We start from the raw sequence: 115,343 nt of genomic DNA, 5'->3' as shown, positions 1-115,343 counted from the left end.
TCATACCGTTCTTATCGGTTATATAAATAGGTTTATTCATGAAGTTCATGATTTTGAATAAATATTCCGGTTCGATGGTTAACATATTCTGATTCATCACTTGCCTCTCCTTTAATGACGGATGGATCCACCGTTTATTTTGAATCGAAAATAATTCAAAGTTCAGCATTATAGTGAGTAGCGTTGATTCGATTTCGATTCATTTGAATCAATTCATAAAAATTATACCTTGAATATTTAGAAATTTCACATAATTTTACCTATTTGCGTTATTTTTTCATTGTAAACAGATCTTTTTCTTGGCATAAAACATGCATAAACAATTTGGTGGAAAGGAGGAAATTAGATCCATCAGAAAACAAAAAATAAAGCACTTGAGTTAGTTTGAAGAACTGTCCGAAGAGGAAGTTGTATTTTTACAGAAACTTGGTGTGAGCCGAAATGATTTTTTTGCTGATTATCTTTTATCTTTAGGGGAGGTATGATTTGTGAAACGTATGGGTGTTCAGGGGAACAACAGGAAGTTCATCTTGGCTCTCCTATTTGTGGGTTATATGGTTTCTTATATGGACCGGTTAGTTATGAATCTTGCTTTGGTGCCGATAGGGCAAGAATTCCATCTTAGTCCGACTGCCACGGGAACAGTAATCAGCGTCTTCTTCTTGGCTTACGCCATCATGCAAATTCCGGCCGGCTGGCTGACAGATCAGTTGGGTTACCGAAGGGTGATTCTTTTTTCTATTTTTCTCTGGTCGTTTTTTACAGTTTTCACCGGTTTTACTTGGTCGTTTACCGCTTTGATCGTGATTCGTTTTTTGTTCGGAATTATGGAGGGGGGATATCCTGCTGCCAGCGCAAAAGCAATTTCTGAGTTTTTCCCTAAGAAAGAACGAGGTAAAGCACAGTCTATCTTAATGTCATCGAATAGCGTTGGCGGTCTAATTACGAGTCTTCTTGTGCCAACGCTCCTGATTTGGTTGGGCTGGAGAAACGTGTTCTTTGCTCTTGGAGCAGCAGGTGTCATTCTTGGAGTGCTGTTTTGGAAATACATTCGGAGTCCGATTCAATCGGAAGAAGCCAAAGAACAACAACCAGTAAACAAGGAATCCATGCTCTCTTTGTTGAAAACTCGTCAGACGTGGGCATTAGTCCTCACATGGTTTTCAATCAGCATTGCTTCGTGGGGAACGGTTTCATGGCTGCCCATGTATATGGTAACAGTACGTCACTTAGATTTGGTTTCCGCCGGAATGTTGACAGTTATTCCGACAATGGGCGCAACTCTGGGAACGGCAGCGGGTGGTTGGTTGCTGGTCAGATTTTCCGGTAGGGAGAAAATGTACTTTGTAATGAATGGGCTTTTTTACACAGCGTTATTATTTTTAGCACTCTTCGCACCTAATGTTGGAATGTTCTTTACCTATTTGACACTGGCATCAATCTTTTATGGTTTTGTGTTTAGTGCAGTATACGCACTTCCTCACAAATTGTTTGACAAGAGTGTGATTGGTTCCGCTATTGGAATTATGAGTCTGGGATCGATGATTGGTGGATTCATTGCACCGATCATGATGGGTGTACTCATCTCAGCATTAAAAGGTTCTTACGACGGTGCTTTCTGGTTCTTAATTGCGGCTGGTTTGTCCTCTGCGCTGTTCGGACTAACCATTCGAAACAGCAATCAAGTTTATCACGGGGACGTGGCTGATCAAATACAGACGAATGCCAAAGTAAAATAGTGGTCTATGGCTAATGGGAATACTAATTTAGTAATGTGGAACGGAAATTTTAATCACGAATATCAGCAATCCGATGGATTAATGCTAGAACAAATAACGGGGTGGTAACGATGTTCAAAAAATTATTTAGTAGACTTCAAGAGGTATATCCGGAGTTGGTTAGATTTCGCAGAGATCTTCATATGTATCCCGAACTATCCTTCCATGAGGTAAATACCCCAAAAAAGATCGCTGATGTATTAACCAACTTGGGATTGGAAGTAAGAACAGAAGTTGGCGGAAGAGGTGTAGTTGGACTCTTGAGAGGAGGGAAACCGGGCAAGACAGTAGCGCTACGGGCGGATTTCGATGCATTGCCGATATCAGACGAGAAAGACGTGGAATACAAGTCCCGTATTCCTGGGGTGATGCATGCCTGTGGCCATGATGTTCATACAGCTGCCTTGATTGGAGTAGCCAAAGTATTAAGCGAAGTGAAGGATGAGCTCGAAGGAAATGTTGTCTTTATCCATCAGTTTGCGGAAGAGGTAATCCCAGGAGGGGCAAAGCCCATGATTGAAGATGGCTGCCTGGATGGAGTCGATGTCATTTATGGAGCCCATGTATCTTCCATTCTCCCGCTTGGTATGGTTGCTGTTGGAGAGGGATATATAATGGCGGCCGGGGATACATTTGAAATTGAGATTTATGGGAAAGGCGGGCATGGAGCGACTCCTCATTTGTCGGTAGATCCAATTGTGGTGGGCAGTCAACTTGTGCTCAATTTGCAGCAAATCGTCAGCCGCCGCGTTGATCCATCTAAAACAGCTGTTGTCTCAGTTGGTTCTTTTCAAAGCGGACAGGCTTCTAATATCATACCCGACACGGCCAAAATTACCGGAACGGTACGAACCTTCGAGGAAAGTGTGCAAGATTTGATAGAAGAAGCCATTGGGAAAATCGCAACATCCACCTGCGAAGGGGCAGGAGCCACTGTGAAATTTAAGTACGAGAGAGGATATCCCACTTTGTGGAATCATCCGGAGGAAACAATAAAAGCGGAAAAGTTAGCAAAAAATCTTCTGGGAGAGGAAAAAATAATACAAATCCAGCCGTTTACGTTAACAGGAATGGAAGATTTCGCCTTTTATCTACAGAAGGTGCCGGGAACATTTTTCTACGTGGGAGGTGCGAATCCAGCGATGAATGCGATATACCCGCATCATCATCCGAAATTTAATGTGGACGAAGAGTCAATGTTGTACATCGGAAAGATGTTTATTGCATTAGTTTTTAATTATCTCTCAAACACTATTATTGATGCCGATTCTATGAATCAAGTAGAAGCTTAGTAGAAATCAATTACGTTTTGTAGGATGAATTGGCTGATAAACTAGAACCCCACAAAAGCATAGTCATTAGTTCTTGATTACAGAAAAATAAGAGGTGATTGTATGTTTGCTGATGTTGTATTTGTAAACGGACAGGTCATTACCGTCGATTCGAACAATCGGATCGCAGAAGCAGTTGCAGTTAAACATAACCGAATTGAAGCCGTCGGGACGAACGAGAAAATCAAACGTTGGATCGGAGAGAGCACCAAAGTGATGGATTTGCAAGGTAGGACTCTGCTGCCAGGATTTATAGATTCGCATTTACATCTGCTCGGTTATGGACTTTCGAGGCTAGCGATTAATTGCAAAGACGCATCGATTCAATCCAATGCAGATATTATCGAGAAATTAAAACGGAAGGCGGAATCTACCCCTGAAGGAGGATGGATCATTGCAGTAGGCTACAACGAAATGTTTATGTTGGAAGGGCGGTATCTAACCCGACATGAGCTGGATGAGGTGTCGACGGAACACCCGATTCTAATTGTGCGACAATGCGGTCACATTATGATTGCGAACAGTAAAGTGTTGGAATTGACAGGTGTAAACGACCAATCGGGCGATCCGGAAGGTGGAGTGTTTGGCCGAGACGAGTCCGGGAGATTAAACGGGTTACTCGTGGAAGCAGCCATGGATTCGGTAAAACGTGTCATGAATCCGACGGAAGAGGTCTTGGCCAGAGCGGCGGAAATCGCTTCGCGCGATTTCGTATCGTTAGGCATTACGACAATTCATGATGCCGGAGGGTACGAGCCGGTCAATCTTCGCATCCTGCAGCAAGCGGTTCGTTCCGGTCGCTTAAAGGTTCGGGTGTATGCAATGGTCGTTCACGAGCCTAACTTTATCCGAATGAGAGAGACGTGCTTGTCGACTGGGTTCGGAGACGATCGATTTCGGATCGGGCCGGCGAAAATCTTTATAGACGGAGCCAGCACCGCGCCGACGCTTGCGACGCGCAAGCCGTATGAGACGAATCCGGAAGACAGCGGCATTCTGTATTACACGCAAGAGAATATGAACGACGCGCTCATCGCAGCCCATCGCGATGGTTATCAAATTACGGCTCACGCCCAGGGCGATCGGGCGATTGAGATGTTGTTGAATACGTTCGAAGAAGCCCTTAGACAATATCCGCGGCACAATCACAGACATCGAATTGAGCATGCCGGTTTGGCGATGCCCGATCTCATCGAGCGAATGGCTAAATTGGGCATAGTGACCGTTCCTAACCCGAACTTTTTCGCTGAATTCGGGGATATATACATTAAGCACTTAGGCGCTCGCAGCGACTATTTTTACCCAATTGGAGCCTGTTTGAAAGCTGGCATTGTCGTAGCAGGCGCCTCGGACAGCCCGGTCTCGAACTGCAATCCGCTTATCGGTATTCATGGGGCGGTCAACCGACTGACGCCGTCCGGCGCGGTCATTGGGGAAGAGCAGAAAATCTCCGTCATAGAAGGGATTAGGCTGTACACCTGGAACGGAGCCTACGCAAGCTTCGAGGAAGACCGAAAAGGAAGTATCGAGGTAGGGAAATTAGCTGATTTGGTTGTGCTAAACGACCGAATATTGGATGTAACAATCGACAGTATTGATCAATTACGAGTTGAAATGACGATGATTGACGGGGAAATCGTTTACGAACTGGGGAAATCTCCGGATGCAAATGATGCGTTGGAAGAAACAATTAATTTCATTGTGTAAATATTCAACTAAGCTATATCTTTCTATTATTAAAAGAAAAGTATAAAGAAAATATAGGAATTTGACACTCGGAAAAGATAAAAAAATGAGCTCTAGACTAGGGTAGTCTAGAGCTACAAGATTGACTAGTAAACTTTTTGATATTACTAACAAGTACATAATAGAACAAAAGGGAGTATTAGTTGAAGAACATATTTAGGGCTGCTGAATGAAAGACTATACTGACCGTCTATGTAGGATAATATGGGATTTGTAGCAGATCCCATATTTATACCTGCCCTCTTGCGCCAAAACAGTCTATCTCTTTCGTTCGTTTATGAATCCTTTTCCAAATGGTTTGAAAACCTGCGAATTGACGAGTATTTGTAAGCATTATCGTATTAAACTGAGGGAGTTTAAGAAATACTGGAGTTTAAACACTGGAAGAGAAATTCCAATAATAGGGTAAATTAAAGGCAGGAAACAACTTCCTGCCAATGATCATTATTTGGTGTTGTTACTTCCTTTTTTGACTTTTCAATTTGTTCATTTCAAGTTCCGCAGCATATTCTTCTTGTGATTTTCCTTGCTTTTGACTTTCAGATTGAATTTTTTTGAACTTATTATCATTTAGATTAGGCATATAAACACCTCCTTTGAACATAAGTATTTTGTACAAACTTATGAGTATTATTCGATGATTCGCTATAAGAGGAGTAGTAGGGAATAATTACCTTAAAGAATTTGCCGGAAAATTATTTGTCATTTAGGCATCAATTGTTTAACACGAAATAACTTATGAAAATGGAGGGGAATTAATATGACACAACCCGTATTAAAAATGTACAACTACCACGTGTGGGCAAATGGAGTTATAATTGATCGTTTAAAAGAACTTCCACAGGACATTTATCATCTAGAAATTCAAAGTGGTTTTTCTTCTGTATCAAAGGTGTTGTCTCACATTTATCTCACAGATTACGCATGGTTTGAGATAATCTCAGGTAAAAGTATGAATGAAGCAATGGGGTCTACGGATCAATTAAGAAAAGAGGTGGAAACGAAAAGTATTGAGGAAATGAAAAAAATATTTCTAGACTTATCTGAGCGAAACCAAGCACTTCTGAACAGTCAAAAAGATATTGAAAAATTGATTGTGGTGGATAATCCATATGCTGGGTTGCTTGAAACTTCTATTTCTGAATCGGTACTACACGTTGTTACTCACGGATCATATCACCGTGGCAATATAGCTACCATGCTGCGTCAAATGGGGCACACCTCCGTGATGCAAGATTTTGGACTTTACCTATATTCTAAATAGTACAGAGTAGCTCAAGCGCAAAAATCCACTTTAAATGGAAAAGTTCTTTCACTAACGAGTGCGATACTTCAATAAGTGAGTGGCGTGGGCAACTCTTTTTCTTATGTGGCTAAATGTTAAGGGTAGTTGCATAAGATTTTTTTTACTTTATAATTAGTACCAGGTAATAATATCAAGTGGTGAAATTGATATAATTCATACAACGAGGTGGTTACTCTGTGATTAAATCTAAAGCACGTATTACTGCGATAGGTTCTTATGTTCCAGAAAAAAGGTTAACAAATAAAGACTTAGAAAAAATGATTGAAACCAATGATGAATGGATTGTTAAACGTACTGGTATTAAAGAACGAAGAATTTCACATGAAGAAGAGTTTACTAGTGATATAAGTTATAAAGCTGTAAAGGATTTAATGGAACGGTATGATAAATCAGTCGAAGATGTTGATATGATTATTGTCTGTACCTTTTCACCTGATTTCAACACACCAAGTGTAGCTTCTTTAGTCCAAGCAAAGCTAGGTATTAAGAATACTGGAGCTATTGATTTAAACGCTGCTTGTGCAGGATTTACTTATGGGTTGCATGTAGCTAATGGATTAGTAACATCTGGTTTAAACAAGAAAATTCTTGTTATTGGAGCTGATACTTTATCTAAAATTATGGACTATGAAGATCGAGCCACTTGTATTTTATTTGGAGATGGTGGAGGAGCAGTTCTTGTAGAATATGATGAAGAACAACCAAGTTTTATTTCTTCACATTTATATTCGGAAGGAGCAGGCGGAAAACATTTATATAGTACAAACCTATCGACACGTATAAATGGTGAAGACTTAAATAATAGTGGTAACCTTGTACAAAATGGACGTGAGGTTTATAAATGGGCTGTTACTACTGTTCCAAAAGGAATGCAAACTGTGATGAAAAATACTGAATTTCATTTGAATGATGTTGATTGGTTTGTTCCGCATAGTGCAAATTTAAGAATGATTGAGTCAATATGTGATAGAAGTGGTTTTCCAATTGAGCGTACATTATATAGCTTAGTGGAGTATGGAAATACTTCCTCAGCATCAATACCATTAGCTTTAGATAAAGGAGTAAGTGAAGGAAAGCTCAGTAATGGTGAGAAGATTTTATTATATGGTTTCGGTGGTGGATTAGCACAAGCAGGATTGCTCATCAATTGGACCCTATAACGCTTTTTTTCTTCAACTAACCGATGCTTTACTTAAAAATCAAGAGCTACTGATCAGCAGTTTATTTTCTTATTGAGCTAATGGAGCCCGTTTAATTTAACAAGGATACTAAACAAAGACATCGTACTATTAGGTATGGTGTCTTTGAATTATCTTAAGGGAATTTCAAAATCTCCAAATGGGCGGAAGCCCGCCTTTAGTAAGAAGTTTGGGTTGGTTAGTGATAAGTTGAATGTGGCCAAAATATCATGTTTACTCCTATATTTAGTGGGAATGCTATTTACAGTAAATATCCCTGAAATTTGAGGAGGACATTTTAACATGCTTGATGCTAAGACCATAGAAATCGTTCAGTCAACAGCACCTGTTCTCAAGGAACATAGTAAACCAATAGGAAAGAGATTTTATGAATTACTATTTTCAAAAGCGCCTGATTTGTATAACCTTTTTAACCAAACCAACCAAAAAAGAGGAATTCAACAGGAGGCCTTGGGGTATGCTGTCTATGCTGCAGGTGAACATATTACGAACCTTGAAGCGATAAAACCTGTAATTAAAAGAGTTACTGAGAAACATCGTGCCATAGGGGTCAAGCCTGAACAGTATCCGGTTGTAGGTGAAACGTTGCTTCAAGCAGTTAAAGACGTATTAGGTGACGCAGCCACAGATGAAATCATAGAGGCATGGGGAAAGGCCTATGGCTATATTGCAGATGCCTTTATTGATATTGAGAAAAACCTCTATGAAGAAACAGAACATCAGCCTGGTGGATGGGAAGGATACCGAAGCTTTAATATCGATAAAAAGATAAAAGAAAGCGATGCCGTAACTTCCTTTTATTTAAAGCCTACAGACGGAAAACCCATTGCCTCCTATCATGCTGGGCAATACCTAACACTTAAGGCGGAAATTCCTGGCGAGAAATATACGCACATACGCCATTACAGTCTTTCGGATTCACCGGGTAAGGATTACTACCGAATCAGTGTTAAACGTGAAGATGCCCATGGGGATGCTCCATCTGGAATTGTATCTAACTATTTACATAGACAGCTGCAAGTTGGAGATACGCTGCAATTTTCTGCTCCTGCAGGTGACTTCGAACTTGATAACACAGATTTACCTGTCGTTCTAATTAGTGGCGGTATTGGAATTACACCATTGCTTAGCATGTTAAATACCATTATAGAAAAACAACCACAACGTCAGGTTACGTTTATCCATGCAACAAGCAACAGCCAAACACATGCTTTTAAAGAGCATCTGCAACAAATAGCGAATGATCATCAACATATAAAATCATTTGTCGTCTATGGTTCACCAACCGAAGCCAATCGAACCTCTCAACAATTCGATAAAGAAGGATACGTGGATTTAGACTTCCTGCAATCTATCGTTCCATCAAAAGAAGCTAATTTTTATTTCTGCGGACCTATTCCTTTTATGGAAGCAATCAATGGGGCGCTAAATCAATGGAGTGTATCAAAAGACCATATCCATTATGAAGTATTTAGCCCACTCGCTATTTTAGGAGAAAAATAAGTAAACTTAATTTGTGAATAAAAAGGATCTTTGATTGAAGGTCCTTTTTTCATGGCTAATAAGAACAAAGGGAAGTCTTGAAATACTATTTATTAATAATACAAGTAGGAGAAAGGATTATGAAGAATAAAGAAAGCGATCTCCCGACAGGATTAGCTAAACCTGCACAACGAGCACTCGCTGGAGCTGGGTACTTGTAACTTGAGCAGTTTCCTAAGCTAAGTGAAGCAGAGGACTTGCAGCTACATGGTATGAGACCTAAAGCATAGGAGCAAATCCGTCGTGCACTTTCTGAGAAAGGGTTAGCGTTCGCCAACGGTTCTTGAAAAACCTTTGTTGTACTTATTACATTAGGATGAGAGGTACTGCGGTATCTCCTTTTTTTGTTGCGAGCAGGATTATCGAAAAAAGCAACGAATAGTAGGGTAATGAACATAAAATAAACGAGTGAGGGTGAATTTGATGGGAGTTCAAGCAGAAAAAATCTTTGTTAACTTGCCTGTTAAAGATTTGAATGCCTCAATAGAATTTTTCACAAAAGTTGGCTTTGACTTTAACGAGCAAATGACCAATGAAAATGCAACGTGTGTGGTTATCAGTGAGTCTATATATGTCATGTTATTGGTTGAAGATTACTTTAAAACGTTTACCAAGAGAGAAATCCCGGATACAGCAAAAAGTACGGAAGCTATTGTGGCATTATCGGTTAAAAGTAAGGAAGAAGTGGATGAGATCGTGAATAAAGCCCTGGATGCTGGCGGAAAGCCTTTTAATGAAGCCATTGATCATGGGTTCATGTACGGTTGGAGTTTTCAGGATATAGATGGACATCTTTGGGAGATATTTTACATGGATGAAAGCGGATTTAATCAAAATTAACTCTAATGCAAGACACAATCCTTCACTAAGGACTGTGTCTTTTTTTGAAGTTCAGTGTCGTACTTGAGTCAACATGATTGCCTGCTTGTTAAAGTATAAAATAACAATTTATACTTATGATACAATATAAGGGAAAATGTAAAGGCGGGTACAAAAAGTGACGACAATTTACGATATTGCAAAAAAAGCGAATGTTTCACCGATGACTGTATCGAGAGTTATTAATAATAAAGGAAATATCAGTGAAAAGACTAGAGAAAAAGTAGAAGCTGTTATAAAAGAGTTAAACTATATACCAAATTCAGCTGCTCAAAGTTTGAATATTAAAAAAACTAAGTTACTTTCATTAATCATAACTGATATCACAAACCCCTTTTTTACAAAGGTTGCAAGAGGCGCTGCGGATAAGGCTAATCAAATGGGATATCAGCTTATTTTATGTAATACAGATGAAAACTACGAAAAAGAAAGTGAGTATATCAATGCATTAATTTCTAAAAGGGTAGATGGCGTAATTATTGCTCCTACAGGTGATCAATCGACCAAAAACTTAAAGAAACTTATTAAAAACAGAATCCCATTTACATTAATAGATAGGCAAATTGAAGATGTTTCGTGTGATAGAGTACTTGGAGATAACTATGAAGGGACAAAATTGCTTCTTCAGCATTTAATTGATTATGGTCATCAAAGAATAGCAATGGTTCATGGCCCACTTACGATTTCCACTTCGAAAGAGCGGTATCAGGCGTATATTGAAACGTTAAAAATTAATGATTTAAAGATAGATCCCGCTTTCCTAGTAGAGACTCATTATAAACAAGAAAAGCAATGGAATGGAATCGCTCATTTGGTTAATGTTTCTCCTGCTGATCGTCCAACAGCGATTTTTGCAGCGAATAATTTCATTGCCATTAAAATTATAAAAAGTTTACGAGAAAAAAAGATTAAAGTTCCAGAAGACATTGCCGTCGTTTGCTTTGACGATTTAGAATTATTTTCAGACTTTGATCCTTTTTTGACTGTATCTTCGCAGCCTGCTTATGACTTCGGATATTTAGGAACACAATTAGTGATTGAAAGAGTAGATGAAGTCGGTCCAGCTGATTATCGAACAATAAATTTAAAGCCTGAATTGGTAATCAGAAAATCATCTGGAACTCCTATAAAATAATAGGAGTTTTTTTATTTTTGACTCTTAACGTCTGCTGTGGAGATTAACACAAATGAAAAAACCACCTAATAACCTAATAGAAGGTGAGCCTTTTCTATTTATTCAAATATCTGTACATGAATTATTCAAGTAATTCAGCACCGTAAGAATTATCAATTATGCAACGCCAGGTACCTGTAGAATCCTTTTTAAAAACATAGTTAGCCATTCTTTCCATTGAGAATGCCGAATCAGTCTTTTGATTGGCACTCAGTAGGGCTTTTGCTACAACTAATGCCGTATCACCTGTTTCGATTATTGCCATCTTTTCTTGATTAACAATTAAACTATGATTAAAATAATCAGCAATAGCAACGAATGCCCGACGTATTTCTTCTTTGCCTTTAGCTAACGTTCCAGGTTTTACAACTAAGGTAGCATCCTCGGAATAGAAATCCATTAATTGATCGAAATCCTCGTTATTTATTGCTCTGTCTGCATTCTTTATTACGAGTTCTAACTCATGAGTTTGCATATTTGCCCTCCTATCAAGATAGGTAATTTATAGGGATTCCAATTTACCCCTTAGTGAAGAATATTCGACTGTCTTGTTGAGGAATCCTTCTCTTGGCTAAAATAGAAAAAAGGCGTTAATGTGTAAAAAATGACTCAGACAGCAAGCATAGGCCTACTGTCTACCTTCTAATAAAAATCCCCTAATTTCCTCTAACGGTATTTCTACATTGATAGCCATTTGAATGAGTTCAATCCATTCTGTATCTAATTCTTCTACTCTGTCATTTGTCTGAAGTAACATTACCTATTCCTCCGTTGAAGAGGTAGCCCAGCTATCATAGTCAATCTGACCTTAGACCTGTTAGCTTTGCGTCCTAACCTTTCGATTAGTTTGCCGTTTTCTCATTTTATTATAGTTATATATTACTATCTAGATAGTGCTAATGTTGTCGTAAATTGTAGAAATGTAATTATTATTCTTTAAAAACTAAAGTTAATTCGATTGGGAGACCTGTTGAAGGACAATAAAGATATTTAATGGGAAATATAACTATTATATTTAATATGATTTTATGTATTAAAGAAGGAAACATCCATTTTTAATAGAATGTAAGACTTTAATAAGAGGAGGATGATCAGTTTGGAGAGAAGAGCTTTACTGGTATCTCGATTACCAGAATATGAAGAAGAAATTGGCCGGTGGCTATGGTGTTTAGAAGATGTTCGCCGTACTCTCATAACAGAGTTAACTGGAATCAGCCAAAGTATACTCGACACAAAAATGGATGAAAGACAAACGATTGGCTCGCTGTTATATCACATTGCATTGGTCGAGGCAGATTGGTTATATGAAGAGGTCCTTGTTACTGAATGGGATTCTGAAATACGCTCGTTGTTTCCGTTAGAATGTCGTTCTGAAGATGGCGCATTAACCCATATTGAGGGAGAAACTTTAGAAGAACATTTTTACCGCCTTAATAAGGTACGTGAAGTATTTCTTTCCCATTTCCGTTCAATGGGCCTAACGGATTGGCGTAAACCGAGAGTACTTGAACAATATGACGTCACACCTGAGTGGGTTGTGTATCATTTGATTGAACATGAATCACATCATAGGGGGCAGATTTTCCAATTGCTTAGCAATTTACGGAATGATTAAAATGTTAAAGAGTGGGGAATTTTTATCCCTTTTGAACTAACGGACTGGCTCCAGTTAATTATCAAACCCAATAAGCGGTGGCTTGTTTTTGAACATTAGCTTATTATTCCGCATTACTAGCTATTTCAAGTGATGTAGTTATTCCATTAAAGGACGCTTTTATGAAAAAAGAAGGTGTCCTTTTTGAATGGGACCATATTCTTGAATACCGGGTAACTCTAAGATAACTGCAACTTCAACTTTAGACTTAGCGGAAATAAAAACATCCTTTTTTGTTAAGACTTAGAGAATATATGGAGGTGCTTTAAAATGGGAATAAGAAAAATCACAACAAACTTGTGGTTTGATACACAAGCTGAACAGGCAGCGAAGTTTTACGCTTCTATCTTTAAAAATTCCATGATTGGAAGAATCACTCACTATGGAAAAGAGGGGCATGAAATCCACGGGATATTAGAAGGAACAGTAATGACCGTGGAATTCCAACTGGAGGGCCAGGAATTCGTAGCATTAAATGGTGGTCCGCAATTCAAATTTACAGAGGCAATATCATTTATCGTCAATTGCGAGTCACAATCAGAATTGGACTATTTTTGGGAAAAACTCTCCGAAGGCGGAGACGAGAAGGCGCAAGTGTGCGGTTGGCTGAAAGATAAGTATGGTGTTTCGTGGCAAATTATTCCTACGGCCCTAACTGAGATGCTAAGCGACCACGATCCAAAAAAATCAGCAAGAGTTATGAATGCAATGCTCAAAATGAAAAAAATTGACATCAAAACATTAAAGCAAGCGTATGAGGGATAAGGTTACAAGTTGTTTGAGGTATTAAAAATGAATTTCTTTGTTGTCACTTTACAAGACCATTTAATAAAAAGTTTGATTAAAAACCTGTATAAATGTATACAGGTTTTTTTAGATTGTTCCACTGAACTATCCTCGCTATAGGTCCTTTTTCTTATCTCTAAATATTAACAGTGTTGTTTAACAAATCCTTATTTTGATATTGTTGCAATTAATTTATTGACAATTTAAAATATTGTTGTTATTTTAATGTTACCGGTAACATTCAAGTAACAAGAGGAGGTCAAAATGATTATTGATGCTCATCAGCATTTTTGGAAGATTGACCGAGCTGACTATTCTTGGCTTTCAAAAGATATGGGGGTCCTCTATCAAGATTATCTTCCAGAAGATTTAAACCCCTTATTAGAAAAACATGGTATTTCTGGAACTGTTCTTATCCAAGCTGCTCCTACATATGAAGAGACTTTATTTCTTTTATCATTGTATGAACGGTATGACTGGATTTATGGTGTAGTCGGCTGGATAGACTTATCTTCTCCAGCTTTTCCGAAGCAACTAGATTCGTTAATGAAACGACCGGGAATTGTAGGTCTGCGTCCAATGCTCCAGGATTTAGAAAATACTGATTGGATATTACAAGAGCAAGTGATAGAAAATTTAAAATGGCTTATTAGATATAATCTTCCATTAGATTTATTAATTAATAATAAACACATTTCATCGGTTTTAACTTTATTGAAAACGCTTCCGAACTTAATGACAGTAATAGATCATATGGCTAAACCGAATATTACTAAAGGGGATTTAAGCGAGTGGAAAGAGGACATGAACGCTCTATCACAGTTTCCGAATGTTTGGTGCAAAATGTCGGGTTTAATGACGCAAGCGAATCCAGCTATGTGGAAAATTGAAGATTTTGAGCCATATATTCATCATATTGTTCAAACATTTGGTCCATCCCGTTTGCTTTTCGGCAGCGATTGGCCTGTATGTTTATCAGCTGGAAGCTATGATGACGCACTGCAGATTATCAAAAGAAATTTACCAGAAAATTTAACCAATAAGGAAATGGATAAAATATTTTCTAATAATGCGAAAGCCTTTTACAAATTAAAAGAAAGGGGAGATAGCCATGAGTAAGGTAGGCTATGAACAGGACGTTACGAGCATTGTTATGTCTGATCAAGATAATGTAGCGACTCTTTTGAAAGATGTAGAAGAAGAAGAAACATTACTATACGTCATCAATGGCCAAAAAGCGGTATTGACAGCCAAGCAATCGATTCCATTTGGACATAAAATCGCAATTAAACCGATTGAAAAATTAGCAACGGTTAGCAAATATGGAGAAGTAATCGGTGCAGCGACAATTGATATCGAACCTGGTGAACATGTCCATGTACATAATATTGAAGGAATCAGAGGAAGAGGAGATAAAGCGGAAGGGGAGAAACAACGATGAGCATGATAAAAGGGTACCGTCGTTCAAACGGGAAATTTGGAATACGTAATCATCTGTTAATTATCCCGACTGTCATTTGTGCAAATCACGTAGCCAATAGAATCCAGCAAGCTGTACCAGACTCTGTAGCTATTCCGCATCAGCATGGCTGCAGCCAGATTGGTGATGACAAGGAACGTACACACAGACTTCTTGGAGGAATGGGGAAAAACCCAAATGTTGGTGCAGTTCTTTTAATTAGCTTAGGCTGTGAGGTTATTGATGCCAAAGTTTTGAAACAAGAAATTGAAGAAGAAACAGGAAAACCTGTTGAGTGGCTTGATATCCAAGATGCAGGCGGAACGATAAAAGCTATTCAAAAAGGGTCTGAATTGGCAAAAAGCTTATTCAAGGAAATCGAAAAAGTGCCACAAGTAGATGTTCCTATTTCAGAATTAATACTAGGTGTGAAATGCGGCGGTTCCGATGCTACATCTGGTCTGTGCAGCAATCCCGCTTTAGGAAAAACAGCTGATCAGCTCTTAAATCAGGGCGGAACCATTGTAATGGGGGAAACAACTGAAATTATCGGGGCTGAACATATTGTCGCTCAAAAAGCTGTGAGCGAAGAAGTGGCAAATAAGCTATATGCCTATGTTAATAAATTTGAAAAAGAAGTAGAACGCATTGGGGCAGATATGCGTGGCGGAAATCCAAGCCCGGGCAATATAGAGGGAGGCCTGTCTACTATCGAAGAAAAATCTCTTGGCTGTATAAGCAAAGCAGGTACTGCTCCCTTGAACGATGTATTATCATTTGCAGAAGAAATTCCAGGGAACGGCTATTACTTCATGGATTCACCAGGGAATGATATCGAGTGTGTATCGGGTATGGCTGCTGCTGGTGTTCATATGGTCTGCTTTACGACAGGAAGAGGGACACCAACTGGAAACCCAATTATTCCGGTCATCAAAATAACGGGAAATGAACATACTGCCATCAAAATGATCGATAACATTGATATAGATACAAGTCCTGTAATGAAAGGAAAAGAAACAACAGAAGAAGCAGGAAATCGTATTTTCGAAACGGTTCTTAAAACAGCACAAGGTGAGCTGACAAAAGCTGAAATTTTAGGCCATCAAGAATTTAGTATCAGCCGAATCAGCATCAGCCTGTAGAAACAAATAGGAGAAGGAGGATCTATATATGAGTAAATTAAAAAATCGAACAGCTCTTGTCACAGGCGGTAGCCGAGGGATTGGAGCAGCAATTGTCATGAGATTAGCTGAAGAAGGCGCTAATGTGGCTATCAATTATACATCACCAGGTTCATTTGAAAAAGCAAACGCTTTAAAAGAAAAAGTAGAAAAAGAGTTTCATATTCAAGCGATTGTTGTGAAAGCAAATGTTGGGGTGAAAGAAGAAGTTGACCAAATGATAGACCAAGTGGAAAAAGAGTTAGGATCGGTAGAGATCCTAGTGAATAATGCTGGTATTGCTCCATTTGAACCTTTTTTGAGTCTTTCAGAGAAAACATGGGATGATACCTATCAGACGAACGTAAAATCGATCTTTTTGACAACCCAAAGAGCGGCGAAAAAAATGATCGAAAATAAATATGGAAAAGTCATTAATATTACATCAACTGCGAGTGTTCTTGTGACAAGTCCAGTAATCCCGCATTATATCTCATCAAAAGCAGCAGCTTCGCATTTAACAAAGGCCTTGGCGATTGAGTTAGGCAAATACAATATTAATGTAAATGCAGTCGGACCGAGCACCGTTGCAACGGATATGTGTGATGAATATTTGGCAGATCCTCAAATTCTAGCAAAAGAGATTGAAGCGAATCCAATGAAGAGACTTGGTACAGAAAAACAAATTGGTGATTCTGTTGTCTTTTTAGCCTCTGATGAAGCCGTGCAAATCAATGGGCATCTGTTAATGGTAGATGGCGGATTAACGGTTAAAGCGGCACAGCCTGAAGATCATATGAATCATGAACAGGAGGTAACATTATGAGACTACTCAACAAGATAGCAGTTATCACTGGCGGAGGAAGCGGTATCGGCAAGGAATCAGCCCGTTTATTCGCAAAGGAAGGCGCATTTGTTATCATCACAGACATTCATGCTGAAAATGGGCAAGGAACAGTTTCTGAAATAGAAGGAAATGGCGGAAAAGCAGCATTTTACGAAGTAGATGTGACGAATCCTGAAGCGGTTCAATCTGCAATACAACAGATTATTGAGACGTATAAAAAAATAGATATTCTATTCAACAATGCAGGAATCAGCAATGTGGGTAGAGTGGACGAAGTAGAGCCAGATGTCTGGGACCGAATTATGAGTGTAAATGTGAAGGGGGTTTATTTACCCTCTAAATACACGCTTCCTTATATGATGGAACAAAAAAGTGGAGTAGTCATCAATATGTCGTCTTGCGCTGCGGAAATGGGTTTAGTTAAACGTGCCGCATACTCAGCAACGAAAGGCGCTGTACTTGCTCTGACAAAAGCCATGCAAGTGGACTATGCCCCTTATAATATTCGAGTAAATGCTTTATTGCCGGGCACCATCTTAACTCCATTTGTTGAGGATTATTTGAAAAATTCATATGACGATCCTGAAATTGCAATCGGAACGATCAAGAAAAGACAGTTAAGCGGAGAATTAGGAAGACCTAGTGATGTGGCAAAGGCTGCACTATTTCTAGCCTCAGATGAGTCTACGTTCATGATGGGATCGCCTTTATATATTGATGGCGGAGTTGTTTTTGGGAAAAATGCATAAAAGGAGAATGAAACTATGAAACTAGCTACTTTTATAAAAGGTGAAAATCAGAAACTGGCTGTTCAGATTGAGAATAACTTAATAGATATCGAAGAAACTGCTAAGAAGAATGAATGGAACAATATAGTAACAGATGTGATGCAAGTAATTGAATTCAATCAATCCGAACTAAAAGATTTTGAAATAAAGGTTAATGAAGCTGTCACAAATGGAAGTGCAGTCGCTATTGAAGAGGAAGGGCTTATATACGGTCCTAGTGTTACAAAACCTCATAAAATCATTTGCGTCGGATTGAATTACAGAAGACACGCAGATGAAACCAATGCACCGTATCCTGAAGTGCCTATCTTGTTTAACAAATTTGATAATACGTTAACAGGTCATCAAAGTGAAATTGTTATACCAAATGTAACGAATGAACTGGACTATGAGGTTGAACTGGGAATTGTAATGGGCAAAAAGACAAAAAACGTAACACAAGAAGCTGCTCTTTCTCATGTTTTTGGTTATTGTACAGTCAATGATTTGTCTGCAAGAGATCTGCAAATGAGAACACAGCAGTGGCTTCTTGGAAAAACCTGTGATGATTTTAGTCCAGTAGGACCTTTCTTAGTGACAGCGGACGAAGTAGGAGATCCAAACAACCTTAATTTGAAAACGTACGTAAATAATGAAATAAGACAAAACTCTAATACTTCCGATATGATCTTTTCATGCGCAGAAATCGTAAGTTATATTTCCCAGCACATGACGTTAGAGCCGGGAGATCTTATTTTAACAGGTACACCTGAAGGAGTCGTATTAGGCTTACCGGCTGATCAGCGCGTTTATATTCAGCCAGGAGATGTGGTCACTGTTGAAATCGAAAAGCTTGGAACACTAACGAACAAATTTGTTCAAGAAAGTGAAAAGGTTTTGACTAATGCTTAAAGGAATCCCGCCTATTATTTCTCCAGAATTGATGAAAGTTATGATGGAGATGGGGCACGGTGATGAGATTGTACTTGCAGACGGAAACTATCCGGCTGCAAGTCATTCCAACCGGATAATCAATGGTCATGGACATGGCGTTGCTGATTTTTTACGGGCCATATTAGAATTTTTTCCACTAGATACGTATGTTACGTTTCCAGTCATGCTGATGAATCCTGTTCAAGGCGATGAAAAAAACCCTGTAATCTGGTAGACCTATGAAGATATAATAAAAAAAACGAGCGACTTTCCTGTCCAAATAGAAAAAATCGAAAGATCGGATTTTTACGAAAGAAGTAAGGCGGCATATGCCATTATCGCTACAAGTGAACGTGCACAGTATGCGAATCTTATATTGAAAAAAGGTGTACTTTAATTAGTGAATCTAAAAGGAGTGAGTTATTTGCAAAAAATTCCGAATATTATGTATGTTTATGCAATTTTTGGTGGCTTGGCTGGACTTTTATATGGTTTTGATTCTGGTGCCATTTCTCCAGCGATTCCCTTTATTACCGAGGAATTTGGATTAAGCCCGGCCGGCCAAGGATTGATTGTAAGTTTCCTTCTTTTAGGAGCATTGCCTGCTATTGTTCTTTCAACCTCCTTATCTAAAGTATTAGGAAGGAAATCGCTCTTAATAGGAGCAGGCATCACGTTTATTGTTGGGTCTATTGGCTGTGCCTTCGCTACTAATGTAAGCGTTTTAATAGGATCGCGATTTATCCTTGGAATCGGATGCGGAATAGCCAATATGTGTTCGTTGATATATCTGGTTGAATTAGCTCCACCTAAAATCAGAGGATTAATTGGTGCATTATATCAATTAAGTGTAAATGTCGGAATTTTAAGTGCTTACATTGTAGGAGCTTCCCTTTCTGCTAGTGGTTCTTGGAGAATCATGCTAGGAATAGGTATTATTCCTGCTGCAATCTTTACGATTGGGATGCTAATCTCACCCGAAAGTCCACGTTGGCTAATGACTGCTGGAAAAGAAGAACGTGCAAGAAAAGTATTAATGAAACTAAGAGGATCGAAGAAAGAAGTGGAAGATGAAATAAGCGATATTAATTATTCACTAAAACAGCAAACTGTCGGATTCAAACATTTAGTTGGACAGTATAAAAAGATTCTAAATATGAACTTCATATTAACGTTTTTTCAGGTCTTCACTGGGATTAATGCAGTAGTATACTTTGCTCCAATCATCTTTGAAGGAGTGGAAATTAACGGGTGGAGCGGATCGAATATAGCCAACTTCGGGATAGGTACTGCCTTAGTTATTTCCACGGCTATATCGTTATTCATTGTTGATAAACTGGGAAGAAAAACATTATTAATCTATAGTATTGGCGGGCAGGTCCTACCACTAATCGGTTTAGCACTATTTTCAGATTTTACGATATTTAGTATGGTATGTGTGTTCTTATACGTATTCGCGTTTGGAATCGGTCTAGGTCCTGTATTCTGGCTATTCATACCTGAAGTGTTACCTTTGCAAGCAAGAGCGATCGGAATGGGAGTCATTACATTTTTACAGTACACATTGAATTTTCTTTTTTCGTATACTTTCCCGCCATTGTTAAGTGTCATTGGAAATAATGTCTTCTTAATATACGCAGTATTATCAATAGTTGCTTGCGTATTTATTCACTATAAAACACCAGAAACCAAAGGGAAAACTTTAGAAGAAATTGAAGAGTACTGGCGTCAGCAAGATATGGAAAAAGCTATTAAACCTGCTTAAGGGTTTAACCCTTCCAATACAAGAGCTAAAGAAAAATATTGAACTACCAGAAGAACATCTATTAGAAGAATATTCTTCTTGCTAAGGGGACTGAGCAATGGGGAATTCTACTAAAAAATTCTGCCAAAGGAACTGAAATAGGATAACCTTTTAAAATTGTAGTTGAAGGTTGCTGGAGAATTTGATAAAATATAATTAATTAAAAAGACTATGTGTGACTGGCGAAACGCGGATAACCGTGAGGGAGCATATAGTGTCGTAGCCGTTCGCCTGGGCAGAGGTAAGGGAAATTATCCCTTGCCTCTTTCTGTTTATTAGGAGAGGATAGTGAAGACTTAAATCCATTTTTAGAGAATACACAGATTTTTATGAAATTTGATTAGTAGCTTGCTTAACATCTTGTTAATTAATTTAGGAATTTAAAAACTATCATAAATTAAAAGAGGAGAAATAATATGAGCACATTAATTTTAGAAAAACTGAAAACAATCAAAACCTTAAATAATATTGCTGAAAGCGGGTTAAATGTATTCAATAAGGATAACTTTACTATCGACAATGACAGTGAAAATCCTGATGCTGTTGTTCTTCGTAGCTTTAACATGCATGCATTAGAATTAGGCGATAATTTAAAAGCAATCGCAAGGGCCGGAGCGGGTGTCAATAATATTCCCGTCGACAAATGCACAGAGCAAGGAATTGTTGTTTTTAATACCCCTGGTGCTAACGCTAACGCTGTAAAAGAAATGGTACTAACCTCTTTAATGGCTTCATCTCGTAACCTTTTTGCCGGTGTGGCCTGGACTAAGACGTTAGAAGGTGAAGGAGAACAAGTTCCAAAGCTTGTAGAAGCAGGAAAGAAACAATTTGTTGGAAAAGAAATCAAGGGAAAAACTCTTGGTGTAATCGGTTTAGGAGCGATCGGTGCGCTTGTAGCTAATGATGCACTAGGTTTAGACATGGATGTGATTGGGTTTGATCCGTTCATCTCTGTCGATACAGCTTGGAACTTGTCCCGCAATGTACAGCGCGCTATGACGATTGAACAGTTGTTTGCTGAATCTGATTATATTACTGTACACGTGCCATTAACTGATGATACAAGAGGAATGTTTAACCAAGAAACATTTAGCATCATGAAACCGGGCGTTCATATTTTGAATTTCTCACGTGGTGAGCTTGTGAATGAAACGGATATGGAAGCTGCACTTGAAAGCGGGAAAGTTGGCAGGTTTATTACAGACTTCCCGAATGAAAATGTATTGAAAATGAAAAATGTAGTTCCAATCCCACATCTTGGTGCCTCTACGCAAGAATCAGAGGAAAACTGTGCTATTATGGCAGCTCGTCAAGTGAAGTTGTTTTTAGAAACAGGGAACATCAAAAACTCAGTGAATTTTCCAAACACTTCCCTTCCTTATACAGGAAAGCGTCGTGTGGCAACTTTCCACGAAAACGTTCCAAACATGGTTGGGCAGATCACCCTGGCTATATCAGACTATAATTTGAACATCGCTGACATGGTTAACAGAAGCCGTGGGGGATACGCGTATACGATGATTGACATTGACGGTGAAGTAAACGGCGATATCATTCCTGGTTTAGAGGAAAAAATCAAACAAATCGCAGGCATCGTTACAACTCGTATTATTTAACATACTTTAATTGAACAGGAAGAAAGCATACTTTCCTGCTCAAATGATAAATATTAGTAAAAGCCTCAATTCCTTTAAGGAGTTGAGGCTTTTTTTATTTTAGGCTTTGTTAGACAGTAATGCTGTTGATTTTTGAACAAATATAAGAGACTACTTATTGTGGTCTTCTATAGAACTAGCACCTGTTAGTATAAGAAAAGCGATTCCTATTAAAGAATCGCACCCGTTGGTTGAATGAGGAAAAGATGTAATCCTTTTAATGACATGCTCAGATAACCTTACTTTTCAATTGCAGTTTTTTTTATTTTAATTTCCTATGCCGGGTGAATTCATTAATACAATTCTCCAACCATCTGGATCTTCAATTGTAATACCTGACTTTTCCCAAATATGGATTTTCTGGAGATACTGAATCATAGCCCATACCTTTCAATCTATTTGTGATTTCTTCTATGGTTTTACTTTCAGGAATATAGAAGACAAGCAGATTATCCTTTGTTGGGGCAGGACAAGGACTGCCATCTTTATGTTGAGTAAACTCTAAATGATAGTTTGAATTGGGAAGCCCAATCATTATACCGTCATATCCCTCATGTCCTTCAAAAGAACCGATTTTTTTCAAGCCTAAGCCTTCACAATAGAAGTTTACAACCTTTTTTAGTTGATCAGTAGGACGTGCAACTCGGATTTGCGCTACTTTCATTTCTTTTGGCCATTTATTTTCCATTGTCCCATTCCTCCCTGTATATCGTTCCATAATTTAATCTATTTCGTAGCACATTGCAACTTTAACATAAAAATACTATTAATTGGATTTACCTTCCACTTTTCTTGTTGAGTTTAACCTGATCCGTTGGTTGCGTAAGAAAAGAAAAATAATAGCCAAAATTATTATCCCTTTTATTAGTAGTAACAACAAAAAACGGATTTACAACGGTAAGCAAATATCCATAAAAAATCCGGTTTTCAAAGAAAACCGGATTTTTAAATAAATTTAATGATGATGTTCATGACTTTCTTCTTGTTTTTGCATACCTTTTTGCAAGATTTTTAAATCACTTTCAGAAATTTTTCCTACGATAAACTGTTTTTGAGGCATAATTATTGAACCATCGTTACTAGCATGTACTTTTATATAGTATAGACCATCACTATCAAAGTTTTTCCTTAAACTATATGTGCCGTTTCCCTCTTCCTCAGCTTGTTCCATACTATATTTGAGAGAGCCATCTTGTTTCCATATCTCAAAATGAACAAAATCTGCGCCTACAACCCTTTTACCACCTTGAGTAAGAACAGCCTTTATAGTCTCCTGTGTATTAGCTGAAAAGGATTCTGGTATGATTATTTCCGATTCAAGAGGTGTTTCTTCTTTGTATAGAGTAGTGACATCCTTTTCAAGTGAACATGCACTTAGCAATATGATGAAAATAAAGATTGAAAAAATACATATATTTTTTTTCACAGCAAAAGCCACCCTTTACATTTCGAATTATGCATTCATAAACTTCTTAACTACAGATACTCTTTTAATAATTAACCAGTCAATTAGCCACACAATAATAAGCGACAAACCAACCAAAGGAAACATAATTCCTAGACCTATTAACAGAATTAGAAAGGATTTCATGTTCTTTATATGAGGAGCTTTAGGTGCACCTAATCCTTTTTTCGGCTTTCGCTTCCACCATAAATAAAAACCACTAACGGCAACAAGAATAATTCCTAAACAAATAAGAAGGCTGAATATTTGATTAATCAAACCAAATTGAGTCCCTTTGTGCAAGGTAATTCCCCATGCAACTATTTTTCCAATAAAACCGTAATGATCATAACGATAATCAGCTAAAACCGCACCGGAATATTGGTCAATATGTATAGTTGCTTCATCTTGTGCTTTCGGTGGGAAAGCTGACAATGTATAAACGCCATCCGCTTCTTGTGGAATATTAATGCTATAACTTGGATGCATACCCTCACGATTCGCTATCGTAACTACATCATCAATGGACAGTGGGATAAAACCTTGAATATCTGAGATAGGTACATCTAAATTTTCTGCTGCCCAAGGTACATCTGCAATATCTTTTGTTTTAATTGAGGATGTTGGAGCACTTCCTGACCATATAGAAGGAGGATACCCAGATCCAGAATTGGTAGCTAAAGATTGAAAATTACTTCCCCAAAAACCTGACCAAGGTAAACCTGTCATAATTAAAAATAACATTCCTGCTGATATCCAAAAGGCAGGTACTGCATGTAAATCTCTTCTAAAAATATTTTTCCCTTTATTTATTCTTGGAAAAAGAACACCAGAAAGACTTAGCTTATTTTTGGGATACCATAAATAAAGACCAGAAACAATTAACACAACCGCCCAACATGCAGCTAACTCTACAATTCTATCTCCCAAGGTGCCCGCCATTAGTTCACCATGAATTTCTTCAATTTTATCCATAATTCTGTCTTCATCATTTAACTCTCCAATAGATTTACCTGTATAGGGGTCTATAAAAATTGTAAGAGACTCATTATTAGAAGTAATGCTAACTTCGCTCGAAAGGGAGGCATTTTCTCCGGGATGATACTTTGTCACCACTGCATCAGGGTATAGTTTATTCACTTTCTCAATCTGCTGGGATGCTGGTATTTTATCGCCTTGCGGAATAACTTCTTGGTAGTCTTGATAAAGCACTTTTTCAATCTGCGGCTTAAATAAATAGATTGATCCAGTAACTGCAAGAATAATAAGTAAGGGTGCAAAAATAATTCCAGCATAAAAATGCCATCTCCATACTGTTCTATACAGAGAGGTGTTTGTTTCTTTTTGATTTTGTATAGTAGTTTTTGTTTTAACAGTTTCCATTTATACAGGACCTCCTATTTCTTTGAATAGTACTAGTAAATTCACTTATATTGATGATAAAAAAGAATTGTGAGAAAAATATGAAGTTTTATAAAAAAAAGGAAATTAAAGTTATTCTACCGCGCATTATCATTATTTAAATAAATTTCCCACTTCAACTAAACTTCCCTGTTATTTAATAGCCTTATACAACTGGAACTAAGGATGGAATGGAGGGAAATGAGGTAAGTGTGGCGAAAGTAATCTATAGAAATGTGTGGAAGAAATAGGAGAGCAGCATTTTCAAAGGTTGAGGGATCAATAATCTACTAATTACCATGAATTACGGTGAAGACTAGGCGCGCTGTTTGTAAAAAAATTATGAAGGAGTGTCAAATATGTCCAAAAAAGATTGTTCGAAATCGCTGTGCCAGTGTTTCATTGTACCTAACTACATTCTTGAGAATTTGGCACAAAATGAAGTAGAAGCAGCACGGATCAGTTTAGCGAAAAGCCGTCAAGTGCGCAGACGTAGAATCATGAAAGAATATGATATTAACGGTGTTATTGCTTTAACTGATGCAGGATCAGAACGTAAAGGTGAATCTGCTCGCCATGTTTATGATTGTAAAGGAGGGACCAAACTCCGACAGAATGAGGCTAGGAAAGAAGGAGATCGATCAAGTGGGGATTCTGTAGTTAACCTTGCATATGATTATAGTGGAGTTGTGCGTGACTATTTCAAGGATGTTTTACACCGTAATTCAATAGATAACCAAGGCCTTGATCTTATTCTGAACGTTCATTATGGGGATAAATTTACAAATGCCTATTGGGACGGAGATGAAATGGTATTTGGTGACGGCGATGGAATTATTTTTAGCAATTTTGCAAATTCACTCGATGTAATTGGACACGAACTTACACATGGAGTTACGCAGTTCACCAGTGGATTGGAGTATGAAGGCCAGTCAGGGGCTTTGAATGAACATCTCTCAGATGTGTTTGGAGTGACTATCAAACAATTTCATTTAAAGCAATCAGCACAAGAGGCGGATTGGTTAATCGGTGCTGATATAATGGGACCAACACTAAAGGGACAAGCTCTCCGTTCCATGAAAGCTCCAGGTACTGCATTTGACAATAAATTAATGGGGAAAGATATGCAACCTGATCATATGAAGAACTTCTATCGAGGAGAGCGAGATAATCATGGTGTCCATATCAATAGTGGGATACCAAACAAGGCTTTTTATCTTGTATCTATGGAGATTGGAACGGACAAAGCAGCTTTGATTTGGTTCAATGTCATGCAGAATTTATTTGCAACGGCAAATTTCAATCAATTCGTACAAATTGTTATCAAGGCAGCGCAAAAACTTGTTGATAGTGGAGAAGTTACTGAAACAGCTATAAAAACAATTGAAGATGCTTTCAAAGCGGTTGGACTGCCTGAGTAGTCATATTCTATGAATAGGAGGCTTCATTCAACATGCATATCCAATTTAGCTGCATAGGGGGATTTGCCAACCTCGACTTGAATTTTCAGATAGATACAAATGAATTGCCGAAGGGGAAAAATGAGGAATTACAGAACTTAATGAAGACAGCTGATCTTTCTAATCCTCATCTAAGTAAAATGGTCGGAGCTAAAGCTCAAGGAGCGGACGCGTTTTCATATCAGCTGGATATAGTAAATGAAAAAAAGAAACAGTCCTTCTCATTTACTGACACAACAGCTCCAGAGGAAGTACGGCCCTTATTAAATTATTTACGCAATTTGGCCATTGAAATAAAAATGGCAGAATAACAACAAAGGATAACCTTAATCAAATTTTGGAGTTAATAAGGGTGGATTGAGGAAAGGTTGATATAGAAAAAATGCCACTTGTTTTCATTAGTCTCACTCCTTATCAAATAAGCAGCAGTAAAATAAACCAGTGCGTGTCGCTTTTTGAACGAGGTGCACTGGTTCATTTTTTTCTATTTATAAAGACGGATTATTAAAACGGGAATGATTACTTCATGGCCCATGAATAATTTAACTCTTTCCTTTTTGGCAAATTAATAAGAAATTCTTGTAATTTTTCATCAACCCCCTCTACTAAAAAAACAAGTAGACTTGTCTGAATATTAGACGTTGTCTACTTGTAGCTCTACCTATCTGTTAAGTCTTATAAACTAAAACCCGTACTATTATTAAATAATTCCAGTTAGCATATAGACTCCAATTACAACGAATGCTGTGATGGTTTTTATGATTGTGATAGCAAAAATATCTCGATAAGATTGGCGGTGTGTCAATCCTGTTACCGCTAGCAAGGTAATAACAGCTCCGTTATGAGGCAAAGTATCCATCCCTCCGGAAGCTAATGCGATGACACGGTGCATAACCTCAAGTGGAATACCAAACTGATTGGCAAGTTCAATATACTTGTCTGCCATAATTCCTAATGTAATCGACATCCCAGCTGTTGCGGAACCGGAAATTCCAGCTAAAATATTTGTTGTCACAGCACCATTTATCAGCGGATGGGTAAAAGCTTGAGAAAGACCATCTCGAACTAATGCAAACCCAGGAAGAGATGCGATGACAGCACCAAATCCAAACTCAGAAGCAGAGTTCATCGAAGCTAATAAAGCGCCGCCTATACTAACTGACAGTCCTGCTTTAGCACCGGTCAAGACTCCTTTGTAGTTAAAAGCGATAGTAGCGAGTATCCCAATCACTAAAGCCATTTCAACAGACCATATTCCCACAACTTGGGATGTTTCAATTTTTGCGTATCCATCCATCCCAACAGCAGAAAAATCAAATCCATTAGGATACCATTTTGGAATATAGATAGTAAATACCTTGTTCATAACACCAACGAGAGTAATCGGAATAAAAGCAATGATTTGACGGGCGACGGAAAACTCAGCCTCTAATGAGACGACTGGCAATTTCTCTGCCTCAGCCGCAGCGGCCATTTCTGTTTTTGCATCTCCTGCAAAACCATAATATCCTTCATTCATTTTTTCTGCCTTACGACGACGAGAATCTAAATACGACATACCAAGAATAAAAACGATACAAGCCGCTATGAAACCTAGTGTTGGTGCAGCGTAAATATCTGTTTTAAAAAAGGTAGTCGGAATAACATTTTGAACCTGCGGAGAACCAGGTAAAGCATCCATTGTAAATGTAAATGCTCCTAAAGCAATGGTACCAGGAATAAGTCGTTTCGGAATATTGGATTCACGGAATAAATTAGCCGCAAATGGATAAACAGCAAAAGCTACCACAACTAAACTGACGCCACTGTAAGTTAAGATCGCACAAAGCAATACAATGGCTAACATGGATCGTTTAGGACCAACTACTTTAATGATTGTTTCGGCAATTGACTTTGCTAATCCTGACATTTCAACTACCTTCCCAAAGATGGCGCCTAATAGGAAGATAGGAAAGTACAATTTAATATACTCTACCATCTTCGCCATGAAAACATTGGAGTAGAATGGAAGTACATGACCTGGGTCGGTTAAAAGGACGGCCAATAACGCACAGAGTGGAGCAAAAAGTATAACCGAAAACCCGCGATAAGCTACAAACATTAGTAATCCAAGCGATAGAAGAATAATAATTAGTTCCATAAAAAACCCCCGTCTCATGAATATGGCTTAAATTCAACTAGAAAAGCGCTTACAAAAATGATTTTCCAAGATACCTAAAGAGGTATCCATGGAGATAATGAAGGAAGTGAGCATTATTCATTCACTTTTTAATATAGAAGAAAACTTTTTCCAGACTAAGTTCGTAATCGATATCATGACCTAGCATCAATTAAGTATCTTAACGTGAAACAGCCTTATGCTTTTCTTTTGCAATTTCTGCAGCCACATCCACAATCATATCTTCTTGGCCACCGACCACTTTACGCTTACCTAATTCAATTAAAATATCACGAGAATCAATATTGAACTTTTCAGCTGCGCGTTTTGCATGAAGGGCAAAGCTTGAGTATACCCCAGCGTAACCAAGTGTTAGGCTGTCTCTTGTAATTTCTTGCGGAGTTTGCAGAATCGGTGCAATAATGTCTTCTGCTAAATCCATCATTTTGTATAAATCGACTCCTGTTTGAATTCCCATCCGTTCAAGAACGGCAACAAGTACCTCAGTTTGCGTATTACCGGCACCAGCACCTAAGCACCGAACACTGCCGTCAATACGAGTAGCTCCTTCTTCAATAGCCACTAATGAGTTAGCCATAGCTAGGGACAAATTGTTATGACCGTGGAAACCGATATTTATGTCTACAATTTGTTTTAGGACATGAATTCTTTCGCGAACTTGGTTTGGAAGTAGTGCTCCGGCTGAATCGACCACATATACAGTATCAGCTCCATAGCTTTCCATTAACTTTGCCTGTTCAGCTAATTTTTCAACTGGGGCCATATGAGACATCATCAAAAATCCGACTGTTTCCATTCCTAGTTCCTTTGCTGCAGCAATATGTTGAAGAGCCACATCTGCCTCTGTAACATGTGTAGCGATACGAGCCATTTTTGCTCCCAATCTTGCAGCTTCCTTTAACTCCTTTACAGTACCAATGCCTGGGATTTGTAGAACAGCAATTTTAGATTTATCAGCTACAGAAACAGCCGCTTCGATTAATTCCATTTCATTCGTTCGTGATAGACCAAATTGTAAGGATGATCCAGCTAAACCATCTCCGTGAGATACTTCGATATAAGGAACGTTTGCATCATTCAATGCTTTTGCAACTTTAAGTACTTGGTCTACAGTAAATTGATGAGCGATCGCATGACTTCCATCTCGCAATGCTACCTCAGTGATATAGATATCTCTTTTATTCGTCATTGTGTTATAGGCCCCTTTCCACAGCTCAAACTGGTGCTTTCATTAATTGGTTTTTTGCAAACTCTTCTGCCACCCTAACGCCTGCTGCTGTCATAATATCAAGATTTCCTGAATATTTTGGCAGGTAATCCCCAGCACCCTCAACTTCAAGGAAGATGGTCACTTTATTCCCCTCGAAAATAGGTTCACTGCGGAGACGATAACCAGGAACATAAGATTGAACAACTTTAGCCATTTCATCAATAGATTGCTTGATAGCTTCCTCGTCCAATGTCCCTTCTTCTACAAGAGTATAAACAGTATCACGCATGAGAATTGGAGGTTCAGCAGGGTTTAAGATCATTATGGCTTTTCCTTTTTTAGCACCGCCAACCTCTGCAATTGCACGTGAAGTAGTTTCGGTAAATTCATCGATATTCGCCCGAGTTCCAGGTCCTGCACTTCGACTGGAGATCGTGGCAACAATTTCAGCATATTCTACTGGACTAATTCGGTTTACGGCATGGACCATTGGGATTGTCGCCTGACCCCCGCATGTAATCAAATTGATATTATCTGCCTCTATATTTGATCCGAGGTTTACGGCTGGAACTACTAATGTTCCTACAGCAGCTGGTGTCATATCAATGACTTTTTTTCCTGCTTCCTTTAACACTCTTGCATTATAGATATGGGCCTTTGCAGATGTTGCATCAAAGATAATGTCAGCCAACTCTGGTTGTTCCAGAAACCCATCTATACCATTATCAATGGCCACATAACCTAATTCTCTCGCGCGAAGTAATCCATCAGATTTTGGATCGATCCCTATAACAGTAGTCAACTCTAACACTTCAGAGCGTCCCAGTTTTATCATAAGATCGGTACCAATATTTCCTGAGCCAAGTACAGCAACTTTTACTTTTGACAAAATAAATCCCTCCTAATTATGAAAACACTCATCACTCTATGTTCAAATCATTGCGAATTATCTTTATAGCCCAGACATTTTGAAATCTCAAAGGCAGCATTTTTTATTCCTGCGATTACCTCTGGAAGCCTCTCTTGGCTAAGCCTCATTTTAGGAGATGCACAACTGATTGAAGCGATGACAGTTCCTTTGCTATCAAAAATGGGAGCTGCGACACATTTAAGCCCTAGCTCGATTTCTTCATCATCGATCGAATAGCCTTTCTCCCGTATTAATCCTAAATGATTCTTAATTTCCTTTGTGTCAGTCATCGTATGTTCTGTAAACGGTTCCAAATCACACGAAGATAAAATTCTGTCAATCTCTTTTTCATCCTGATAGGCAAGAATAGCTTTACCTACACCTGTGCAATGAATCGGAGCTCTCTTCCCAATATGTGAATAGATTCTGAGAGCACTCGGTCCTTCTACCTTTTCAACGTATATGAGTTCATCCCGCTGACGTACAACCAGATGAACCGTTTCCTTCAGTTCCTCTACTAAACTCTTAATGATTGGTTGAGCAATTTTTCCAATATCAAGATGTTCGCCAATGAAATTACCTAGTTCAAAAAGTTTCATTCCCAACTTATACTTTAAATTATCTGTATTTTGTTGAAGGTATCCTCTATGCACTAAGGTTTTGATCAGCCCGTGAACCGTACTTTTGGATAAATTAAGTTGTTGACTAATATCTTTGATACTTAATTCTGGACCAGAGACCAAAAACAATTCAAGGATATCAGCAGTTCTTTCCACTGATTGGATAAGACGTTCAGTCACGATTATCTTCCTCCGTTCGACATTATCGAATGATGTTCGTAAATTTATTTATATATAGATAGTAAACTATCATTTTCCATTTCGTCAATATATTTTTATTTTTCTGAAAATAAAGAGCCGATTTTCGTAAATGCTTAAAAACCATATATAAATTGTGATTAACTTTCTTAACAGAAACAGGATAGTCAGCTATCCTGTTTTTGTTTGTTTAGCGGTTTACCTAGATTACCCTCTTAAAACAAGCGTAACTGAGCATTTCAGTTACGCTTGTTTTTGTGTAAAAGAACTATTTCATGTAAACACTTTTTTCAAATTCCGTTAAGGTTCTGTAAATACCATTGTTTTCTTAGAATAAAAAGCTACGATAGAAGTGAAATGATAAAGAGGAGGAAAATGAATATGAATAAATGGTGGCTAACGATGTCTTTAGCTGTTGCTGTTGCTATGCCTTTTTCATCAATAAATGCTTCCGCTGAACAGGTTAAGAAGGAACCTAAAGTTATAGTGCCGCTTGCAAAAGCGCACGCACACAATGATTATGAGCATGCACGTCCTCTCTATGATGCACTGGATCATGGGTTCACAAGTGTAGAAGCGGACGTCTGGCTAAAAGACGGTGAATTACTAGTAGCCCATGATGAAATCAATGTTAAACCAGAGCGAACACTTCAGTCCCTTTATTTAGATCCATTAAAAGAAAAAGTGAAGCAAAACAGAGGCTCTGTTTACAAAAATCGTGACCAGGATTTCTTACTGTGGATCGATATTAAATCCGAGGACAAAGCTACATATGAAGAAATTGATAAACAACTTGTAGAATACAAGAAAATGCTTACAAAGTTTTCAAAATCAAAGGTAAACCAAGGTGCTGTTACTGTCATTATTTCTGGAAACCGACCGCGTGAGCTAATGGAAAACCAGAAGGTACGTTATGCCACATTCGATGGCCGAATGAGTGACCTGGGATCTGATGCACCTAATGAATTCATACCTGTTATCAGTGACAACTGGACAAAGTATTTTACATGGCAGGGTGTTGGTGAGATGCCTCAAGCTGAACGAGAAAAGCTGGATCACATTGTCAAAACGGCGCATGCTAACGGTCAAATGGTTCGTTTCTGGGCAACTCCAGATGCAGCGTTACCAAGCCGTGAAGCTGTATGGGATGAGATGCTAAAAGCAGGAGTAGACCTTGTAAACACAGATGACCTTTCAGCCTTACAGCAATACCTGCTTGAAAATGATCCACACCCAACGAAACGGCATATTAAGTGGTAGCCAATTCATATTATTTATCAATAAACCAGACGATCCCTATAATAGTGAAGCGGGTTATCTGGTTTATTCTTGATGCCTTCCTAAGCCATATTTCTTTGAAGTAAAACATATATCAGATAGATTGAAGGAGATTCTTAGAGTGGGAAAAAGATAATAGAAACCAATAAAGTCTATCAAAAATAGGCTTTTTTGCGTTCGAATCATATGTTCACCGAAATTTCATTTCTAGTCACTTTTCACATTGCTTTTGCTTATTATTTCTAAAAATAGACACAAGTTAACAACTATATGTTGAAACTGACTACCAGTTTCCATGAGGAAATCAATCATTATAGCTTTCTAATGGGGTTTTTTTAAGAGTAACCCAATTTAACTAGTCATTTAGGTAGAAAGGTAATGAAAATTGAAAGAGATTCAAACGAGAGCAGTTTTACAAAAATTGCGAAAAATAGGATAATGGTCGCGTAGGTGATGTGAAATGCATATCAAGAAATGAAAGTTACAACTTCAGGGAAGAGTTTTATCCTATTCGGGAAGAAAATATTAATCTCGCAAGTCCAAATCTCAACATTAGAATCTTCTTTGCTCATACGTTTATCTACTCTACAAACATCATGATATCCCCTCTGAAGAAGCAATCAACCAACCAACTTTTGCTATTAAAAAGGACCTGTTCTTGGAAACAAGATGATTCCTTTTTATCAAACATCTACGGCCCTACAAAGGGCGTCCACTATTATTTCATTTAACCTAAGATGTCTTTACACTTCTTTTAGGAGGTGAGGAAAATGTGAATTAAAAATAGAAAAACCCTTAGGGGGAGAAAGTCCGGGAAGACAGTCACCTAAGGGCTCATGAGCAGGAGTATACCTGATCTATATTCAGTATACCCCTATTAATGAAATATTAAATGGGAGGCGACTTACATGATGATACGAAATAGTTATCTAATGAATAGGGAAACGGTTGGAATGCTGGTTGAGTACGATTCAAAGGGAGTGGAGATGACAAGGGTGATAGAAGGAAAGAACACGTTTTTCGTAATCAAAACTCCACTTGAAATTTTGAATGACACACTGAACTATTTTGGATCTGATCTTAATGGTGCCCTTATCGGAGCAAAATCTGTGCTCGGCGGTAAATACAAACTGCCCATCTGTATTAACGCCCAGCTTGGAATGGCTTGGTTCTCATGTAGCTCCTTTCGAAAAGGCGGCGGGATCTGGCTTTCTTATATTCATATTAATCACTTTGAAAAAATCAGCGACAAAGAAACTATGGTTCATACCAACTTTGGTCACAGCTTACCTGTTTCGATGAGTACAAATCAACTCGAATTCAAAAGAGACCAAGCAGCCTATCTGCACACAACCTTCTATGAACGCTCTACGTTGAAAAAGACCTTTTATTACGAACCGGGAAGTGGAATAACATTCTGTAAAGAACCTGGAGAGATAAATTACAAGGTGAAGGAGAATGAAAAAGAAGAATGATTAACCAAGAAATCGCTAAGGAAGAGACCACCAATTTGGTGGTCTCTTCCTTGTGTAAAGCGATAAAAATACTATTGTCTGTTGGAAATAATGGGTATTAAGTTTTCTAAACATCACTTGGCTTTTCTCTTGCTGGCTTCTAGCTTGGTTTTAATAAAATCGATCCAAGTTCTAGTAGCGTAGGAGATATAGCTGTCTTTTTTCCAAGCGATACCGATTTGCCAATTTATATGGGGGATAAGTGGAATGACTTTGATCTTTCCTTCGCTTACATCAATTTCTTTTAGGTCACTTTGAGGGAGGATTGTTATTCCTTGATTAAAGGAGACCATTTCCATAATGAATTTCCACTGTGATGTTTCGCAAATAACGTTTGGTTCAAAGCCGTTTAGCTTACATGCTTGCATGATTAATTCATGAACTTGGTAGCCTTCCCGAAAGATGATGAAACTTTCTTCTCTTAAATTATCCCAGGATACGGTCTCTTGATTGGCAAGTGGGTGGTTCTGATGAACAACAAGACGTAAATCGCCTTTCATGAATGGAATGCTATCAAACTCATCATCAAGGGGTAAGGGCATTACTACTAAATCTAGTTCGCCATTAAGTAATGTATTTTTTAAATGAAGGGCACCATCCTCAACGAATCGGACAGTGATAAGAGGATATTCTATGTGAAATAGAGCCATGAGTTCAGAGAAAATGTCCGTTCCAAGTGTTGAAAAAATGCCCATTTTTATATTTCCCTTTTTACTATTCTTAATATCATCCAATTCGTCATAAAAATGCTCGATGGATTGGGAAATGCGTTGCCCGTAATGATAGAGTAATTTTCCTGTATCGGTCAGTTCAATCTTCCTTGTGGTTCTAGTTAACAACTTAGCATCCAGTTCTTTTTCTAAATCTTTTATTGTTTTACTGATGTTTGGTTGTGATAAAAATAAGTGTTCAGCAGCTTTAGAGAAGCTTCCTTGGTTAACGACTTCGGTAAAATACTGTATTTGTTTAAAATCCATACAATCACGCCCTTATTTATTACTAAAATTTATAGAATATATCATTATTATATATTTCACTTATATTTTTTAAAATATTATATTTGAATAGTAGTTGTTGCTTAAAACAATTCGTAACTCATTTAATTTAGGGGGATGGGGAAACAGGAACGTAACAAATGCTTATGTCCAGGGGGAAATGAAAGGGGTATGGTTCATGAAACAACTTAAAACGGTGGTGCTGCACGCACTTGTTAAGGGGAAATTTTAATCTTTGTCTGTTTAACAAAATAATGAAGTAGTGATCCAAAGAAAACCAAATGAAAATTTTCATTGGTGTTTTTTTATGAATGATACTTCTTACTGAGTTGAAATGGTTAAGTTATAGCAATATACACTACATGCGAATTTATCTTACAAAATAAAGATAGAGACAGGAGAAAACACATTATGGGTACAATCGGTATTTTAATTGCGATTGCTCTAATCGTCATTCTAGCAATGAAGGGTTTTAGCATCGTATTTATTGCCCCGCTTGCCTCAATTGTTGTCATTGTGACGAATGGCATGAATTTCTTTCCTTCTTTAATTGGAAATGAAACATCATTTATGACAGGGCTAACGGGCTTTTTAATAAATTTCTTTGGCGTATTTTTATTAGGTGCAATTTTAGCACAGTATATAGAGAAAAGTGGCGCAGCACAGGCAATCGCAGAGAAGGTACTATCCATCACAGGTACAGAAAAACCCTTTTCCGTATTAATTGCCATTTATGCGATCAGCGCTATTTTAACTTTCGGTGGTATTAGTTTATTTGTCGTTTTATTTGTGGTGGTTCCATTAGCGAAACCTTTATTTAAGCAATTAAATATCGGATGGAATTTAGTCGTTATTCCCGTATTTATGGGGATTGGGACATTTACAATGACGATGCTTCCTGGGACACCATCGATTCAAAACGTTGTCCCAACGACTTACTTAGGCACTACTTTAACTGCAGCTCCTTTAATGGGGATTGCCGCAACAATTGTTGCCATTGTAGTAGGGATCTTTTATTTAAGGTATGCATTGAATAAAAGCTTGGCAAATGGTGAAACTTTTGCTACTTATGCACAAGAAGATAAAGGTAAAGCCATTTTAAAAGAAAAAATCCCTTCATTCTTTATAAGTATTTTACCGATTCTTATATTAATTATTATTATTTTTACAGGGAGTGCAATGAAGGTTGCCAATATCGTATTAATTGGCTTGGCGGCAGCAATTATAGTAGCGGCTGTATTTTTCCACAAATACATTCCGTCACACAAGGCAGCACTTAGCTTAGGTGCGAATGGTTCGATCACGCCTATTTTCTTCACAGCAACAACTGTTGCGTTTGGTGTAGTGATTACCATGGCACCAGGGTTTAAAGTGATTTCAGATTTCATTTTAGGAATTCCGGGTAACCCATTAATTAGCTTAACAGTCGCTTCAGCCGCACTTGGTGCCATTACAGGTTCTTCATCAGGAGGACTAGGAATTGCGATGGAGGCATTCGCGCAGTCTTATCTAGCTATGGGCGTGAATCCAGATGCGATGCACCGTATTTCAGCGATTGCTTCATCTGTATTTACAGGCTTACCACATGCTGGTGCTATTCTCTCATTGTTCGCATTAACAGGCTTGAATCATAAAAATGCCTTTAAATATTCTTTCTATAGCATGACATTACCAAACATAATCGGACTAATCGTCGCATTGGTGATTGGTATTATGTTCTATTAATTACAAAAATCTAGTGATAAAAAGTCTATCTACTACTCAGAAATCGAAAAACGGGTACAGGACAAGCTTACATGTAAGAAGGCTACCACATTTCAAGGAGGTGATTAAGAATGGAGAAATCAATACGTGATCAAGTAGTTGGTACATGGTCATTGGTTTCATATGAAACGCAAGACGCTGATGGACACGTGATTTATCCTTTGGGTAAAGATGCAAAAGGTTTCATTATGTATAATCCAGATGGCTTTATGTCAGCTCAACTCATGGCATCTGGGCGTCCTGCTTATCAATCTGGTGACTTGCACACAGGGACTCTAGAAGAAATGGCTACAGCTGCGCATGGGTATTTGGCCTATTCAGGACAGTTTGAAGTAGATGAAGAAAACCATCAGTTAATACATCATATGGATGTCAGTTTGAATCCAACTTGGCTTAATCAGGCTCAGCCTCGTATCGCGAAAATTGAGGGAGACCAAGTGGTTATTTTCAATGGTCTTCATCCAGAAGACAAACTTATTTGGAAACGAGTAACTAAACATTAAAGTTAAATCGAAAATACGAACAAAGGGAGATAGGGATTATGACAAACGAACGCACAGTAATCGTAACAGGGGCGGCACAAGGGATTGGATACGCTATTGCAGAATCTTTCATCAATAATGGAGATTTTGTAGCAATCTTTGATTTAAATGAAGAAGCAGCTATAAATGCAGCTGAAAAACTAGGCAATGCAAAAGGCTACAAAGTAAACGTAGCAGACGAACCAAACGTAAAAGCTGCTGTCGATCAAGTCATTGCTGAACGAGGTACAGTTGACGTATTAGTCAATAATGCAGGACTTCAATTCATTTCTCCAATTGAAGACTTCCCTGTAGAAAAATGGGATCTTGTAAATGATGTTATTTTAAAAGGAACATTCTTATTAACTAAACATGCTCTACCAGCTATGCAAAAACAGAAAAAAGGACGTATTATTAATATTTCCTCAGCTCATGGCAGAATTCCAGATGCTTATAAATCTGCTTATTGTGCTGCTAAATTTGGCCAAGTTGGATTTACGAAAGTAACAGCATTAGAAAACGCATTGAAAGGTATCACATGTAATACGATTGAGCCAGGCCCAGTACGTACAGAATTAATCGAAAAACAACTACCAAAACTTGCAGAACAAGATGGAACAACTGTAGAAGAGGCTCTAAACCACCACATCCTAGGTAAACAATGGATCAAACGTTTACTAGAGCCTTCAGAAATTGGTGCTACAGCTGTATTCTTAGCCTCAGACGGTGCAGGAGCCATCACAGGCGAAGAAATCGGCGTTGCAGGCGGGATTTAATTATTCCGATTTATCCCCTATAAATATAAAGGAGCATGATTTCCGCGGAAATCATGCTTTTTGGTTATTTTACTTGTATGGGAATCTCTAAACAAATACCATTCCTCTCTATGTACCGTTTTCTCACTTTACTTGCGATAACATCGTTTTATAAATTCCATCGTTCGTAAAAATATAAATCGTTTCACCGCGCATGGCTAAACAGCCGCTAATTTTTTTACGATCCTCATCAACATATTGAAAGCGACTGCCTTCTTTAAATGTTTGTCCTTTTCTGTGGAAAATGTAGCGGGCATTTCCTTTTAAAATGGCGAGAGCATCATCACTAATCGCAAACTCCGAGAATGAATCTTTTTTTACTAAAAAAAGGTTAGTTAAAAAAGTTCATCTAATATAACGACAAAGTATCCAACTACGTCATAAACTGTTATATAATGTTTGAAGTGCATATTTTTGATTAAATAAAATAAATAAAACGGGGGATATTCCCAGAGTTCGAAAATCTGACGTTATTTTGAAATATCTGCAAAAGAAGGGGGAACATTTTTCATGACTAAAATAATCCAGTACAGTGCAACTAAGAAGCGTGGAGGTTCACTGATAACGGCAAACCAAAGCCTTAACCTTTGCAAGAAGCTGGATAAAGATCTTGGTGTTATATAATAGTTGATATTTAAATCTATAAATAATAGTGATATACTATATAGGGTTAAAAATGCATACAGAAAAGGTGTGTTCCTTGGTTGCGTCTTGGCTTACCGTGACGCTTAAGCAGGAGCGTCTACATCCTTTCTGCAAATCTTGGGTATAAGGATATGGTAAAAATGAGTAACAGACAAACTGAAACAGACGTTATCTTAATTGGTGCCGGAGTCATGAGTGCGACTTTGGGGACATTGCTAAAAGAGTTAGTACCGGACTGGAAAATTACAGTGTTTGAGAAACTCGCAGACGCAGGAGAGGAAAGCTCTAACGAGTGGAATAATGCGGGAACCGGGCATTCTGCACTTTGCGAGCTTAACTATACTGTCGAAAAACCGGATGGATCCGTAGATATTAGCAAAGCTATAAAAATTAATGAACAGTTTCAGCTTTCAAGACAGTTCTGGTCTTATCTTGTAAATAGCAATCTGATAGGTAATCCGCAGGACTTTATCATGCCATTGCCTCATTTGAGTTACGTACATGGGGAAGAAAATGTAAAGTTTTTGAAAAACCGTTTTGAAGCAATGTCAAACAATCCACTGTTTGAAGGAATGGAATTTTCCGATGATCCTGAAAAACTGATGGAATGGATTCCAGTTATGTTGAAAGACAGAACTTTAAATGAACCTATAGCAGCAACAAAAATCGATTCTGGAACAGATGTCAACTTTGGCGCCTTAACGCGTTTGTTATTTGACCACTTAAAGACTAAGAATGTCGATATAAACTATAAACATAGTGTTAATAATATTAAACGTACTAGCGACGGATTGTGGGAATTGAAAGTGAAAAACCTCGATAGCGGTACTGTCGAACGCCATACTGCAAAATTCGTCTTTATCGGCGCCGGGGGAGGAAGCTTGCATTTACTGCAAAAAACCGGTATTCCTGAAGGAAAACATATTGGAGGATTCCCAGTAAGTGGAATATTCATGGTGTGTAACAATCCGGAAATTGCAGAGCAGCATCATGGAAAAGTATACGGAAAAGCTTCGGTTGGTGCTCCGCCAATGTCTGTTCCGCATCTTGACACAAGATATATCAACAACAAAAAATCGTTGCTATTTGGACCGTTTGCTGGCTTCTCACCAAAGTTTTTAAAAAATGGCTCAATGCTCGATTTGGTAACTTCAGTAAAACCGGATAATCTCGTAACTATGTTGGCAGCAGGCGCAAAAGAGATGTCATTGACAAAATACCTGATCCAACAACTTATGTTATCGAAAGAACAGCGCATGGAAGAATTACGTGAGTTTGTTCCGAACGCCAAAAGCGAAGATTGGGATTTAGTGGTAGCAGGCCAACGTGTGCAAGTTATCAAGGATACTGTTCAAGGCGGAAAAGGAACACTTCAATTTGGTACGGAAGTGGTTAGTGACGCTGATGGCACGATAGCTGCATTACTAGGCGCTTCTCCTGGTGCTTCTACCGCTGTTCACGTTATGCTTGAAGTAATGAGAAAATGCTTCCCGCAACATCTAAAAGAGTGGGAACCGAAATTAAAAGAAATGATACCTTCTTATGGCGTGTCACTAGTGGAGAACCCAGAGCTTTTCCGCGAACTTCTTACTTCAACAGCGCAGGCGCTTGGACTAAACGAAGACTTGCCGAACCAAGTTAATTCTTTAGATGCAGAAACAAAGTCACTTCAAAAAGCTTAAGCAACATTTTTCATCAAAGGACAATGTTTCCTTGATGAAGATATTGAAAAGGCAATGAATGAAAAATAAAACATGGAACCTTCGATCTATCTATGGATTGAAGGTTCTTTTTTTTGAAATTGCAGTTAGAATGGGCACGGAGAACCGGATCACAAGTGATGGAAAGCAAAAAATGGGGGGGGATTCCACCTACTTTGATCAAATCTGGGGTAAGGGTAAAGTGATGATTTGGTAGACAGCATTAGAGAATAGTGGAATAAATGACGCTGGATAGTCTTTTTGGAGCTATCCATTTTTTAATCCTGGATTATTCAGTATTTTACTCACCCTGCAGAACAAACAAGCCCTCTCTATAAAGGAGGGCTTTAGGCTGTAGACAAACTCGATAATTGATTTCCACTCCAGGTACTCGCTTTCCGCGGGTGGTCCGGGAGCCTCCTCGGCGCTGCCTGCGGGGTCTCCCTTGGACGCACTATTCCCGCAGGAGTCTCGCACCTTCCGTTTCAATCACCTTTGTTTTAAAAATTAGAAGCCCTCTCTATAAAGGAGGGCTTCAGACTGTAGACAAACTCGATAATTGATCTTCACTCCAGGCACTCGCTTTCCGATCTCGCGCCTTCCGTTTCAATCACCTTTGTTTTAAAAATTAGAAGCCCTCTCTATAAAGGAGGGCTTTAGGCTGTAGACAAACTCGATAATTGATTTCCACTCCAGGCACTCGCTTTCCGCGGGTGGTCAGGGAGCCTCCTCGGCGCTGCCTGCGGGGTCTCCCTTGGACGCACTATTCCCGCAGGAGTCTCGCACCTTCCGTTTCAATCACCTTTGAATGAAAACAGTTAATTCATTTTCTAATAGTTTGTCTAATTCCATCGCTTTAACTTTGGGATTCCTCTAGTAAAAAACTTAGCAATAAATTTAGGCATCTTCATATTTTCCATCAAATGATTTTGAACAAATTTTTGCATTTCTATCGCAGTAATATTTTGAGTGAATTCACCATTTATATAACAATGACTACAATATTTAGTGCTTTTACTACCATCTTTTTCAGTTCCTCCACCTAATTCATCTTTAGAAAGCGGCATTCCGCAACTTTGACATGTTTTATATTGTTTTATTATAAATTCCTCCTACAAAATGTTTTAAGGATTACAAAGGAGCACTCGTTTTATAAAGTATTAGGAATAATCGGAATGGGTGGAATAGGATCTGCCGTTATGTCATGGGATACTACGAATCGCCGTTGATGAGAGTGTCGCCGCTACCATGAAATCAGTGACCAGCGAAGCAATGAGGCTTTCAAATATGTAAATAGTCATAAAAATAACCAGTCAAGCTACTTGCTCAACTGGTTACTGACTTTACATGTTAAATTAGAGTTTAAAACGACGGTTCATTATGGCAACTGATGTGCAATATATATTGATATAATTCAGAAATTGTGATAAATTAGTATAGAAACACATTTATCAATATATAAAAACAGTTTACCCCTTACTATAAGTATAAGGTAAAACTCACCTCTAGTCAACCCCTAATTTCTCATTTTTTAAAGGAGTGTCTGATATGAACAATGAAATTCGGCAGGAGCAAGAACGTTTGGATGAGGTGATAGAAACAATTACGAAACAAATCAGCAAAATAGAAGGTGAAACTTCCCAGCGTAGAAAAGAAGTTGTTAATATCCGTAAACACTTTTGGGATGACCTCAAGGTTAATATGGATACTTTCGATGATTACCTCGAGACGATCATTGGCTTAAGACAGCAGGCTCAAGACTTGTCACAAAGCGAAGGTGCACATAGATATGCCTTCAAGAGGTTGTCAACACTGCGCCGCATGCAGGAAGTACCTTATTTCGGCCGGATTGATTTAACTGAAGAAGGGTCTTCCCTTACGGAACATATTTATATTGGGACCTCCACTCTTGCTGATGCAACAGGAGAAAACTTCATTGTCTACGATTGGAGGGCTCCGATTTCGAGTGTCTATTATGACTATCCTCCCGGCCCTGTAGAATATTCAACTCCCGGAGGCATAATTCGGGGGATGTTGGAGAAAAAGTGGCAATATATCATCAAGGGAGGGGTTATCGAATCAATGTTCGATACGAGTCTCACCATTGGAGATGAGATACTGCAGCAGGTGCTTGGTAAGGGGACGGATAAGCATATGCACAGTATTGTGTCCACCATACAACGGGAGCAAAATAGGATCATCCGGAACGATCGCGGACGCCTGCTCATTGTTCGAGGAGCCGCTGGCAGTGGGAAGACATCAGCTGCCCTCCAACGGATCGCTTACTTGCTTTACAAGTATCGAGATAGGCTAAAAGCCAATCAAATCATTCTATTCTCTCCTAACTCAATGTTTAATAACTACGTATCCAATGTACTACCCGAACTTGGCGAAGAGAATATGCAGCAGGTAACATTCCAGGAATATTTGGACCATCGTCTGACTGACTCATTTCAAGTTGAGGACCCTTATGAGCAATTAGAATTTTTGTTAACTGCAGCGGATGATCCTTCCTATAGCACTAGGACAGCGAGTATCCGATTTAAGGCTTCAATTCGCTTCTTTGAGATAATCAAAACATACAGCCAATCACTAGAATTATCTGGAATGATCTTTAAAGGGTTAAGGTTTCGAGGGGAAACGCTCGTCTCCGCCAAACAAACCTTAGAAAGATTTTATAACACAGACACCACACTAAGGTTTCACAATAGGATTGAAAAGTTGAAAGAGTGGTTATGTGACTTACTTGATGAAAGGGAAAAGTTTGAGTTGAAACAACCTTGGGTCCAGGAGGAAATCGAGTATCTTAGCAAAGAAGACTATCAGAAGGTATACACCTACTTAGAGAAAAAACGCGGCGATACTGAAGATTCCTTTGACGATTATGAGAAAGAGAATAAAATGCTCGCGCGCATGATTGTTCGTAAGAAATTGAAGACGTTACGCAAACGGATAAAAGCACTTCATTTTATCGACATTAAGGGAATATACAAGCAACTTTTTGACGATCAAACACGGATCGAACTGTGGAACGAGGGTAAAACACCTGTCGAAAGGGAAATTTGCTTATCAACGCAAAAAATGCTGGACGAAGGTAAATTGCATTACGAAGACGCGACTCCATTTTTGCTGCTGAAGGAGTTAATTCTAGGATTTCAGACAAATACTTCTATAAAATACGTGCTTATAGACGAAGCACAAGATTATTCTCCATTTCAATTCGAGTTTTTGAAACGGCTGTTTCCTTCTGCAAGGATGACCGTGCTTGGTGACTTTAACCAGGCAATATTCGCCCATGCCAGCGAACGGGTAGATTTCCAGACTCTTACCAGTTTATACGGAATAAGTGAAACCGAGAGTATAACCTTGGCTCAAAGCTACAGATCCACAAAGCAGATTATAGAATTTACACGTGAACTAGTTCCCGATGGCCATCGAATTAAGGCATTCGACCGTGAAGGCGAAAAACCTGTACTAACTCAAGTGCCGAGCCGTGATGAATTGCACCACAAAATCCTGTCTAAAGTCAAAGACTTTCAAAGTCGTGAGTATAATACAATCGCAATAATATGTAAATCTGCTGCGGAAAGTGCCGCTGCATACGATGCCCTTAGTACCATCGGTGAAATTAAACTCGTACAGAAAGGCACAAATGAATATGAACAGGGTGTTGTTGTTATTCCGGCTTATTTGGCTAAAGGCATCGAATTTGATGCTGTCATCATTTATGATGCATCTGTGCAAGCATACGGTGATGAGAGCCTACGAAGATTGTTCTACACCGCATGTACCAGGGCTATGCATAACTTACAGATATATACGGTTGGCGAACCCAGTCCTTTCTTGCTCAACATTGCAACGGATAGTTTACTTCTGACATTGGATTAACAAAGAGGGCATGTGGTAATGGGTGAAAGTCATGCATTGGTGAACCAACCAATCAACCAGTTAATGATGGTCATTATCATTATCCGGGGCCCATGGAAGAAGGTTATAGCAGAATTACAGCCTACCCGTTTAGAAGATCGTTATATTCCATTGAATTATGACACTATAAATTACACTCGTATTTTAAAGTAGAGTCTTCCAGCATAGTAGGATGTTAAAGGTAATACGTTATAGAATATCAGGATTATTGGTTCATGTTTATACAAACTCCCTATTCAAATATGGAAAACTGCTTATGACAAAGTATTGCAAAAAAGGTCTCCAATATGGGGCTGCTAACAAATTAATGGGAATTTTTGAAACCTGTGATGATTCAAATGAACCAATGATTTATCAGTTGTTAATTTGGTTTAACAATCTTCCGCAATCGGGCAGATTGTGGAGCAACACAGATAGAAAATGCTTAAACTATTATTTAATACAGAAACTTAAAATCTGCTAAAGAATCCAATTTCAAATTGGATTCTTTTTTTGGGGCTATCCACTTTTTTAATTATTGTTTACTCACCCTACAAAACAAAAAAAGCCCCTCTAAAGGAGGGCTCACCAGGGTATAAATTAATTTCCAGGAGTTGCACACAATCATATTTTATATCAATTCCCCAGACTTCTGTTATTCATCAACCATGACTTCATTTTGAATTTTTAATGGGATGTTTGGCACATCTGCCATTCCATCAAAAGCATGTGGGGAAATTACGATCTAACAAACAGCTCATCCCCAGAAATACCTGGGTTTGTCATCTCGTAAGGATTTAATATAAGATCAAGTTCTTCCTCTGTTAACACATCATACTGCAGGCATAGTTCACGTACTGATTTTCCTTTTAAAATGGCTTCTCGAGCGATACGCGCTGCCACTTCGTATCCAATATGCGGATTGACGGCAGTAATAATCCCTACGTTTTTTTCCACATACTCTTTTAGACGGTCTTCGTTTGCTTCAATATCTGCCAGACATAGTCTGTAAAGGCAATACGTACGTTATGATTTATCTGGATTGTTGACATGGTGTCTTCTCCTCCTTTATTTGCAACAAGTTTATGCTACGTCTGAATGTTTAATTGAATCAACGTAATGGTTTGCTTTTTCCTGGTCAAATTCCCCTTCCCACTTCGACATGACAATCGCCGCTAATGAGTTCCCCACGACATTAACCGCTGATCTTCCCATATCCAAAATTCGGTCGATACCGGCAATAAACGCAACGCCTTCCACCGGCAGCCCCATAGAACCAAGTGTTGTTAAAACAACAACAAATGACGCACCCGGAACGCCAGCCATTCCTTTTGACGTTAACATTAATACTAGTAACAAAGTAATCTGTTGTGTAATTGATAGATCAATACCATACATTTGTGCCACGAAAAGTGAAGCAAGTGCTTGGTAAATCGATGAGCCGTCTAAATTAAACGTGTAGCCTGTTGGAATAACAAAAGAAGTAATGGATTTCGGGCAACCAAACTTCTCCATTTTGTCCATAAGCCTTGGTAATACAGCCTCAGAACTTGCTGTTGTAAATGCCAAAATCAGTTCATCTTTTAACACTTTCAGGACAACAAAAATACTTGTCCCAGCCATTTTCGCAATAATTCCAAGAACGACGAACACAAAGAATACCATCGTCACATAAACAGCGAGTACTAAGTTCCCTAAAGGAATTAATGTTGCAATACCAAATTTTGCAACGGTTACACCAATAAGCGCAAACACACCAAAGGGGGCAAATTTCATGACTAAATTCGTCACCCAAAACATTACTTCTAATACACCTTCAAAGAATCCAAGAACAGGCTTTCCTTTTTCTCCTATCGCAGCCACACCTAAGCCGAATAAAACAGAAAAGAAGATAATCGGTAATAAATCCGCTTGAGCCATTGATTCAAATATATTTTGAGGAACAATATGAGAAATTGTTTCTCCAAAGCTATTGCTTCCAGCTGTTTTTGTTGTTTCTTCATAATTTGAAATATCACTTTTTTCAAGATTGCTTGTATCTAAACCAGACCCTGGGTGGAACAAGTTTGCCGCCAGTAATCCAATAACAATGGCAATTGTGGTGACAATCTCAAAATAAAGAAGAGTCTTCCCACCTAATTTTCCTAGTTTTTTAATATCGCCGACTCCCGCTATTGAGACTACTAATGCAGCCATGACAATTGGGATGACGATCAATTTAATTAAATGAATGAATATATCGCCGATTGGTACCAAAATGGCCATGGCTGTTTCATTACCATGGAATAAAGCACCGACAACGATACCTAGTACAAGTGCAACAAAAATTTGAGTAGCCAAGCCGAACTTTTTCATTTAAATTCCTCCTATATAGTTGTTTTTTTGTTAACGCTTTCATTTGTTGAGATTATTTTAATTTTATAATCAGCCTACTGAAACCTACTGAAGCCTACTGAAACTTACAAGGGTCAGAAAAAATAATAATTTCAGTCAAAACCCTTCTCTCTTTTTTCACATTTCATGTGTTATGTTTTTTATATAGTGACTGGGGAGGGACCGTATTGAAAAAGAGTATAAGGATATTACTATTGATTATGATTGCGGTGCCTCTTGCGGGTGAATTCAAGTTTTATCCATTCGACGATACATTCAGAGTCAGTTTGGGAACCCCCGTCTTTTTCTTGTTTTTGCTATGGGGGAGGGGGATCCACCCGATTATTGCAGGCATTTTAACGGGGATGAGTGTGTTTGTTTTTCGTTTTTCACTGGCTGTCGGGATACGGGACATATCTGTTGAGGAAGCGATGTATCTTCATTTTCCTGCCTTTTTCTATTACTTCATCTACGCGTTCGCATTTCATCGGACTAAATTGAACGAACGGCACGATCAGCCTTTTATGATCGGTCTTTTAGGGGTATTGATCGAGATTTTTGCAAGTGTATCGGAAATGGCGATCCGTTCCTTCTTGGCAAATCAGGACACACCCTTGCTAGCGGTTGACCAACTCGTGTTAATTGCCTTTATTCGAAGCTTTTTCGTTCTTGGCTTTTTTAATATATTAAAGCTGAGAGAAGCAAAATTCGCAGAAGCGGAGCAGCGCATGCAAAAGGAACAAATGCTGCTTTTCATTTCAAGTTTGTATGAAGAATCGGTTCAACTGAAGAAAACGATGCAAAATGCTGAAGAAATCACTCGCACGTGTTATGACTTTTACCGTCGGTTAAGATCAGAGGGAACTAACGGCCGCGATGCACAAACGGCGTTGCAGATTGCCGGTCTCGTGCATGAGATCAAAAAAGATAATCAGCGGATTTATGCGGGGCTGTCGGAACTCATGTCTTCCGAAAACCTGCAGGAATATATGAATATCGAAGAGCTTGGTGACATCATGATCGTGTCCAATAGGCGATATGCAGAGTCCCTTCGCAAAGATATTTCATTTTCCTTGAATATAGATGGGGACCATCCTCCCTACCATGTATATATGGTATTATCATTAATAAATAATTTATTGGCCAATGCAGTGGAAGCCATTAAAGAAGAGGGATACGTATCGCTGCATGTGAAAAGGAAAGATCAATTCGTGGAGTTTTGCATCAGTGACAATGGCCTTGGCATTGCACCGAAGCGGAAGGAAGTCATTTTTACAGCAGGATATACAAAGAAATTTGATGCGGCGGGAAACCCTTCGACGGGTATCGGTTTATCGTATGTGAAACAAACTGTTGAAAAATTTGGAGGGTATATCAGGCTTATGGATAACTATAAAGAAACCGTATTCATCGTAGAACTTCCGATTGATGCGATTATAGAGAAAGGGTTAACGAGATGAATTATTTCATTATAGATGACGATCCTGCCATTCGAGGAATGCTGACAGAGATGATTGAAGACGAAGATTTAGGAAAAGTGGTGGGAGAAGCAGAAGACGGATCGTTAGTGAATAATGGCCTGCTGTTTTTAAAAAAAGCAGACGTTGTCCTAATTGATTTGCTCATGCCAATTAGGGACGGAATTGAAACGATCAGGGCTCTTGCTGATGGATTTCAAGGAAAGTTTGTGATGATTTCGCAAGTGGAAGCGAAGGAACTGATTGGAGAGGCGTATAGATTAGGGGCGGAATACTACATAACAAAACCGCTCAACCAAGTTGAAATTTCATGCATATTAAATAAAGTAAACGAGCGAATACTGGTGGATCAATCGATCCAGGGTATTCAAAAATCGTTGAACGTATTTACGGGCCACCCGAAGTCTCCGAAAATGTCCACCTCCCATACAAAAAATATTATGGAAGCCGGACGTTCCTTAATTTCAGATTTAGGAATGATTGGGGAAGGGGGGAGCGAGGATTTACTAAACATTATAGGATTCCTCCAAAATGAAAAGCAAAGACTCGGTTCCGCCTACACATTTCCATATTTAAAGGAAATTTTTGCAGGAATTGCTGCTGAAAAGCTGGGAGATAAAGCGGGAGAGGCCGAAATCCAGAAAGAAATGAAAGCTTCTGAGCAGCGTGTCCGCCGCGCTCTTCACCAGGCGCTCATCCATATCGCTTCATTAGGATTGACGGACTATCTGAATCCAAAATTCGAAGCCTATTCTTCCACATTTTTTGACTTCTCGGAAGTCCGCAAGAAAATGCTGGAGCTAGAAGACAAAAGCAAAAAAGTAAGCAACCAGAGCCGCAATAACATGAAAAAGTTTATCCAAGTGTTGTTTATGGAAGCAAGACAGATGGTGAAATAATAAACCATGAATTAAGCAACGAAAACATAACTAAAACCATAAACACAATGAAATAGATTGAAAATTTACAAAATATTTTCTTGAAAAATAAAGTGTAAGATCAAATTGATGAATTCTTACCGTAAAAATTGACATTGCATGAACAGATAAGAATGCAGCAGAATTACAGATTACAGAAAGAAACGACCTCCATTTTAATTTACAACAGTTCGGACATAATATACTTGGAGGTGAAGGAAATGAGTAAAAAGACAGCAGGAAGAGGCCGAATCGCACCAAGTGTTAACCCGCAGGGACATGGAAAAGATGTCGAATTCTCCACTGAGCCCAGAAGCCAGCTTGAAGACAAGGCAAAAAAGTCCAATACAAAATAAGTGTATTGGGCAAAAATATGGTCATACTTCGTAAAGAAAGCCCTTCTCTTAATCGAGAGGGGCTTTTATATCTATAAGTAGGCTCTAATCATCTTATTGATTATGGAAAAAAGCCCTATCCTAAGTCCACGATTTTTGTTGATGAATCATATGTTTTTGGAGCAGTGGAATGTGAAAGAATAGAAGGATGGAGCTACCGTTAAAAAAATACCAAATACATTTGTCGCTGTGCTAATATGAAAGACTGAGCTTAATAAAATGGAGAGGAGTTACAAATGAAAATAAATCGATTAATAGCGAACAATATAAACAATTTAGATGCAGCACTGGTAGACGACCAATCATTAGGAATTGCTGGATTATCCGGTTCCGGGAAAACGACTTTTTGTCAAACCATTGGGGAAGAATCCAAGAAGCGTCTCGTTTCCTTATTGCCCAAGTCTGAATATCAGTATTTATTTCCTAATATTATGGAAACCAACTTCAGCGCCATCAAGATGGAAGAAATGCCGCTGGTCCTTTTTCTCGGCAAATCATCCATTTCAGCCAATCCCCGTTCAACCATTGGCACACATACTGGTGTGTTTAAAGAGATTCGTGTTTGTCTTGCAGTAAAATTCAACCTTTCTCCGGAAGTTTTTTCATTTAATAATGCCTTAGGCTGGTGCCCCACTTGTAAAGGACGCGGTACGACGAAAAATGTCGAATGTCCAAAGTGTGAGGGGAAGCGCTACAATCAAGAAGTCGAGCAATATACCATTGAATTATTAGATCGTCCGCATACTATTTCCGATATTAACAACTTAAGCATTGAAACGATCCTTTCACTTGCAGAGACATTACATATTAGTGAAGCTAAACAGCATATTCTCCAAAATATAATCAATATGAATATTGGTTATTTAGGCTTAAATCGTATTATGGGGACAGTTTCAGGGGGAGAATTAACACGGCTTTATTTGGCCGAATTCATGGCAACAAGTGAAAATACCGTGATCATCATTGATGAGATCTCCGTCGGTCTTGATCATCAAACCCTTTTGAAGATTTTAGAACAGATTAAGCAATTAGGTTATAAAAATCAAATTTGGCTCATTGATCACTCAGACACGGTGTTAGATAGCACAGATGAACAATTGTTCTTTGGACCTGGCAGTGGGAAATATGGCGGGAAAATTGTTGAGGAATCACCACGTCCCAAACCAATCAGCTGGGAACGAAATGAAGCAACGCCAACGGAATACTATCAATTTCAGGATCTTTACTGCCGTAATATTCAAATGGAAGAAATTCGGATTCCTAAGAATAGGCTCGTTACCTTTACGGGTGAGTCAGGCTGCGGTAAATCTACACTTGTCAATGAATGTATCTCTAAAGATTTTCAGAAGCGGTATCCAAAGGATAAGCTGGTCATGGTAGGGCAGGACCGAAACAAATCGATTACCAGTCGATCAACCGTTGCGACGTTTCTTGATATTAAAAAGAAACTCACCAAATACAGTGATGAAATTGATGATATCTTTCAGCGTTCGATTGAAGATATTATCGAAGAATTGCCAAATGAAGACATCGCTCATAAACGCTTGAGTTTATTGATCAAACTTGGGCTTGGTTATTTGACGTTAGAAAGAAAAACACAAACACTATCGACGGGTGAATTTCAATGTGTCCACTTAGTTTCCGAGCTGTTTGCGAAGACAAGAAACCCACACACGCTGTTTATTTTTGACGAGCCTTCAAAAGGGTTATCGCAAAACATTTTAAACCAATTCATTGATAGTGTCAGGGTCATCCTGGAGGATGAATCAGTCTCCATCATCATGATTGAACATAATGGTTATATGCTGGAAAGCTCGGATTATATCGTTGATTTTGGTAAAAGACAGCTTGCACCTGTCCAGCATCTTGAAGTTGTCAGTCATGATGATCATTATCGACACAAAAACAGTGAAGATCGAGTGGAGCCATTGCAAATCTCTTCCACACTTCGGTCAAAAAATGGCATCAATTATTTACAGGAAAATCATCTGGACTATTTTAAAAAGGCAGAGAACGTCTATAAGGGCGGCATTTTAAAAAGCTTATCACCAATTGCTCGTGTGATTTATGGTGAATACGAGTCAGACACGATCGCACCTGTGATCGCCATCGATCTTGAACGGCACTTGTACAGTCAATATACGTTTCTTTATGAATTGGGCGGAATGATCAACCATCTAGTGGCAGCACATCCGACCAATAAAGATACAAGAAGCTTCGATTTCTATTCTGCAGAAAATCATTGTCCAAGCTGTTCGGGCCGCAGGGTCATTGAAAAATTTGACTTTGATGTCGTCATTCAAGACAAAAACGTGCCATTCTGGGATGGCTTATTACATCCAGACGTGATGGAAGTACTAAAGTTTTATCAACATTCAAAGCTGCAATTCCTGTTTGATGAGATCAAGAATGAACTCGGTCACGACATTAGTAAAAGCTATAATGAGATGACAGATGCCGAAAAGCAGACCTTCTTATATGGGTATTGGGAAAAGTCCTTTTACGATAAAGCAGGCAAGGCATCAAGGACATGGGAAGGGTTCAATTTCATCATTGGACGTTATATGTTCATATCGAAATCGATCATTAAAGAGCAGATGAAAGCATCAAAAGAGATGATCGCCTGTCCTGTCTGTCAAGGAACGGTCCTGAACCATCATAAAAAACTAACATTTGGTGATACAGATATTCGCGAGATCATCCAACAGCCGATTGATCAAGTCATCAAAATTGTAGGGAATCTGCCAGAACTGGAAAAACTAAAAGCGATTGTGGGCGGCGATATCGCACTTACAGATGATGTCTCATTCCTTCCTCGGGAAATAAAAGCGGCGTTGAAAATGCTCGAACTGGAACTGGCAAGCTTCGTCGGGTATGAAGTGGTTTTACAAAATACCCTGCCATTCTGGGGCAGCATTAAAGGCAATATCGAAGCAATCAGCGGCAAAAACCAGATCACCATCTGTGACTTTGCCAATATTAACGAAACAAGAGAAGCCATTATTGATAAATACTTCACCAATGGCGAATACAAAAAACTAACCTATGTCTATGAAGCATTTGGCTACAAAAAAATCGTTACCCAAATCAATAAAATTAAAGCAAGTCATAAATGCCCATTCTGTAATGGCAAGAAAGTCATTTCAGAAGATAACATCCATGACGGTGTGTATAAATTAACGATACCCTGTGTGAGTTGTCATGCCAGTGGCATCGATGATGAAGGACGTAAAGCAATCGTCGAGGACATCGACGTGCAAACCTGGCTGACAGGAAAAGTAAAAGATGCCGTGGCTGATAGTGAACGTACCGAGGCCGTTGCCGATATTCCGATTTTCGCACGGATTCGTGAATTGAACAAACGAGATATGATGGCAGTTTATCAATGCCTTGAACAGAATAAATGAATTTTAATGACTTAACAGCACTCTATTGATAAAAAGTCCGCCGATAATGGCGGACTCAGACTGTAGACAAACTCGATGAAAATCGGGTTTTTACAATTTTAACGTTGATTTCCACTCCAGGCACTCGCTTTCCGCGGGCGGTCCGGGAGCCTCCTCGGCGCTCTTTGCGCCTGTGGGGTCTCCCTAGGACTCGCTTTTCCCGCAGGAGTCTCGCACCTTCCGTTCCAATCAACTTTGTTTTTAAAATTTAGATAGAACCCCTTTTGTCTACGAACTAAAAGTCCGCCGATAATGGCGGACTTTTTTTATTACTTTACAGAATAACCTTCTTGATAAACGGGAAGTGTTACTGAAATCGTTGTTCCCTTATTCAAAAGGCTAGTTATATGAAGTGTACCATTCATCGTTTGGAAGGTTATCCTCAATAGCTTCCAAGTATTATCTCTTTGTCCTCTCCAATAAACGATCTATGGAATCTTGTATATGGCTGGAGATTGCAATCTCGGCTCTGTATACATCTCTTGTCCGGATGGCCTCGATGATTTCCATATGTTCCGATGGTGCGTCTTTTTGGTCGATCTCACCTTTGACGTGATAAAACCGGCCTATATGAAGATGACAGTGCATGCCTTTATATGCTTCAAATAAAAACGGGTTTCCTCCAGCATTCATGATGGCATGATGAAATTGTTGGTCTAAATGAGTGAAATCGAGTATTTTTTGGTTGGAAGCACCTGTGTTTGTGGAAAACATTTCATCTGTAAGCGCGGCCATTTCTTCCGTCACGCTTACATTATTTAAGCGGATTATATTCCGGGCCGCATGCGTCTCCAGTAAAATCCGGGCTTCTAACATTTTCGCCATATTTTCCGCATCTAATATGTCGCTGACCCGATACCCCTTATTTGGTTCCAAAACGACTAAGTTCTCGGAGTTGAGACGAGACAATGCTTCTCTGAGAGGTATGGCACTAATGTTGATTTCCCGGGTTAAATGGCTGATATTGATTTTTTGGCCCGGCGATAAATCCCATTCAAAAATCTTTTCCTTTAATAAATTGTAGACATATTCCGTTGTCTCTCCGCGTTCTTTTTCCTTTATCATCGAAATGCCCCTAACTTAAAAATTTCTATGAGAACGAGTGTTATTTCATATAGATGTAACAACTTAAATTAAAACTGAAGCAGCTTTCGGCTTGTTGACCCTATCAATAAGATAAGGCGAAACCATATTGATATCAAGAATAGAGAGTTTAGAAGGAGACTCCATAGTCTGCTGGAAAGCTACAAAAATATATCCTCATTACTGATGATTATATATTATATTTGATGGATTTTGGATAGATTATATATAATATTTTTAAAATAATCATGAATTATTTAATCTATCTATATTATTTGAAGTGATAAACACTGTTAAATTAAGGTTTCTATCAAAAAGACTGAATATTTTTAATTTTAAATATTTACACAATCGTATATTATGTGATATATTTTTGGAAACGATTACATATGATTTTTGAAGTAGGATTCTATAAACAGCAGATAAACAGTTTACTAAAGAGTATTAATAGGCAGGCAAAATCTTAAGTTTGAAATGGAAGCGCTTTATTTTAGGCGTTTTCCTGATGAATTTGTTGAATCTATTAGCAGATAACTGTGAAGTGAAAAAATGTGGTCGTTATTTTTCAAAGGAGGAATCTTCAATGAGCACAACGCTGAGTAGAAAAAACGCATTTTATGGCCATTTCATAAATGGTCAATGGATATCCGATCAAAATACAATAGCTGTTATTAACAAATATAACAAAGAAGAAATTGCCCAGATCGGCAGGGCATCACGGAAAATTGTTTCTGATGCGGTAACCAATGCCTTGGAAACGTTTAATACGAGAAAGCTAGATTCCAATCAACGCTACGAGATTCTAATGCGTGCAGCGGATATCGCTAAAGAGAGAAAAGAAGAGCTGGCGATGATTCTGGTTCAGGAAGTCGGTAAAGTATTGAAGGATGCCAGAGGGGAAATCGATAGAGGAATTCAAACGATGATTGCTTCAGCGGAAGAAGCAAAACGGATTGCCGGTACAGGCGTTCCTTTGGGGCAGTCTGGAAACGACAATAAGATGGCTTTCACCATCCGGGTTCCTGTTGGGGTTATCGGTGCGATCACCCCGTTTAATTTCCCATTCAATCTCACCATACACAAGGTAGCTCCTGCGTTGGCAGCGGGAAATGCAATCGTTTTGAAGCCGGCTGAAATGACGCCACTCATTGCATGCAAGATCGCAGAAATTTTTTCCGAAGCTGGATTGCCTGCAGGTTTTCTGAATGTGGTTAACGGGTTTGGGCAGGAAACTGGTCAATACCTTTTGGAGGATGAACGAATTGCGATGTTCACTTTTACAGGGAGTCCCGGCGTAGGTCGGCACATTAAGAGCAGTACAGGAATTCGTAAGGTTACCTTGGAATTAGGGAATAACTCCCCAAACATCATTCACAAGGATGTCCCTGATTTAGACAGAGCAGTTGAGCTCTGTGTCACGCGGGGGTATGTGAATGCTGGTCAAGCCTGCATCTCTGTACAGCGCATCTACGTTCATAGAGATATCTGCGATGTGTTTGTGGATAAGGCAGTAAAGGTGGCACAGAGCTTGAAGGTCGGAAATCCTGCAGATCCTTCCACGGACATTGGCCCTATGATTTCCGAGAAAGAAGCAAGGCGTGCGGAAGAATGGATCCAGGAAGCTGGGCGTCATGGGGCCAAAGTGGTATATGGAGGGAAAAGGCGGGATTCGATTCTGGAACCTACTATATTAATAGATGTGAAACCTGAAATGAAGGTAGTCTGCCAGGAAGTGTTCGCACCGGTCATCAGCATCATTCCTTTCGATAGCATCGAGGAGGCTTTCCATCAGGCCAATGATACGAAGTTCGGCTTACAAGTTGGTTTATTTACATCCGATATCACTTTAGCCATGCGGGCAACACAGGAACTCCATTTTGGCGGTGTGATTATCAATGATGTTTCTACATACCGAGCCGACATTATGCCGTATGGCGGCGTAAAGGACAGCGGAATTGGCAAAGAGGGGCCGCATTATGCCATTCAAGAAATGACAGACGAAAAACTGGTCGTCATCAATCTATAGACTTTGGAGGTAAGGGATATGAGAAATACATGGGATTTTTATTCTACCGAAAGAATCGTATTTGGAAACGGGGCGATCGGGCAATTGGATTTGATCCTTCAAAGATTAAAGGCGAAAAACATTTTGCTCGTTACTGACCCAGGAATCAAAAATGCAGGTATCGTGGATAGGATTTCATCGTTGTTGGAACAAGCAAATTACGAAACAGTTATCTATGACCAGGTCGTACCGGAGCCGCCGGTAGATTCGGCGATGGACTGTTATAAGTTTGCTGAATCTCAAATGGATATTGATGCAGTAATTGGCCTTGGCGGAGGAAGCAGCATTGATATGGCGAAGATCGTCGCCTTGTTGGTCGCCCATGGAGGACATCCTCTGGATTATTATGGCGGGGAAAACCAGGTTCCCGGACCAATCGCCCCTCTTATAGCGATTCCGACGACTGCTGGAACCGGTTCAGAGGTGACATCTGTAGCGGTATTGACTGATGTGGAAAATAACCTGAAAGTTGGTATCTCGGATAATTACCTAAGACCAACCGTTGCTCTACTTGATCCAGAATTAACGTTAGGGCTTCCCGCTTATGTAACAGCTTGTTCTGGAATTGATGCTTTGTCACATGCGATTGAGGCTTACACAGCCAAACCTTCTGCATATATCCAGGCAGAAGGAAGCATTCTATTTCAAGGTTCAATCCCCATAAGCGATGCACTCGCCTACAGAGCAATTGAATTGATCGCAAAAAATCTGCCGCTTGCTGTGCAGCAAGGAAGCAATCTCGAGGCCCGTTCCAATATGCTAATGGGCAGCCTGCTTGCTGGAATGTCCTTTTCAAATGCAGGTACAGCAGCAGCCCATGCATTGGCTTACCCAATTGGAGGGCTTGTGAAGTCACCGCATGGAGAGGTTACGGGGCTCTTGCTTCCGTATGTTATGGAATATAATGCATCCGTAGAAACAGAAAAAATGGTGAAAATTTCTCAGGCATTCAATGTGAATTCGGATGGCCTTTCCGCTAAGGAAGTCGCTTTGGCTGCTTCAAAAGCTGTGCTTACCCTGCTTGGGGAAATCGGATTACCTACAAGGCTAAAGGAGATTGGGATTAAGGAAGAGGATATTACCGATATTGCTGAGAAGACCCTCCAGATCGATCGCCTAATTCGGAATAACCCAAGAGTGCCAACCCAACACAGTTTAGAAGACTTACTTAGAAAAGCTTTATAGATTGCTTGTAATAGAAACCAGTGTCCCATCCATCCCGGCTTGTAAGATAAATGAATCGTAAAAAGCACTTAAGGTTAAGTACCATAACCATTCATAATGGATTTGCAGACCGGGTCGGAAAGAGTTTCGCTATCTAATAGAATAATAAATGGAGAGGAAGATGTAAAATGTCTCTTATGCCTTTTACATATAGTATGCCGACACGGGTGGAATGCGGCAACGGAATATCTGGTAAAACAGGGGAACTAATTAAAGATTTAGGTGTATCGAGTGTGCTTATTGTTACAGATAAAGGGGTTAGAGGAGCCGGACTCTTACAAGGCATTGAAAAATCCCTTGCTTCGGCAAACCTTTATTTTGAGATTTACGATGAGGTAGAGCCTAATCCATCAGCTCAAACAATCCAACAGGGGACGGTGTATCTTAAGCAACAAAAGATTGAGGCAGTTCTGGCTGTAGGCGGAGGAAGCAGCATTGATACAGCCAAGGGTATCGCGGCAATGGCTACTAATCCCGGCCATATCCTGAATTATGAAGGGGTTGGAAAGATTTCGAATCAACCACTCCCGATCATAGCAATCCCGACTACGGCTGGAACTGGCAGTGAAGCCACCAATTCGACAGTGGTAACGAATAAGGACACCTCTTTTAAATTAGGTGTACTTAGTTCACTTCTGTTTCCTAAGTTAGCTATATTGGATCCTGCCCTTACATTAAATTTGCCTCAAGAGATTACTGCAGCCACTGGTATGGATGCTCTGACTCATGCGATTGAATCCTACACATCCAAATCTGCTAACCCTATCAGCAAGGCTTTCGCGATGCAGGCCATTAAGATGATCGGTGAAAATTTAACACGGTCGTACTTTGTGGGAACGGACATAGAAAGCAGGGAAAACATGCTTGTAGCCTCCCTGTTAGCTGGCATAGCCTTTTCACAGTCCCGATTGGGTAATGTACACGCTATTTCCCATACATTTGGAGGAGTCTTTAATATACCGCATGGCATCGCAAATGCAGCACTATTGCCATTTGTCATGAAATTCAATCTGCCGGCATGTGAGAATCAGTATCGAGAAATTGCGATAGCTTTAGGAAAGGATGTAAGCGGTTTATCTAACGTGCAAGCAGCCGAGAAAGCAATAGAAACTATCATCGAGATGAATCGGAGTATGAATATTCCTCTTAATATTAAAGAGCTTGGAGTCTCATTGGACGTTTTGCCGAAATTAGTGGAAGATTCCATGAGAAGTGGTAACGTGTCCGTTAATCCAAGGCTGACGAAGGCATCGGATATTCAACTGATTATAGAGAGGGCTTATGAGGGAGATTTTGAAGGTTTTAATAATGGAAATCGAAATGCTAGCGGTGCCAAAAGTTTAAAACCGGCCATCGTGAATGTATAAAGACGATAGAGAATATTCAATTGTATCGTAAAGGAAATTTCAAATCAGTTTTCCCCTTTTTAACTTTTTTCGGACCATATGGATTTCCCGCAGCATTTTTTCTACCTGAATATAATTATCTAATGAGGTGACATATGAAAAAGACCAATGGAAGATGGCTTGTAGTAGTACTCCTTTTCGTCGCAACAACAATCAATTATATGGATAGGGCAATTCTTGGCATTGCAGGTCCCTCGATGATGAAGGATCTTTCGCTCTCGGCGGTTGAATTCGGGATATTGGGGTCAGCATTTTTTTGGTCGTATGCGTTAATGCAGATTCCGGTCGGGATAATCGTTGATAAATTAGGGGCACGCTTAACGTATTCCATCGCCATCGTATGGTGGTCGCTCTGTACTGTGTTTACTGGATTTGGACGTTCTCTTGGCGGATTGATCGGTATCCGCGTTTTAATGGGAATCGGAGAGGCTCCAGCGTTTCCAACCAATACGCGCGTTATATCAGACTGGCTGCCGTCACACGAACGGGGCATTGCAAATGGGATTTTTAATTCTGGTACTGCTATCGGTATTGGTATAACGACACCTATTTTAGCATGGATTATCCAGAGTTGGGGATGGCAAGCTGCCTTTGTGGTAATTGGATCCATCGGTTTTGTATGGCTGGGATTCTGGTTATTCTATTTCAAAAACCATCCAGAGCAAAGTAAGATTGCAAATGATGCTGAAGTAGCCTATATCAAAGAGGAGCAAACTCAAACGGAAAAAGCATCGACACTGAACATCTCACCATTTAAATTCCTTAAATACAGAAATGTTTACCCAATGTTATACGGCTTGTTTGCACATAACTATCTTACTTATTTAATGATGACTTGGCTTCCTACTTATCTTGTAGTCGAAAGGCAAATGACTCTTTTAAAAGCAGGATTTTTCACGATGCTACCTTGGATTATGTCCTTTCTGGGAAATATTCTAGGAGGTGTGTTGTCGGATATCTTAATTAAAAGAGGCTGGAATCCCATCAAAGCAAGAAAAACTGTTTTAGCCATAGGCATGCTATTTCCATTAGCCATTATACCGACTATCTATACAGACAGCGCCATCATGGCACTTACGTATATTTCCATCGCAATCGGCGGTGAAGGATTGGCTGCGGGCATTCTCTGGGCTACTGTTTCGGATGTTGCTCCAAAGGGTGCGGAAGGAAAGCTTGCAGGCTTGCAAAATTTCGTGGGGAACCTCGCAGGTTGGATAGCTCCAGTCGCAACTGGGCTCTTAATAGTGAAGTTCAATAATTTCAATATAGCCTTGATTATACCGGTAGTCATTTGCCTTATTGCTGCTGTGGGATATACCTTCATTCTTAAAAATGAGAGGATATCCATTAACTCGGACATTGACAGAGGAACTAACGTTTCTGGACTCTAATCGTTCCTTGCCTTACAGTTGATCCTTAAAAATGCATATATAATGAAGCGTTTTACAAATCCAGCGAAAAAAAGGAGACATATTCATGCTGAAAACTAGTGGATTAGTCAATTTATCTGAACTGAAAATGTATGTAAACGGTGAATGGACTGCAGCACATAAAGGAGAAACTTTACCAGTAACAAATCCATCAACCGGGAAAGTAGTTGCAAGGATTCCAAATGGCGGACGCCAAGAAACGCAAGTGGCAATTGCAGCTGCTGAGAAAGCGTTTAAAACCTGGTCAAAATTGACGGCTCAGGAACGTAGCAAACATCTAAAAAAATTGCATGACCTTATGCTTGAATATAAAGATGAATTAGCAGAAATCATGAGTCTGGAAATGGGCAAGCCCTTTACAGAAGCACAGGGTGAAGTGGATTTTGCTGCAAGCTACCTGGAATGGTTTGCGGAAGAAGGCCGCCGGATTTATGGTGAAACGATACCTGCTTCTGCTGCAAATAAAAGGCTATCGGTGATCCGCCAGCCGATCGGAGTGGTAGCGTCCATTACCCCTTGGAATTTCCCGTTGGCCATGATGACGCGGAAGGTAGGACCTGCGATGGCGGCTGGATGTACAGTCATTGTTAAACCTGCAAAACAATCTCCTATTAGTGCATTAGCGTTTGGTAAATTGGTAGAAATGGCGGGAGTGCCTGCTGGGGTGGTCAGTATCGTAACGGGCAGTGCTGGACCTATCTCGGATGAAATCTTTGAAAACCCAATAGTAAGAAAAATTTCTTTTACCGGATCTACTGAAGTAGGCAAAATGCTGGTTACCAAGTCAGCCCCACAGCTCAAGAAACTTTCCCTTGAGCTTGGAGGACACGCGCCATTCATCGTTTTTGAAGATGCTGATTTGGAAGCCGCAGCAGCTGGTGCCGTTGCAAGCAAATTCAGGAACACTGGACAAACATGCGTTTGTGCAAATCGCATTTACGTCCAGCGTTCTGTCATCGATAAATTCTCTGCACTTTTTGTTGAAAAAGTACAAGCTCTTAAAGTCGGAAATAGCATTGATCCAACCGTTGAAGTCGGGCCTCTTGTCAGCAGTGATGGCCTGGCAAAGGTAGAGGAACATGTACAAGATGCCTTGGCAAAAGGTGCCCGCCTTCTTTGTGGCGGACAAAGAGTTGAAGGGGAATTGGCTGATGGATTGTTCTATGAACCTACCGTTCTGGGTGGAGTGAACAAGGATATGCTTATCACATACAAGGAAACATTTGGACCGGTTGCACCAATCATCCCGTTTGATACAGAAGAAGAAGTGATCGAGCTTGCCAATAATACAGAGTACGGGCTGGCCGCTTACTTTTATACACAGAATATAAGCAGGGGAGTCAGGGTATCCGAAGCTCTGGAGTTCGGGATTATCGGCTTTAACGACGCAATTCCCACCGTTGCACAAGCTCCATTTGGCGGCATGAAAGAGAGCGGTATGGGAAGGGAAGGCGGCCATCAAGGCCTTGAAGAATATTTAGAAGAAAAATATATATCGATGGGTTTTTAAGATAGGGCAAGTAAAGGCTTGAGGTGAATTCGGATCCTTAAGCCTTTCCTTTTTTACCTCATAAAAAGTCTTAATTCAACACACGCTACCCATTGATTAACAAACCTCAGTTACAGATTCATCTTATCCCAAATTCATTCCTTATAATCCTTGATGATTCAAATGACCCAAGGATTTATCATTTGTTAATTTGGTTTTACATAGTAAAGTTAATATAATGTAGGTAGAGGTGATTCTCATTGAAAAAATGGACAAAAGAAATAGAAATAAACGCTCCAATTGAACAGGTTTGGAAGTTTCTTGATGGTTCTGTAGAAAATATGCAACAAATCATGCCTCAAGTAGTTGAACAGAAGCCCATTAAAATAACGGAAGAAGTGGTTGGAAGTGTATATCGCCAAAAATATAGAGAAGGAAAACGAACAGAAGAGTATGATATAGAAACATTAGAATATTCGAATGCATCTAATGAAAAAAAGCTAAAAGTAGGCTTTACACTAGCAAAAATGTTTGAAATTACAGCTTTTTATGAACTAAATAAAATCAATGATAATAAGACTTCCTTTACATATACAGTCACCAATCGCCCGTTAAAGTGGTTTGTGAAATTATTTTTATTGTTTGCTACCGATAAAGTGGTAGTTGAATTTTTAGAACGTGTCAAGAAAGTAGCCGAAGCAGAAACAGTTAGGCAATGATTTTGTTAAGTCAATCTTCCGCAATCGACACAACAACACAGATAGAAAATGATCCATCTTTTTTCAAGATGGATTCAGACTGAAATACAAGCCCATGTTTCAAAGGCACTATATGATGCCAATAAAAAAAGCGACCGTGATAAAGACTTGATCGCTTGTGAAAGATAAGGATTATTCAAAAGGCCCTTCCGAAAGAAGGGTCTCTTTTTTTAAAGATGAAATGCTACTGCAAGTTAAGGCAAATGATTATCCATAAAACAAAAAAACGCGTTAGGTCTCATGTTGAACGACTCTTGTTTTTTTAAAATCGGGTTGTTATTACATTCAGCGATAGTAAAATGTATTGGGTTCTTTTATACCTCAATCTCCATCCCAATGTTCCGTTCTTTCGATTGGCAGTAAACGCCTTTTGCTACAGCGAGGTCAAAGTAAGCAGCACCGACTGATTTAAAGAAGGTAATTTCCTCTTCATTTTCCCTGCCTGTTTTGGTCAGCATTACAAGTTCATAAAGCTCCCCATGAATATCATTAAACGACCAATTTCCCTGATTGGCTGCATGAATGAGTTCTCCTGCTTCATCCTTCACGCCCGCCAAATCGTCGACGATAATTTTAGCAGCGCGTGATACCGTGGTATTATCCACTTCTTTCATATGCGGCAAATAAGACCCGACCCCGTTAATGTGTGTGCCCGGCTTTAAATCCAGCCCATTAAAGACAGGCTCGTTCGAGCGGGTTGCACAGCAAATAATATCTGCTTGACGAACAGCTGCTGAAACATCTTCGAAAACTTCAAAAGGAACGGTTACTCCGAATGCCCGCAGCTTTTCACCGAATTTCTCCGCTTTCTCTGGTGTGCGATTTACTAATAAAATACGCTCAATGTCCCTTACGGCTAACACACCAATTGCTTGTTCAAATCCCATAGCTCCTGTTCCGATAATTGTGAGAACCCGGGCGTCTTTACGAGCAAGAAAGTCTGTGGCAATGCCACTCAATGCCCCCGTTCTGAGACGTGTTAAATATGAGGCATTCAACAATGCTAAATGTTCGCCATTTTCTGCATCTGACAGCAAGATGACTCCTTGTGTTGTTGCCATCCCCCTTGAAGGATTCTTTGGAAAAATGGTAACAATTTTGACCGCCGAAACTTCTTCAGATAAATCAGCGCTTGGCATGTAAAGTGCCGATGCCTCGTGTTGAGGGAAATCAAGAACTGTACGATGAGGGTTGTCTATTCTTCTAGCACCATGTGCACGTAATACGGCTTTTACATCCGATATTGCGTCTTTCATTCCATATGATTGTTGAATTTCCTTCTCACTTATAACCAACATTCAATTGTCCTCCTTAAAGTAAAAGAACCATAGATTACATGGCTTTACTATTATGCGTTTCATCTAATTTCTGATTGCTACGATCCTTAACTGCCCAAATCGCTGCTAATGACACGAGAGATGCAAAAATAATATAAATGGCGACAGGAACATAAGAGTTATTAAACCTATTAAGTAAAGCCGTTGCAACTAGCGGCGCTGTTCCTCCTGCCAGAGCTGCTCCGATTTGATATCCAAGCGTGATGCCAGTATAACGAATCCTTGCATCGAAAATTTCCGAGAACATCGTTCCAAGAACAGCTGTGATGGGAGCCCAAATAACCCCTAAACCTATCACTGTTGCAACGATTAATAGCAATACCGATTTTTGCTGCAGCAACCAGAAGTATGGGAATGCAAACAGTGCCATCCCAATCGTTCCGCCTATAAACAGCTTTTTGCGGCCAATTGTATCAGATAACTTCCCCATGAATGGTATTAAAATCGTCGTTATAATTGTTGCAATCATGACTGCAGTTAATGTAGCAGTCCGTGAGAAACCGAGATTTGAAGTAGCGTATGATACGACAAATGTGCTAAAAATATAAAATGGCGCTGTTTCTACCACTTTGGCTCCCACGGCGATAAGCACTTCACGCCAATAATTCTTGAGAGTTTCTACAATCGGTAGCTTTGGAACTTCTCCGGATTCCTTTACCTTTTTGAAAGACGGTGTTTCATCAATTCCCTTACGAATCCATAGGCCAAAAAATACAAGCAAAGCACTAAAAATGAATGGTAAACGCCATCCCCAAGTCATGAATGCGCTTTCAGGAAGCAGTGTCATAATAGATAAGGCAATGGTTCCAAGCAGCATTCCTATCGTAACACCCATCTGAGGAATAGCTCCGAACAAGCCCCGTTTTTCAGCAGGAGCATATTCAACGGCCAATAAAAGCGCTCCTCCCCATTCACCGCCAATTCCTAGACCTTGAACTAAGCGCAACGTGATTAATAAAATCGGCGCCCAAATACCAACGGCTTGATAGGTAGGAAGAAGCCCCATCCCAAATGTTGCGACCCCCATTAAACTAAGTGTTAAAACAAGTGTTTTCTTTCTCCCGATACGATCGCCAATATGGCTAAAGATCACTCCGCCAAAAGGGCGGATGAAGAATGCTAACGCAAAGGATGCATAGGAAAGCAACAGCCCTATTTTCGGATCCTCATTCACGAAGAACAACTGGTTAAACACGAGTGCTGCAACGGTCCCATATAAAAAATAGTCAAACCACTCAATCGAACTTCCGACTAAACTCGCAATTAATATTCGCCGCATTTGTTTCTTTTCCATCTTTAGTCACCTCTTCAAAATTGAAGTATCACTTCAATTTATTATTTCCTTCATTTTAAATAATTAGAAATTTTCTGTCAATATTTTTTTAATAAGTTATTAATGACGGGGCATTCATCAAAATTTGTCATGTATAATGAAGCTAAATATTATGTAAAAAAGGGGGCATCTGTATGCCTTTTGATTCAATCGGGAAAAAACTAAGATTATTGAGGAAAGAGCGAAAACTAACATTAAAGAGTCTGGCCGAACAAACAGGCGTTTCGATTAGCTTTTTATCACAAGTAGAACGGGGAAAATCAAGCGTCACATTAGAGTCATTAAAAAAAATCGCTGATACATTAGATGTCAGCCCAAGTTTCTTTTTTTCTGAGGACCGCTCCCAAGAAAATTCAGATTCGAATCATGAACAATTTCATTATCAGAATTTATCCAGCGACATTCGTGATGCTGTTTTTTCGCCTATTCTTGTCACGTTAAAGCCAGGAGAAAATAAAGGAAGCGCTTTTTCTCATAGCGGACATGAATTTTTATTCATTATCGAAGGGAAGTTAACAGTGGAAATAGAGGGAGAAACAATAGAACTCCATGAACAGCAGTCGTTCATGTTCGATGCTAGAAAAGCCCATTACTGGTTTAACTTCTCGGATCAAATTGTCCGGTTTTTGGTGGTGTCGTCGAAATAACGGAAGTAAAGAATCAATGAAATTTTCAAGTAAACCAGTTAACGAAAAATGTCGTACAAAAGGATAGATGTAAACAGGGATTCCTCACTGTTCATCTATCCTTTCTTTTTACCTTGTTAAATGTGTGACATTAAATCAAATTATAAAAGTAATCGTAAAATATTGGTTTGTGAGGTATTTCAGAAAAAATGGTGATATGAAACAGGCTATTGTGATGCTATCGATAAAGGCTAATTAACGATCCATTGTTTCGTTTTTATTTTCGATGCCAAATAACCAACGAAGTGATTGAATGAAGTAGGTAGAAAAGAACAGGTCATCATGAGTTCCTTTTGGATCTAACTCAAATAATAGTCTAGATTCCAAATAGCCTTCCTTGATAAATTCAAGGTGGGCCTTCTTCGTGTAGTCAACCATATGCTTTTGTATCGTTTCTTTATAAATTCCCTCTAATTCCCCAACAAATAAATAGAGCTGATGATCTTGACGATTCACAGTTGGTTTGATATGGATATTTCCTTGCCGTTCAATCTTTTCTCCTTGAAGATAGCGAAGAACGTCCTCGTACCAAAAGGAAGCAGATAATGAGATATATTGATGGAATACCTCTGGATAATAATAGGAGGCGAAAATCGAAACAAGTCCTCCTAATGAGCAGCCGGAAATAGCTGTATGTGAAGGCTCAGGATTCGTAGCATAATGGGCATCTATATATGGCTTTATTTCGGTTACAACAGTATGTAAATAATCCTGCGCTTGTCCTTCAAATCTGGAAACATGTGGTGGATGGTGCTTCCCACGGTGTATAGTCATTGTTGCGATTAATTGGTTCAATTCCAATAACGATAAGCGGTTCAATTTGACCTGAAAGAATTAAATGATCGATATAGTTTGCAGCTTGTTTGGCAGTTTCTCCACCATCATGCATATAGATCGTTCGGTATTTCTTGGTTTGATCGTAACCTGAGGGCAAGATGACACATACCTCATAGTTGGCAATTTTCTCATCAAGGTACTGAATCATGTATTTTCCTCCACGTCCTTTAAGAATATAAACAACATTTGATAATGATAACCATTATCAATTATAATGCGCACTCTATTATTTTAAAAGGAATAATCCGATTAATAGAATAAAGGATGATGATAATGAAATAATCACTCATATCTAAGAATGGTAGCCAATAGAAAGAGGGAGTTTAATAGGGTTGGTAGTCTTTAACTGTTAATTTGTGTCTTTGCATTAGGTCCTCATTAGTTGATAAAATGATTTATCAGCTGTGTTTCTTTGATGAAACTATAATGAGGAGCGGTATGCTTATCTTTCAACAAATAGAAAGTGGGATTTTATGATTAACCTGCATCAAGTGAGTAAAAAATTTTCACAGTTTCAGGCCATTAAGTCTGTTACTTTAACAATACCTAAAGGTGAAATTCATGGAATAATCGGAGCAAGTGGAGCAGGGAAATCAACGTTGCTGCGGCTAATGAATTTGTTGGAGACCCCAGATGCGGGCGAAGTGGAGGTAAACGGCCAAAGATTGACCACATTGAACAATAAAGCACTTCGAGGGGCACGGAAGTCGATTGGCATGATCTTTCAGCATTTTAATCTTGTGGCAAATAAAACGGTTTATGACAATGCGGCAGCCTCTTTAGAGCTGGCAAATTATCCAAAGAAGGAACGTCGGAACCGTGTTGTTGAGTGTCTCCAGTTTGTCGGATTGGAGAAGGAGATGGAGAGGTATCCTGCACAATTAAGTGGGGGACAAAAGCAACGTGTTGCCATTGCAAGGGCATTGGCAAATAACCCGCAAGTGTTGTTATGTGATGAACCGACCTCTTCACTTGATCCAAATACAACGGCTGAAATATTAGACGTGCTAGAGAACATAAACAAACGCTTCGGTGTGACGATTGTCATTGTTAGTCATGAGCTGGATGTTATTAAAAGCATATGCAATCGTGTTACGATCATGGCAGATGGAGAGATTTATGACACTGTCATAATTGAACCAAATGGGATTCAAAAAAGGGATAATCGTCCAGAATACTTTATCGAACAATTAGCAGAGAATGGTGGGCTAGGTCATGCCTGAGATTTTAGTTCAATATGAGGCAGAAATTTGGCAGTCAATTGGAGCAACCATTACCATGGTTGGTGTGTCCATTTTAGCTGCGATTGTCATTGGATTGCCTGTCGGGACCTTGCTATTTCTTTGTAGGAAGGGCCATTTGCTTGATAATCCGTGGGCTTTCTCGATTTTAAATTTATTGGTCAATATTATTCGTTCTTTTCCATTTTTGTTATTGGTTGTTTTTTTAATCCCGTTTACAAGACTCATAATTGGCACAGCCATTGGTACAGCATCTGCTTGCGTTCCATTAGCGATCATTGCCATTGCCCATTATTCGCGATTAGTCGAGCAATCTTTATTGGACGTGCCAAAGGGTGTGATCGAGGCAGCCATTTCAATGGGGGCTTCTGTAAAGGATGTCATATTTAAATTTCTTTACGTGGAAGCTCGTTCAGGGCTTGTCCTCGGACTAACAACATCGATTATCAGCTTTATTTCCTATTCAACGATCATGGGAGTGGTCGGAGGCGGCGGTATCGGCGATTTTGCCATCAGGTATGGCTATCAGCAGTTTAAAACAGAACTAATGATTTATATGATTATCATTATGATTATTCTAGTACAGCTTATCCAATTTATTGGAACAGCTGTAGCCAGAATGATTGATAAAAGATAAATAATGGAGGGAAACATCATGAAAAAAATACTCTTTCTCATGACATCAATCATGTTGCTTTTAGTAGGATGTGGAAAGGCGAATGAAGTAAAAGAGAAAGAAAATGCGCAGAATCAAGAGAAGGAAGAGGTAACATTGAAAGTGGCCTCACTCATTCCCCCAATGACGGAAATTCTTGAGCTTGTTAAACCAAAGCTAGCAGAGGAGGGCATTAACCTGGAAATGGTTGTATTAGGTGATAATGTGCAGCCTAACACCGCACTAGCCGCAGGAGAAGTGGATGTGAACTTCTTCCAACACGTTCCATATATGGAGGAATTCAATCGAAACAAAAATGCCGATCTTGTACCAGTGAAACCAATTTATTTTGCCAATTATGGGGTGTATTCCAAAGAATACGATTCAATGGATCAATTGCCAGAGGGTGCCGTTATTGCCATTGCAAATGATGTGTCGAATATTGATCGTTCATTGGCATTGCTAGCACAGCATAAAGTTATTACTTTAAAGGAAAAAAAGGGTCCATACTATACAATGTCTGATATTACTGAGAACCCTAAAAACTATCAGTTTAAAGAAGTGGATTTATTAATGCTAGCGAGAACGTATGATGAAGCAGATGCGATAGTGATAACACCTGCTTACGCCGCACCGCTTGGTTTGACACCAAAAAATGACGCTCTTCTCACAGAAGGTGTTGAAAATGACTTTGCGATTACATTAGTGGCACGCAAGGATAACGTGGATTCTGAGCCAGTCCAAAAGTTGGCCAAGGCTATGACAAGCCCAGAGGTACGCAAATTTTTAGAAGAGAAATATAGTGAAACGGCCATCCCGGCATTTTAATTTTGATACAAAGAAAGGGCTATTCCTTCAACGGGAATAGCCCTTATTTACGTATCAGTTTAAAATACTGTCCAGCTTGCCAATTTTGTGGCTCCTGGACAGCCCATTTTTGTTCAATATTACAAAGCTTAAAGAAATATTCTATTAGTATACTAATAACAATTTACTTCATTTTTAATCCGTTTAGTAAAAAGTCCTTTCAATTCTTGAATAAATATAGAAACTCTTCTAAAATATAATCAGTCCATAATTTTACAGTAAATAAAATTACTACATACAAATGAAAATATAGTTATAAGAAAAGAAGTTGAAAGGACTTTCCATAATGTCTATGATTTACGAATCTCAAACACTAGTTTCTGCCATGCAAACGCGTGTCGGACAATATAAGGACCTGAAAGAACAGCTCACGGAATTAAAAAAAGGATTTGAGAGTATCGTTCATTTGGATGATGAGCTGCAGGGGCAAGGCGCAGAGGCCATTAAAGGGTTTTACAAAGCACAGATCGATGTTGTGGATTCTTGGCTGCGTCTGATTAATCGGCATGTTGCCTTTTTAAGTGGAATTCAAGGAGATACAATCGAAGCTAACCTTAGTGAAACCGTGGTTACGGTCCCTTTTTTAGAGGAAGAGCTGGAAAACGCCAGTCGAAATTCCAAGGAAATGGTCACAGCCCAAAAAAATGATCTGAAAAAAATATTCTCCGGAATTGATGATATCATTCAGTTAGAGCCTTTTTCCGATGATGCGTTCTTTGAGAGTATGGAGAAAGCTGAAAGGAAACGGAACCAAACGATAGACAAAGTAAACGAGATCGATCATAAGTGGACGGCTGAATATGCTAAATCCGAAGCGGACCAAGCGGCAGTGACGGCACTCATGGAGCAATTGAAAGTATCAAGTACAAGAGGAGGAGTAGTATCCCCTCTCTATTTTAATGCAACAGCTTATAAAAATAGTGAAGCCTATAAAAACCTGGAAGTTAGGAAAAAAGAGACCGCGGAATATCTGAAGGTTAAGAAAGAGGAAGCAGAGAATCGCCGGATCAAGGATTTGAAGGCACAACTCGATCATGTAACAGATCCAGATGAGTTCCTCAAAATCGCCAAGCAGATCGGGTACGAAAACTTAGGCCCCACCCAGCAGCAATATGTTATGCAGCTAGAAGCATCCAAGCAAACGGCAGACATTGCAAAAGGAATTGGCGTAGGCCTGTATGATGTAGGGAAAGACTTTGTGACAGGGGTTTGGGATTTTGTCACAGATCCTGGGGAAACAGTTGAAGGTGTAGCAAATTCGATCATGCACCCGATAAAAACCTATAAATATATATCCAAGTCCATCTCGGATTCATATGAAAGAGATATGGTAAATGGCGATGCCTATTCGCGGTCTCATTGGGTAACTTATGCCCTTGGAACAGTCGTCACATCAGTAGTGGGAACAAAAGGCGCAGGAGCCGTAACGAAAACTGGGGTAGTGACAACCAAAGCCGCTGCAGTAAAAGGTGCAACGAAGGCAAAAGAACTGGTCTCAATTCCTAACCTATTGCCATACAATCCTAAAAACCAACTGTCGTTGGCAGGTGGAGTACCTTATAATACGGTTAATGGTGTGGGGTTAAAAGAACAGTTAATTTCAATGGCGAGAGTGGAGTCTGAGATTAGTGGTAGGGATAAGGGTGAAACTACAGTAAAAAGACAAACTCCGAATCAAAGAAAATCAGAAGTTATCCAAAATAATTTTGTTAAAATCACTTCTCGTACTAATATTTTTAACCCTGAAGATATCCCAAGTGTCAGAGATGGTGAGTTTATTAAATGGTATGATAATATAACCTTAGATGAATTAGAAATAGCGTGGGCTAATCCGGAAGTTAGAAAAGTAATTTCTTCAAGATTGAGATCCCCTGGAAAATTACATGAATGGTTAATGATTGCAAGAGCACCTACTTTCAAAAGGTGGGGTATAAGTGCTGAACAAATCCAAGAATTGAGAACACCAACAAAAGATGTAGAGTTTATTAATCCACCAGGTAGACATCATCGTGCTCCTGGTTCTAAGAGAGCGCATAATGAGATATTAGAGATAATAGACACATCCCTTGACTATGATACATTTGTAAGACGGTTACAGATGTGGTCTCATTATAGATACAAGGGTGGAGTAGAGGGTTTACCAGGTAATCTAAAAAAATGAGGAGTGAAATTATGGAATATAGTGGTATGGTTTCAGTGTGGTTTGGCGTTTCTAAATCGTTTGAAAATCTTGAAGAGTATGTTGATATAGAGTATACGGAAGATGGGGATTCAATAGACTCAAAGTTTGGTACAAACTTTGAATTTGGTTATTATGATGAAGATAACATTGAAATTTGTTTCTATGAAGAACCAAAAAATAATATAGACGACATTTTAAATGATTTTTCTTATAGCGAAGTAATTATTCCGAATATAAAAGAGTTAGTAAATGGTGATAATTTAGCATACTGGATTAATTCTGTTATTGTACTCTATGATTTTCAATACGATGAAGCAAAAAGTGGAGCTGAAACGGAAAATATAGAAATTAAATTTATTGGTACTGTACCATACAAGTAGAACTAATTAGTAATTTAGTTTAAATAAGCTATAAATACTTAGATATTGAATTAAGAACGATAACTAGGCGTGATGACATTTTAAACCTAAGAAGTAGAACAAAACCATAAACTTAGGAAATTAAACAAGATTGTTGTTTTAAGGTGAAATTTGTAAGTGAATAACTTCATATAGCTAACCATTAAGCACTTGGTTGCCTTTTAGGCAACTGGTGTTTTTGTTTTTTTTGTGAGAAATTTTAACTTTTGACGATATAGATGATGCTTTACTGAAATTCATAGCTCATGATGGCTATACCTCATGGAGAAATGATTTTATGCTTGATTCGTGTGAAAAGTATGATAAACCGGCGAGATGACATTTTTACATGGCAAGGGTTGTTGAAGCTCACGAAGAATTAGGTGAATTAGCTAGTAGAAGATAATCGAAAGTAAGGAGGATATGTTTTGGATAAAAAAAGTGTAAACAAAGCAATAAGGAATGCAATTAAACTTGGTGATATTAATGAAGTAAAACATTTAATAGGTGATGATAAAGAAATTTTGAGTACAAAGACTTCATTTGGAACGTGGTTGCATTTAGCTGCCAAGAAGGGACACCTTGAAATGGTTGAGTACCTAATTAATAAAGGGATAGATATTGATGCTAGAGGTGGTACATTTGATGCTTCGGCATTAAATTTGGCAGCAGGTGCGGGGCATTTGGAGATAGTAAAGTATTTAATAGAGAGAGGCGCAGAATTAGATGAGAGCTTAGCAAAAAGAAATCCATTATTTGGAGCAATTTATGGTGGGCATAAAGAAGTAGTTGAGCTTCTAGTTGAAAATGGAATAGATATTTCAATTAGATATACGGGAGAGAGTATTAAGAATATGGACGCATATGAATATGCTAGAGAATTTGGGCAAACAGAAATTGCTGAATATTTAAAGCAAAAGATGGATGAAAAAGAATAGAATAGAAAAGAGACTTTCTGGTTAATAGTATTTGCTATAGAGATAGTACAATGTGACTTATTCTTGTTTGGTAAAATGCCTTTCGAAGTGTCTTTATTTTTGTGGTGTTTTCCAGTGCAGATAAACCGTTTATTATCTAAAGAATTTAAATAACTCTTGTAATCCCTATATTATGTTTTACTAGATTTATTTTGAGAATTTTCACGTACACGGAACGATAATAATGGAGAGAAGCTACTCCATCAATTAACTCCTGAATGTCAATCTTTAACACTTAGGTGGATTGAAACCAAATAGGAGGTAGCTTATGCAAAAAGAAGGATTTGTATCATTTTGGGTAGGGAATATTAACTCATCAGAGGAATTAGACAATTTACTTGAAATTTCTTATACAGAGGATGGGGATTTTATTCCATCAATGTTTGCTCGAGGCTTTGGCATCGATAGATATGACGACGCTGTTAGAGAAGCGGATTTTTATGATGAAGCTGATAACTTGCTTAGTCGATTATTAGAAGGGTACTCCTATTATTCCTAAATTTTCTTCATTGTGTGGCGCACAGTTGCCAAGTGAGTATAATGTTGTAATTCTTCTATACAACTTTAAATATGAGGGAATTAAAAAGAAAACCACAATGAATAAAAGTAATTTAGAGTTTTTAGGTGCAGTAGAATACTTGTAATTTAGATAAAAAACCTTGATTGGCTTAAGCTTTTCAAGGTTTTTTATGTCTTATATAGTTCAAAGTTTAAAGTTATAGAGATTGCCTCGATTCTTTAACTTAGAGGAGATCGACTTTTTAAGTTGTAATTCTATTAGCCTATTATTAAATTACCGAAATGGGTGATATCTTTGTCTATTAAGAAATCAATGCGCCAATACTTCAGATTGAGACAAGAAAATGCTGATGAAGGGATGGACTTTTTATATAAGACTTCAGTTACTGAAGAGCTTAATTCAATAATTTATGAAGGTGAAGTTGACGAAGATGATTATATTACATGGAAACCTGTAGAAAAAACTACTTCACATGATTTAGAGCAGTTAGAAGAGAACTTAGAAGTGGTATTCCATAAATCAATTATTGAATATTTTAATTCGTATTGGTTCGCTGATTTAGACGGATTTTTAAATGATTTCTATGTTAAATTAGATGCGGTTTTGCCAAACTTCGAATTGGATTCATTCCGAGGGACCTTAGAGGGATATAAGAGCAATCATAACAATAGACTTGAAAATATCCCTTTAGGTATTGAAGGGAATGGTTTGTTAGTGGTAATTGATAATGAGAACGGTAAAGTAAAGTTAGAGGACTTCGAAAGGAATTCATTTGAGGTTATTTCAGAAAGTATTGAAGCATTAATTTCTAAACTAAGGTTAAAAAGATAATAGTGAAAGTAAAAGGACAAAAAAGCTGAAATTTAAAGAAGTTGATAATTCGAGAGGAATGGGTCTTATCAACTTTTTTTGAAACATTAATTAAATATTCATTGACTCCAATATTCTTCTAAAGCATGAAAGAAGAAACGAAGCAACTCATAAACATCACTTAAAAAAACCCCCGATAGCAATCATTTCAATGAGTTCAGTTTTCTTCTTTAAGTCTTAAATGAAAAATCTCAACGTAGGTAGTGAAAGAAAAATAAGTTTATACATAGAAAGAATAATTTTATTTTTTAAATATTTATTTCAGCAAATTACATTATTTGGTGTAATATTGGAAGGACACTACTTTTTATGAGGTGAATAAAGAGAGATGAGAACTATAACTGATTCAGCCAATTCATACCGCAGTAAATTAAGAATTTTATTAATACTATATTTCTTTTCAGAAGAAATAAAGGGAGAGAAAGAAAAGAAAAGTCATATAAAACAATTTAAAAGTGAAGTTCGTATACAGAAAATAGACTTCTTAATACGTTATCCAGACTATCTAGCGGCAGAGTTATTAGAACTCATAGAATTAGGAAAAGATGATAAAGATGTTGATGAAATAAAGAATGTTATTGTTTCTATATTTAAAGAAAATGAACCCGAACTAAGAAGAGAAGATATGTTACGTTACTTCTTTGGTGCTTATGAAGACATTGATGACATCATTGCTTTTTTAATGTCAGTTAATTTTATTGATTATACTAGCAAGCGAAGTATTGACGGTAGAATTTTTGAAAAAGTTTATTATTTAACTGACTTTGGGATAGATAAAATTGAAAATGAGATTCTAGTAAATCTTGAAAAAGTTAAATGGTATAAAAAAAGATGTGAATTGATTAGAAAGTATTTTGGGAATCTTTCTGGGACAGAATTAAAAATAAGACAATATGAGCATCCTGAGTATAAAAGCACACCATTGAATGAATACATTATTGGAATTCAAGAAGAGGTCAAAGCGAAGTTTTTTAAGATTTTTGGGGAGGAGTTAATTTAATGAAATGGAATGATTTTTTATCGGATGTATACACATCATGTGATCAGGTACTGAGTATAGGAGAAATATCGGAACTACTTGATATAAGTAATTATGAGAAGGATAATCCAATTTCACAGGGGAAAAAGTTGGTCATCAAGAGGCTTAAATTGAGCGGTAAAAAAAATACAGGAGAGTTAATAGATTACGATAAGTACTTTCATACAGGAGTAAATGTTGTTTTTGCAGATAATGGTAAGGGGAAATCTTCTGTTTTTAAAATAGTTAAATTTGCTCTGACAGGAGATAAAACTTCTATAAAGAAAGATGTATATAGTTGGCTACAAAAAATATTATTTGAATTTCAATTAAACAATACTACTTATACAGTATACATAGATTTGACAAGTGCTAGAACTAGAAGCGGACTCTATAGAAGTTCCATAGACTCTTTAGTTTTTAACGAAAATGGTTTCATAAAGTTAGAAGATATATTAATAAATTTTGAGGTGAATAGTGAAACAGCATTTAAAGATAATATGCAAAGTTTCTTTTTTGAACAATTCTCCTATTATAATTTAACTTGGACTAGCAGCACTAAAAAAAGTCTTGAACTTATTGAGAATAATGCATCTTGGAAAACATACTATAAATCTATTTATTTAGAATCTAAGGATTATAATGTGCTCTTTTTAAATACTGATTATGGATCGCAAAATAAGAAGGTCCTTGAAATGGTTTTAGGATTAAAGTTCACAGCTCTAATTAATTCATGGAATAAACAAATTGATTATCTTAAAAATAATTTAAACAAGAAACGGTTGATTGAAGAGGCTACTGAGGGAAGTACTCAAGACAAGAATGAATTAGAAAAAGAATTAGAAAAATTAAATGAAGAAATTACAGAAATGCGAGAAAAGCGTAAAGTAACTTTCCAAAAAACGCTTAATATAAACAATTATAAAATACAAAGTCAAAAACTTTTCGATTTGGAGAGAGAAGTAGCAACTTTAAATACACAAGTTGAACAACTCCAGAATAATAAGGTACAGATAGAAAAAAGAATTAGTAACTTAAAAGAGGAATTTGATTTTGGTTTCTATTTTAGTAATTTAGATATAAAAAGATGTCCAAGATGTGAGCATGAGATTAAGCGCGAGAAAGAAATTAACGAGAAAACAAATCATAAATGTAAGTTATGTGAAGATAGCTTAGAATCGAGAAATGAACAAGATGAAGAAGTATTAATAAATAAAATTAATGATTTGAATGAAGGTCATACTAAGATTTCGATTGGGATTGAGAGATTAAAAGAAAACATTTTTCAAATGAATGAAGATAAGAAGAAATTGGTATTAGGCCTAAGTAGTAATGAAGATGAAATTAAATCTTATCGATTTGATGAGGAACAGATTGATGATCTATCTAGATTGATTGAAAAACGGATTGAATTAGAATACAAAATAGAGCAAAAATTCTCGGAAGAATCAAGTGATGAGTTCGAAAAATTAGAAAATAAGATAAAAGTTGTTGATTGTGCAATAAAATTATTAAACTTATTAAGATATAAAGAAAGTAATAATATCTTAACAAGTTTATGTAAACTAATCTTTGATCAATTAACTAGATTTGGACTGAAAAATGTAGATCGAGTTAGTATAAAAGATAATCTAGAAATTATCTTTATACAAAATGGAGTCGAAAATAAGTTTAGTGAGTTAAACGAAGGTGAACAGCTGAGGGCTAAAATTGCAGTTGTACTTAGTTTAATTCTTTTGGATGTGAAATATAGTGTAGGGAGACATCCTAGACTGTTAATAATTGATTCTCCAGGCAAAGAAGAGGTTATAAGTAAGGATTTAATTAGTCTTGCTAGTATTTTTAAAGAAATTGAAGATGAATTCGAGAATGATTTACAAATTATTATTGGTACGGCTTTAGAGGAATTAAAAGAAGCTAGCGTAGAAAGTAAAGTAGATACTAGAAGTGTTGGAGAAACAGTATTTTAAATTAGATTGTAGGTGAATTTTTATGGAAATGAATTATAAAACTTTTTCTACAAAGTCTATAAAGGATAAAGTTGTTCTCCTAGAAGATTGGATGCAAGGATGCGATAATATAAATTTTGGTTCAGAAAAGAGTGTCAAAGGATTTTTTAGAGAGGTTATCGAAAATGAATCCAATATTTATTTAAGAAAACTTAGTATTGAATTTTTATCTTTTTTAACAGCACTAGATAAGATAAGAAAGTCATCAACGATAGATATTCTACTAGATATAGAAGATTCAGATGAACCTCAAATTATAGTGCCTTCTTTGAAGTATTTATATGCTTTCTATGATAATAACGATGATATTTTAAAAAAGCTTCAAGATTTTAAAGAGTCTCTAGATGCGGATGTTTCATCAGAAGCATATTATAGACTTGGATTGATTCAATTATTAAATAATGGTGTTTTTAATGATAATATAAATTTTCTAAAATGTCTTGAGCAAAGTGCACGATTATTTAAATCTGCATTTTGTACAGTTGAAAATAGGGTAGATGCCCAATATTTTTATGAAGTTACAAATTACTTAATGGCAATCATAAGTGTAGATAAGATTAGTGCAGAAGCTGCTTTGAAGAACTTAACGAATCTATCTTTTGTTAGATCTGCTTTCAGTTATAATACAGAATCGTTTAAGTTGGAAAATAAGATTCATGACGTATTATTGAAAGTGTATAGAATTTTTGAAAACTCTAATAATCATAACAACTGGATAGATTATGCCAGAGAATTTAGTAGATTGGCTCAATATCATTTGGAGTTTTTAAATATATCATTTTCTAATAATGAAGTACAATATCAACTAATTGAGAACTTTAAAAAATCTATCGACTCTCAAATTCTTGAAAATATGTATATAAATAATTTTGCTTATTATGAAGCAAAAATAAATAATATACAGCATCAATTTCCTGATGATGAAACATTACAGGCTTTCTTAGGTATTGTAAAATCTGCAATTTCTAATAACGAAAAAAAAAACGATGATACTCAGTATTTAAGCATTTGTTTGCAGATAAAAGAAATTTTACCTGAAGTAGAAACCGAAGAATTAGTATCAAAGTTACAAAATATTCAAGATGTGAATGATGTTAAAGAAGTTCTTGCGTTAATTAAAACCTATACGGAGCATAAATATGAAAGAGAAATTGATGTTTATACTGGTGATATAACTGGAGAAGAAATCTACTATGGTGTGTTGTCTTCTATAAAAACGGCTATACCTCATTATAGTGAGAACAAATTGAATATTTTTAAGAGGATCTTAGAAGAAACTATTAGATACTTAATACTTACAGTGAAGTCCAAGCGAACTGATGATTTTAATTTTTTATATTTAGAAAAACATGGCGGAAAAGGCGATAAAGCTTCAGAAAGAGATTTTCAAGATAGTTTATATAAGCATTTTTTATACAGTAAGATAGCTTATGGAGCGGAAGAAGAGATTAATAATTTTGCAGATGGCGGTAGGATTGATATTGTTTTTCAGCTCAATAGATATACTTTTCCAATTGAGTTGAAAAAAACTAAAAATCCAATTTCAAAAGATTCTATTAGAGATAAGTATTTAGAGCAACTTCATACTTATATTTACGCTTATGACCAATTGGGGATATTTGTAGTATTGGATTTAAACGAGAAAACAGCTCCTGTAAATGATGTGAGAGACTTAGTTTATTTAGATAATATTAAACCTTTATATGCAGTTGAAAATAAATATCCGAATTTTATAGTAGTAGTGATTGTTCCTGGGAATAAGCCATTACCTAGCGTTAAATCGACATATACTTAATTTTAAAAGAAGAAGAAAGAAGCTTTCCTTCTTCTTTTTATTTATATCTAATTTAGCCTTTTAAAGGTTAGGGTGAACCTTATTATAAGTATAATGAGGAAAGCTGAGGAGGAAATATGGAAATAATACTTATAGGTATATTGATACTTATATTATTAGTAGCTCTATGTCTTAGAGATGCCAAAAAAAATTATGAAGAGTTTCCTTTTTTTGTGTATCCTGATGGAAATGACAAGGTTTTTTTTGTATTTCAATATTACATATGGGAATTAAATAAAAAAGAACAGCTAAAAAAGATTTATAATCAGTCTAGCATAGTTGAAGTTGAAGGCTTTAATTACCAAATTACACATGGGGGTTTTACATACAATTCATCGAATGATGTATTTTTTGAAAAAGAAATTAGATATTATGGAAAACCATTATTAGCTCAATCAACCGTTAATTACAATAACGTGATTATTAACCAATATGGTAATGGACGCATCAGTCTAGATTACAGCACCAATGTGATTAACAATGAGATAATTGAGATTGAAAACTATCTATCAGAAGATCATATTGTTAATATTGAAGATACAGAAGCAATAGAACTTTTTTTAGAAAAGGTTAAAAGTAACCAAATTATTGAAAAAGAAGAATTGAGTATGATATATAAACTGTTTATGAAATATGAACCGTTAGCTAGTTTCGGTTTAAATTTATTAGGGGCTATTCAAAACTTTATTAAGTAAAAGTTACGTAGTTAAAAACAAATGGTTTTGAGTCAATCCTTAAGAAACAAAAAAGTTAAATCTTAAGCCGTATTTCTATTTTGATCTTCAATGAAGTAGAGTTTTTATTCTAAGCTGCTATGAATTCCTTTTCGGTTATACCTATAGTAATTGGAATATTTAGGATTCAAATAGAGCCAAAAAAATAATATCAAATGGTACTATTAAGGAAGGTTTATTACATTTTTTAAAATACTACTCCAAACAAAATCAAAGAGCACCTTCCTACTTTATTTTATGTGCTATATTAATCGATAAAAAAATTAGACAAAATGACTGGTAGAAAAGATGAAGGTGAGGAATGCATAGTGGGTCCCAATTCTCTAGAGTATCAAAGATCTATTGCTCTTGAATTTAATGCTACTAAAAATAGAATAAGATACTTAATAGGTTCAACTCATTGGGGCGAAGATGGCAGACATAAGGAAGTAATTTTAATGAATTTCTTAAAAAGATTTCTCCCTAATAATATTGAGGTAGGAACAGGATTCATAAAAGAGGGAGATAATATATCTACTCAAATTGATATAATTATTTATAATCCATTATTGCCTTTATATTATAAAGAAAATGATTTTATAATTGTCCAACCTAAAAGTGTTTTGGGAATAATTGAAGTAAAATCAAATCCTGATAGAAATAAAATTGCAGAAGCGATTTATAAAGGCAGTAAGGCAGGAGAGCTCATCAAAGAGAATTTAATTTTTAATGGGTTATTTATTTTTGGTGAAGCTTACAATAATCAAAATCATTCATCAAAAATATTAAAAAAACCACGAAATGGTGAATTTAAAGGGTCTTTATTAGATGCTTTATCAAAAAAAAATGGCATCAATCATATTGTCTCTAATGATGGAGCATTTTTAAAAAAGTGGGATGATGAAGAGAAATTTAGTTGTTATGCTATTAAGGATTTAGCTGCAAGTTATTTTTTCTCGAATTTATTAGACATTATTAATACTAGAACTGAATTATTAGGAATTACAGAATCTATGTATGACCATCTTTATCCTATTCCTAAGGGGAAAGTCAAATTTATAAAGTGGAATGTAGAGCTACAGATAAAAGACTCTACCATTAAATGAGCAAGTTATGATTTCGAATAAATTGATTATGAAGCTGACCCTCCTGGTTAGCTATTTTTATATGGGGAATTCTATGCTACCATTATCTAAACATTAGTATTCAACAAGTTATACAATGTATCTTTTTATATCTGAAACATTCTCTTATATGTAAAAACAGTCAGGAGCAAATCATGATCATCGAGAAAAAGCTAATTGTCAATTCAGACAATGGTAATTTATTAAATGAATTAATCTCTTCGATAAATTAGTGTGAAAAGTTTTATTTCAGTGTAGCTTTTATTAATTATAGTGGTCTTCAGCTGTTGTTGGATACTTTCAAGAACGCGGAGAAAGGGGGAGTAAAGGGGAAGATTATTACTTCTACTTATCTGAATTTTACTGAAGCGAAGGCTTTAAAGAAAATAAATGAGTTTAGTAATATCCATTTGAAGATTTTTGAAACAGATAAGGCGATTGGTTTTCATACGAAAGCGTATATTTTTGAATTTAAGGATAGTTATAAGGTGATTATTGGTTCTTCTAATATTACTCAAAGTGCCCTTAAGAGTAATATTGAGTGGAATGTTGAGATTATTGCTAAAGAGGATGCTCAATTTCTGAAAGATGTTTTAAAGGAATATGATGGATTATGGAATAGTAGCGTCGTTGCGGATGACAATTTTATTAGTAAGTATGAAGAGTTTTTGAGTAAATTAAAGAGCTATACGAACACGCAGCAATTTATTTATGAAAGCTCTGAATATATCATTCCTAATAACATGCAAAAACGTGCGGTTGAAAACCTTGAAAGAATTAGATCGTTTGGGGAAAAGAAGACCTTAGTTATAGCAGCAACAGGTACGGGTAAAAGGTATATGTCTGCTTTTGACGTAAAGGGATTAAAGCCAAAAAGGTTACTGTTCATTGTACATAGAGAAGAAATATTAAAAAAAGCAAAAGAGACCTTTGAAAAGCTCCTTCCTAATGAAAAACTGACATTTGGATTACTGACTGGGAATCAAAAGCAAAAAAATGCCGATTATATTTTTTCTACCATACAAACTGTGTCTAAATGCTACGAGGAATTTAAACGAGACGAATTTGATTATATTATTTTTGACGAGGCCCACCATGCAACAAGCCCTAGTTATCAGGCAGTGCTAGAATATTTCGACCCACAATTCACATTAGGGATGACAGCTACTCCAGAGAGAAGCGATCAACAAAATGTCTTTGACCTATTTGATAATAATGTTGCATTGGAAGTTCGTTTACATGAGGCTTTAGAGGATGAACTGGTTATTCCCTTTCATTATTTTGGTATTACCGATATTGAGGGAATTGATTTAAGTGATGTAGATATTGACGATGTAGCAGAGATAACGAAGAGATTAAAGGTTAACGAGAGAGTCGACTTTATTATTAAGAATATGAATTTCTATGGCCATGACGGGGACAAAAGAAAAGGTCTAGGGTTTTGCGTAACCGTTGAACATGCACAATATATGGCACAAGAATTTAATAGTAGAGGTATTCAAAGTATCTGTTTATCTGGAAATGATTCAGTCGAGCTGAGATCGTATTATATAAATAAGTTAGAAGATGACCATGATGATTTAGAATTTATTTTCACGGTTGATATTTTTAATGAAGGTGTGGATATTCCTTCTGTAAATACCGTATTAATGTTAAGACCTACTAATTCTCCGATAGTTTTTATTCAACAGCTAGGACGAGGACTTCGTAAGCATAAAGACAAGAGTTTCCTAACGGTACTTGATTTTATCGGGAATCATAGTAAAACCTTCTTAATTGCCATCGCATTGAATGGTAGTAGATATTATGATAAAGAAAGCTTGAAGGTTGCTATTGCAACTGGGTTTGCAAATATACCAGGTTGTACGCATATTCAAATGGATAAAATCTCTGAAGAACGGATATTAGCGCAAATTGATAAGGAAAACTTTAATTCTTTGAAGTATTTGAAGGAAGAGTACTTTGAATTTAAGAAAATGAATCAAGGTAAAATTCCTTTATTATTAATGGATTTTATGAAATTTGATGGAGCTCCAGATCCGATTAAGTTTATTAATCGCGATAAAACATATTTACAATTTGTAGCAAAGGTAGAAAAAGACGACTCCTTGAAAAGGCTGTTACTAGACGAAGCTTTTGAAGGAGTATTAAGGGAATTATCGAGTAAATTACCTCTAAAGCGAGTGTATGAATTTGCTATTGCTAAATATCTTTTGGATCATGATGATATTTCTTTAGAAACCGCAAAACGTGAGATATTGAAGTTGGTTAAAGAGGTAGATGATGATAGCGTATTACATGCCTTTCAGTGTCTAAATCAGGATTTTTATGATCCTGGTCAGAAAAAGAGGAGCTTTAAGTTATTTACTCTTGAAGATGGTCATTTATCTAAGACAGTTTCTTATCAAAAGGTTCTACAGAATGAAGAATATAGAACATATATAGAAGATCTTATTATTTATGGAATCTTTAGATATGAAAAGGAATTCAAAGAAGACTACTATGGTGTGCCACATTTGAAGCTGTATGAACAATATCAAATGGGTGATGCTGCATTACTATCAAATTATCGCAAAAGCCACAGTGCTTTTAGGGGTTCTGGTCTACTTTAAAATGGAAATGACTATTTCTTATTTATTGATCTGCACAAGGAAGAGGATATTAAAGAGAGCATTAATTACCACGATGAATTTATAAATGAACGCATTTTTCAATGGCAGACTCCAAATAGTACTGCCCCAAGTTCTGAGAGAGGAAAGAATATTGTATTCAATCAGGATAGAGGGATACATTTACATTTATTTATTAGAAAGTATATAGAAATAGACGGAAAAACAGAACCGTATATTTATATAGGTAACGGTAACACGGTGGAATATGAAGGGGAAAAGCCAATTACCACTACAATGGAATTAGAGAATGAAGTCCCAGCTAGTTTATATACGGAGTTCACTAAAAGAGTATAGCCTTCTCATTTGAGAAAACTATTTTTTTCGTTTATTAATTGTTCCACAGCTGGAATGTCAGCAGGAGCCCATTTTAGAGAACTTAAATTCTCTCGCTTTAACCATAGGAGTTTAGAATGCTCGTTGGCAATGGGATTACCTTCAATGATTTTACACTTTATAGATAGCAAGTTAATGATGAAGGTTTCATATTCATGCGTATTATCATTAAATGTTGAAGCTTCCGTTTCAACTTTACATTGTAATTCTTCATCAATCTCTCTTTTTAAAGCAGTAAAAATATCTTCTCCCTTTTCTACTTTTCCACCTGGGAATTCCCACATGTTCGGGATGCTCATATCGGGAGAGCGTAACGCACATAGTATTTCATCTTTTTCATTTTCAATGATGGCTGCAACTACTTTAACTTGCTTTTTCATGTTATCCTCCTATAGGTTTGCTATGATTAAATAATATCATGATTAAGGGGTGTAATAAATTACAGAGTCAGGTTAAACACTTCCGCCTCTCTTTACCCCAAGAACAACCCGGGTACTATGCTTTAAAAGAGGAAGTTGCGAAAATATAGGTTGTTTTCATATAAAGTACTACGTGCATGTTAGGTTATGCTGTTTATCTTCGATAATCCTTATGAAGTCAGGTCTTTGAAATTATGGTTAGCACAACAACATCCCATGTATTGCAATACACGCCATACATATTGTAGTAGGGATGAAGATTACATCCAAATAGATTACTTAAGCCCAGTCATTTGACTGGGCTTTTTGTTTTTCAACGTAGCATCAGATGCAACACCCAGAATAGTGTTAAATCACTCAATAAAAATCTTTAAATTACAGGTGTCTGTCATTGAAGAAAAAAATACAAGTACTATGGCCTTAATCTTATTTTCTTTGTTCAAATCTTTTTATTGACCCAGACAATAAAAAAGAGTAATATAAATTTATTGACTGAGACAATAAACTGATAAAGTGTTTGAAAAAGTATAGAAATTTTATTAGTCAATATAAAACTCTAGGGGGAATTTAGAAATGAAGAAAATTGGTAAATTTATATTTATGGCTTTGGGAATTATTATCGCACTTAGTGTTATTGGCTCTTTTATGGGCGGAGAAGAGGAAACATCAGACGCTAAGGTAAAAGAAGCTGATTCTACTCAAACAAAAGATAATAAAACTGATTCTTCAAAGAAGGAAACAAAGGTTTACAAAATAGGAGACAAGGTGAAAGTTGGAAAGCTTGCATATAAAATTACAAATGCGGAATCTATGACTGAAATAAAATCTAACAATGAATTTATTGAATCGGCAAAAACAGATGGACAGTTTCTTGTAATTGATATTGAAGCATTTAACAATGATAAAGAGGCTAGAATGGTAGACAGCAGTATGTTTAAAGTTAAAGACAACCAAGGTAGAGAATTTGAACCTTCCAATGATTCAGATGTAATGATGGTACTTGAAGAAACAATGGATTTATTTTTACAAGACATTAATCCAGGAATCTCAAAAAAAGGAAAACTTGTATTTGAATTACCGAAAGATTCATCAACCTATTCAATAGAGGTTTCAAGTGGACTCGGCTGGGCTGGCGGAGAATACGAGAAGATTAAATTAAAATAAGATCATCAAATGTGTAGAGTAAGTATCTCTGCCCGTTTTATATAATAATTTTCCCATCGATGCCCTTATTGTTATAGTTAATCATAATAAGGTAAAATGAAGTTAAATTGACTAAGACAATATGGGCCGGGGGTGAGTAATTGATTGAATGGCCTCGAATTTATTCTGAATTTATATAACATGCAACATATAGAATTAGCGGAAAAGCTGGGTATAAAAAAACAAAATATCAATATGTGGATAAAAGGGAAACAAAATATCCCCAAAAAATATCTTCCTGTATTAGAAGAATTATTTAAAATATCTTCAAGCTATTTTCAGAAGGAATTATCAGATCTTGATAAACTGGAAATTCAAAAGGAAAAGTTAAAACAAGATTTACAACCCATTGTGAAAAGCCACCAGCAACAGTTTGTATCTAATGAAGAATCAGAATATCTGGTTGAAGTTCCAATTTATGATAAAGTAGAAATGAATGAAATCGAGAGGTCCATTGGTAAAGCAAAGCTCGTTGCCCGTTTTAAAGCTGCCATTGAAATCGTAGATGAAAATCCATATATGGACACATTTACATTAATTGTAGAATTACTCGAAAAGGCACAGCATGAAGCGATTCTTCAAAAAACAATCGAGGCTCTGGGTCACTATTTAGAAGTGCTCCCTGATTGGATTAACAGCGATGAAGCACAAGAGGAATTTGAAAGTGAAATATTCGAGGTTTTTGATGACCACAATTACTAATATGAAAGATAGTTTTTCAAGGAGGAAACAACTATGAGCATTACTACAGCGAATGTAGGATTTGAAGAAACATTATGGAAAGCAGCCGATAAATTACGTGGCAGTATGGATTCAGGAGAATATAAACATGTCGTCTTAGGACTGATTTTCTTAAAATACATATCGGACAAATTTGAAACAAAATATAATGAGCTCGTTGAAGAAGGCGAAGGGTTTGAAGAGGATATTGACGAGTATTCAGTAGAAAATATTTTTTGGGTACCTACTGAATCTCGTTGGGGTTTTATCAAAGATCATGCGAAAGATGTGAAAATAGGTCAATACATTGATGATGCCATGATTCAAATTGAAAAAGAAAACTCGTCGTTAAAAGGAGTGCTGGATAAACGCTACGCGCGTCCGGAGATTGATAAGCGCCGCCTAGGAGAACTGATTGATTTAATTTCTACTATTAAGCTGCACGGAAACGGGGAGCAGGATTTACTTGGCCGCGTCTATGAATATTTCTTAGGAAAATTCGCTAGCGCAGAAGGAAAAGGCGGAGGCGAATTCTATACCCCAACAAGTGTTGTTAAGACATTAGTTGAGTTGATTGAACCATACAAAGGTCGGATTTATGACCCAGCATGTGGCAGCGGCGGGATGTTCGTTCAAAGTGAAAAATTCGTGGTAGAACGTCAAGGTAAATTAAGCGATTTATCCATCTATGGTCAAGAGCTGAATTCCACCACTTGGAAGCTGTGCAAGATGAATTTGGCGATCCGTGGTTTGGAAGCTGATCTTGGCGGACAACAGGCCGATACATTCCATGAACAACTTCACCGCAATCTAAAAGCGGATTACATCTTAGCGAATCCTCCATTTAATATTAGCGATTGGGGTGGAAGCAGATTAACCGATGATGTCCGGTGGAAATATGGAACGCCACCAGAAGGAAATGCCAACTACGCATGGCTTCAGCATATGGTCCACTACCTTTCACCAAATGGTGTTGCTGCTATCGTTTTAGCAAATGGCTCATTAAGCTCTAATAGTTCAAATGAAGGCGAGATTCGAAAAAATCTAATTGAAGCAGATTTGGTGGATTGCATAGTGTCATTACCTGGTAGTTTGTTTTACTCTACTCCTATTCCAGTATGTCTATGGATTTTAAATAAAAATAAAAAACAACACGGGAAATTCCGTAATCGTGAAAATGAAATTTTATTTATTGATGGCCGTAATTTAGGAACAATGGTCGATCGTCGTCACCGTGAATTAAGTGAAGAAGATATAAATATAATGGCAGAAGCCTATCATAATTGGCGAAATGAAGATGGGAATTATGAAAATGTCCAAGGATTCTGTAAATCTGCAAATCTAGAAGAAGTAAGTGAGAATGATCATGTTTTAACACCTGGTCGTTATGTAGGTATCGAAGAAATGGAAGATGATGGTATCCCCTTTGAAGAAAAGATGGAGAAATTAACGAGTGAGCTTGGAGAATTATTTGCTGAATCCCGTCACCTAGAGGATGAGATTAAGAAGAATCTATGGAGGGTTGGATATGATTTCAAATGAGACGAAATATAACCAAGATTGGGATTTGAAAAAACTTGAGGATATAGGTAAATTTGGAAGAGGGAAGTCCAAGCATAGACCGAGGGATGATAAGACCCTTTTTGGAGGAAAGTATCCTTTTATTCAAACAGGTCAAATTAAATCAACCACTTTAAACTTAAGAGATTATTCAAATACTTATAATGATAAAGGACTTGCTCAAAGTAAGCTCTGGGAAAAGGGAACTCTTTGTATAACAATAGCAGCAAATATTGCCGAAACCGCTGTTTTAGATATTAATGCATGTTTCCCGGACAGTATAGTTGGCTTTGTCCCAAATGAAGATAAACATGATGCGTATTATATGCATTATGTATTTTGTTATTTAAGAAGAGTGATTCAACGCTCAGTGAGTGGCAGTGTACAAGATAATATTAATTTAGCTTATTTGAAAAAACTTGAATTTAGGATACCTGAACTAAATGAAAGAAAAAGAATTACAAAAATATTAAAAAATCTAGATGAAAAAATTGAGAAAAATAGTGAAGTAAACAAAAAACTAGAAGAGATGGCTCAAGCTATTTTTAAACAATGGTTTGTTGATTTTGAGTTTCCAAATGAAAAAGGAAAACCATATAAATCTAGCGATGGAGCTATGGTTGACAGTGATTTTGGAATGATTCCTGGAGGATGGAAAATAAGTAATTTTAGTGAGATAGCGACTTTTAAGAATGGTAAAGCAATAAAGCAAAGTCTAAGAAATGAAGAAGGAAGGAATAATATATTTGGTGCTAATGGAATAATCGGACATACCAACGAAATTTTAACAGAAACTCCGTGTTTAATCATTGGTAGAGTTGGGGCTTATTGTGGGTCCATCCAACGTACATTAACATCTTCATGGACTACAGATAATGCAATAATTTGTTTACCTAAAGAATGTTATTATTATTCTTACATATACTACTCTTTATTGAAAAGTTCATTAAGAGAAAAAGCTGGTGGGTCAGCGCAACCATTGTTAAACCAAGGATTACTTAATTCAACTAGAACTGTAATTCCTTGTTCAAATGTTGTTAAGATGTTTGATAAAGTAATTCTATCAATGTTAAAAACTATAGAAAATAATATAATTGAAAATAAAAAACTAGCTGAAATTAGAGACGCTATTCTCCCAAAACTAATGTCCGGTGAAATCCGTGTCCCAGTTGAGGAACAGTAATTATCTATAGAAGAAAGAGGGAAAAACCCTATGAGTTTACTAGAAAACTTCACTGAGGATCGATTAGAAGAAGCTGTAATTGAAGTCCTTCAAGAGATGGATTATGAATATGTATTTGGTCCAGAAATTGGGCATGATGGAGAACATTCGGAGCGGAAAGATTATCGGGAAGTGGTTTTGACTCAACGTCTTCAAGATGCATTATTCAGATTGAATCGTCATTTGCCAGAGGAAGCACTAGAAGAAGCGTACCGTAAGATTATCACGTTTAATAGTCCTTCTTTAAATGAAAATAATAAGCATTTTCATACTCTGTTGGTTGAAGGAATAGATGTGAGTTTTCGTAAGAATGGGGAAGTTAAAACGGAAAAAGCAATGATTATGGATTTTGAAAATCCTGAGAATAATGAATTTTTAGTGGTTAATCAATTCACGATTGTTGAAAAAGAAGAACGAAGACCCGATGTCCTTATTTTTGTTAATGGTCTCCCGCTTGTTGTCATTGAGTTGAAATCAGCTTCCGATGAAAATGTAGGAATTGAACAAGCCTATAATCAGATTCAAACATATAAAAATAATATTCCATCTCTCTTCAACTACAATGCTTTTTGTATTATTTCAGATGGAATCAATGCCAAGGCAGGTACAATTACTTCGAATGAAGAGCGTTTTATGAATTGGAGAACCGTCGATGGTATAAATATCGAACCCTTAGAAGTTCCCCAGTATGAAGTCGCCATTAGAGGAATGCTCGGTAAAAAACGATTAGTTGATATTATTCAGAACTTTATTTTATTTCAGGAATCTAAAGAAGCTGTTTATGATGAAAACGGGAATAAACTCGGCGATAATAATACGATTATCAAAATCCTAGCGGCCTATCATCAATATTTTGCCGTAAAAAAAGCGGTGGATCATACGAAACAAGCCACAGCTGAACAGGGAGATCGGAAAATTGGTGTCGTGTGGCATACGCAAGGTTCGGGGAAAAGTTATTCCATGGTATTTTATACAGCGTCCTTAGTTAAAGAACTGAATAACCCGACGATTGTCGTCATTACGGATAGAAATGACCTGGATGAACAATTATATACCACTTTTTCTAAATCAGAGGATATTTTACGTCAAGCACCTAAACAAGCACATATTCGTAAATTATCTGACGAACAAAAGAAACAGCAAGCCAATGATAACTCCAAAGAGCGAAATGGATTATATGATTTACTGAATGATCGGGAGTCTGGCGGTATTATTTTTACCACAATCCAAAAGTTCAAACCTGAAGATGGGGAAATGCCTGTGCTAACGGATCGCCGAAATGTCATCATTATGGCAGATGAGGCGCATCGTAGTCAGTATGGTCTAGAAGCGACAACAGACAGTAAAACGGGTGAAGTGAAGTATGGTTATGCCAAGTATTTACGTGATGCTCTACCGAATGCTTCTTTTATTGGCTTTACGGGTACTCCAATTGAATTTGAAGATAAATCTACTCAGGCTGTATTTGGTCACTATATTGATGTATATGATATGACAAGAGCGGTTGAAGATGAAGCAACTGTTAAGATATTTTATGAGAATCGAATTATTAAATTGGATACAGATGAAGAAGAATGGAAAAAGCTCGATGAGGAATTCGAAGAAATTACAGAAGGTCATGAAGATAATGATCGGGAAAAGTATAAATCAAAATGGTCTCGTATGGAAGCAATCGTGGGCTCGCCAAATCGTGTGAAGCGTCTGGCCAAAGATATTGTCGAACACTACGAGGAAAAATCAAAAACGATCGCTGGTAAAGCGATGGTCGTTTGTATGAGCCGTAAAATATGTGTTGATTTATATGATGAAATCGTTAAAATTCGCCCGGCATGGCATAGTGATGATCTTGAAAAAGGGGTTGTCAAGGTCGTTATGACAGGCAGTGCGGGTGATGAAGAGCGCCTGCAGAAACATGTTGGCGGAAAACATCGACGTGATACATTGGCGAGACGAATGAAGGATACCAGTGATGAGCTGCAAATCGTCATCGTTCGTGATATGTGGTTAACAGGGTTCGATGTACCTTCTATGCATACTATGTATATTGACAAGCCGATGAAAGGCCACAGCTTAATGCAAGCCATTGCTCGTGTTAACCGGGTGTTTAAGGATAAACCGGGCGGAGTGGTGGTTGACTATATAGGAATATTAGAAAACTTAAAAAAGGCGTTAAAACAATATACAGATAGTGATCGGGCAAATACGGCGATTGATACAAGTGCGGCGATTGCGGTTATGCAAGAAAAGCTCGAAGTTTTACGTGGGATGTTCCATTCATACGATTATTCTGCTTATATGGGTACCTCTCAAGCAGGGAGGATTCGGGCCATTACTGGCGGAATGAACTTTATATTAGGACTGGATGAGAAAGAACAAAAAGATTTCAAACAGTTTTCGATTGAGGTCGCAAAGGCCCATTCACTCTGCGCCGCTACTGATGAAGGAAAGAAGGTAGCGTTGGAAGTAAGTTACTTTAAAGCGGTGAGAGCAAGCCTTTCTAAACTTGGAGCAAAAGGTACGAAAAAGAAATCCAAGAAAGAAATCGAAGCTCGTGTCAACCAAATGCTAGAGCGATCGATTATTTCTGAAGATGTAATCGATGTGTTCGATAGTCTAGGAATCAAGCGACCGGATGTTTCAATTTTATCTGAAGAATTCTTGGATGAAGTTCGTCATCTTCAACATAAAAACCTAGCGGTAGAAATGTTGAGAAAACTGCTTGAAGGTAATCTAAAAGTTATGGAGAAAAGCAATCTCGTAAAATCTGAGAAATTCTCTGAAAAATTGAAAAAGAATATCAACAAATATCGTAATCAAGCCATTACGAATGCGGAAGTAATAGAAGAACTGATCAAGATGGCGCATGAAATCAAACAGGCAAAAGCGGAAGAAAAAGCACTCGGTCTAAATGATGATGAGGTTGCTTTTTATACAGCGTTAACTGCCGATGAAATCGTCAAACAAATGATGGGCGATGAAACACTGAAAAAAATTGCTCAAGAATTAACGATTGCCATCATAAATAATATTACAATTGATTGGAGTGCTAGAAAAAGCGCCCAAGCTGGAATGCGCCGCATCATCAAACGATTATTGAAAAAATACGATTATCCTCCAAAGCAAGCAAGAGAAGCCCTGGAAGTAGTCATGAAGCAAGCAGAATTAATGTGTGAAAATACAAAACCTCGCGATGTATATTTAGAGAGTATAGCTGAAGAAGATGGCGATTATATATTCTAGATATTTTTCTGAAAATTTTTTCACCTATTGTTGTACAGCTACTTGAGCTAAAAAAATACATGGGAATAATCCTTATGTTATTGTTTGTAAACAAACCAGCATCTCTTGTGTGGCCACGTTCACTCCATAGTATGGAGTGTATAACTTGGATAGTTTTTTTAAAAAATATTAAGATCATACTACCACTATGGAGTTACAGCAACAATCAACATAATGTAATTTGAAGAAGCCTAATCCCATTTAGGGGTTGGGCTTCTTTTATTTATATATGTGTACTTTAATCTTGAAAAACTATATCTCATGTTAGCAATTAGAGGGCATTTAAAAAAAGAGTCAAAAAACAAGACATATTATTCTTCATATCGTCAGAAAGAGGAGAGATTAGGTCTTAATATTCATGAGGAAATAGATAAAGTGCTGAGTAGGAACTTTCATAGACAAGACTATGAAGTTCATAGATATTCTCATGAAGCTTATATAAGGATGGGGTGGGTTAGATAAATTCAAACATATTAGACCATATTTCATAATTTAATATAATCAAAAAGGAGATTAAACATGATGGAGCAAAGGCTTATGGATCATTTGTTAAAAGGGGAGAAAATATTTATCGAACTTCAGCTTACATTCAGTGGTGAGATTCGGAGGAATCTATTGGAGCATGTCTTTTACAAAATCCAGGATCAGCCACACTAGATAAAGATTTAACTCATTTACTTGATTTAGTGGGGTCTGCCAGTGGTTGGATAAAGGCAGAAGATCCTACTAACAGTTAGTCTCTGTTATCGAAGGAATTTATTGTGTAGATAAGCCTATTTCAGGTCGATTACATATCAATAATATTTTTAATCTTCAATGAGTATGAATATTACAGAACAGCTAGTTAATATAAACAAATTTATATTGCACCCTTGGATTCTTCTTGGTCTGCCCTTACCAGGACCCCTGTCTTTCCCTCGTTTCTCTTCTAATTTTATCACGACCGATTGATAACCCATATCTCCTTTAAGGTATAAATCAACGGCCAATTCTTTAAAACTTTATCAAACGTTCTCTTTATATTTGCCATAGCCCCCCCCCTCCATAATAGACAGGTAGTGTTTATTTCTTTTTTCTGACTACTATGGAGGGGATCATTTTACAATACCGGGACCACTTATTAACCGCACAAGCTCTTTTTATACGTAAAATGTGTCTCAATTCATGAAATCATAAGTGCTACTTGTTAAGGTGTATAGATAACGTCCTATTTATTAAACCTAATTAAAAATCAATAAGGAATATAAATATCTGTCATGTAAGCATATGCAACTGATTGTCCCCTACCAAACTTTTTCATCAATAGATCTTCATTATGTTGAAAAGTAGATAATAATGCTGTTGTTGCCTCAACTCCTTCAAAGTTTTTCCTTCCAGCATTCGACCCTACTTCGACAGTCTTCCACCTTATTGGCTCAAACGCACAAATTACTTTGCCTCGATTAATTCCAATTACATATTTAATATGATCAAATCTCTTTTTATTTACTTTCCAATTTCCCCTTGTGGCTTCGTAATAGTCCTTTCCGTCCTTAAGACCATTATGTATTTTTAACATCAATACTTCTTCTTTCATAGTTTCCTCTCCTTTGAAAATAAATAAACACTGGTTCAAGCAAATCATAAACCGTAAAAGTACCAATTAAATAAATAAAAGGAAATATATAGCTTATTATAGAATGAAAGGCTTATAACATAATACGGAGTGGTTGGATGGATAAGATATTTCAGTTACATTTGAACTTTTACGAAAATATAAGAAGTAATCTTGAAGTCAGTGAGATGCTTGAACATGAAAACATAACAGTCTTGGATGGATTCATTAAGAACCTTGAACTTGTCCGCAGGTACTATCAAACCGTCTATTCAGTCAAAGCTAAAAGAGTTGTGCTATGCGGTATCAACCCAGGGAAAAATGGGGCTGGTAAGACTGGAATACCATTCCTTGACTTTAGAGCGGCTTCTCATATACTTCCTGGTATAGATAAAGATGAAGAGAACAGAGTGCCCAATTTATTATGTCTATCATTAATGAAATTGGAAGTGAAACATTTTATAGAAATATTTATATGACAAATATATCATGGTTTGGCTTTATTAAAGACGGTAACAACTTAAATTATTATGATTTACCTTCACCTTAACCAACTACTTTTACTGATTCATTTATAGAAGAAATGGATATTGTTCAACCAAAAGTAATTGTTCCTTTAACTAAAGAAGTCGAACAAACTTTAAAGAAAATGATAAAAAATGACCGATTGCGATATCCATTAGCCGAACGCATACAACATCCATATTATTGCTCTATAGGTAAAAGGGCAATTAAGTATAAGCAAATGTATGTAAAGATGATTACCAACCTTTTGAAATAAGTCTAAAATTTTTATAATAGAATAAGCTAAAAGGTATTATGAAGGAGAGAACAATTACCAAGGAGCCTTTTGGAGCATCGTATTCGGCTTCTTTGGAGTGATTCTCGGAGAAAGCCTCGGCATGTTCGGAATAAGTCTTCCGGTTTACCTCAATCCTGTAATCATTGGTTTAATCTTAAGCATAGGCGCACTTATCATTGTCTCCAAGTATGGAACCATAACCATGGAAGAAAGGGAGTTTCAGGCAAATATCCTTCAAACCCCCATTGAAATAGACGAGCAAAAAGAAATGACTATTACCCGCAGATACTCAGCCTATTTAATGATCAGCGGCGTCATGATTATCGTGACTACACTCATTTTTATTATGGCCTATAAATATAAATTGAATGATAGAACGATACTATTGTACTGGAGGTCCCTGCCTTTTTTATAAAATTTGCATTAAATGCTATTTGAGAAGAAAGAAGTAAAGGATTTACCAAATTGTATTGAATCCAGATGTTACCGTCATTTGTATTGCTGTTTTTAGCCACTAATGAATGAAGTACTTGAGGTGACTATCTTTTAGGGATATTAGTTTTTTCAACTTTCTTCCCAGATTAAGTGATTAGTTATACATTCATAATGAGCTGAACACATCCTTTATTTTTCGGACGCTTTTCAACTAAGATTCATGGATGAATCACCTCATCAAATAATCAGTATCTCTTCTTCATCGAATAATTCTGTATGGCCGTTTATAACTCACTTTGAGAGACTAAATCTTGGTTGGCACTACTTCCTCTTCTAAAGAAGATATGCAGTTTCTGTTTTATGTTTTTCCCTATTTCTGTTAGCCTTTAAAACTAGAAAAAGTAATTCAGAGATTAGGAAATGCTTTAGCGGAAAACGCGGTGTGTTAGTTGCCTTTTCGATAAGGCATCTATTTAGAACACCTCTCAAGCGGAGCCCCTAAGTGCTTTTTTAGTGATATAATGGATTTTTTGTGGTGGGATTTTGGCTCTGTCTCTTTACTGTGTATCAACTCATGGAATGTTTTCAGTAGTTCATACGACATAATAGACTAAAATAGGGGAAATTAACCAACCTTATCTAGGGAATGATTAGAAAGAATTAGGATAGAGAGGCGGTAATATTATTTTTTGTCTAAAGGTTTAAAGAGATATGAAATAAAATAAATTTGTAATATTTATGTTATTGTAGAAATTATATGAAAACATGTAAAATCAAATCACTATATAGAATAAATGACTCAAGAAAACTGGTGGAATGATTTATTTGATAATTTATTTAAATAATTTTGAAAAGGTCACAAAATTAATTGTATGATAATAAGTTTGGACAAAACTGAAGTTATGATTATTCAATAAAATAATTATTTGATATTAAAATTGGATGACTCGAATAGTTCTAATAGTCTAAAATTCATTAAAGAAAGCACGGTTTAATAATTTCCCTTTTTATGTAATCATTACTATATTATTTTAGAGCTTAAGAATATGTGAGTCATCATTATTTAGATTCAATTAAAACAAATAAAAAGGTAGAAGTGAATATACAATGAATGAAAGTAATTTAGATACTCGAACAAAGCAAACACTTATAAAAATACATGATGAAGTTTTTGTCAAGATTAATCAATATTATGTTGATGTTTTTCTATGTGGAGGAGCCGGAAAATCAGAAGAATTTTTAAGAGATAGGATTAGAGATAAATTAAAAGTGTATAAAAACCTAAGAATTATGTATCCAGAAGATTTGTTTGTGGAACAAATTAATAAGAATAAAGATTATGATTTACTAAGTTTAGAAAGGTTTCTTGCAAATAATTGTGAAGTTATTTGTGTTATATGCGAGAGTCCTGGTTCTTTAGTAGAGTTAGGAGCATTTGTCAATAATTCAGAAACATTTGACAAAGTAGTTGCAGTAGTAGAAGAAAAAAAGAAAAAAGAAAGAAGTTTTATAATGTTAGGCCCGATTAGGATGATTTCAAAGAAAAATAAGAAAAATGTAATTTATTATAAAAAAAATAAAATAGAGGAATTAAATGATAAACTTATTAAGAATTTTAGGCAGTCCCGACCGACTTCACAGGAAAAACCTATAAAAACTATTTTTGGAAGTTATTACTTTATTAAATTACTTTTATTTTTTTATAAATCATTGACTTATAAGGAAGTAACACTTTTTATAAAATTCTTATTTAACGAAAAGAATTACCCTATTTCTGAATTTAATACCACGTTTAACTCAGCATTAAAGCTTCTTTTCAAAGACAAAACTATAACTAAAACTATAAGTAACAAACAATCAATGTATATGTTGACACCAAAAGGCTATAAAGAAGTGAATAAAATAATTATAAATTTAAATACACAAAATAAAACTTTTTTGATTGACCAAATAAGATTTGGTATAATTAAAGGGAAGTATTATATTTAATCGCTTCTCTTAGATGTTACTACTTGTTTTATTTTGCGTGCACACTTTTTTACAATAGAATGAGTAGTTGGAGGATGGTTCGTCCTCTTAGGTTATAAGCTAAAAGATGCTTGAGAAAAGTTTGCAAATGACTCCACATCAGTGAAGTCCTTCACATACTTTTCCCAAATGATTTAAGGTAGGAGAAGCGATTAAATATGAGTAATAGAACAAATAGTTTTATACTAAATGCATTAAATTTACCTCTGATAAAGGACATTGAATCTCTATCAAATCATATTGGTATAAGTAATAAATTACTTTACCAATTATCCTCTAATACAAAGATGTTTTATACATCCTTTACTCTTCCAAAAAAAGACGGTACTACAAGAATCATACAAAGCCCTAAATATCCTATGAAACTTGTGCAAAGGTGGATACTTGAAGAGATTTTACAAAAAATCCCTGTTTCTAATCATTCTACAGCGTTTCAAAAAGGGAAGAATGGAATTAAAGAAAACGCAGATTTTCATAAATATAGTATCTATTTATTACAATTGGATTTAAAAGATTTTTTTCCGTCAATAACTTCTTCTAAAGTCTTTAATATTTTTAGGAAGTTAGGATATAACAACTTTATATCTAATATTTTAACAAAATTATGTACTGTTAATGGTGCGCTTCCTCAAGGAGGTGTTTGTTCACCTTATATCTCGAACTTAGTTTGTTATAAACTTGATAATAGATTTAAAGGCCTTTGTTCGACAAGGGATGTATTATATACACGTTATGCAGATGATCTAACTTTTTCAGCGGATAATAAGGAGACATTAAAAAAGATAAAAAATGTTATTGTAGAAATTATAGTTGATGAAGGTTTTGTCTTGAATAAGAAGAAAACTAGATTTCTATCACCTTATTCACACAAAGTCATTACTGGTATTACTATTAATGATTTTGATAAAAAACTTAAGGTGAAAAAAGAGATTAAAAGGAATTTAAGAGCATTAATACACTTCACTATTAGCACAGGAGATTATAGTCATGTTAATAAAATCAATGGATACGTTTCTTATATAAATAGTATAGAACAAGGGTATAAAGAAAAAATAATAAGCTATATTAATAAATTAATTGATAAAGATAGTAAATACTTTGATTACTTGGTTGACACTTTTAATGCTTCTCAACCTCTAAAAGGTGTTAATTCAATGAAATATGAAGAATTCAGTCTAAGTGAAGAAGAAGAACATATCTACGAGTTCCCAAGTGAAATTTATTTTTTTGAAAACGTGGTAAGACAAAAAATAGATTATTTTAAAAATCATAATAAAGAATTACCAAGGTATTTAAAGAAATATGAAGGCTTATATGGAAGAGAGGTAGCTGCTGTTAAGAATGAAGATGATATGAACGATGATGATATGAACGATGATGATACGATTTTTTTCTGAAGAGAGGTTGGCAAAATTTAATGGCTACTTTAAAGAGGGTATTAAAGAATTTAATTTACATTTTAGGCTTTTCGGCTACTTTAGCGAGTTTTTATTTGACCATTTATAATCCTCTAACTGAATTATCAGCAATAATTAAGATTATATTAATACTCCTTTTTATGTTGGTGAATTTCGGAGTTGCTTTTGTTTTAGGGTGGCCATTGTCAAAAATTAATCTAAAGATTTCTAATAAAATTGATTTAAATATTTACTATGATGATTTATTTAATCAAAATGGTATTATTATTATTATTCCGGTAAATGAATATTTTGATACTTTGGTGGATGAAAGAATAATATCTTCTTCAACTGTACATGGACAGTTTATAAAAAAAGTATTTGGTGGAAACATAGAAGAATTAGAATTAAAGATAAACAAGGAACTCCAAAATTATAAAGAAAAATCTATAGTATCTAGACCAAGAGGCAATTGTAAAAAATATGAATTGGGAACAACAATATCAGTGAATAAAGATGGAAAGGATTACTTTTTAGTAGCCTTTACTAGATTTAACGACTCAAATAAAGCAGAAAGCTTTAATATTGATTATCAAGTTACTCTGAAATCATTACTAGATTTTATACATATTAATTCTCAAGGCAAAGATATTAATATACCCCTAATAGGAGCAGGTCAATCAGGAGTTAATTTGACCAAACAAAAGCTGCTAGAATATTTGTTATTCTCGATACAAATACATGATTGCTTTACAGTAAGTGGAAGAACTAATGTTGTTTTAAATAAAGGGTTGAAAGATGTAATTGACTTAAATAGAATAAAAGATCTCTATTCAATATAAAAGATGCATAGGGGAAATATAAGTGAAATAAGCAAGAGGGGTACTTCTCTTGCTTTTTTGTTAATCATGGAAGGGATTTTATACTTCAGTAAATAACTTAATACAATATTATAAAGTGGTAGATGAAGTAAGTTTTAAAAGGGGTTCAAATAAAAATATAGTGTTCCAAATGAAGGGGTAGCCTGTGGTTCAAATCCGTAGCCAGATATTGATTTAAAAACTCCGATATTGGAGTTTTTTTGTAATATCACTAATTATCTAATTACATATAAAGAATGCACAATTTAAGGTTTTTACTCTCTATAGGTTCTCTGGATTCAGTCAAATTCAGTGTAAACCCAACAATAACCCAAAGTATTGTCAATTACACTCCACACATTGTGAGGCTGTTGCGAGAATTGAATTGATATAAAAAAAGCGATTGGCTCTCTTGTATAATAATCACTTTTTTCATATTAATTAGCAGTGTTATTACTGACTAAATTAATGCCGAACTTGTCTTTAGAAATCGAAACAGATTCAAAGGATAGAGAAGTGTCATTCATATTTTAGTGTAAACTTGGGAAACTGATAATGCCGCTGTTTCATACCTGAATTTCTTTAACTCTTCACTCGCTTTGAATAAAAGCACCATTGGCTCTGCGAGAAGTCATCTTCACTTATATAAGCTCGCAATCCGATCATAAACAGAAAAAAAACCATGTCTAATGACTGCTACGTTGATTTTCTATATTAGCTCAACTCATAAAAGCACACGATTACTCTGTTTCTAGTTTCCCTACATGTCGGCAATAGCAACGACTGAGTTTTGACAGGGGTAGCGATATTATATAGGTAAGTTTCTTTGATTGTTATTTTATGATTCTCCCCGTATAGATAATCTCATATAATAGACATTTATCATACAAGATAGACTTGTGACTATATTAAAATCATGTTATTATAACCATAATTTTATAGAAAAAAATACCATATTATATACTCATATATTACTATAGAAAGGGAAATGATTCCAATGACAGCAAAACCAAGAGTTTTTGTAGGATCCTCTGTTGAGGGGCTTGGAATAGCAAATGCTATACAACGAAATTTAGAACACAACTATTATGTTAATGTATGGAATCAAGGAATATTTAAACCTTCAAGCACTACACTGGAGGACTTAATAAAAGCACTAGGAACTTTTGACTTTGCAATCTTTGTATTCAAACCTGAAGATGTTGTGAAAATGAGAAATCAGACAGAGATGTCAATCAGGGATAACGTTATTTTTGAAATGGGTTTATTTATAGGAAGGTTAGGTAAGGAAAGAACCTTTTACATTATACCCCGAGAAGAAAAGTTCCATTTACCTACAGATTTAATTGGTTTTAATCCAGCTACCTATGACCCCGGACACCCTGAAATAGCTGCCGCTATCGGTGGAGCTTGTACATCAATAATGGAGCAAATGAATAGTTTAAGTACACTAAAATAGAAAGGTTACAATCATGTTAAATAAGCCATACATTTTTATAGGGTGTTCAAAAGAGGGACAACAAATTGCAAATATGCTTCAAGTTTTACTTCAAGAGGATACGTATTCTTTTCTTGAGAATCAATGTATTGGTGAGCCAATGTACAACAGGCTTGAGCTTATTAATTCACATTTGGAAAAATCTGACTTTGGGGTGATTGTTTTTACAAAGTCAGACATTGAACAAAATAATAATGATATTCTGTTCCTTCTTGGATTACTTAAGGGTGAGTTGGGTAAGGATAGGTTTATGGTTTTACTACCCAAGGATATGAGTACAAGTGTAATAACTAGTTACCTAAAAGGTGCTGAGCCAGGGCGATACGACGATGAACATCCAGATTTAGGAGGATCTTTAGGAACAACAGCATTTGCCATTAAAGAGGCTTTAAAGAAGATGGAAAAAAGGAAAACAGAAGCTTACTACTTCCAATTAGAATCTAAAAAGGAACTTCTAAAAGAAGCACTGGACAGCTATAATTGTAGTAAGGATAGATACAATCCTTTTCTTTCTTCACTAATGGGTTACTTTAATACAGAAATAGATCAATTTAGCTTTCCACAAGTTTTAGGAGCTACTCTATTTGCTTACCAAAAAGATGAGTTAGTACAGGTTGGAAGTTCTGGTAAGGTTAAATCTGATCACAGAATATCTTTAGCTGAAGAGGACAAATTTGTAGTACAATGTTATAAACAAAAAACTATGGTGTTAGGTGAAAAAAAAGATCGGTACAATGATGAGGATGAGGAGTCATTCGAGTATATATTTTGTAATGCTATTCATCAAGAGGCTGTGTTAACCGTACATATTAAATGTAAAAAAAATGTTGGAAAAGAAGTGGAAACTAAAGTGCTCCAAGAGTTAGAAAAAAAAAATGCTGGGTATATATCTATACTACGTCTACTTTTAAAAGGAGGGGTTGTTATTGAGAATGAAGCGCGGAAGAACGAAGCAGGTTAAAGTAAGGATTGGAAGTGGCAGAAGAGGTTATAAATCAGTTTCGCAAAGAGCTCAGAATGTTATAGAACCATCATCAGGATCAAGAATAATGTCTCAACATGAAGTTCAGGCTAAATTGTTTGATGGACCCACAATCTATAATCAAAGTGGTAATGTAAGGATAGTGGCTACGAAAAAACCTAATGAGGATCTTTATGTAATTTAAATATTTTGAATGTAAAAATGAAATTTCTTATCAATGTTCATACATGGATGTTTTAATTAATCTTACCGTCGAAGTATACTATTTATTGAACGTCAAGTCATCAATGAATACAAGAAATTCAAATCTTTACCTTTATTAGTTCTAATTCAATAATAAGCAAATCAGTCCTCTGCACACATAAAATGACGAATCAACATCCCATTTGTAGTCAAACACTCCACACATGTGTAGTGTTTAACGCAGTTAAATAATTCTAAGAACATACTTCCTCTACAAGGTTGCTACAAAAATCAGCATAATAATTTGAAGGAGCCTAATCCCATTTGAGGGGTTGGGCTCCTCCTCTTATAGGTATTAATGATTATGTCCTCTAATAGTAAAAAATCCACTTTAATGTTAAACGAGAATTACTTTTTTGGAGAAGAAGGATTATTCTGTATTTTTTCATTATGGTTTTTGATGTATCAAAACTGTGTTTCACCGAAGACTAGGCGTTAAAAATGAATAGGTTTCAAGTTTGAATAGGCCACAGGAGGGATAAATATGCATAATCATTCTTTATTTGAGTTTGTTGGACAATTTTCAAGTGAGTTATTCGAGCTTGCTTGTCGTATTGAAAATCAGTTGTTGGATCAACCACTTGCGTCATTGATACAGGCTCGTTTATATAGTGAACAGTTGGTGAAGATTATTAGCAAAGAAGAAGGGATTGAGGATATCTATCCGCTCAAGCACTCAGAACGAATACATAAATTATATCGCCAGAATGCGGTTGAAGAAGATATTTATTTGAAATTAGAATGGATTAGAAAGAAAGGAAATAAAGCGGCACATGACATAAAAGAAGTGAACATTACTGATGTGCTTCAGGTTCACAAATTTCTATTTGAGATTAGTGTCTGGTATATGCAAGTATATGTAAGCTACGATTTTGAAGCACCTATTTACAAGCTGCCTATTAAGACGGCTCAAGAAACTAACCCATTAGGAGCAAAGGATTTAGATGTCTTGATCAAGCCATATGTAGATCAGACGATGCAAAAGATGGATGAGATGTGGTTAGAGGTTCAACGTCAGTTGGAAGCTATAAAAGAGGAAAAGAAACGAGTACAAACTGAGGCATCTATATTAGAAGCTGTTAACCCACAGCAATCAGAAATAGCAGCGACTGAAGAAAAAGATCTGCCACCTTTTCAAGATACTCCTAAAGTATTAGGGGTAAAGCAATACGAATTAAATGAAGAAGATAAAATGACAATAAGTGAAGAAATGGCGATATTATATAGTATTTTTAAAAGAAATAATTTTAATTTTAAAAAGGAAACCAGTAAGGCTACAGAATTTAAAAGTATAAAAAATGGAGAAGTATTATACTTACTTACTAATAAAGAAATAAGTATTGTATTGAATCCAAATACTGTCGAAAATAATTTGAATTTTAAAAGTAATGGTAAATACCATAGTACTGCCTTAAAACAATTTCCTAAGAAATTAAATAAAGGACAAACTCCAATAAATTATGGGTATTCTTTTAAATTTAAAACAGAAGTTGAATTAGATGCCTTTTTAAAGAGTTTAAATGATATTTTAATATAGGAGTCTTTCACAGCCTTAACAGAGACAGAGTATAGAAAACAGATCGACTTTGCGGACAAATCTTCTTAAAAGTTATGGGAATATGATGAATCTGGGGTTAGAAAGATGATATCAACGATGCCTATATAGTCTTGAAATCCTGTTCGAGAATATACTTGGATGGATTTTTATTCACTAAAACTGCCTAGTACTTATCTTAATAGGAACGCCCCTCCGTTTATCCCAAGAACCACATGGGTACTATTCTATAAAAAAGAAACGAGAGAAACCATGTGGAATGCGGTCTTTTGGGGAGGGGTTTCGGGTTCTGCTGTCTTGCTCGGTGCTCTTGCTGCCATCTTTATTCCAATAAACAAAAATATCATTGGTTTAGGCATTTGGAACGAGTATATTGATTGGTGAGGCAGCATATGAATTGCTTTCTGATTCGGTGCGTGATGGAGGAATCTGGGCGACGTCGATCGGTTTTATAGCAGGAGCCGCCATTAAAAAAGGTTTCATACCTTTATCGAACACACCCAGACATGGTCTTATCGATATCAAAGATTAAGTCATATAAGAGCATTGGATGCCTGGTTTTCCAGATATGTGGGCTCCAAGTGATTAATGGAACAAGTAATACTTTAATAATCGATTGTTCAGCTGAGTCTAGTCAAAATAAAGCACCCTTCAGCCTCTGAAGACTTAAGGGTGCTAATGTTTTGTGCCCAGGAAAGGACTTCTTTATTATTAATCTGATCTTCATAGCACAGAATAAAGTTTGATTTGCATGGTTTAAGGCAGTACATTGCCTGCCTCACGATAGATGCCATACCATTCTTCGCGCGTAAGATGAATATCGCTTGCCTTACAACACTCTTTTAACCGGCCTTCATTCATCGTACCGATGACTGGTTGCATGTGTGCGGGATGGCGTAAAAGCCATGCAATGACGATAGTCGTGTTGCTAACCTCATACTTGTCCGCAATTTCATTAATCTTTTGATTCAATTCAGGGAACTTGTCGTTTCCAAGGAATACTCCCTCAAAGAATCCGTATTGGAAAGGTGACCAAGGCTGAATGGTGATATCGTTCAGTCTGCAAAAATCCAGCACACTGCCGTCCCGGTTCACAGCGTGGTCATTGTCCATATTTACATTAAATCCATTGGAGATCATGTTGGCGTTGGTGATGCTTAATTGCAGTTGGTTTGCCACAATCGTCTGCTTCACTGACTTCTTCAGCAACTGGATCTGCATCGGATTCTGGTTGGAAACGCCGAAATGGCGCACTTTTCCTGAACTTTCAAGAATATCGAAGGCCTCCGCTACCTCTTCCGGCTCTACCAACGTATCCGGACGGTGTAGAAGCAGAATATCCAGATAATCCGTTTTCAGCCGCTTCAAGCTTGCGTCCACCGATTCGAGGATATGTTCTTTGGAAAAGTCAAACATCCCCTTACGTATGCCGCACTTGGATTGCAAGATGATCTTTTCACGAATGCCCGCGTTCATTCCGATGGAGTCCGCGAATATTTCCTCACATTCGCCACTGCCATAAATATCAGCATGGTCGAAGAAGTTCGCACCCTCTTCCATCGCCGTTTGGACAAAGTGCTCAGCCTCCGCTTTGTCCAGCGAATTGATTCGCATGCAGCCGACTGAAACGACCGGCACCTCTAATGTACTGTTTCCAAGTTTCATTTTCCTCATTAATTATGTCCCCCTTATTTGTAATTGAGTACATGGTGTGAGTCCGTCACCTGCAGAGAAGAAATGGTTCAACCTTTCATTTCAGCGGGTTGCCCAGGTCTGTCTTAACGTCACAAGTAAATCTGCGTATCTCTTTTTGATTGTGACACACAATCATAGTAGTTTTCAAGATTTACTAAATTTGTTAATAACCTTGTCCTCCGTTGCACGCAGCAAGCAGTTGCTTTTAAATCTCACGAAGTTTAATAGAAGTTTACGAAAAATATCTAGAGTTGATAGTTATATTTAGAAGTAACAGAACATGCTATCTAAAGATCTAGTCATATAAACATCGGGTCATTTGGATCTTCAGCATTTCGAGATTTGTAGAAGTAATCGTTATTGATAATCTTGTCAAAATACTCGAAATTATCTTTAACCACTTCTTTGAGTTCCAGAGTGATAGCTGCTTCACTAGCTTCTTTTCTAGCTTATTTAGAATCTTTGATAAACTCTTCAACTTCCTCAGTTTTCTTACCACCAACCTGGTATGAGTATCTAGCCAGTTCTCCAGGCATAAACCCCTATAGAAAAACAATTATTTGATTTTTTTGCTCTTTTTTCTCAGAGTTTTGGAAGAAAGGTCTCTTTATAATAATGGGAAATTAGGGTGTAGAATGATGCCGGATAGTTTTGATTTATGTGAAAAAAGATATAGAGTGATGCTAAAATTTGTAGGCCTTTGTAGGCGATTTAAATAATTAAGCAGGGAAAATGAGGAAAACAAGGAATTTATCTGAATATTGAATATTTTTATAATAGGAGAATGAATGTGAAAAAGAAATTTTTTAAGGTTTTAAGTTCAACAGTAATAGCCGCAGCATTACTTGGCCCAAGTGTCAGCTTCGCTGAACGAGGACCAAATCCGACAGGCGGGACGAATCTTTCTACCGAAGCATTTATTAATTATGACGAGCTTGTAAAAAAATTAAGTCAACTTGAGAAAGTGAGTAAAGGGAAAGTAAAAGTAGAAGTGGCTGGACAAACAAATCAGGGTCGTTCCATTCACAAAGTAACGGTCGGTCATGGTGACAAAGTCGTTCTTATTCAAAGTGAAATTCACGGAAATGAAAAAACAGGAACTGTTGCGTTATTGAACATTCTTGAAAACCTTGGTCAAAGTAACTCACCTGAGGTAAAGAGAATGCTTGATGAATTAGCAATTGTTGCTATACCAATGATGAACGTAGACGCCTCAGAGCTTGATCGCCGCGGAAATGAGATGACATGGTCAGAGGTTGTAGGGAAATTTCCACAACTTTCAAATGTGAAACCAGCTTGGAACTATTACACGACTCCTAGGTCTGGAGACGACTATGCTAGCAAACCGGGATTTGATGTTAATCGTGACTTTAATCCAAACCTAAACTATGCACCAAAGCCTCAAGACTTCCCGGGGGCATCTGAAAAGCCGGGCTGGTTTATAACACCTGAATCGCAAACGGTACGTGACATATATAAAGGGTTAAAATCGAAATTCGGTAAAGTGGATGTTTTTATCGACCTTCATCACCAAGGGTTCCCATATATCGAAGGAACTGATGATCGTGTAACGATGTCAATATCCGGAAAATTTGTTGCCAACCCAAGCACTCCTGCAGGGGCTAAATATGCAGAGTATGCAGATAATTTTAAATATGATTTCTCCCGTCAGTTAACACTTACTGCTTATAACGCACTACAAGCAAAAGGGAATTCCGTGTTTACAAATATTTCATTGTACGATCAATCTATTGACCTGCCAGGTACTGCTTTAGGAACGTTTGCTTTAAACGGAAGTGGTACGGTTCTATTTGAAGTTAGTGGACAAACACAAAACTTTGGGCAAAAAAAGAAAGGCCAGCTAGTAAAAACAGTTGAAACGGGTCTAATGGGTATTATCAATGGTGTAACAGATGGATCGGTTCATAATCTTAATCCATCAGAATATGAAAATATTCCTGAAAGTTCATCTACACCGGGAATCTAATCACGTTGAAACCTAATTTTAAAGGGGGCTGTCTCAAAAGATAAATGAACTTTTGAGACAGCCCTTTTTATCGTACTTACAGCTTAACGAAGATTCTTAGCTTCTTGCATCTAGAGGTGCACAATTCGAAATGTTTTAGGAAATCGCTATGCAAACTCTAAAGAGAATCGGTTAGTTTATCCGAAAACTAATGTTCATGAATCTCACACAACTCTGTTGAGGGGTTCTTTTTTTTGTTCATAAGATATTCCAAAAACATCGGTTTTAAGGAAAAAAATAAGGGCCTTTTTGGTTTCATTTAAAATAAATTAAAGGGGAGGAAAGTAAAATGGATTTTGGATGGGATAACAAAGAGGTATATATAGGGACGAAAAGAAAACGTGGATTAGGAAAGATAGGATTTTGTTTTGGTATTAAAGGCTCCCTTGGGGAGTTTTTTATCCTAATCCACCATAAAGTTAAATTTAGCCATGACTTTTCAAGAAACATCACAATCCGGTATATTTCCTTTCAATTTTCCTAAGTTCATCTAAAAGTCCAAACAAGGTGTGTAATACGGCTGTTTGAATATATAGATTCATATAATTATCATTGCTCTTCTTCTGAAAAGATAAATCATGTTTTTCATCAATTATTCGAGTTATACAATCATTAATTTCACTCCACATTTCTTTCGTTGCTTCTTTAGTTTTAATCTCCATAATCTCCCACTCCTTTTTTATTAGTCTATCCACTCTATTAAATTCTTATTCTTTTTTTTTGTCACACTTTTAAATTTTTTAGAATCGATTTTTTCAACTCCAAATAGTTTCAACTGATCATGTATAGTTCATAAACTGCTACTTATTTTCTGTTCTTATCAATAAATCCAGTTATCGCTGCTGTCATCGTTGTTGTACTTGTTTTAATTTCTTAATAGATACAGGACAAAATCTCGGACCAAGAAATTTCTTCTTCATATGATTGGACTCATAATAAGGTTTAAAGAAACTTGAAATGTCTTGTAGTTTTTCAGCAATTTTTGTGAATTTCCGAATTAAAAGTACGGTTTGTTTCTATTAAGATTTCAAAATCTCCTTCTTGGTAATCAAAAACTATAGTGTGAGTTGCATCATTAATCCTATTGTTGGTGTTAAAATATCATCTCAAAACATACACTCTTCATAGTAATGTATTAGATTTTAGACAGTGAGGAGATGGAGAAATGAACTTCGAGATGCAAATAGCGAATATGTTGGCTAAAAATATAAATGGTTTCATTAAATTTGTTCGTAAACATCATGAAACTAAAAACAATATCTTTTGTTTACATACAGATAAAGTGTATCAATTAAAACTTCTTGTTGAGGAGTTTAAGTTTCAAGTATTAGCAGATGAACTTCTGAGAATCAATCGGTTTACCTGGGATGAAAACTACACTCATTTATTAGTTGATAGATTTAGAAAAGGGATGAGCATTATAGAAGAGTACGTAGAAAATAACTACAATGATTTATTCATTTTTACCGCTAGACTCTACACATTAAATAGCCTCAGCTTAACATTTAGCAAGGAGGAATAAGGTGTCCCTCTATATAAAAAATCCCCCCAAATGTAACCAGTGAAATGGCAGGTACTATTTTAAATAAAAAGGATTTCAACATTTTCCATTTTCTTAAAGGCTGGGGTACACTGTTATCTTTTTTTAATGAAAATTTATTTGTTAAGTAATTAACCAGAAAAGAAACCGAAATGAAGAATTGGTAAAATGAGTTTTTATGGAGAAGTTTTTTTACAGTGAAAGAGGGGGAGTAAAGTTGGAGGAACATGTGAAAAAGTCTTTAGGTGAATGGAAAGAAGAAATTAGTGAATTATTAAATGCGATAGAAAAAGAATATGAAGAAGTTAAACTTGAACTTAAGGTTTATTCCTACAAATTCAATATCACCAAACAAGTCGTACAATCCACTATTAATGATGAAATTATTCGAAACATTCGCGAGCTCTATCATAAACCTTTTGAACAAAAAGTGAACGAATTGAAAGGATCAATAAAAGAGCTGGAAGAAAAGAGAAAAGTTTTCCAAATGTTTGTTGAGAAAATTGAAAAGGTCAGTGAAAAAGGGGAAGGAAAACCTCATATATCCGTAATATAAGAAATAGTGGGAATTGTAAGCATGGTAGAGCCACAATCCGTTTTTGCAGACAAGCAAATCGATATTTGTGGTGTTTTTTTGCTTCGCTTTATCGTATTGTCCTGTAAATTTGCAAACCTTAGACTTCATGAACTTTTAAAGATCAAGAGTCTTTTAATCGATTGCATGAATTATTGGCTCTAAATATGGAGTGATTACCATTTCAGGAAAATATATGACAAACCCCCATTGAAATAGATGAGAAAAAAGAAATGAATAGTACCCGCTATTTAATGATAAGTGGAGTTATGATAATCGTAACGACTCTACTATTGGCCTAAATAAAGAAGAGCACATATTGTCATGTACAATATGTGCTCTTCTTTTATTCAATTAAAGCTATTATTTGCTTGGCAGTGTAGAGATATATTTTTTAACTACTTCATAAACATATTCTTGATTTGCTGCTGCTGTATTTGGGTTGTATTTACCACCATTCACTTTATTATTAGATAGTACTCTAATACCCAAGAATGGTACATCATAAGCTTTGGCAATTTGTGCTGCGGAGGCACCTTCCATTTCTTCTACAGATGTACCGTATTTAGTATGGAACCATTTAATTCTATCAACTTCATTATTCCAAACGTCTGCAGAACCTATAGTACCCTCGACAACCTTACCCTTAGTGTATTTATCTTTAACTGCATTAGCAGCTGCTAGTAAATCCTTATCTCCCTCATAGAAACGGGGTTTTTCAGCATTTGGATCTTCTCCTGCACTTCCTTCAGAAGCCATTAGGTCCATAGGTTTCCATATAGTTGGATCAATTCCTTGGTTTTCAGCCTTATCTGCTGTTTTTAATGAACCAATGTTTACCGTTCTTTTTCCTAAAACAATATCAAAAACGTTTAAACTTGGATCATGTCCCCCTGATGTTCCTTGATTGATTATTGCTATAGGGTTAAATTTTTCAATAGCAACTGCTGTAGCGGCTGCTGTGTTTTCCATTCCCTTGCCTGTTTTTGCAACTATTACAGGATAATTGTCTAACTTTCCAATGTAAAATACAAAATCTCCTGATTTTTCTTCTTTAACATTTTCTAATCTTTTTGCGAAATTTTCAGCTTCGATTGGCATTGGACCTTGAATTATAATAGGCCTTTGAGTCTTTTTTTGTTCAGATGCAGTTTTTGAAGTAGAATTACAACCTGCAACTACTGATAATAACAGTAAAGTAATAATTCCTAATAAAGAGTATTTTTTTAACATATTGTTTTTCATAAATAATCTCCTTAGTGATAGTTTTTCTCTAACATAAAAAATCGAAAAGTGCCAATTAGCTAAAGCTATGTCTTCCTACATATCAATACTAATAATATTATTGGTATTATTTAATACGAATATTAAAAATTGGTTTAATAATTCTACATATTCCTTTGTTTCTTTCCTTTATAAAAACTGTTGCTTTATGTTTTCCTCCTTGTTGTTTGTTATCCTCGTAGTTTTGGTCAAAAGAAAAAAGTCTAGAAACTGTAGAATAATTTCTACCTTCTAGACCTACGAAAGTCAAAGTATAGATAATAAAGCAAAAATGAAGCTAATGCTAAATCATAAGCTGCTAAAAAAGCCGAACAGCCGAATACTTTAACTCGTAGTCTAGTTCTTTCAATGGGAACCAGGTAGAAACGCTCAGACCATATTACTGAGGATATACGAGAAATGATATTTAAGATTATTACTTTATTAATATAGCAAACTTATCATAGATAATCAACAAAAAGGTGAACAATAAATATACGAAATGGTTTAATGTTCGTATTTAAGGGGGGGGTAGTTCGTTAATATCATTAATTTCTTTCATGTTAAAAGGTTTTATAGTTATCCATATTCGTTTGTTCCTGGTAAAAGTTTCAACATCTTCCTACATAATGACATCCGAATCATGTGACGAAATACCCCTTCAGATCCAATTGTTTAAGGGGCATTTCCATGTCCAAGAGGCTAGTTAAAACATGTGCAAGGTTTTGTCAGGGTTTATCATGATGAACAGTTATGACTACATTTCCCTTTTTATGTCCTTGTTCTACATATCTATGAGCCTCGGGAATCTGTTCCAGCGGGTAGCGTTTATCAATGACCGATTTTATTGTTCCAGTTTCGATTAGCTCCTTGAGGAGTAATAAATCTTCCGTAAGTACCTTTGCTATTCCTTGTCCTTCAACGGACACGTATCGCCCGTTCGAGGTCAGTGCTTTCTTGCAATTGGCTTTCGAGCTTTTCCCGACTGCATCAAAGATGATATCATATCGCTCTTGTCTTTCCGTGAAATCCTCTTCCGTATAATCAATTACTTTATCTGCTCCCAATGATTTCACCAATTCAAAATTAGCGGCACTGCATACTCCGGTAACTACTGTTCCAAAGTTTTTGGCTAGCTGCACGGCGGAAGTTCCTACCGAACCGGATGCACCGTAGATGAGGACTTTTTGTCCGTCCTGGATATTGGCTTTTCTGAAAAAGTGCAGGGCTGTCGTTCCCCCAAAAGAAACGGCGGCGGCTTCCTCGTAGGTCATATTGGCAGGCTTCATTGCGATTGGCCCGTCTTCAGGTAAGCATGTGTATTCGGCATGTGCCCCGAAGTTCATTCCAGTCATGGCAAAAACCTGGTCGCCTTTTTTGAATTTTTTCACATTCCTGCCCGTTTCCTCTATTTCCCCGGCCAGCTCCACTCCCAGTATCGATTTTCGCGGTTTTCTAAGACCCAGGAAGATTCGCATCGGCAGCCATAACAAGAAGGGGCTCTTGAAGCTCCGGACCCTTATGTCCCCTGAAGCCACTGTTGCCGCATGAACCTTTACCAGAATTTCGTTGTCCTTGGGCGTTGGTTTTTCTACCTCTTTGAGTTCCAGTACTTCGGGTGAACCGTATTTTGTGCATACCATTGCTTTCATCGCGAGTCTCCTTTGTTTTTGATACAATCTTTTAATACTATGATAGAAGCTGTAATATAAAACAACATGTAATCGAAACGGAAGAAACTTTTGAATGAATGCTTAAAAACAGTAGGAGTACGTTCAATTCGGATAATGCTACGGCTTTGCTGGTTCACGATTTGTTCGTCATCGGCCAGGTGCAAGTGTCTCGTTGAGCGGTCGAAGCCTTATGATTTTTTTCAACAAGGGAAATTCTATAAGACAAAAGGAGATAAAAGTATGGCTATTAACGAAAGACCAAGAAGAATAATTTTAGATTTAGCAGTTACTTTAGATGGATTTATTGAAGGGCCGAAAGGAGAAGTTGACTGGTGCATTATGGACTCTGAAATGGGGTTCATTGATTTCTTAAATGATATTGATACTATTTTATATGGGAGAAAAAGCTATGATTTATGGGGACAATATACTCCAAAAAATGAGGTATCTGATGCTGAAAAAGAAATTTGGGAATTAGTTCATGGCAAAGAAAAATTTATGTTTTCTAAAACAAAAAAAAGGACTGATAATAAAGTAACAATCATAAATGATAATATTGTTGAAGAAGTAAATAAATTAAAGAAAAAGCCTGGTAAAGACATCTGGCTTTATGGCGGGGCAAGTCTTATTACATCTTTTATAAGATTTGGGCTGGTTGATGAATTTAGGTTATCTGTTCACCCTGTTATTTTAGGGGAAGGAAAAGCTTTGTTTATTGACATAAAGGAGAGATTGAATCTAAGACTTGTTGATACAAAAAGATTTTCCTCTGGCGTTGTTCAACTTTGCTATCATCTTAAGGAAGAGTAATCGATAAGCATAATGATATGCTTAATCCAAGGTGAAAATAAATTTCTTCTTTAACCAATGGGAGAGTTTGCGGCATAAGGATCATTGAAATGATCAAACTTTTTTATAAAAAGTTCATATTTAGATAAAAAGGGTAACTCCATTTTGATCAATCTTTTTTCAAAATGGAGTTTTTGTATTTGCTGATTCGAGAACACACCGGATATTCCATCACTGATTTTCACAAACCCTGGAAGGGCAGCGATGACTCCGCCGAAACCATATTCCGAATCGGTGTTCATGACGGCAAGCAATGAGCCGCCAATACTGTGTCATTAAATCATTGGCTGTCTTTGTCATCATTGCCCTCTACACTTGGTTTGGTATTGTATAAAGAATGAATTCACGAGTAAAACTCTAAAATTCACGAGTAAAAGCCAAGAATTCACGAGTAAATCCCCAAAACTTACGAGTAAAACCCTAAAAAAGCTAGTGAGGTACCCATACATGATGTGTGGGTACCTTTTTTTATACATTTTGCAATATATATAATTTTAAATGTAATATATATGTTGCAAAATGTTAAATAAATCATATAATAAGAGTAAATGGAGGATGATTAATGATGAAAGTATTTAAAAAAATCACGGATGAACGAATCGAGAATGTAAGAAATAAAATTTATAAAGAAATGTATCATGTTATTATGGCCATTTGTCTAGTGAGTGTACTTTTCAAAATATATAAATATGGTGTAGGCAGCGGGGAGGTATATCTGGAATTAGTAATCCTTTTTGCAGGAGGGATGTATTACCTAGCTCGTTCCATTTTCTTAGGCGTATTCTGGGATGAAGTAGAAATGCATGACCGCACTAGTAAAACACCGATGAGCAGGAAGACAATTTTTGGAACGGGTGCTTTAGCCCTGATCATCGCTACAATCATGGGGGTGAATAGTGCTGTATCCTATGCGGATGGCAGTTCTCAAGGCTTGTGGTATTTTGTATTGGTATGGTGTGTTTCGGTTATGATCTACTTGCCGATTTTACTTCTGTTTTTTGGTGGTATATACTTGCTAGCGAAGAAAATTGGAATGAAAAATAGCGAAGATAATAAGAAATTGTAGGTGCGTTCCTTTGAAAAATATAAAACTGAAGCTTGCAAGAGTGGAAAAGGATTTGTCACAAGATGAGCTAGCCAAGATTGTCGGTGTTTCCAGACAAACGATCGGATTGATTGAATCCGGAAAGTATAATCCCTCATTAAGTTTGTGCATTGGTATTTGTATAGCCTTATCCCGTACGTTAAATGATTTGTTTTGGGATGAGGAAATAAAAGATTAATCATTGAATTGGATACTCCTTCTTCATTTCAAGGCCAAAAAACAAGGAATTTCTCATCACAAAATGGGGGAAGGTATAAAGGCAGTTTGTTAGCTTTAACCTAATAGTTGAGAGGGATGGTATGATGGATCGTACGATTGGTTACTTACGTGAGATATTGTCTAACTATACGGATCAATATCCCCAAGCGCAGGAAATTTATAATAAAATCAAGGATGGACACTTTCATTCTGAAGAAGAGCTCATCAATAAGCTTACCGTCAAAGAATCGAGACTTCTTAATCGAATTCTGCCTCAGGAAATTGAGCATGCAAAGGAAGCTAGTGATACAGAACGGGTCACTCAATTATCGGAGGTATACGAACTTATTCTTGTTTAATAAAACCTTGTCCA

At 36.8% G+C, this 115,343-nt stretch carries 100 protein-coding genes, 6 pseudogenes and 3 riboswitches (1 of these 109 running past the window's edge); of the genes and pseudogenes, 79 read left to right on the top strand and 27 right to left on the bottom strand.

The genetic code is table 11. The features are described 5' to 3' along the window. Positions 1-97 carry the 5' portion of a sigma-54 interaction domain-containing protein gene (locus NST21_RS22985; protein ID WP_340891488.1) on the bottom strand. 1,313 nt of this gene lie to the left of the window's left edge, so only the first 97 of its 1,410 coding nucleotides appear in the window; its start codon is at positions 95-97; the stop codon falls past the left edge of the window. Between the two features lie 400 nt (positions 98-497). Between NST21_RS22985 and NST21_RS22980 the strand changes: the two genes are divergently transcribed. The 3 genes from NST21_RS22980 to NST21_RS22970 all read left to right on the top strand — a co-directional run bounded on the left by NST21_RS22980 (position 498) and on the right by NST21_RS22970 (position 4,816). Further along, positions 498-1,739 (top strand): MFS transporter, encoded by a 1,242-nt coding sequence (locus tag NST21_RS22980; protein ID WP_286177190.1) that lies wholly within the window; start codon positions 498-500, stop codon positions 1,737-1,739. A 110-nt stretch (positions 1,740-1,849) separates the two neighbouring features. Further along, positions 1,850-3,070 (top strand): M20 metallopeptidase family protein, encoded by a 1,221-nt coding sequence (locus NST21_RS22975; protein WP_340891486.1) that lies wholly within the window; start codon positions 1,850-1,852, stop codon positions 3,068-3,070. Between the two features lie 102 nt (positions 3,071-3,172). Continuing rightward, the gene (locus NST21_RS22970; RefSeq protein ID WP_340891484.1) at positions 3,173-4,816 is read left to right on the top strand and encodes an amidohydrolase; all 1,644 of its coding nucleotides are present in this window, start codon (positions 3,173-3,175) and stop codon (positions 4,814-4,816) included. A 496-nt stretch (positions 4,817-5,312) separates the two neighbouring features. Here NST21_RS22970 and NST21_RS22965 read toward each other — a convergent pair whose 3' ends face one another. Further along, the gene (locus NST21_RS22965) at positions 5,313-5,438 is read right to left on the bottom strand and encodes a hypothetical protein (RefSeq protein ID WP_255263999.1); all 126 of its coding nucleotides are present in this window, start codon (positions 5,436-5,438) and stop codon (positions 5,313-5,315) included. Positions 5,439-5,615: 177 nt separating this feature from the next. Between NST21_RS22965 and NST21_RS22960 the strand changes: the two genes are divergently transcribed. From NST21_RS22960 to NST21_RS22940, 5 genes are all read left to right on the top strand, one after another. Continuing rightward, the gene (locus NST21_RS22960; protein ID WP_340891483.1) at positions 5,616-6,119 is read left to right on the top strand and encodes a DinB family protein; all 504 of its coding nucleotides are present in this window, start codon (positions 5,616-5,618) and stop codon (positions 6,117-6,119) included. A 218-nt stretch (positions 6,120-6,337) separates the two neighbouring features. After that, entirely contained in the window at positions 6,338-7,321 is a 984-nt protein-coding gene (locus NST21_RS22955) for a ketoacyl-ACP synthase III (protein WP_056530075.1), read from the top strand. Between the two features lie 321 nt (positions 7,322-7,642). Further along, positions 7,643-8,863, top strand: coding sequence for an NO-inducible flavohemoprotein (gene hmpA / locus NST21_RS22950; RefSeq protein WP_340891476.1), 1,221 nt, complete (start codon positions 7,643-7,645; stop codon positions 8,861-8,863). Between the two features lie 462 nt (positions 8,864-9,325). After that, positions 9,326-9,742 carry a VOC family protein gene (locus tag NST21_RS22945; RefSeq protein WP_340891475.1) on the top strand — a complete coding sequence of 139 codons (417 nt, stop codon included), beginning with the start codon at positions 9,326-9,328 and terminating at the stop codon, positions 9,740-9,742. A gap of 157 nt (positions 9,743-9,899) precedes the next feature. After that, the gene (locus NST21_RS22940; RefSeq protein WP_053347613.1) at positions 9,900-10,916 is read left to right on the top strand and encodes a LacI family DNA-binding transcriptional regulator; all 1,017 of its coding nucleotides are present in this window, start codon (positions 9,900-9,902) and stop codon (positions 10,914-10,916) included. A gap of 121 nt (positions 10,917-11,037) precedes the next feature. On the opposite strand, the gene NST21_RS22935 is transcribed toward NST21_RS22940, so the two are convergent. Together NST21_RS22935 and NST21_RS22930 are read right to left on the bottom strand one after the other, a co-directional pair. Next, entirely contained in the window at positions 11,038-11,430 is a 393-nt protein-coding gene (locus NST21_RS22935; RefSeq protein WP_340891472.1) for a YybH family protein, read from the bottom strand. Positions 11,431-11,583: 153 nt separating this feature from the next. Beyond that, complete coding sequence (locus tag NST21_RS22930) at positions 11,584-11,712, bottom strand: hypothetical protein (RefSeq protein WP_255264000.1); 129 nt, start codon at positions 11,710-11,712, stop codon at positions 11,584-11,586. Positions 11,713-11,730: 18 nt separating this feature from the next. Next, positions 11,731-11,817: riboswitch (cyclic di-GMP riboswitch) on the bottom strand. 234 nt (positions 11,818-12,051) lie between these two features. Between NST21_RS22930 and NST21_RS22925 the strand changes: the two genes are divergently transcribed. From NST21_RS22925 to NST21_RS22875, 11 genes and pseudogenes are all read left to right on the top strand, one after another. Beyond that, entirely contained in the window at positions 12,052-12,570 is a 519-nt protein-coding gene (locus NST21_RS22925) for a DinB family protein (protein ID WP_340891465.1), read from the top strand. Between the two features lie 309 nt (positions 12,571-12,879). Then, the gene (locus NST21_RS22920; protein ID WP_340891463.1) at positions 12,880-13,374 is read left to right on the top strand and encodes a VOC family protein; all 495 of its coding nucleotides are present in this window, start codon (positions 12,880-12,882) and stop codon (positions 13,372-13,374) included. 285 nt (positions 13,375-13,659) lie between these two features. Next, on the top strand, positions 13,660-14,514 hold the full coding sequence (locus tag NST21_RS22915) for an amidohydrolase family protein (protein WP_340891460.1): 855 nt from the start codon (positions 13,660-13,662) through the stop codon (positions 14,512-14,514). After that, entirely contained in the window at positions 14,507-14,836 is a 330-nt protein-coding gene (locus NST21_RS22910; RefSeq protein WP_340891458.1) for a UxaA family hydrolase, read from the top strand. The genes NST21_RS22915 and NST21_RS22910 overlap by 8 nt, the downstream gene beginning before the upstream one ends. Next, positions 14,833-15,996, top strand: a complete 1,164-nt coding sequence (locus tag NST21_RS22905; RefSeq protein ID WP_098175530.1) for a UxaA family hydrolase — start codon at positions 14,833-14,835, stop codon at positions 15,994-15,996. The genes NST21_RS22910 and NST21_RS22905 overlap by 4 nt, the downstream gene beginning before the upstream one ends. 28 nt (positions 15,997-16,024) lie before the next feature. Further along, positions 16,025-16,840 carry an SDR family NAD(P)-dependent oxidoreductase gene (locus NST21_RS22900; protein ID WP_053347605.1) on the top strand — a complete coding sequence of 272 codons (816 nt, stop codon included), beginning with the start codon at positions 16,025-16,027 and terminating at the stop codon, positions 16,838-16,840. Further along, positions 16,837-17,610: an SDR family NAD(P)-dependent oxidoreductase gene (locus NST21_RS22895; protein WP_340891455.1), complete on the top strand. Its 774-nt coding sequence runs from the start codon at positions 16,837-16,839 to the stop codon at positions 17,608-17,610. The genes NST21_RS22900 and NST21_RS22895 overlap by 4 nt, the downstream gene beginning before the upstream one ends. A 15-nt stretch (positions 17,611-17,625) precedes the next feature. Next, positions 17,626-18,540: a fumarylacetoacetate hydrolase family protein gene (locus NST21_RS22890; protein WP_340891453.1), complete on the top strand. Its 915-nt coding sequence runs from the start codon at positions 17,626-17,628 to the stop codon at positions 18,538-18,540. Further along, positions 18,533-18,958 (top strand): annotated as a pseudogene (locus NST21_RS22885) (RbsD/FucU family protein). Before NST21_RS22890 ends, NST21_RS22885 begins: the two are co-directional and overlap by 8 nt. A gap of 27 nt (positions 18,959-18,985) precedes the next feature. Next, entirely contained in the window at positions 18,986-20,326 is a 1,341-nt protein-coding gene (locus tag NST21_RS22880; RefSeq protein WP_340891452.1) for a sugar porter family MFS transporter, read from the top strand. Positions 20,327-20,530: 204 nt separating this feature from the next. Further along, a riboswitch (ZMP/ZTP riboswitch) is annotated at positions 20,531-20,609 on the top strand. A 172-nt stretch (positions 20,610-20,781) separates the two neighbouring features. Next, entirely contained in the window at positions 20,782-21,981 is a 1,200-nt protein-coding gene (locus NST21_RS22875) for a phosphoglycerate dehydrogenase (protein WP_056530109.1), read from the top strand. A 306-nt stretch (positions 21,982-22,287) separates the two neighbouring features. Here the strand turns inward: NST21_RS22875 and NST21_RS22870 are convergent. The 3 genes and pseudogenes from NST21_RS22870 to NST21_RS22860 all read right to left on the bottom strand — a co-directional run bounded on the left by NST21_RS22870 (position 22,288) and on the right by NST21_RS22860 (position 24,847). Beyond that, positions 22,288-22,708: pseudogene (locus NST21_RS22870) on the bottom strand (VOC family protein). A gap of 267 nt (positions 22,709-22,975) precedes the next feature. Further along, the gene (locus tag NST21_RS22865) at positions 22,976-23,446 is read right to left on the bottom strand and encodes a FixH family protein (RefSeq protein WP_340891450.1); all 471 of its coding nucleotides are present in this window, start codon (positions 23,444-23,446) and stop codon (positions 22,976-22,978) included. A gap of 27 nt (positions 23,447-23,473) precedes the next feature. Continuing rightward, complete coding sequence (locus tag NST21_RS22860) at positions 23,474-24,847, bottom strand: PepSY-associated TM helix domain-containing protein (protein WP_340891449.1); 1,374 nt, start codon at positions 24,845-24,847, stop codon at positions 23,474-23,476. A 377-nt stretch (positions 24,848-25,224) separates the two neighbouring features. Here NST21_RS22860 and NST21_RS22855 point away from each other — a divergent pair, with 377 nt between their 5' ends. Together NST21_RS22855 and NST21_RS22850 are read left to right on the top strand one after the other, a co-directional pair. Continuing rightward, the gene (locus NST21_RS22855; RefSeq protein WP_340891447.1) at positions 25,225-26,286 is read left to right on the top strand and encodes a M4 family metallopeptidase; all 1,062 of its coding nucleotides are present in this window, start codon (positions 25,225-25,227) and stop codon (positions 26,284-26,286) included. Positions 26,287-26,318: 32 nt separating this feature from the next. Next, complete coding sequence (locus NST21_RS22850; protein WP_340891446.1) at positions 26,319-26,636, top strand: protealysin inhibitor emfourin; 318 nt, start codon at positions 26,319-26,321, stop codon at positions 26,634-26,636. Between the two features lie 389 nt (positions 26,637-27,025). On the opposite strand, the gene NST21_RS22845 is transcribed toward NST21_RS22850, so the two are convergent. The 4 genes from NST21_RS22845 to NST21_RS22830 form a co-directional block, all read right to left on the bottom strand. Further along, on the bottom strand, positions 27,026-28,465 hold the full coding sequence (locus NST21_RS22845) for a GntP family permease (RefSeq protein ID WP_340891445.1): 1,440 nt from the start codon (positions 28,463-28,465) through the stop codon (positions 27,026-27,028). A 199-nt stretch (positions 28,466-28,664) separates the two neighbouring features. Then, on the bottom strand, positions 28,665-29,693 hold the full coding sequence (dmpG, locus tag NST21_RS22840) for a 4-hydroxy-2-oxovalerate aldolase (RefSeq protein ID WP_340891443.1): 1,029 nt from the start codon (positions 29,691-29,693) through the stop codon (positions 28,665-28,667). 25 nt (positions 29,694-29,718) lie between these two features. Then, positions 29,719-30,603: an acetaldehyde dehydrogenase (acetylating) gene (locus NST21_RS22835; protein ID WP_340891442.1), complete on the bottom strand. Its 885-nt coding sequence runs from the start codon at positions 30,601-30,603 to the stop codon at positions 29,719-29,721. 47 nt (positions 30,604-30,650) lie between these two features. Beyond that, a complete protein-coding gene (locus NST21_RS22830) occupies positions 30,651-31,424 on the bottom strand; it encodes an IclR family transcriptional regulator (RefSeq protein WP_340891441.1) in 774 nt (257 codons plus the stop codon). A 399-nt stretch (positions 31,425-31,823) separates the two neighbouring features. On the opposite strand from NST21_RS22830, the gene NST21_RS22825 reads away from it, so the two are divergent. Both NST21_RS22825 and NST21_RS22820 read left to right on the top strand, forming a co-directional pair. Then, positions 31,824-32,702, top strand: coding sequence for a phosphatidylinositol-specific phospholipase C/glycerophosphodiester phosphodiesterase family protein (locus NST21_RS22825; protein WP_340891440.1), 879 nt, complete (start codon positions 31,824-31,826; stop codon positions 32,700-32,702). Positions 32,703-33,628: 926 nt separating this feature from the next. After that, the gene (locus NST21_RS22820) at positions 33,629-34,195 is read left to right on the top strand and encodes a competence protein ComK (RefSeq protein WP_057219804.1); all 567 of its coding nucleotides are present in this window, start codon (positions 33,629-33,631) and stop codon (positions 34,193-34,195) included. A gap of 113 nt (positions 34,196-34,308) precedes the next feature. On the opposite strand, the gene NST21_RS22815 is transcribed toward NST21_RS22820, so the two are convergent. Continuing rightward, positions 34,309-35,211 carry a LysR family transcriptional regulator gene (locus NST21_RS22815; protein WP_340891439.1) on the bottom strand — a complete coding sequence of 301 codons (903 nt, stop codon included), beginning with the start codon at positions 35,209-35,211 and terminating at the stop codon, positions 34,309-34,311. A gap of 429 nt (positions 35,212-35,640) precedes the next feature. Here NST21_RS22815 and NST21_RS22810 point away from each other — a divergent pair, with 429 nt between their 5' ends. The 5 genes from NST21_RS22810 to NST21_RS22790 all read left to right on the top strand — a co-directional run bounded on the left by NST21_RS22810 (position 35,641) and on the right by NST21_RS22790 (position 40,891). Beyond that, positions 35,641-36,954 carry a GntP family permease gene (locus NST21_RS22810; RefSeq protein ID WP_340891437.1) on the top strand — a complete coding sequence of 438 codons (1,314 nt, stop codon included), beginning with the start codon at positions 35,641-35,643 and terminating at the stop codon, positions 36,952-36,954. A gap of 110 nt (positions 36,955-37,064) precedes the next feature. Continuing rightward, complete coding sequence (locus tag NST21_RS22805; RefSeq protein WP_340891436.1) at positions 37,065-37,496, top strand: lipocalin-like domain-containing protein; 432 nt, start codon at positions 37,065-37,067, stop codon at positions 37,494-37,496. A gap of 38 nt (positions 37,497-37,534) precedes the next feature. After that, a complete protein-coding gene (locus NST21_RS22800; RefSeq protein WP_340891434.1) occupies positions 37,535-38,290 on the top strand; it encodes a 3-hydroxybutyrate dehydrogenase in 756 nt (251 codons plus the stop codon). Between the two features lie 824 nt (positions 38,291-39,114). Beyond that, complete coding sequence (locus NST21_RS22795) at positions 39,115-40,656, top strand: malate:quinone oxidoreductase (RefSeq protein ID WP_340891433.1); 1,542 nt, start codon at positions 39,115-39,117, stop codon at positions 40,654-40,656. A gap of 58 nt (positions 40,657-40,714) precedes the next feature. Further along, a complete protein-coding gene (locus NST21_RS22790; RefSeq protein WP_340891432.1) occupies positions 40,715-40,891 on the top strand; it encodes a hypothetical protein in 177 nt (58 codons plus the stop codon). A 625-nt stretch (positions 40,892-41,516) separates the two neighbouring features. Here NST21_RS22790 and NST21_RS22785 read toward each other — a convergent pair. Next, entirely contained in the window at positions 41,517-41,741 is a 225-nt protein-coding gene (locus NST21_RS22785; RefSeq protein WP_445670568.1) for a zinc ribbon domain-containing protein, read from the bottom strand. A gap of 481 nt (positions 41,742-42,222) precedes the next feature. On the opposite strand from NST21_RS22785, the gene helD reads away from it, so the two are divergent. Both helD and NST21_RS22775 read left to right on the top strand, forming a co-directional pair. Beyond that, on the top strand, positions 42,223-44,562 hold the full coding sequence (gene helD, locus NST21_RS22780) for an RNA polymerase recycling motor HelD (protein WP_340892613.1): 2,340 nt from the start codon (positions 42,223-42,225) through the stop codon (positions 44,560-44,562). A gap of 18 nt (positions 44,563-44,580) precedes the next feature. Then, the gene (locus NST21_RS22775) at positions 44,581-44,754 is read left to right on the top strand and encodes a hypothetical protein (protein ID WP_340891431.1); all 174 of its coding nucleotides are present in this window, start codon (positions 44,581-44,583) and stop codon (positions 44,752-44,754) included. Between the two features lie 564 nt (positions 44,755-45,318). Here the strand turns inward: NST21_RS22775 and aspA are convergent. Then, positions 45,319-45,599, bottom strand: a pseudogene (aspA, locus tag NST21_RS22770) (aspartate ammonia-lyase); the annotation flags it as partial. Positions 45,600-45,663: 64 nt separating this feature from the next. Beyond that, the gene (locus NST21_RS22765; RefSeq protein ID WP_340891430.1) at positions 45,664-46,935 is read right to left on the bottom strand and encodes a cation:dicarboxylate symporter family transporter; all 1,272 of its coding nucleotides are present in this window, start codon (positions 46,933-46,935) and stop codon (positions 45,664-45,666) included. A gap of 206 nt (positions 46,936-47,141) precedes the next feature. Here NST21_RS22765 and NST21_RS22760 point away from each other — a divergent pair, with 206 nt between their 5' ends. The 4 genes from NST21_RS22760 to NST21_RS22745 all read left to right on the top strand — a co-directional run bounded on the left by NST21_RS22760 (position 47,142) and on the right by NST21_RS22745 (position 53,150). After that, complete coding sequence (locus tag NST21_RS22760) at positions 47,142-48,413, top strand: sensor histidine kinase (protein ID WP_340891429.1); 1,272 nt, start codon at positions 47,142-47,144, stop codon at positions 48,411-48,413. Beyond that, positions 48,410-49,330, top strand: coding sequence for a response regulator (locus tag NST21_RS22755; protein WP_340891428.1), 921 nt, complete (start codon positions 48,410-48,412; stop codon positions 49,328-49,330). Before NST21_RS22760 ends, NST21_RS22755 begins: the two co-directional genes overlap by 4 nt. Before the next feature lie 239 nt (positions 49,331-49,569). Next, entirely contained in the window at positions 49,570-49,704 is a 135-nt protein-coding gene (sspL, locus tag NST21_RS22750; RefSeq protein WP_340891427.1) for a small, acid-soluble spore protein L, read from the top strand. 275 nt (positions 49,705-49,979) lie between these two features. Next, the gene (locus tag NST21_RS22745) at positions 49,980-53,150 is read left to right on the top strand and encodes an ATP-binding cassette domain-containing protein (RefSeq protein WP_340891426.1); all 3,171 of its coding nucleotides are present in this window, start codon (positions 49,980-49,982) and stop codon (positions 53,148-53,150) included. Positions 53,151-53,588: 438 nt separating this feature from the next. Here the strand turns inward: NST21_RS22745 and NST21_RS22740 are convergent, their stop codons facing one another. Further along, positions 53,589-54,254, bottom strand: coding sequence for a GntR family transcriptional regulator (locus NST21_RS22740; protein WP_340891425.1), 666 nt, complete (start codon positions 54,252-54,254; stop codon positions 53,589-53,591). A 601-nt stretch (positions 54,255-54,855) separates the two neighbouring features. Here NST21_RS22740 and NST21_RS22735 point away from each other — a divergent pair. The 7 genes and pseudogenes from NST21_RS22735 to NST21_RS28965 all read left to right on the top strand — a co-directional run. After that, a complete protein-coding gene (locus NST21_RS22735) occupies positions 54,856-56,298 on the top strand; it encodes an aldehyde dehydrogenase family protein (protein ID WP_340891424.1) in 1,443 nt (480 codons plus the stop codon). 18 nt (positions 56,299-56,316) lie between these two features. Further along, complete coding sequence (locus NST21_RS22730) at positions 56,317-57,522, top strand: hydroxyacid-oxoacid transhydrogenase (RefSeq protein ID WP_340891423.1); 1,206 nt, start codon at positions 56,317-56,319, stop codon at positions 57,520-57,522. A gap of 167 nt (positions 57,523-57,689) precedes the next feature. Beyond that, positions 57,690-58,928, top strand: a complete 1,239-nt coding sequence (locus NST21_RS22725) for an iron-containing alcohol dehydrogenase (RefSeq protein ID WP_340891422.1) — start codon at positions 57,690-57,692, stop codon at positions 58,926-58,928. 134 nt (positions 58,929-59,062) lie between these two features. After that, complete coding sequence (locus tag NST21_RS22720) at positions 59,063-60,358, top strand: MFS transporter (RefSeq protein ID WP_340891421.1); 1,296 nt, start codon at positions 59,063-59,065, stop codon at positions 60,356-60,358. Positions 60,359-60,443: 85 nt separating this feature from the next. Then, the gene (locus NST21_RS22715) at positions 60,444-61,907 is read left to right on the top strand and encodes a succinate-semialdehyde dehydrogenase (protein WP_340891420.1); all 1,464 of its coding nucleotides are present in this window, start codon (positions 60,444-60,446) and stop codon (positions 61,905-61,907) included. Positions 61,908-62,146: 239 nt separating this feature from the next. Further along, the gene (locus NST21_RS22710; RefSeq protein ID WP_340891419.1) at positions 62,147-62,605 is read left to right on the top strand and encodes an SRPBCC family protein; all 459 of its coding nucleotides are present in this window, start codon (positions 62,147-62,149) and stop codon (positions 62,603-62,605) included. 93 nt (positions 62,606-62,698) lie between these two features. Continuing rightward, positions 62,699-62,773: pseudogene (locus NST21_RS28965) on the top strand (excalibur calcium-binding domain-containing protein); the annotation flags it as partial. Between the two features lie 185 nt (positions 62,774-62,958). Here the strand turns inward: NST21_RS28965 and NST21_RS22705 are convergent. Then, a complete protein-coding gene (locus tag NST21_RS22705; protein ID WP_328115964.1) occupies positions 62,959-63,942 on the bottom strand; it encodes an ornithine cyclodeaminase family protein in 984 nt (327 codons plus the stop codon). Between the two features lie 34 nt (positions 63,943-63,976). Further along, entirely contained in the window at positions 63,977-65,275 is a 1,299-nt protein-coding gene (locus NST21_RS22700; protein WP_340891417.1) for an MFS transporter, read from the bottom strand. A 173-nt stretch (positions 65,276-65,448) separates the two neighbouring features. Here NST21_RS22700 and NST21_RS22695 point away from each other — a divergent pair, with 173 nt between their 5' ends. Then, positions 65,449-65,961 carry a helix-turn-helix domain-containing protein gene (locus NST21_RS22695; RefSeq protein ID WP_340891415.1) on the top strand — a complete coding sequence of 171 codons (513 nt, stop codon included), beginning with the start codon at positions 65,449-65,451 and terminating at the stop codon, positions 65,959-65,961. Positions 65,962-66,195: 234 nt separating this feature from the next. Here NST21_RS22695 and NST21_RS22690 read toward each other — a convergent pair whose 3' ends face one another. Both NST21_RS22690 and NST21_RS22685 read right to left on the bottom strand, forming a co-directional pair. Continuing rightward, complete coding sequence (locus tag NST21_RS22690) at positions 66,196-66,795, bottom strand: alpha/beta hydrolase (protein ID WP_340891414.1); 600 nt, start codon at positions 66,793-66,795, stop codon at positions 66,196-66,198. Further along, positions 66,725-66,985: an alpha/beta hydrolase-fold protein gene (locus NST21_RS22685; RefSeq protein WP_340891413.1), complete on the bottom strand. Its 261-nt coding sequence runs from the start codon at positions 66,983-66,985 to the stop codon at positions 66,725-66,727. Before NST21_RS22685 ends, NST21_RS22690 begins: the two co-directional genes overlap by 71 nt. 325 nt (positions 66,986-67,310) lie before the next feature. Here NST21_RS22685 and NST21_RS22680 point away from each other — a divergent pair, with 325 nt between their 5' ends. The 14 genes and pseudogenes from NST21_RS22680 to NST21_RS22615 all read left to right on the top strand — a co-directional run bounded on the left by NST21_RS22680 (position 67,311) and on the right by NST21_RS22615 (position 84,211). Continuing rightward, positions 67,311-68,060 carry a methionine ABC transporter ATP-binding protein gene (locus NST21_RS22680; RefSeq protein ID WP_340891412.1) on the top strand — a complete coding sequence of 250 codons (750 nt, stop codon included), beginning with the start codon at positions 67,311-67,313 and terminating at the stop codon, positions 68,058-68,060. Continuing rightward, positions 68,053-68,715, top strand: coding sequence for a methionine ABC transporter permease (locus NST21_RS22675; RefSeq protein ID WP_340891411.1), 663 nt, complete (start codon positions 68,053-68,055; stop codon positions 68,713-68,715). Before NST21_RS22680 ends, NST21_RS22675 begins: the two co-directional genes overlap by 8 nt. Positions 68,716-68,733: 18 nt before the next feature. Further along, positions 68,734-69,561, top strand: a complete 828-nt coding sequence (locus NST21_RS22670) for a MetQ/NlpA family ABC transporter substrate-binding protein (protein WP_340891410.1) — start codon at positions 68,734-68,736, stop codon at positions 69,559-69,561. Positions 69,562-69,886: 325 nt separating this feature from the next. After that, positions 69,887-71,761 carry a ribonuclease YeeF family protein gene (locus tag NST21_RS22665; protein WP_340891409.1) on the top strand — a complete coding sequence of 625 codons (1,875 nt, stop codon included), beginning with the start codon at positions 69,887-69,889 and terminating at the stop codon, positions 71,759-71,761. Positions 71,762-71,772: 11 nt separating this feature from the next. Next, entirely contained in the window at positions 71,773-72,162 is a 390-nt protein-coding gene (locus tag NST21_RS22660) for an immunity 22 family protein (protein WP_340891408.1), read from the top strand. A gap of 446 nt (positions 72,163-72,608) precedes the next feature. After that, positions 72,609-73,118, top strand: a complete 510-nt coding sequence (locus NST21_RS22655; protein ID WP_340891407.1) for an ankyrin repeat domain-containing protein — start codon at positions 72,609-72,611, stop codon at positions 73,116-73,118. Positions 73,119-73,425: 307 nt separating this feature from the next. Beyond that, complete coding sequence (locus NST21_RS28960) at positions 73,426-73,656, top strand: immunity 22 family protein (RefSeq protein ID WP_445670567.1); 231 nt, start codon at positions 73,426-73,428, stop codon at positions 73,654-73,656. A 333-nt stretch (positions 73,657-73,989) separates the two neighbouring features. Next, entirely contained in the window at positions 73,990-74,508 is a 519-nt protein-coding gene (locus NST21_RS22645) for a SecY-interacting protein Syd (RefSeq protein ID WP_340892611.1), read from the top strand. A gap of 367 nt (positions 74,509-74,875) precedes the next feature. Continuing rightward, complete coding sequence (locus tag NST21_RS22640; RefSeq protein ID WP_340891406.1) at positions 74,876-75,547, top strand: hypothetical protein; 672 nt, start codon at positions 74,876-74,878, stop codon at positions 75,545-75,547. After that, entirely contained in the window at positions 75,547-77,535 is a 1,989-nt protein-coding gene (locus NST21_RS22635; RefSeq protein ID WP_340891405.1) for an AAA family ATPase, read from the top strand. The genes NST21_RS22640 and NST21_RS22635 overlap by 1 nt, the downstream gene beginning before the upstream one ends. Before the next feature lie 22 nt (positions 77,536-77,557). Next, positions 77,558-79,369 carry a hypothetical protein gene (locus NST21_RS22630; RefSeq protein WP_340891404.1) on the top strand — a complete coding sequence of 604 codons (1,812 nt, stop codon included), beginning with the start codon at positions 77,558-77,560 and terminating at the stop codon, positions 79,367-79,369. Between the two features lie 116 nt (positions 79,370-79,485). Next, positions 79,486-80,103 carry a hypothetical protein gene (locus tag NST21_RS22625; protein WP_340891403.1) on the top strand — a complete coding sequence of 206 codons (618 nt, stop codon included), beginning with the start codon at positions 79,486-79,488 and terminating at the stop codon, positions 80,101-80,103. 311 nt (positions 80,104-80,414) lie between these two features. Beyond that, positions 80,415-81,227, top strand: coding sequence for a DUF6602 domain-containing protein (locus tag NST21_RS22620; protein WP_340891402.1), 813 nt, complete (start codon positions 80,415-80,417; stop codon positions 81,225-81,227). Between the two features lie 305 nt (positions 81,228-81,532). Next, positions 81,533-84,211, top strand: a pseudogene (locus NST21_RS22615) (DUF3427 domain-containing protein). 5 nt (positions 84,212-84,216) lie between these two features. Here the strand turns inward: NST21_RS22615 and NST21_RS22610 are convergent. Continuing rightward, complete coding sequence (locus NST21_RS22610) at positions 84,217-84,630, bottom strand: (deoxy)nucleoside triphosphate pyrophosphohydrolase (protein WP_340891400.1); 414 nt, start codon at positions 84,628-84,630, stop codon at positions 84,217-84,219. A 612-nt stretch (positions 84,631-85,242) separates the two neighbouring features. Here NST21_RS22610 and NST21_RS22605 point away from each other — a divergent pair. The 6 genes from NST21_RS22605 to NST21_RS22580 all read left to right on the top strand — a co-directional run bounded on the left by NST21_RS22605 (position 85,243) and on the right by NST21_RS22580 (position 93,310). Continuing rightward, entirely contained in the window at positions 85,243-85,833 is a 591-nt protein-coding gene (locus tag NST21_RS22605) for a DUF4352 domain-containing protein (RefSeq protein ID WP_340891397.1), read from the top strand. A 144-nt stretch (positions 85,834-85,977) separates the two neighbouring features. Continuing rightward, the gene (locus tag NST21_RS22600; protein WP_340891396.1) at positions 85,978-86,574 is read left to right on the top strand and encodes a YdaS family helix-turn-helix protein; all 597 of its coding nucleotides are present in this window, start codon (positions 85,978-85,980) and stop codon (positions 86,572-86,574) included. 33 nt (positions 86,575-86,607) lie between these two features. Next, on the top strand, positions 86,608-88,134 hold the full coding sequence (locus NST21_RS22595) for a type I restriction-modification system subunit M (protein WP_340891395.1): 1,527 nt from the start codon (positions 86,608-86,610) through the stop codon (positions 88,132-88,134). Beyond that, positions 88,121-89,335 (top strand): restriction endonuclease subunit S, encoded by a 1,215-nt coding sequence (locus NST21_RS22590; protein WP_340891394.1) that lies wholly within the window; start codon positions 88,121-88,123, stop codon positions 89,333-89,335. Before NST21_RS22595 ends, NST21_RS22590 begins: the two co-directional genes overlap by 14 nt. A 30-nt stretch (positions 89,336-89,365) precedes the next feature. Then, positions 89,366-92,614 carry a type I restriction endonuclease subunit R gene (locus NST21_RS22585; RefSeq protein ID WP_340891392.1) on the top strand — a complete coding sequence of 1,083 codons (3,249 nt, stop codon included), beginning with the start codon at positions 89,366-89,368 and terminating at the stop codon, positions 92,612-92,614. Positions 92,615-93,172: 558 nt separating this feature from the next. Continuing rightward, on the top strand, positions 93,173-93,310 hold the full coding sequence (locus NST21_RS22580) for a hypothetical protein (RefSeq protein ID WP_340891391.1): 138 nt from the start codon (positions 93,173-93,175) through the stop codon (positions 93,308-93,310). A 574-nt stretch (positions 93,311-93,884) separates the two neighbouring features. On the opposite strand, the gene NST21_RS22575 is transcribed toward NST21_RS22580, so the two are convergent. Continuing rightward, positions 93,885-94,229 (bottom strand): hypothetical protein, encoded by a 345-nt coding sequence (locus NST21_RS22575; RefSeq protein WP_340891390.1) that lies wholly within the window; start codon positions 94,227-94,229, stop codon positions 93,885-93,887. A gap of 137 nt (positions 94,230-94,366) precedes the next feature. Between NST21_RS22575 and NST21_RS22570 the strand changes: the two genes are divergently transcribed. The 10 genes and pseudogenes from NST21_RS22570 to NST21_RS22525 form a co-directional block, all read left to right on the top strand. Further along, entirely contained in the window at positions 94,367-94,726 is a 360-nt protein-coding gene (locus tag NST21_RS22570; protein WP_340891389.1) for a hypothetical protein, read from the top strand. A 423-nt stretch (positions 94,727-95,149) separates the two neighbouring features. After that, complete coding sequence (locus NST21_RS22565; RefSeq protein WP_340891387.1) at positions 95,150-95,464, top strand: hypothetical protein; 315 nt, start codon at positions 95,150-95,152, stop codon at positions 95,462-95,464. A gap of 1,127 nt (positions 95,465-96,591) precedes the next feature. Continuing rightward, a complete protein-coding gene (locus NST21_RS22560) occupies positions 96,592-97,473 on the top strand; it encodes a retron St85 family effector protein (RefSeq protein ID WP_340891386.1) in 882 nt (293 codons plus the stop codon). 197 nt (positions 97,474-97,670) lie between these two features. Next, positions 97,671-98,909 carry a retron St85 family RNA-directed DNA polymerase gene (locus NST21_RS22555; protein WP_340891384.1) on the top strand — a complete coding sequence of 413 codons (1,239 nt, stop codon included), beginning with the start codon at positions 97,671-97,673 and terminating at the stop codon, positions 98,907-98,909. Positions 98,910-98,929: 20 nt separating this feature from the next. Further along, positions 98,930-99,751 carry a macro domain-containing protein gene (locus tag NST21_RS22550; RefSeq protein WP_340891382.1) on the top strand — a complete coding sequence of 274 codons (822 nt, stop codon included), beginning with the start codon at positions 98,930-98,932 and terminating at the stop codon, positions 99,749-99,751. Positions 99,752-100,766: 1,015 nt separating this feature from the next. Further along, a complete protein-coding gene (locus NST21_RS22545; RefSeq protein WP_340891381.1) occupies positions 100,767-101,228 on the top strand; it encodes a nucleotide-binding protein in 462 nt (153 codons plus the stop codon). Positions 101,229-101,241: 13 nt separating this feature from the next. Then, a complete protein-coding gene (locus NST21_RS22540) occupies positions 101,242-102,228 on the top strand; it encodes a TIR domain-containing protein (protein ID WP_340891380.1) in 987 nt (328 codons plus the stop codon). After that, the gene (locus tag NST21_RS22535; RefSeq protein ID WP_340891378.1) at positions 102,194-102,433 is read left to right on the top strand and encodes a hypothetical protein; all 240 of its coding nucleotides are present in this window, start codon (positions 102,194-102,196) and stop codon (positions 102,431-102,433) included. Before NST21_RS22540 ends, NST21_RS22535 begins: the two co-directional genes overlap by 35 nt. Positions 102,434-102,976: 543 nt before the next feature. Continuing rightward, on the top strand, positions 102,977-104,029 hold the full coding sequence (locus tag NST21_RS22530) for a DUF4145 domain-containing protein (protein WP_340891376.1): 1,053 nt from the start codon (positions 102,977-102,979) through the stop codon (positions 104,027-104,029). A gap of 270 nt (positions 104,030-104,299) precedes the next feature. Continuing rightward, a pseudogene (locus NST21_RS22525) lies at positions 104,300-104,516 on the top strand (ZIP family metal transporter); the annotation flags it as partial. A gap of 287 nt (positions 104,517-104,803) precedes the next feature. Here the strand turns inward: NST21_RS22525 and NST21_RS22520 are convergent. Continuing rightward, complete coding sequence (locus tag NST21_RS22520; protein WP_340891375.1) at positions 104,804-105,721, bottom strand: aldo/keto reductase; 918 nt, start codon at positions 105,719-105,721, stop codon at positions 104,804-104,806. Between the two features lie 805 nt (positions 105,722-106,526). Between NST21_RS22520 and NST21_RS22515 the strand changes: the two genes are divergently transcribed. Continuing rightward, the gene (locus tag NST21_RS22515; protein WP_445670566.1) at positions 106,527-107,729 is read left to right on the top strand and encodes a M14 family zinc carboxypeptidase; all 1,203 of its coding nucleotides are present in this window, start codon (positions 106,527-106,529) and stop codon (positions 107,727-107,729) included. Between the two features lie 488 nt (positions 107,730-108,217). Here the strand turns inward: NST21_RS22515 and NST21_RS22510 are convergent, their stop codons facing one another. Further along, positions 108,218-108,430 carry a hypothetical protein gene (locus NST21_RS22510; protein WP_340891372.1) on the bottom strand — a complete coding sequence of 71 codons (213 nt, stop codon included), beginning with the start codon at positions 108,428-108,430 and terminating at the stop codon, positions 108,218-108,220. A gap of 503 nt (positions 108,431-108,933) precedes the next feature. On the opposite strand from NST21_RS22510, the gene NST21_RS22505 reads away from it, so the two are divergent. Then, positions 108,934-109,290 (top strand): hypothetical protein, encoded by a 357-nt coding sequence (locus NST21_RS22505; RefSeq protein ID WP_340891370.1) that lies wholly within the window; start codon positions 108,934-108,936, stop codon positions 109,288-109,290. 235 nt (positions 109,291-109,525) lie between these two features. Next, on the top strand, positions 109,526-109,864 hold the full coding sequence (locus NST21_RS22500; RefSeq protein WP_201223213.1) for a hypothetical protein: 339 nt from the start codon (positions 109,526-109,528) through the stop codon (positions 109,862-109,864). A gap of 381 nt (positions 109,865-110,245) precedes the next feature. On the opposite strand, the gene NST21_RS22495 is transcribed toward NST21_RS22500, so the two are convergent. After that, entirely contained in the window at positions 110,246-111,127 is an 882-nt protein-coding gene (locus tag NST21_RS22495; protein WP_340891368.1) for a 5'-methylthioadenosine/S-adenosylhomocysteine nucleosidase, read from the bottom strand. A gap of 351 nt (positions 111,128-111,478) precedes the next feature. Further along, positions 111,479-111,582, bottom strand: a riboswitch (purine riboswitch). Positions 111,583-111,873: 291 nt separating this feature from the next. Further along, positions 111,874-112,797 (bottom strand): NAD(P)-dependent alcohol dehydrogenase, encoded by a 924-nt coding sequence (locus tag NST21_RS22490; protein WP_340891367.1) that lies wholly within the window; start codon positions 112,795-112,797, stop codon positions 111,874-111,876. Between the two features lie 261 nt (positions 112,798-113,058). Between NST21_RS22490 and NST21_RS22485 the strand changes: the two genes are divergently transcribed. Further along, positions 113,059-113,628: a dihydrofolate reductase family protein gene (locus NST21_RS22485; protein WP_340891365.1), complete on the top strand. Its 570-nt coding sequence runs from the start codon at positions 113,059-113,061 to the stop codon at positions 113,626-113,628. Between the two features lie 50 nt (positions 113,629-113,678). On the opposite strand, the gene NST21_RS22480 is transcribed toward NST21_RS22485, so the two are convergent. Further along, a complete protein-coding gene (locus tag NST21_RS22480) occupies positions 113,679-113,921 on the bottom strand; it encodes a hypothetical protein (RefSeq protein WP_340891364.1) in 243 nt (80 codons plus the stop codon). 308 nt (positions 113,922-114,229) lie between these two features. Between NST21_RS22480 and NST21_RS22475 the strand changes: the two genes are divergently transcribed. From NST21_RS22475 to NST21_RS22465, 3 genes are all read left to right on the top strand, one after another. Continuing rightward, positions 114,230-114,733, top strand: a complete 504-nt coding sequence (locus tag NST21_RS22475; protein WP_340891363.1) for a DUF6773 family protein — start codon at positions 114,230-114,232, stop codon at positions 114,731-114,733. Positions 114,734-114,743: 10 nt separating this feature from the next. Then, positions 114,744-114,950 (top strand): helix-turn-helix transcriptional regulator, encoded by a 207-nt coding sequence (locus NST21_RS22470; protein WP_053347568.1) that lies wholly within the window; start codon positions 114,744-114,746, stop codon positions 114,948-114,950. Between the two features lie 121 nt (positions 114,951-115,071). After that, positions 115,072-115,329 carry a sigma-G-dependent sporulation-specific acid-soluble spore protein CsgA gene (locus NST21_RS22465; RefSeq protein WP_223305450.1) on the top strand — a complete coding sequence of 86 codons (258 nt, stop codon included), beginning with the start codon at positions 115,072-115,074 and terminating at the stop codon, positions 115,327-115,329. Positions 115,330-115,343: the final 14 nt, after the last annotated feature.

The sequence above is a fragment of the Peribacillus sp. FSL K6-1552 genome (genome assembly GCF_038005205.1).
In the GTDB taxonomy this organism is placed as follows: Bacteria; Bacillota; Bacilli; order Bacillales; family DSM-1321; genus Peribacillus; species Peribacillus butanolivorans.
This window is presented reverse-complemented; position numbering and strand designations above follow the sequence as displayed.

Coding starts and splice junctions, on each gene's coding strand:
- NST21_RS22930 (WP_255264000.1), bottom strand. CDS start 11,712: ATGTTACTTCAGACAAATGACAGAGTAGAAGAATTAGATACAGAATGG.
- NST21_RS22605 (WP_340891397.1), top strand. CDS start 85,243: ATGAAGAAAATTGGTAAATTTATATTTATGGCTTTGGGAATTATTATC.
- NST21_RS22915 (WP_340891460.1), top strand. CDS start 13,660: ATGATTATTGATGCTCATCAGCATTTTTGGAAGATTGACCGAGCTGAC.
- NST21_RS22555 (WP_340891384.1), top strand. CDS start 97,671: ATGAGTAATAGAACAAATAGTTTTATACTAAATGCATTAAATTTACCT.
- NST21_RS22660 (WP_340891408.1), top strand. CDS start 71,773: ATGGAATATAGTGGTATGGTTTCAGTGTGGTTTGGCGTTTCTAAATCG.
- NST21_RS22905 (WP_098175530.1), top strand. CDS start 14,833: ATGAGCATGATAAAAGGGTACCGTCGTTCAAACGGGAAATTTGGAATA.
- NST21_RS22575 (WP_340891390.1), bottom strand. CDS start 94,229: ATGAAAGAAGAAGTATTGATGTTAAAAATACATAATGGTCTTAAGGAC.
- NST21_RS22705 (WP_328115964.1), bottom strand. CDS start 63,942: ATGTTGGTTATAAGTGAGAAGGAAATTCAACAATCATATGGAATGAAA.
- NST21_RS22960 (WP_340891483.1), top strand. CDS start 5,616: ATGACACAACCCGTATTAAAAATGTACAACTACCACGTGTGGGCAAAT.
- NST21_RS22490 (WP_340891367.1), bottom strand. CDS start 112,797: ATGAAAGCAATGGTATGCACAAAATACGGTTCACCCGAAGTACTGGAA.
- NST21_RS22980 (WP_286177190.1), top strand. CDS start 498: ATGGGTGTTCAGGGGAACAACAGGAAGTTCATCTTGGCTCTCCTATTT.
- NST21_RS22920 (WP_340891463.1), top strand. CDS start 12,880: ATGGGAATAAGAAAAATCACAACAAACTTGTGGTTTGATACACAAGCT.
- NST21_RS22845 (WP_340891445.1), bottom strand. CDS start 28,465: ATGGAACTAATTATTATTCTTCTATCGCTTGGATTACTAATGTTTGTA.
- NST21_RS22640 (WP_340891406.1), top strand. CDS start 74,876: ATGAGAACTATAACTGATTCAGCCAATTCATACCGCAGTAAATTAAGA.
- NST21_RS22485 (WP_340891365.1), top strand. CDS start 113,059: ATGGCTATTAACGAAAGACCAAGAAGAATAATTTTAGATTTAGCAGTT.
- NST21_RS22570 (WP_340891389.1), top strand. CDS start 94,367: ATGGATAAGATATTTCAGTTACATTTGAACTTTTACGAAAATATAAGA.
- NST21_RS22855 (WP_340891447.1), top strand. CDS start 25,225: ATGTCCAAAAAAGATTGTTCGAAATCGCTGTGCCAGTGTTTCATTGTA.
- NST21_RS22785 (WP_445670568.1), bottom strand. CDS start 41,741: ATGCCGCTTTCTAAAGATGAATTAGGTGGAGGAACTGAAAAAGATGGT.
- NST21_RS22730 (WP_340891423.1), top strand. CDS start 56,317: ATGAGAAATACATGGGATTTTTATTCTACCGAAAGAATCGTATTTGGA.
- NST21_RS22895 (WP_340891455.1), top strand. CDS start 16,837: ATGAGACTACTCAACAAGATAGCAGTTATCACTGGCGGAGGAAGCGGT.
- NST21_RS22820 (WP_057219804.1), top strand. CDS start 33,629: ATGATGATACGAAATAGTTATCTAATGAATAGGGAAACGGTTGGAATG.
- NST21_RS22685 (WP_340891413.1), bottom strand. CDS start 66,985: ATGATTCAGTACCTTGATGAGAAAATTGCCAACTATGAGGTATGTGTC.
- NST21_RS22860 (WP_340891449.1), bottom strand. CDS start 24,847: ATGGAAACTGTTAAAACAAAAACTACTATACAAAATCAAAAAGAAACA.
- NST21_RS22465 (WP_223305450.1), top strand. CDS start 115,072: ATGATGGATCGTACGATTGGTTACTTACGTGAGATATTGTCTAACTAT.
- NST21_RS22910 (WP_340891458.1), top strand. CDS start 14,507: ATGAGTAAGGTAGGCTATGAACAGGACGTTACGAGCATTGTTATGTCT.
- NST21_RS22670 (WP_340891410.1), top strand. CDS start 68,734: ATGAAAAAAATACTCTTTCTCATGACATCAATCATGTTGCTTTTAGTA.
- NST21_RS22545 (WP_340891381.1), top strand. CDS start 100,767: ATGACAGCAAAACCAAGAGTTTTTGTAGGATCCTCTGTTGAGGGGCTT.
- NST21_RS22775 (WP_340891431.1), top strand. CDS start 44,581: ATGGGTGAAAGTCATGCATTGGTGAACCAACCAATCAACCAGTTAATG.
- NST21_RS22975 (WP_340891486.1), top strand. CDS start 1,850: ATGTTCAAAAAATTATTTAGTAGACTTCAAGAGGTATATCCGGAGTTG.
- NST21_RS22610 (WP_340891400.1), bottom strand. CDS start 84,630: ATGAAAAAGCAAGTTAAAGTAGTTGCAGCCATCATTGAAAATGAAAAA.
- NST21_RS22890 (WP_340891453.1), top strand. CDS start 17,626: ATGAAACTAGCTACTTTTATAAAAGGTGAAAATCAGAAACTGGCTGTT.
- NST21_RS22505 (WP_340891370.1), top strand. CDS start 108,934: ATGAACTTCGAGATGCAAATAGCGAATATGTTGGCTAAAAATATAAAT.
- NST21_RS22630 (WP_340891404.1), top strand. CDS start 77,558: ATGGAAATGAATTATAAAACTTTTTCTACAAAGTCTATAAAGGATAAA.
- NST21_RS22665 (WP_340891409.1), top strand. CDS start 69,887: ATGTCTATGATTTACGAATCTCAAACACTAGTTTCTGCCATGCAAACG.
- NST21_RS22795 (WP_340891433.1), top strand. CDS start 39,115: ATGAGTAACAGACAAACTGAAACAGACGTTATCTTAATTGGTGCCGGA.
- NST21_RS22805 (WP_340891436.1), top strand. CDS start 37,065: ATGGAGAAATCAATACGTGATCAAGTAGTTGGTACATGGTCATTGGTT.
- helD (WP_340892613.1), top strand. CDS start 42,223: ATGAACAATGAAATTCGGCAGGAGCAAGAACGTTTGGATGAGGTGATA.
- NST21_RS22675 (WP_340891411.1), top strand. CDS start 68,053: ATGCCTGAGATTTTAGTTCAATATGAGGCAGAAATTTGGCAGTCAATT.
- NST21_RS22520 (WP_340891375.1), bottom strand. CDS start 105,721: ATGAGGAAAATGAAACTTGGAAACAGTACATTAGAGGTGCCGGTCGTT.
- NST21_RS22620 (WP_340891402.1), top strand. CDS start 80,415: ATGACTGGTAGAAAAGATGAAGGTGAGGAATGCATAGTGGGTCCCAAT.
- NST21_RS22635 (WP_340891405.1), top strand. CDS start 75,547: ATGAAATGGAATGATTTTTTATCGGATGTATACACATCATGTGATCAG.
- NST21_RS22875 (WP_056530109.1), top strand. CDS start 20,782: ATGAGCACATTAATTTTAGAAAAACTGAAAACAATCAAAACCTTAAAT.
- NST21_RS22495 (WP_340891368.1), bottom strand. CDS start 111,127: ATGAAAAACAATATGTTAAAAAAATACTCTTTATTAGGAATTATTACT.
- NST21_RS22720 (WP_340891421.1), top strand. CDS start 59,063: ATGAAAAAGACCAATGGAAGATGGCTTGTAGTAGTACTCCTTTTCGTC.
- NST21_RS22475 (WP_340891363.1), top strand. CDS start 114,230: ATGATGAAAGTATTTAAAAAAATCACGGATGAACGAATCGAGAATGTA.
- NST21_RS28960 (WP_445670567.1), top strand. CDS start 73,426: ATGCAAAAAGAAGGATTTGTATCATTTTGGGTAGGGAATATTAACTCA.
- NST21_RS22790 (WP_340891432.1), top strand. CDS start 40,715: ATGAAAAATAAAACATGGAACCTTCGATCTATCTATGGATTGAAGGTT.
- NST21_RS22945 (WP_340891475.1), top strand. CDS start 9,326: ATGGGAGTTCAAGCAGAAAAAATCTTTGTTAACTTGCCTGTTAAAGAT.
- NST21_RS22550 (WP_340891382.1), top strand. CDS start 98,930: ATGGCTACTTTAAAGAGGGTATTAAAGAATTTAATTTACATTTTAGGC.
- NST21_RS22695 (WP_340891415.1), top strand. CDS start 65,449: ATGCCTTTTGATTCAATCGGGAAAAAACTAAGATTATTGAGGAAAGAG.
- NST21_RS22900 (WP_053347605.1), top strand. CDS start 16,025: ATGAGTAAATTAAAAAATCGAACAGCTCTTGTCACAGGCGGTAGCCGA.
- hmpA (WP_340891476.1), top strand. CDS start 7,643: ATGCTTGATGCTAAGACCATAGAAATCGTTCAGTCAACAGCACCTGTT.
- NST21_RS22645 (WP_340892611.1), top strand. CDS start 73,990: ATGCGCCAATACTTCAGATTGAGACAAGAAAATGCTGATGAAGGGATG.
- NST21_RS22935 (WP_340891472.1), bottom strand. CDS start 11,430: ATGCAAACTCATGAGTTAGAACTCGTAATAAAGAATGCAGACAGAGCA.
- NST21_RS22515 (WP_445670566.1), top strand. CDS start 106,527: ATGAATGTGAAAAAGAAATTTTTTAAGGTTTTAAGTTCAACAGTAATA.
- dmpG (WP_340891443.1), bottom strand. CDS start 29,693: ATGACGAATAAAAGAGATATCTATATCACTGAGGTAGCATTGCGAGAT.
- NST21_RS22510 (WP_340891372.1), bottom strand. CDS start 108,430: ATGGAGATTAAAACTAAAGAAGCAACGAAAGAAATGTGGAGTGAAATT.
- NST21_RS22565 (WP_340891387.1), top strand. CDS start 95,150: ATGTTCGGAATAAGTCTTCCGGTTTACCTCAATCCTGTAATCATTGGT.
- NST21_RS22965 (WP_255263999.1), bottom strand. CDS start 5,438: ATGCCTAATCTAAATGATAATAAGTTCAAAAAAATTCAATCTGAAAGT.
- NST21_RS22755 (WP_340891428.1), top strand. CDS start 48,410: ATGAATTATTTCATTATAGATGACGATCCTGCCATTCGAGGAATGCTG.
- sspL (WP_340891427.1), top strand. CDS start 49,570: ATGAGTAAAAAGACAGCAGGAAGAGGCCGAATCGCACCAAGTGTTAAC.
- NST21_RS22850 (WP_340891446.1), top strand. CDS start 26,319: ATGCATATCCAATTTAGCTGCATAGGGGGATTTGCCAACCTCGACTTG.
- NST21_RS22735 (WP_340891424.1), top strand. CDS start 54,856: ATGAGCACAACGCTGAGTAGAAAAAACGCATTTTATGGCCATTTCATA.
- NST21_RS22745 (WP_340891426.1), top strand. CDS start 49,980: ATGAAAATAAATCGATTAATAGCGAACAATATAAACAATTTAGATGCA.
- NST21_RS22625 (WP_340891403.1), top strand. CDS start 79,486: ATGGAAATAATACTTATAGGTATATTGATACTTATATTATTAGTAGCT.
- NST21_RS22700 (WP_340891417.1), bottom strand. CDS start 65,275: ATGGAAAAGAAACAAATGCGGCGAATATTAATTGCGAGTTTAGTCGGA.
- NST21_RS22815 (WP_340891439.1), bottom strand. CDS start 35,211: ATGGATTTTAAACAAATACAGTATTTTACCGAAGTCGTTAACCAAGGA.
- NST21_RS22560 (WP_340891386.1), top strand. CDS start 96,592: ATGAATGAAAGTAATTTAGATACTCGAACAAAGCAAACACTTATAAAA.
- NST21_RS22530 (WP_340891376.1), top strand. CDS start 102,977: ATGCATAATCATTCTTTATTTGAGTTTGTTGGACAATTTTCAAGTGAG.
- NST21_RS22810 (WP_340891437.1), top strand. CDS start 35,641: ATGGGTACAATCGGTATTTTAATTGCGATTGCTCTAATCGTCATTCTA.
- NST21_RS22590 (WP_340891394.1), top strand. CDS start 88,121: ATGATTTCAAATGAGACGAAATATAACCAAGATTGGGATTTGAAAAAA.
- NST21_RS22680 (WP_340891412.1), top strand. CDS start 67,311: ATGATTAACCTGCATCAAGTGAGTAAAAAATTTTCACAGTTTCAGGCC.
- NST21_RS22585 (WP_340891392.1), top strand. CDS start 89,366: ATGAGTTTACTAGAAAACTTCACTGAGGATCGATTAGAAGAAGCTGTA.
- NST21_RS22970 (WP_340891484.1), top strand. CDS start 3,173: ATGTTTGCTGATGTTGTATTTGTAAACGGACAGGTCATTACCGTCGAT.
- NST21_RS22725 (WP_340891422.1), top strand. CDS start 57,690: ATGTCTCTTATGCCTTTTACATATAGTATGCCGACACGGGTGGAATGC.
- NST21_RS22580 (WP_340891391.1), top strand. CDS start 93,173: ATGATGGAGCAAAGGCTTATGGATCATTTGTTAAAAGGGGAGAAAATA.
- NST21_RS22595 (WP_340891395.1), top strand. CDS start 86,608: ATGAGCATTACTACAGCGAATGTAGGATTTGAAGAAACATTATGGAAA.
- NST21_RS22740 (WP_340891425.1), bottom strand. CDS start 54,254: ATGATAAAGGAAAAAGAACGCGGAGAGACAACGGAATATGTCTACAAT.
- NST21_RS22800 (WP_340891434.1), top strand. CDS start 37,535: ATGACAAACGAACGCACAGTAATCGTAACAGGGGCGGCACAAGGGATT.
- NST21_RS22765 (WP_340891430.1), bottom strand. CDS start 46,935: ATGAAAAAGTTCGGCTTGGCTACTCAAATTTTTGTTGCACTTGTACTA.
- NST21_RS22825 (WP_340891440.1), top strand. CDS start 31,824: ATGAATAAATGGTGGCTAACGATGTCTTTAGCTGTTGCTGTTGCTATG.
- NST21_RS22715 (WP_340891420.1), top strand. CDS start 60,444: ATGCTGAAAACTAGTGGATTAGTCAATTTATCTGAACTGAAAATGTAT.
- NST21_RS22540 (WP_340891380.1), top strand. CDS start 101,242: ATGTTAAATAAGCCATACATTTTTATAGGGTGTTCAAAAGAGGGACAA.